95 protein-coding genes, 1 tRNA gene and 3 pseudogenes (1 of these 99 cut by a window edge) are annotated in these 115,343 nt (G+C 61.2%); 51 read left to right on the top strand and 48 right to left on the bottom strand.

Annotated features, from left to right (window positions below):
• Nucleotides 1-79: 79 nt before the first annotated feature.
• Nucleotides 80-502: an OsmC family protein gene (locus PSH78_RS02890; RefSeq protein ID WP_008061600.1), complete on the bottom strand. Its 423-nt coding sequence runs from the start codon at nucleotides 500-502 to the stop codon at nucleotides 80-82.
• A gap of 237 nt (nucleotides 503-739) precedes the next feature.
• On the opposite strand from PSH78_RS02890, the gene crp reads away from it, so the two are divergent.
• A complete protein-coding gene (crp, locus tag PSH78_RS02885; RefSeq protein ID WP_305498426.1) occupies nucleotides 740-1,384 on the top strand; it encodes a cAMP-activated global transcriptional regulator CRP in 645 nt (214 codons plus the stop codon).
• Here the strand turns inward: crp and PSH78_RS02880 are convergent.
• The 4 genes from PSH78_RS02880 to PSH78_RS02865 are packed head-to-tail and all read right to left on the bottom strand — an operon-like array spanning nucleotide 1,381 to nucleotide 4,563.
• Nucleotides 1,381-2,073, bottom strand: a complete 693-nt coding sequence (locus PSH78_RS02880; RefSeq protein ID WP_305498424.1) for a lipoate--protein ligase family protein — start codon at nucleotides 2,071-2,073, stop codon at nucleotides 1,381-1,383. The two genes, crp and PSH78_RS02880, sit on opposite strands and share 4 nt — an antisense overlap.
• 4 nt (nucleotides 2,074-2,077) lie before the next feature.
• Nucleotides 2,078-2,914 carry an indole-3-glycerol phosphate synthase TrpC gene (gene trpC, locus PSH78_RS02875; RefSeq protein ID WP_305498422.1) on the bottom strand — a complete coding sequence of 279 codons (837 nt, stop codon included), beginning with the start codon at nucleotides 2,912-2,914 and terminating at the stop codon, nucleotides 2,078-2,080.
• Nucleotides 2,911-3,960 (bottom strand): anthranilate phosphoribosyltransferase, encoded by a 1,050-nt coding sequence (trpD, locus tag PSH78_RS02870; protein WP_305498421.1) that lies wholly within the window; start codon nucleotides 3,958-3,960, stop codon nucleotides 2,911-2,913. The genes trpC and trpD overlap by 4 nt, the downstream gene beginning before the upstream one ends.
• Before the next feature lie 9 nt (nucleotides 3,961-3,969).
• Nucleotides 3,970-4,563, bottom strand: coding sequence for an aminodeoxychorismate/anthranilate synthase component II (locus PSH78_RS02865; protein ID WP_018928869.1), 594 nt, complete (start codon nucleotides 4,561-4,563; stop codon nucleotides 3,970-3,972).
• A 414-nt stretch (nucleotides 4,564-4,977) separates the two neighbouring features.
• Between PSH78_RS02865 and estP the strand changes: the two genes are divergently transcribed.
• Complete coding sequence (estP, locus tag PSH78_RS02860; protein ID WP_305498420.1) at nucleotides 4,978-6,885, top strand: esterase EstP; 1,908 nt, start codon at nucleotides 4,978-4,980, stop codon at nucleotides 6,883-6,885.
• A gap of 122 nt (nucleotides 6,886-7,007) precedes the next feature.
• Here the strand turns inward: estP and trpE are convergent, their stop codons facing one another.
• The 10 genes from trpE to PSH78_RS02810 form a co-directional block, all read right to left on the bottom strand.
• Nucleotides 7,008-8,489, bottom strand: coding sequence for an anthranilate synthase component I (gene trpE / locus PSH78_RS02855; RefSeq protein ID WP_305498419.1), 1,482 nt, complete (start codon nucleotides 8,487-8,489; stop codon nucleotides 7,008-7,010).
• Between the two features lie 70 nt (nucleotides 8,490-8,559).
• Complete coding sequence (locus PSH78_RS02850; protein ID WP_305498418.1) at nucleotides 8,560-9,378, bottom strand: phosphoglycolate phosphatase; 819 nt, start codon at nucleotides 9,376-9,378, stop codon at nucleotides 8,560-8,562.
• Complete coding sequence (gene rpe, locus PSH78_RS02845) at nucleotides 9,375-10,049, bottom strand: ribulose-phosphate 3-epimerase (protein ID WP_305498417.1); 675 nt, start codon at nucleotides 10,047-10,049, stop codon at nucleotides 9,375-9,377. The genes PSH78_RS02850 and rpe overlap by 4 nt, the downstream gene beginning before the upstream one ends.
• 78 nt (nucleotides 10,050-10,127) lie before the next feature.
• Nucleotides 10,128-11,276 carry an iron-containing alcohol dehydrogenase gene (locus tag PSH78_RS02840; RefSeq protein WP_305498416.1) on the bottom strand — a complete coding sequence of 383 codons (1,149 nt, stop codon included), beginning with the start codon at nucleotides 11,274-11,276 and terminating at the stop codon, nucleotides 10,128-10,130.
• A 204-nt stretch (nucleotides 11,277-11,480) separates the two neighbouring features.
• Entirely contained in the window at nucleotides 11,481-12,305 is an 825-nt protein-coding gene (locus tag PSH78_RS02835; RefSeq protein WP_305498415.1) for an ABC transporter permease, read from the bottom strand.
• A gap of 12 nt (nucleotides 12,306-12,317) precedes the next feature.
• The gene (locus tag PSH78_RS02830; protein ID WP_305498414.1) at nucleotides 12,318-13,565 is read right to left on the bottom strand and encodes an ABC transporter permease; all 1,248 of its coding nucleotides are present in this window, start codon (nucleotides 13,563-13,565) and stop codon (nucleotides 12,318-12,320) included.
• A 202-nt stretch (nucleotides 13,566-13,767) separates the two neighbouring features.
• Nucleotides 13,768-14,811, bottom strand: a complete 1,044-nt coding sequence (locus PSH78_RS02825) for an ABC transporter substrate-binding protein (RefSeq protein WP_003206153.1) — start codon at nucleotides 14,809-14,811, stop codon at nucleotides 13,768-13,770.
• Nucleotides 14,812-14,861: 50 nt separating this feature from the next.
• Nucleotides 14,862-15,986 (bottom strand): ABC transporter ATP-binding protein, encoded by a 1,125-nt coding sequence (locus tag PSH78_RS02820; RefSeq protein WP_305498413.1) that lies wholly within the window; start codon nucleotides 15,984-15,986, stop codon nucleotides 14,862-14,864.
• A 344-nt stretch (nucleotides 15,987-16,330) separates the two neighbouring features.
• Nucleotides 16,331-16,960, bottom strand: coding sequence for a response regulator transcription factor (locus PSH78_RS02815; protein WP_003206156.1), 630 nt, complete (start codon nucleotides 16,958-16,960; stop codon nucleotides 16,331-16,333).
• Nucleotides 16,961-17,022: 62 nt separating this feature from the next.
• Nucleotides 17,023-19,425 carry a transporter substrate-binding domain-containing protein gene (locus PSH78_RS02810; RefSeq protein ID WP_305498412.1) on the bottom strand — a complete coding sequence of 801 codons (2,403 nt, stop codon included), beginning with the start codon at nucleotides 19,423-19,425 and terminating at the stop codon, nucleotides 17,023-17,025.
• A 74-nt stretch (nucleotides 19,426-19,499) separates the two neighbouring features.
• On the opposite strand from PSH78_RS02810, the gene PSH78_RS02805 reads away from it, so the two are divergent.
• The gene (locus PSH78_RS02805) at nucleotides 19,500-20,489 is read left to right on the top strand and encodes an alpha/beta hydrolase family protein (protein ID WP_305498411.1); all 990 of its coding nucleotides are present in this window, start codon (nucleotides 19,500-19,502) and stop codon (nucleotides 20,487-20,489) included.
• Between the two features lie 172 nt (nucleotides 20,490-20,661).
• Here the strand turns inward: PSH78_RS02805 and PSH78_RS02800 are convergent, their stop codons facing one another.
• From PSH78_RS02800 to PSH78_RS02790, 3 genes are read right to left on the bottom strand one after another with little or no spacing between them, the layout of a single operon-like run.
• Nucleotides 20,662-21,429 (bottom strand): DnaJ domain-containing protein, encoded by a 768-nt coding sequence (locus PSH78_RS02800; protein WP_305498410.1) that lies wholly within the window; start codon nucleotides 21,427-21,429, stop codon nucleotides 20,662-20,664.
• A gap of 1 nt (nucleotide 21,430) precedes the next feature.
• A complete protein-coding gene (gene murU, locus PSH78_RS02795; RefSeq protein WP_305498409.1) occupies nucleotides 21,431-22,102 on the bottom strand; it encodes an N-acetylmuramate alpha-1-phosphate uridylyltransferase MurU in 672 nt (223 codons plus the stop codon).
• Entirely contained in the window at nucleotides 22,099-23,124 is a 1,026-nt protein-coding gene (locus PSH78_RS02790; RefSeq protein ID WP_305498408.1) for an aminoglycoside phosphotransferase family protein, read from the bottom strand. Before PSH78_RS02790 ends, murU begins: the two co-directional genes overlap by 4 nt.
• A gap of 130 nt (nucleotides 23,125-23,254) precedes the next feature.
• Between PSH78_RS02790 and PSH78_RS02785 the strand changes: the two genes are divergently transcribed.
• The 11 genes from PSH78_RS02785 (at nucleotide 23,255) to PSH78_RS02735 (ending at nucleotide 37,342) form a co-directional block, all read left to right on the top strand.
• Nucleotides 23,255-26,053: an LPS-assembly protein LptD gene (locus PSH78_RS02785; protein WP_305498406.1), complete on the top strand. Its 2,799-nt coding sequence runs from the start codon at nucleotides 23,255-23,257 to the stop codon at nucleotides 26,051-26,053.
• Nucleotides 26,034-27,350: a peptidylprolyl isomerase SurA gene (gene surA, locus PSH78_RS02780; protein ID WP_305498405.1), complete on the top strand. Its 1,317-nt coding sequence runs from the start codon at nucleotides 26,034-26,036 to the stop codon at nucleotides 27,348-27,350. Before PSH78_RS02785 ends, surA begins: the two co-directional genes overlap by 20 nt.
• Nucleotides 27,347-28,336 (top strand): 4-hydroxythreonine-4-phosphate dehydrogenase PdxA, encoded by a 990-nt coding sequence (gene pdxA / locus PSH78_RS02775; RefSeq protein ID WP_305498404.1) that lies wholly within the window; start codon nucleotides 27,347-27,349, stop codon nucleotides 28,334-28,336. The genes surA and pdxA overlap by 4 nt, the downstream gene beginning before the upstream one ends.
• Nucleotides 28,333-29,151: a 16S rRNA (adenine(1518)-N(6)/adenine(1519)-N(6))-dimethyltransferase RsmA gene (gene rsmA, locus PSH78_RS02770; RefSeq protein WP_305498402.1), complete on the top strand. Its 819-nt coding sequence runs from the start codon at nucleotides 28,333-28,335 to the stop codon at nucleotides 29,149-29,151. Before pdxA ends, rsmA begins: the two co-directional genes overlap by 4 nt.
• A gap of 109 nt (nucleotides 29,152-29,260) precedes the next feature.
• Nucleotides 29,261-29,641, top strand: coding sequence for a Co2+/Mg2+ efflux protein ApaG (gene apaG, locus PSH78_RS02765; protein WP_305498400.1), 381 nt, complete (start codon nucleotides 29,261-29,263; stop codon nucleotides 29,639-29,641).
• Nucleotides 29,641-30,516, top strand: coding sequence for a symmetrical bis(5'-nucleosyl)-tetraphosphatase (locus PSH78_RS02760; protein WP_305498398.1), 876 nt, complete (start codon nucleotides 29,641-29,643; stop codon nucleotides 30,514-30,516). The genes apaG and PSH78_RS02760 overlap by 1 nt, the downstream gene beginning before the upstream one ends.
• 32 nt (nucleotides 30,517-30,548) lie before the next feature.
• Complete coding sequence (gene glpE / locus PSH78_RS02755) at nucleotides 30,549-30,878, top strand: thiosulfate sulfurtransferase GlpE (protein ID WP_305498396.1); 330 nt, start codon at nucleotides 30,549-30,551, stop codon at nucleotides 30,876-30,878.
• Nucleotides 30,879-31,177: 299 nt separating this feature from the next.
• Nucleotides 31,178-33,100, top strand: coding sequence for a PrkA family serine protein kinase (locus PSH78_RS02750; RefSeq protein ID WP_305498395.1), 1,923 nt, complete (start codon nucleotides 31,178-31,180; stop codon nucleotides 33,098-33,100).
• Between the two features lie 117 nt (nucleotides 33,101-33,217).
• Nucleotides 33,218-34,489 (top strand): YeaH/YhbH family protein, encoded by a 1,272-nt coding sequence (locus PSH78_RS02745; RefSeq protein WP_305498393.1) that lies wholly within the window; start codon nucleotides 33,218-33,220, stop codon nucleotides 34,487-34,489.
• A complete protein-coding gene (locus PSH78_RS02740) occupies nucleotides 34,486-36,051 on the top strand; it encodes a SpoVR family protein (protein ID WP_305498391.1) in 1,566 nt (521 codons plus the stop codon). Before PSH78_RS02745 ends, PSH78_RS02740 begins: the two co-directional genes overlap by 4 nt.
• Nucleotides 36,052-36,115: 64 nt before the next feature.
• Nucleotides 36,116-37,342 (top strand): multifunctional CCA addition/repair protein, encoded by a 1,227-nt coding sequence (locus tag PSH78_RS02735; RefSeq protein WP_305498389.1) that lies wholly within the window; start codon nucleotides 36,116-36,118, stop codon nucleotides 37,340-37,342.
• Nucleotides 37,343-37,488: 146 nt separating this feature from the next.
• On the opposite strand, the gene folK is transcribed toward PSH78_RS02735, so the two are convergent.
• Entirely contained in the window at nucleotides 37,489-38,007 is a 519-nt protein-coding gene (gene folK / locus PSH78_RS02730; RefSeq protein WP_305498387.1) for a 2-amino-4-hydroxy-6-hydroxymethyldihydropteridine diphosphokinase, read from the bottom strand.
• On the bottom strand, nucleotides 37,998-38,351 hold the full coding sequence (gene folB, locus PSH78_RS02725) for a dihydroneopterin aldolase (RefSeq protein ID WP_305498386.1): 354 nt from the start codon (nucleotides 38,349-38,351) through the stop codon (nucleotides 37,998-38,000). Before folB ends, folK begins: the two co-directional genes overlap by 10 nt.
• 75 nt (nucleotides 38,352-38,426) lie before the next feature.
• On the opposite strand from folB, the gene plsY reads away from it, so the two are divergent.
• Entirely contained in the window at nucleotides 38,427-38,996 is a 570-nt protein-coding gene (gene plsY / locus PSH78_RS02720) for a glycerol-3-phosphate 1-O-acyltransferase PlsY (protein ID WP_305498384.1), read from the top strand.
• 7 nt (nucleotides 38,997-39,003) lie between these two features.
• Here plsY and tsaD read toward each other — a convergent pair whose 3' ends face one another.
• Nucleotides 39,004-40,029: a tRNA (adenosine(37)-N6)-threonylcarbamoyltransferase complex transferase subunit TsaD gene (gene tsaD, locus PSH78_RS02715; RefSeq protein ID WP_305501168.1), complete on the bottom strand. Its 1,026-nt coding sequence runs from the start codon at nucleotides 40,027-40,029 to the stop codon at nucleotides 39,004-39,006.
• A gap of 198 nt (nucleotides 40,030-40,227) precedes the next feature.
• Between tsaD and rpsU the strand changes: the two genes are divergently transcribed.
• The 5 genes from rpsU to PSH78_RS02690 all read left to right on the top strand — a co-directional run bounded on the left by rpsU (nucleotide 40,228) and on the right by PSH78_RS02690 (nucleotide 48,753).
• Nucleotides 40,228-40,443 carry a 30S ribosomal protein S21 gene (gene rpsU / locus PSH78_RS02710; RefSeq protein ID WP_002551877.1) on the top strand — a complete coding sequence of 72 codons (216 nt, stop codon included), beginning with the start codon at nucleotides 40,228-40,230 and terminating at the stop codon, nucleotides 40,441-40,443.
• A 479-nt stretch (nucleotides 40,444-40,922) separates the two neighbouring features.
• Nucleotides 40,923-42,881 (top strand): DNA primase, encoded by a 1,959-nt coding sequence (gene dnaG / locus PSH78_RS02705; protein WP_305498383.1) that lies wholly within the window; start codon nucleotides 40,923-40,925, stop codon nucleotides 42,879-42,881.
• 67 nt (nucleotides 42,882-42,948) lie between these two features.
• Nucleotides 42,949-44,796, top strand: coding sequence for an RNA polymerase sigma factor RpoD (gene rpoD / locus PSH78_RS02700; protein ID WP_305498382.1), 1,848 nt, complete (start codon nucleotides 42,949-42,951; stop codon nucleotides 44,794-44,796).
• Nucleotides 44,797-44,917: 121 nt separating this feature from the next.
• A complete protein-coding gene (locus tag PSH78_RS02695) occupies nucleotides 44,918-48,661 on the top strand; it encodes a bifunctional diguanylate cyclase/phosphodiesterase (RefSeq protein ID WP_305498381.1) in 3,744 nt (1,247 codons plus the stop codon).
• Between the two features lie 15 nt (nucleotides 48,662-48,676).
• A tRNA-Ile gene (locus tag PSH78_RS02690) sits at nucleotides 48,677-48,753 on the top strand.
• Nucleotides 48,754-48,807: 54 nt separating this feature from the next.
• Here PSH78_RS02690 and PSH78_RS02685 read toward each other — a convergent pair.
• Nucleotides 48,808-49,479: pseudogene (locus tag PSH78_RS02685) on the bottom strand (HipA N-terminal domain-containing protein).
• Nucleotides 49,479-49,730 carry a helix-turn-helix transcriptional regulator gene (locus PSH78_RS02680; protein WP_305498380.1) on the bottom strand — a complete coding sequence of 84 codons (252 nt, stop codon included), beginning with the start codon at nucleotides 49,728-49,730 and terminating at the stop codon, nucleotides 49,479-49,481. Before PSH78_RS02680 ends, PSH78_RS02685 begins: the two are co-directional and overlap by 1 nt.
• Nucleotides 49,731-49,869: 139 nt before the next feature.
• Between PSH78_RS02680 and PSH78_RS02675 the strand changes: the two genes are divergently transcribed.
• The 11 genes from PSH78_RS02675 (at nucleotide 49,870) to PSH78_RS02625 (ending at nucleotide 63,405) form a co-directional block, all read left to right on the top strand.
• Nucleotides 49,870-52,305 (top strand): hypothetical protein, encoded by a 2,436-nt coding sequence (locus PSH78_RS02675; RefSeq protein WP_370871105.1) that lies wholly within the window; start codon nucleotides 49,870-49,872, stop codon nucleotides 52,303-52,305.
• A gap of 35 nt (nucleotides 52,306-52,340) precedes the next feature.
• Nucleotides 52,341-52,802 (top strand): Lrp/AsnC family transcriptional regulator, encoded by a 462-nt coding sequence (locus PSH78_RS02670; RefSeq protein WP_305498377.1) that lies wholly within the window; start codon nucleotides 52,341-52,343, stop codon nucleotides 52,800-52,802.
• A gap of 275 nt (nucleotides 52,803-53,077) precedes the next feature.
• A complete protein-coding gene (locus PSH78_RS02665) occupies nucleotides 53,078-54,760 on the top strand; it encodes an NAD(P)/FAD-dependent oxidoreductase (RefSeq protein WP_305498374.1) in 1,683 nt (560 codons plus the stop codon).
• 12 nt (nucleotides 54,761-54,772) lie between these two features.
• Complete coding sequence (locus tag PSH78_RS02660; protein ID WP_305498372.1) at nucleotides 54,773-55,567, top strand: carbon-nitrogen hydrolase family protein; 795 nt, start codon at nucleotides 54,773-54,775, stop codon at nucleotides 55,565-55,567.
• A gap of 48 nt (nucleotides 55,568-55,615) precedes the next feature.
• Complete coding sequence (gene pqqF / locus PSH78_RS02655) at nucleotides 55,616-58,054, top strand: pyrroloquinoline quinone biosynthesis protein PqqF (RefSeq protein WP_305498370.1); 2,439 nt, start codon at nucleotides 55,616-55,618, stop codon at nucleotides 58,052-58,054.
• 157 nt (nucleotides 58,055-58,211) lie between these two features.
• Nucleotides 58,212-58,286: a pyrroloquinoline quinone precursor peptide PqqA gene (pqqA, locus tag PSH78_RS02650; RefSeq protein WP_003177660.1), complete on the top strand. Its 75-nt coding sequence runs from the start codon at nucleotides 58,212-58,214 to the stop codon at nucleotides 58,284-58,286.
• A gap of 79 nt (nucleotides 58,287-58,365) precedes the next feature.
• The gene (pqqB, locus tag PSH78_RS02645; RefSeq protein WP_305498368.1) at nucleotides 58,366-59,277 is read left to right on the top strand and encodes a pyrroloquinoline quinone biosynthesis protein PqqB; all 912 of its coding nucleotides are present in this window, start codon (nucleotides 58,366-58,368) and stop codon (nucleotides 59,275-59,277) included.
• A gap of 188 nt (nucleotides 59,278-59,465) precedes the next feature.
• Nucleotides 59,466-60,218, top strand: a complete 753-nt coding sequence (pqqC, locus tag PSH78_RS02640) for a pyrroloquinoline-quinone synthase PqqC (RefSeq protein WP_305498366.1) — start codon at nucleotides 59,466-59,468, stop codon at nucleotides 60,216-60,218.
• Nucleotides 60,215-60,490 (top strand): pyrroloquinoline quinone biosynthesis peptide chaperone PqqD, encoded by a 276-nt coding sequence (gene pqqD / locus PSH78_RS02635; RefSeq protein WP_305498365.1) that lies wholly within the window; start codon nucleotides 60,215-60,217, stop codon nucleotides 60,488-60,490. The genes pqqC and pqqD overlap by 4 nt, the downstream gene beginning before the upstream one ends.
• Complete coding sequence (pqqE, locus tag PSH78_RS02630; protein WP_370871052.1) at nucleotides 60,483-61,613, top strand: pyrroloquinoline quinone biosynthesis protein PqqE; 1,131 nt, start codon at nucleotides 60,483-60,485, stop codon at nucleotides 61,611-61,613. The genes pqqD and pqqE overlap by 8 nt, the downstream gene beginning before the upstream one ends.
• A complete protein-coding gene (locus tag PSH78_RS02625) occupies nucleotides 61,579-63,405 on the top strand; it encodes a S9 family peptidase (RefSeq protein ID WP_305498362.1) in 1,827 nt (608 codons plus the stop codon). Before pqqE ends, PSH78_RS02625 begins: the two co-directional genes overlap by 35 nt.
• 126 nt (nucleotides 63,406-63,531) lie before the next feature.
• Here PSH78_RS02625 and PSH78_RS02620 read toward each other — a convergent pair whose 3' ends face one another.
• The 5 genes from PSH78_RS02620 to PSH78_RS02600 form a co-directional block, all read right to left on the bottom strand.
• Complete coding sequence (locus PSH78_RS02620) at nucleotides 63,532-63,690, bottom strand: YqaE/Pmp3 family membrane protein (RefSeq protein WP_038436734.1); 159 nt, start codon at nucleotides 63,688-63,690, stop codon at nucleotides 63,532-63,534.
• Nucleotides 63,691-64,029: 339 nt separating this feature from the next.
• Nucleotides 64,030-65,808 carry an acyl-CoA dehydrogenase C-terminal domain-containing protein gene (locus PSH78_RS02615; RefSeq protein WP_305498360.1) on the bottom strand — a complete coding sequence of 593 codons (1,779 nt, stop codon included), beginning with the start codon at nucleotides 65,806-65,808 and terminating at the stop codon, nucleotides 64,030-64,032.
• A gap of 151 nt (nucleotides 65,809-65,959) precedes the next feature.
• A complete protein-coding gene (locus PSH78_RS02610) occupies nucleotides 65,960-67,756 on the bottom strand; it encodes an acyl-CoA dehydrogenase C-terminal domain-containing protein (protein ID WP_305498359.1) in 1,797 nt (598 codons plus the stop codon).
• A gap of 91 nt (nucleotides 67,757-67,847) precedes the next feature.
• Complete coding sequence (locus PSH78_RS02605; protein ID WP_305498358.1) at nucleotides 67,848-69,137, bottom strand: GGDEF domain-containing protein; 1,290 nt, start codon at nucleotides 69,135-69,137, stop codon at nucleotides 67,848-67,850.
• Nucleotides 69,138-69,529: 392 nt separating this feature from the next.
• Nucleotides 69,530-71,335 carry a phenylacyl-CoA dehydrogenase gene (locus PSH78_RS02600; RefSeq protein ID WP_305498357.1) on the bottom strand — a complete coding sequence of 602 codons (1,806 nt, stop codon included), beginning with the start codon at nucleotides 71,333-71,335 and terminating at the stop codon, nucleotides 69,530-69,532.
• A gap of 53 nt (nucleotides 71,336-71,388) precedes the next feature.
• Between PSH78_RS02600 and PSH78_RS02595 the strand changes: the two genes are divergently transcribed.
• Nucleotides 71,389-71,538 carry a hypothetical protein gene (locus PSH78_RS02595; RefSeq protein ID WP_305498356.1) on the top strand — a complete coding sequence of 50 codons (150 nt, stop codon included), beginning with the start codon at nucleotides 71,389-71,391 and terminating at the stop codon, nucleotides 71,536-71,538.
• Nucleotides 71,539-71,612: 74 nt separating this feature from the next.
• Here PSH78_RS02595 and PSH78_RS02590 read toward each other — a convergent pair whose 3' ends face one another.
• The 6 genes and pseudogenes from PSH78_RS02590 to bioB all read right to left on the bottom strand — a co-directional run bounded on the left by PSH78_RS02590 (nucleotide 71,613) and on the right by bioB (nucleotide 76,631).
• Entirely contained in the window at nucleotides 71,613-71,909 is a 297-nt protein-coding gene (locus PSH78_RS02590) for a pyrroloquinoline quinone biosynthesis protein PqqE (RefSeq protein ID WP_305498355.1), read from the bottom strand.
• A gap of 118 nt (nucleotides 71,910-72,027) precedes the next feature.
• Nucleotides 72,028-72,709: pseudogene (gene bioD / locus PSH78_RS02585) on the bottom strand (dethiobiotin synthase).
• The gene (gene bioC, locus PSH78_RS02580) at nucleotides 72,706-73,518 is read right to left on the bottom strand and encodes a malonyl-ACP O-methyltransferase BioC (RefSeq protein ID WP_305498354.1); all 813 of its coding nucleotides are present in this window, start codon (nucleotides 73,516-73,518) and stop codon (nucleotides 72,706-72,708) included. The pseudogene bioD and the gene bioC overlap by 4 nt, the downstream one beginning before the upstream one ends.
• The gene (locus PSH78_RS02575; RefSeq protein ID WP_305498353.1) at nucleotides 73,511-74,242 is read right to left on the bottom strand and encodes an alpha/beta fold hydrolase; all 732 of its coding nucleotides are present in this window, start codon (nucleotides 74,240-74,242) and stop codon (nucleotides 73,511-73,513) included. The genes bioC and PSH78_RS02575 overlap by 8 nt, the downstream gene beginning before the upstream one ends.
• Nucleotides 74,235-75,413, bottom strand: a complete 1,179-nt coding sequence (gene bioF / locus PSH78_RS02570) for an 8-amino-7-oxononanoate synthase (protein ID WP_305498352.1) — start codon at nucleotides 75,411-75,413, stop codon at nucleotides 74,235-74,237. Before bioF ends, PSH78_RS02575 begins: the two co-directional genes overlap by 8 nt.
• Before the next feature lie 162 nt (nucleotides 75,414-75,575).
• On the bottom strand, nucleotides 75,576-76,631 hold the full coding sequence (gene bioB, locus PSH78_RS02565; RefSeq protein WP_039590691.1) for a biotin synthase BioB: 1,056 nt from the start codon (nucleotides 76,629-76,631) through the stop codon (nucleotides 75,576-75,578).
• 90 nt (nucleotides 76,632-76,721) lie between these two features.
• Here bioB and PSH78_RS02560 point away from each other — a divergent pair, with 90 nt between their 5' ends.
• The 5 genes from PSH78_RS02560 (at nucleotide 76,722) to rarD (ending at nucleotide 82,558) form a co-directional block, all read left to right on the top strand.
• The gene (locus PSH78_RS02560) at nucleotides 76,722-77,462 is read left to right on the top strand and encodes a ComF family protein (RefSeq protein WP_305498350.1); all 741 of its coding nucleotides are present in this window, start codon (nucleotides 76,722-76,724) and stop codon (nucleotides 77,460-77,462) included.
• A 55-nt stretch (nucleotides 77,463-77,517) separates the two neighbouring features.
• Entirely contained in the window at nucleotides 77,518-78,282 is a 765-nt protein-coding gene (locus PSH78_RS02555; RefSeq protein WP_305498348.1) for a TOBE domain-containing protein, read from the top strand.
• Between the two features lie 67 nt (nucleotides 78,283-78,349).
• Nucleotides 78,350-80,251: a PhoX family phosphatase gene (locus PSH78_RS02550; RefSeq protein WP_305498346.1), complete on the top strand. Its 1,902-nt coding sequence runs from the start codon at nucleotides 78,350-78,352 to the stop codon at nucleotides 80,249-80,251.
• Nucleotides 80,252-80,482: 231 nt separating this feature from the next.
• The gene (locus PSH78_RS02545; protein ID WP_305498345.1) at nucleotides 80,483-81,457 is read left to right on the top strand and encodes a serine/threonine protein kinase; all 975 of its coding nucleotides are present in this window, start codon (nucleotides 80,483-80,485) and stop codon (nucleotides 81,455-81,457) included.
• Between the two features lie 213 nt (nucleotides 81,458-81,670).
• On the top strand, nucleotides 81,671-82,558 hold the full coding sequence (gene rarD / locus PSH78_RS02540) for an EamA family transporter RarD (RefSeq protein ID WP_305498343.1): 888 nt from the start codon (nucleotides 81,671-81,673) through the stop codon (nucleotides 82,556-82,558).
• A 217-nt stretch (nucleotides 82,559-82,775) separates the two neighbouring features.
• On the opposite strand, the gene PSH78_RS02535 is transcribed toward rarD, so the two are convergent.
• Nucleotides 82,776-83,294, bottom strand: a complete 519-nt coding sequence (locus PSH78_RS02535) for a glycine cleavage system protein R (protein ID WP_305498342.1) — start codon at nucleotides 83,292-83,294, stop codon at nucleotides 82,776-82,778.
• 524 nt (nucleotides 83,295-83,818) lie between these two features.
• On the opposite strand from PSH78_RS02535, the gene PSH78_RS02530 reads away from it, so the two are divergent.
• Nucleotides 83,819-85,996, top strand: coding sequence for a malate synthase G (locus PSH78_RS02530; RefSeq protein WP_305498341.1), 2,178 nt, complete (start codon nucleotides 83,819-83,821; stop codon nucleotides 85,994-85,996).
• A 279-nt stretch (nucleotides 85,997-86,275) separates the two neighbouring features.
• Here PSH78_RS02530 and PSH78_RS02525 read toward each other — a convergent pair whose 3' ends face one another.
• A complete protein-coding gene (locus tag PSH78_RS02525) occupies nucleotides 86,276-86,722 on the bottom strand; it encodes a response regulator (protein ID WP_305498340.1) in 447 nt (148 codons plus the stop codon).
• Nucleotides 86,723-86,974: 252 nt separating this feature from the next.
• Here PSH78_RS02525 and PSH78_RS02520 point away from each other — a divergent pair, with 252 nt between their 5' ends.
• The 8 genes from PSH78_RS02520 (at nucleotide 86,975) to PSH78_RS02485 (ending at nucleotide 96,314) form a co-directional block, all read left to right on the top strand.
• Nucleotides 86,975-88,915, top strand: a complete 1,941-nt coding sequence (locus tag PSH78_RS02520; protein ID WP_305498339.1) for a putative nucleotidyltransferase substrate binding domain-containing protein — start codon at nucleotides 86,975-86,977, stop codon at nucleotides 88,913-88,915.
• The gene (locus PSH78_RS02515) at nucleotides 88,912-89,619 is read left to right on the top strand and encodes a PolC-type DNA polymerase III (RefSeq protein WP_305498338.1); all 708 of its coding nucleotides are present in this window, start codon (nucleotides 88,912-88,914) and stop codon (nucleotides 89,617-89,619) included. Before PSH78_RS02520 ends, PSH78_RS02515 begins: the two co-directional genes overlap by 4 nt.
• Before the next feature lie 209 nt (nucleotides 89,620-89,828).
• The gene (locus PSH78_RS02510; RefSeq protein WP_305498337.1) at nucleotides 89,829-90,347 is read left to right on the top strand and encodes an RNA polymerase sigma factor; all 519 of its coding nucleotides are present in this window, start codon (nucleotides 89,829-89,831) and stop codon (nucleotides 90,345-90,347) included.
• Entirely contained in the window at nucleotides 90,344-91,324 is a 981-nt protein-coding gene (locus tag PSH78_RS02505; protein ID WP_305498336.1) for a FecR domain-containing protein, read from the top strand. Before PSH78_RS02510 ends, PSH78_RS02505 begins: the two co-directional genes overlap by 4 nt.
• Nucleotides 91,325-91,542: 218 nt before the next feature.
• A complete protein-coding gene (locus PSH78_RS02500; protein ID WP_305498334.1) occupies nucleotides 91,543-93,981 on the top strand; it encodes a TonB-dependent siderophore receptor in 2,439 nt (812 codons plus the stop codon).
• A 224-nt stretch (nucleotides 93,982-94,205) separates the two neighbouring features.
• Nucleotides 94,206-95,336, top strand: a complete 1,131-nt coding sequence (locus tag PSH78_RS02495) for a PepSY domain-containing protein (RefSeq protein WP_305498333.1) — start codon at nucleotides 94,206-94,208, stop codon at nucleotides 95,334-95,336.
• Entirely contained in the window at nucleotides 95,333-95,512 is a 180-nt protein-coding gene (locus PSH78_RS02490; protein ID WP_305498332.1) for a hypothetical protein, read from the top strand. Before PSH78_RS02495 ends, PSH78_RS02490 begins: the two co-directional genes overlap by 4 nt.
• A gap of 172 nt (nucleotides 95,513-95,684) precedes the next feature.
• Nucleotides 95,685-96,314: a glutathione S-transferase gene (locus PSH78_RS02485; RefSeq protein WP_305498330.1), complete on the top strand. Its 630-nt coding sequence runs from the start codon at nucleotides 95,685-95,687 to the stop codon at nucleotides 96,312-96,314.
• Nucleotides 96,315-96,512: 198 nt separating this feature from the next.
• Here PSH78_RS02485 and creD read toward each other — a convergent pair whose 3' ends face one another.
• The 4 genes from creD to PSH78_RS02465 all read right to left on the bottom strand — a co-directional run bounded on the left by creD (nucleotide 96,513) and on the right by PSH78_RS02465 (nucleotide 100,681).
• Nucleotides 96,513-97,886 carry a cell envelope integrity protein CreD gene (gene creD, locus PSH78_RS02480; RefSeq protein WP_305498329.1) on the bottom strand — a complete coding sequence of 458 codons (1,374 nt, stop codon included), beginning with the start codon at nucleotides 97,884-97,886 and terminating at the stop codon, nucleotides 96,513-96,515.
• Nucleotides 97,887-98,006: 120 nt separating this feature from the next.
• Nucleotides 98,007-99,425 carry a two-component system sensor histidine kinase CreC gene (gene creC / locus PSH78_RS02475; protein ID WP_305498328.1) on the bottom strand — a complete coding sequence of 473 codons (1,419 nt, stop codon included), beginning with the start codon at nucleotides 99,423-99,425 and terminating at the stop codon, nucleotides 98,007-98,009.
• Nucleotides 99,425-100,105, bottom strand: a complete 681-nt coding sequence (creB, locus tag PSH78_RS02470) for a two-component system response regulator CreB (protein ID WP_305498327.1) — start codon at nucleotides 100,103-100,105, stop codon at nucleotides 99,425-99,427. The genes creC and creB overlap by 1 nt, the downstream gene beginning before the upstream one ends.
• 69 nt (nucleotides 100,106-100,174) lie before the next feature.
• Nucleotides 100,175-100,681: an ATP-dependent zinc protease gene (locus PSH78_RS02465; RefSeq protein ID WP_305498325.1), complete on the bottom strand. Its 507-nt coding sequence runs from the start codon at nucleotides 100,679-100,681 to the stop codon at nucleotides 100,175-100,177.
• Between the two features lie 197 nt (nucleotides 100,682-100,878).
• On the opposite strand from PSH78_RS02465, the gene PSH78_RS02460 reads away from it, so the two are divergent.
• Nucleotides 100,879-101,766 (top strand): acyltransferase, encoded by an 888-nt coding sequence (locus PSH78_RS02460; RefSeq protein ID WP_305498324.1) that lies wholly within the window; start codon nucleotides 100,879-100,881, stop codon nucleotides 101,764-101,766.
• Here the strand turns inward: PSH78_RS02460 and PSH78_RS02455 are convergent, their stop codons facing one another.
• Nucleotides 101,767-102,336 (bottom strand): DUF2780 domain-containing protein, encoded by a 570-nt coding sequence (locus PSH78_RS02455; RefSeq protein ID WP_305498322.1) that lies wholly within the window; start codon nucleotides 102,334-102,336, stop codon nucleotides 101,767-101,769. It abuts the gene before it with no gap.
• A gap of 160 nt (nucleotides 102,337-102,496) precedes the next feature.
• Here PSH78_RS02455 and PSH78_RS02450 point away from each other — a divergent pair, with 160 nt between their 5' ends.
• The 4 genes from PSH78_RS02450 to PSH78_RS26560 all read left to right on the top strand — a co-directional run bounded on the left by PSH78_RS02450 (nucleotide 102,497) and on the right by PSH78_RS26560 (nucleotide 106,300).
• Nucleotides 102,497-103,075, top strand: a complete 579-nt coding sequence (locus PSH78_RS02450; RefSeq protein ID WP_305498320.1) for a hypothetical protein — start codon at nucleotides 102,497-102,499, stop codon at nucleotides 103,073-103,075.
• A 189-nt stretch (nucleotides 103,076-103,264) separates the two neighbouring features.
• Nucleotides 103,265-103,972 carry a lytic polysaccharide monooxygenase gene (locus PSH78_RS02445; protein WP_305498318.1) on the top strand — a complete coding sequence of 236 codons (708 nt, stop codon included), beginning with the start codon at nucleotides 103,265-103,267 and terminating at the stop codon, nucleotides 103,970-103,972.
• A 47-nt stretch (nucleotides 103,973-104,019) separates the two neighbouring features.
• Nucleotides 104,020-105,015, top strand: coding sequence for an RHS repeat-associated core domain-containing protein (locus PSH78_RS02440; RefSeq protein ID WP_305498317.1), 996 nt, complete (start codon nucleotides 104,020-104,022; stop codon nucleotides 105,013-105,015).
• Between the two features lie 199 nt (nucleotides 105,016-105,214).
• Nucleotides 105,215-106,300 (top strand): RHS repeat-associated core domain-containing protein, encoded by a 1,086-nt coding sequence (locus tag PSH78_RS26560; protein WP_370871050.1) that lies wholly within the window; start codon nucleotides 105,215-105,217, stop codon nucleotides 106,298-106,300.
• Between the two features lie 200 nt (nucleotides 106,301-106,500).
• On the opposite strand, the pseudogene fdhA reads toward PSH78_RS26560, so the two are convergent.
• From fdhA to glyA, 7 genes and pseudogenes are all read right to left on the bottom strand, one after another.
• A pseudogene (fdhA, locus tag PSH78_RS02430) lies at nucleotides 106,501-107,701 on the bottom strand (formaldehyde dehydrogenase, glutathione-independent).
• Nucleotides 107,702-107,922: 221 nt separating this feature from the next.
• Nucleotides 107,923-108,780, bottom strand: coding sequence for a formyltetrahydrofolate deformylase (gene purU / locus PSH78_RS02425; RefSeq protein WP_305498316.1), 858 nt, complete (start codon nucleotides 108,778-108,780; stop codon nucleotides 107,923-107,925).
• A gap of 207 nt (nucleotides 108,781-108,987) precedes the next feature.
• Nucleotides 108,988-109,620: a sarcosine oxidase subunit gamma gene (locus PSH78_RS02420; RefSeq protein WP_305498315.1), complete on the bottom strand. Its 633-nt coding sequence runs from the start codon at nucleotides 109,618-109,620 to the stop codon at nucleotides 108,988-108,990.
• Between the two features lie 164 nt (nucleotides 109,621-109,784).
• The gene (locus PSH78_RS02415; RefSeq protein WP_305498314.1) at nucleotides 109,785-112,802 is read right to left on the bottom strand and encodes a sarcosine oxidase subunit alpha; all 3,018 of its coding nucleotides are present in this window, start codon (nucleotides 112,800-112,802) and stop codon (nucleotides 109,785-109,787) included.
• On the bottom strand, nucleotides 112,799-113,128 hold the full coding sequence (locus tag PSH78_RS02410) for a sarcosine oxidase subunit delta (RefSeq protein ID WP_305498313.1): 330 nt from the start codon (nucleotides 113,126-113,128) through the stop codon (nucleotides 112,799-112,801). Before PSH78_RS02410 ends, PSH78_RS02415 begins: the two co-directional genes overlap by 4 nt.
• Nucleotides 113,129-113,142: 14 nt before the next feature.
• The gene (locus PSH78_RS02405) at nucleotides 113,143-114,393 is read right to left on the bottom strand and encodes a sarcosine oxidase subunit beta (RefSeq protein ID WP_305498311.1); all 1,251 of its coding nucleotides are present in this window, start codon (nucleotides 114,391-114,393) and stop codon (nucleotides 113,143-113,145) included.
• Between the two features lie 21 nt (nucleotides 114,394-114,414).
• On the bottom strand, nucleotides 114,415-115,343 hold the 3' portion of the coding sequence (gene glyA, locus PSH78_RS02400; protein WP_030139294.1) for a serine hydroxymethyltransferase. Its footprint extends 325 nt past the window's final position; the window shows 929 of its 1,254 coding nt (coding positions 326-1,254); its start codon lies off the right edge, out of view; its stop codon occupies nucleotides 114,415-114,417.

Raw genomic sequence — 115,343 nt, 5'->3', positions numbered from 1 at the left:
GAAAAAAGTGGCGCATTATGCAGATGTCGGCTTCTGACCGCCAGAGCTTGCACTGCATTTGTGATGGTTGGATGTCGATTCAACCCAACTCGATGATTTCATAATCATGAGTGATTTCAACACCGGCGGCACCGAGCATGATCGAGGCCGAGCAGTATTTCTCGGCGGACAGCTCAATGGCGCGCTTGACCTGGGCTTCCTTCAGTCCACGGCCTTTCACCACGAAGTGCATGTGGATCTTGGTAAACACTTTCGGATCCTCTGTCGCGCGCTCGGCTTCAAGGAACGCTTCGCAACTTTCGACGGCCTGGCGAGACTTCTTGAGAATGCTGACCACATCGAAGTTGCTGCAGCCGCCGACACCGAGCAAGAGCATTTCCATTGGCCGGACACCCAGGTTCCGACCGCCGGCATCCGGTGGGCCGTCCATGACGACCACATGACCACTGCCTGATTCACCGAGGAACATGGCTTCGCCAGCCCATTGGATGCGTGCCTTCATCGCCAAGACTCCACTGTTCAAAAAAAGGGGGCGCCAGCTTAGCACAGCGTCCGTTGATGGCAGCGGGATGCCTGAAGCCTCTTACGCCGGCGCCTGTAGGTAAATTCTCGAATCTATTACGGATGCCTCTGTTAAGCTGCGCCATCTCGCTGGCGTATGGCCAGCTTTTGGCGATAACCCTTCGCCCTAACCCACAAAACCAAACCACCACACCGCGCAGTCTTTCGGGATACAACCATGGTTGCCATTACTCCCACGTCCAAGATCAAGAACCTCGACAAACTCTTGATGCATTGCCAGCGTCGCCGCTACCCCGCCAAGCACAACATCATTTGCGCAGGCGACCGCTCCGATACGCTGTTTTTCATCATCAAGGGCTCCGTCACTATCCTGATCGAGGACGACGACGGCCGGGAAATGATCATCGCCTACCTCAACTCCGGGGATTTTTTCGGCGAACTGGGATTGTTCGAGCAGGCGGGCAAGGAGCAGGAGCGCAGTGCCTGGGTGCGAGCCAAGGTCGAATGTGAAGTGGCGGAAATCAGCTATGGCAAATTTCGAGAGCTGTCGCAGCAGGATCCGGACATTCTTTACGCCCTCAGCGGACAAATCGCACAGCGTCTGCGCAATACCACCCGCAAAGTCGGTGACCTGGCGTTCTTCGATGTGACCGGCCGCGTCGCCCGCTGCCTGTTGGAACTGTGCAAGCAGCCCGACGCCATGACCCATCCGGATGGTATGCAGATCAAAGTGACTCGTCAGGAAATCGGCCGCATCGTTGGCTGCTCCCGAGAGATGGTCGGACGCGTGCTCAAGGACCTGGAAGAGCGCAACCTGGTCAGCGTCAAAGGCAAGACCATGGTCGTGTTCGGGACGCGCTAGAAGCTACTCAACAGTTCCCGGTAGAGCGCCTCGAGCCGTTCCAGCGCATGAGGCGCCGGGAATTTCTCATGCAGGGCGATGTGGCTCTCGGCACGCACACGCTGCTCCAGGCCACACGCCTCGTTGAACCGATTGACCGCCGCAACCATGGACTCGCGCTCGTCCTCCAGCAATAGGGCGCCATGCACCAGGCCCACCGGCCTCTGGCCGCCCTTGCTCTGCCGCCAGCGCTGGGCGGTACCGACCATTTTCCGGCCGTCCAGATTGACGTTGAAGCGCCCATCGCAAAACGCGCCCTCCACTTCACCGAGGGAAGCCACCCCGCCCAGCTCATCGAGCAACTGGCAGATCGGATCGCACAGACGCCGATAAGCAGTCTCGATCCGGCCATGGTCACCTTCACTTCGCGGTGGCGCATAGACCAGCGCGATATTGACCGTAGCGCCCGACTGAGGCACTGGCTCGCCACCGGTTTCACGCAGCAGCACCGGCCAGCCGCTTGCGGCCGATACCTCACAGGCAAGTTCAAAACCTGGCAGGCGACTCAAGCGACGCGGCATCACCAGGGCACGATCGCTGGGCTGCCAGAACAGCAAGCCGGATTCAGCGTCACCGGCGCATACGCTGGCCAGCAGATCCTGTTCGGCCTGCAGGCCGCTTTCAACCGTGAAGGCAATGGCTGGAGGCATCGATTCAGTCCAGCGTCGAGCCGGTTACCGGAACGCCGCGCTCGGGGAAAAACAAGCGTTGCAGTTCTGTACCCGGGCTTTCGGCCCGCATGAAAGCCTCGCCAACCAGGAATGAATACACATCGCTGACTTCCATCAACTCGACATCGGCTCGGTTGAGGATGCCGCTCTCGGTGATGACCAGGCGATCGCGTGGAATTCGCGGCAACAGGTCGAGAGTGGTTTCCAGGTTGACTTCAAACGTATGCAGGTTGCGGTTATTGACGCCGACCAGCTTGGTATCCAGCGTTTTCAGGGCGCGTTCCAGCTCGTCGCCGTCGTGGACTTCCACCAGTACATCCAGGCCCACACTTTTAGCGACTGCGGCCAGCTCGGCCATTTTCACGTCATCCAGGGCGGAAACGATCAACAGCACGCAATCGGCACCCAAGGCCCGCGCCTCAACGATCTGGTACGGATCGATCATGAAATCCTTACGGATCACCGGCAGCTTGCACGCGGCCCGCGCCTGTTTGAGATAGTCATCGGCACCTTGGAAAAAATCGACGTCGGTGAGCACCGAAAGGCAGGTCGCACCGCCCTTCTCGTAGCTCCTGGCGATGTCGGCGGGGACGAAGTCCTCACGGATCACACCTTTGCTGGGAGACGCCTTCTTGATTTCGGCGATGACCGCAGGCTGCTTTTTCTTCGCCTGGTCTATCAGCGCCTGGGCAAAGCCGCGAGGCGCGTCTGCTGAACGTGCGAGACCTTCCAGCTCGGCGAGGCTGACCCGGGCACGACGCTCGGCCACTTCTTCAGCCTTGCGAGCCAGAATGTTTTCCAGAACCGTTGGCACGCTCATCCTTCATTCTCCACTTTGAATACGGCGGTAAACGCGCCCAATTCTTCCAGTTTTTCCCGGGCCAGGCCGGTGTGCAACGCATCATGCGCGAGCTCGACACCTTGCTTGAGGCTGCTGGCGTGATCGGCGGCATACAACGCGGCGCCCGCATTGAGCATGATCATTTCCGCAGCCTTCTGGCCATTCTCGGTTTTACGCCGCCCCAAGGCATCGCGGATCAACTCAAGTGACTGAGCCGGCCCATCCACCGCCAGTCCATGCAGGCTCTGGCTCTTCATGCCGAGGTCTTCAGGTTCGACCCAATATTCGCTGATCTGATCATTTTTTAGCTCAGCCACGAAAGTGGGCGCCGCCAGGCTGAATTCATCCAGGCCGTCTTTGGAATGGACGACCAGCACGTGCTTGCTACCTAAACGTTGCAGGACCTCTGCCAATGGCCGGCACAGCGCCTGGCTGAATACGCCGACCACTTGATGCTTCACACCGGCCGGATTCGTAAGCGGGCCGAGCATGTTGAACAGCGTGCGCAAGCCCAGCTCGCGACGCGGCGCCGCGGCATATTTCATGGCGCGGTGGTGGGTCTGGGCAAACATGAAGCCGATGCCGACGCTATCGATACAACGAGCCACCTGGACCGACGTCAGGTTGAGGTAGATACCGGCGGCTTCCAGCAGATCGGCGCTGCCGCTCTTGCCCGACACCGCACGATTGCCATGCTTGGCGACGGTGCAGCCGGCCGCCGCAACGACAAATGCCGAGGCGGTGGAAACGTTGAAGATATTGGCTCCGTCACCACCCGTCCCGACGACATCCACCACACCATCGAGAGTCTTGAGTTCGACCTTGTCCGCCAACTCGCGCATGGTCGTCACCGCACCGACAATCTCGTCGATGCTCTCGCTCTTCATGCGCATGGCCATCATGAACGCGCCAATCTGCGCGTCCGTGCACTGGCCAGTCATGATTTCCCGCATCACGTCGCGCATCTCGTCGGTGCTCAGGTCGAGCTGGCCGACGATACGGTTCAGGGCTGTCTTGATGTCCATGGAGAGTCCTTAGCGCGTGCCGCCGGTTTGTTTGAGAAAGTTGGCGAACAGTTCGTGGCCCTGCTCGGTGAGGATAGACTCGGGGTGAAATTGCACACCCTCGATGTTTAACGTCTTGTGACGCAAACCCATGATTTCGTCCACCGAGCCGTCTTCGAGCTGGGTCCAGGCGGTCAGCTCAAGGCAGTCGGGCAGGGTTTCGCGCTTGACGATCAACGAGTGGTAGCGGGTGACGGTAAGCGGGCGATTCAGACCTTCGAACACGCCCTTGTCTTCATGAAATACCGGGCTGGTCTTGCCGTGCATCACCTGGCGGGCCCGCACGACATCACCACCGAACGCCTGGCCGATCGACTGGTGCCCCAGGCAGACACCGAGGATCGGCAGCTTGCCGGCAAAATATTTGATCGCTTCGATGGAGATGCCCGCTTCGGTTGGCGTGCAAGGGCCGGGCGAGACGACGATGCGTTCGGGCTTGAGGGCCTCGATTTCGGCGATGGTCAGCTCATCGTTGCGCACGACCTTGACCTCGGAGCCGAGCTCGCCGAGGTACTGCACAACGTTGTAAGTAAAAGAGTCGTAGTTATCGATCATCAGCAACATGGCGTAAACAACCTATTGAATACACTGACTTGGAATACAGCCTTCGAAGAGTGACCCGCACGGTGCTGCGCTGGACAGGTGAATGATGCGCCTGCGAAGCGGTTTCCAAACGGGTAAAGAAGGCAAATCGGTACAGGTCCGGCGAGGCCGGCATGGAACGTTCAGGCGCGCCAACGCCAACGGGCGTGAGCCTTGATCAATTGATTCAGGAGTTTGCTGACAATCGACACGGGGGAAGTCTCGTTCATACGTTCCGGCACAGTAACTTAGCTGGGCGGAGCACGCAATAAGACCGACCCGAAGGGCCCGCAAACAATCGCCATGCTCACTGATCGGGTGGCAAACCGCCGGACGCCTTTGGTACTGTCGTTTCGTTTCTCCCGATAAAAAAACAAGATTGAAAAGGACCTTCTCATGATCAAGCCGACGTTGTTCATCCCCATCGCCAGCTGCCTGCTGACCATGGCCTGCGCTCAGGCGATTGCCGCCCCCAACCCCTACTCCAGTTTCATCGTGTTCGGCGACAGCCTCAGCGACGCCGGTCAGTTCAGCGATCCCGACGGCCCGCCCGGCTCAACCTTGCGTTTTACCAACCGCACCGGCCCGGTCTACCTGGATGGCAGCGGCGAAGCCTATTCTGCAAACGCGACCCAACTGCTCGGTGGACGACTGGGCTTTTCCGCCGATGAAACCGCCGCGTCCACTTCGGCAGTGCGCGCCCGCGAAGGGCTCGCGGACGGCAACAACTGGGCTGTAGGCGGTTATCGTACCGACCAGATACTGGACTCGATCACCAATATTTCCGCCACCGGCGAGCGCAGCCGTGCCGGTTATCTGCCCGCCAATGGCCTGCGTGCCGACCCGAACGCGCTGTATTACCTCTCCGGCGGCGGCAATGATTTTCTTCAAGGCAGAGTGTTGAGCATCGCCCAGGCGGATGCCGCCGCGGACCGCCTGGCTGACAGCGTGCAAGTGCTGCAAACCGCCGGAGCCCGCTATGCAATGGTCTGGTTGCTGCCGGATCTGGGCCTGACGCCGGCCCTCAATGGCACCCCCTTGCAGGGGACGGTCTCGCTGCTCAGCAATCGGTTCAACCAGCAACTGGTCACACGGTTGCAGGGCATCAATGCCGAGATCATTCCGCTGAACGTTCCGCTATTGCTGCAGGAAACCTTTGCCGATCCTGGACGATTCGGCCTTGCCACCGGCGAGAACCTCACTGCCACTTGCTTCAGCGGCAACAGCTGTACGGAAAACCCCACCTACGGCATCAACAGCGCCACGCCTGATCCGAGCAAGCTGATCTATAACGATGCGGTTCACCCCACCGAAACCGGGCAGAAGCTGATTGCCGACTACGCCTATTCTCTGCTCGCGGCGCCGTGGGAACTGACCTTGCTGCCGGAAATGGCCCACTCGACCTTGCGCGCCCACCAGGATGAATTGCGCAGCCAATGGCAATCGGACTGGGAAGATTGGCAGGCGGTAGGTCAATGGCGGGCGATTGTTGCCGGCGGCGGCCAGCATCTGGACATTGATAGCCAAGGCAGCGGTGCACGCGCCGACGGCAGTGGCTACAACCTGAACATCGGCGGCAGCTACCGCCTCAACGAAGCCTGGCGCATCGGCGTGGCCGCCGGTCTGTACCGCCAGGACATGGACGCAGGACGCAACGATTCGAACTACAAGCTCAACAGCTACCTCGCCACCGCGTTCGCCCAGTTCCAGCAGAACCGCTGGTGGGCCGACGCCGCGCTGACCGGCGGCAAGCTCGACTACGACAACCTGGAGCGCAAATTCGACCTGGGCGTCAGCCAGGCGCAGGAGAAAGGCGATACCGACGGTCATCTCTGGGCATTCAGCACGCGCGTAGGCTACGACATTGCCCAGCCGGGCAGCCAATGGCACCTGTCACCGTTTGTCAGCGCCGATTATGCGAAGGTCGAGGTCGATGGCTACTCGGAACAGGGCAGCCGCTCCACGGCGCTGACTTTCGACGACCAGACCCGCGATTCAAAACGCCTGGGCATCGGCTTGCAGGGCAAATACAACTTTACCCGCCAGACCCAGGTGTACGGGGAGTATGCCCACGAGCGCGAGTATGAAGACGATACGCAAAAGGTGAACATCGCCCTCAACAGCTTGCCGGCCAATGACTTCACGCTGGAGGGCTATACCCCACAGAGCCACCTCAATCGCCTGAGCCTGGGGATCAGTCACAAGTTGACCAGCGATCTAGCGCTGCGGGGCGGTTATACGTTGCGCAAGGATGATGATTTCAGCCAGCAAGGGGTGAGCTTGGGGGTCAGTCTGGATTTCTGACGCGGCCCCTGTGGGAGCGAGCTTGCTCGCGATGGCGGACTGTCAGTCAACCTATTGGTTGAGCCTGAGGGCCTCATCGCGAGCAAGCTCGCTCCCACAATGATCGAGTTGTCTCGAGGCCTTCAGTCGTTCGGGGTCTGCTCGGCCAGGGCCACGGCACGGAACATTGCCCGACGCTTGTTCAGGGTTTCCTCCCATTCCAGCGCGGGCACCGAGTCGGCGACGATGCCGCCGCCGGCCTGCACGTGCAGCTCACCGTTCTTGATCACGGCGGTGCGGATGGCGATGGCCGTGTCCATGTTGCCGTTCCAGGCGAAGTAGCCGACGGCTCCGCCGTACACACCGCGCTTGACCGGCTCCAGCTCGTCGATGATTTCCATGGCGCGGATCTTCGGCGCGCCAGACAAAGTGCCCGCCGGCAGGATCGCTCGCAAGGCGTCCATCGCCGTCAACCCGGACTTCAACTCCCCGGTGACGTTGGACACGATGTGCATCACGTTGGAGTAGCGCTCGATGACCATTTTCTCGGTGAGCTTTACCGAGCCCACTTCGGAAACCCGGCCAGTGTCGTTGCGCCCCAGATCGATCAGCATCAGGTGCTCGGCGATTTCCTTGGCATCTGACAACAGGTCCTCTTCCAGCGCCCGGTCCGCTTCCTCCGTGGCGCCGCGTGGCCGTGTGCCAGCGATCGGCCGTACGGTGATGAGGTTTTCTTCGACCCGCACCAGCACCTCGGGCGAACTGCCCACGACATGGAAGTCACCGAAGTTGAAGAAATACATGTAAGGCGTCGGGTTGAAACAGCGCAGCGCCCGGTACAGATCGATCGGCGCGGCCTTGAAGTCGATCGACATCCGTTGCGACGGCACGACCTGCATGCAGTCGCCCGCCAGGATGTATTCCTTGATGGTGTCGACAGCTTTTTCGTAGTCGCCCTGGGTGAAACTGGAACGGAACACCGGGTCGGCAGCCGACTGCTTGCTGAAGTCCAGGCCGGGACGGGGGGTGATCGGCTGGCGGAGTTTTTCCAGCAACGTCTGAAGGCTTTGTTGACCTTGCTCGTAGGCATCTTCACGGGACGGGTCAGCCAGGACGATGGCGTGCATCTTGCCGGCGAGATTGTCGAAGACCACCACCGCATCGGAGACCATCAGCAGAATGTCCGGCACACCCAGCGGATCGGGGTTCGGACAGGTGCCCAGGCGTTTTTCCACATAGCGCACACAGTCGTAGCCGAAATAACCCACCAGGCCGCCGTTGAAACGTGGCAGGCCGGGGATGGTCGGGACGTTGTAGCGGGCCTTGAAGGATTCAACGAACGCGAGCGGATCCTCGACTTCGTGGCTTTCGATTTCGACGTCATCGCAGGTCACGCTGATGCGATGGTCATGGACTCGCAGCACGGTGCGGCAGGGCAGGCCGATCATCGAATAGCGACCCCATTTTTCCCCACCTTGCACCGATTCGAGCAAGTAGGAATTGGGCTGGTCGGCCAACTTGAGGTAGATCGACAGCGGCGTGTCGAAGTCGGCCAGGGTTTCGCAGGCAAGCGGGATGCGGTTGTAGCCGGCAGCGGCTAGACGCAGAAATTCTTCGCGGATCATGGGGTGCCTCGTGGCAAGAGGAGCTGACAGTCAGGTATGCAAACGCGCCGGATAACCGGCCAGGATCACGTCAGGCGCGCCAACGCCAGCGGGCCAGGGCCTTCATGACTTTCATCCAGAGTTTGCGAGTGACCACCACGATGGCGTTTCCAGAAGAGGATTGAACAGCGTCGGGCAACGTTATCTCAGCGGCCGGGTCCAGGCAACCGGGAATTAGCAGGCGCAGATCATCAATCACCAATGTCGGAAATTCCTCGGCAATCGGTCGGCCATGATTGTAGCCGTAGCTCAGGGCAACACATTTGACCCCAGCGGCTTTCGCCGCCAGCACGTCGCTGCGCGAATCGCCGACAAACAACGATTGGGATGCCGGGATGTTGGCCATTTTCATGACGAAGAACAGCGCGGCCGGGTCGGGCTTTTTCTGTGGCAAGGTGTCGCCGCCGATGATCCAGCGGAAATAACGGCCGATCTTCATCTGATCCAGCAGCGGCGCGACAAAACGCTCCGGCTTGTTGGTGATCAGCGCCATTTCCACGCCCTGCTTGTGCAACCATTTGAGAGTGGAACGCACGCCCGGATAAACCACGGTCAGTTCGTGGTTGCCGTCGTAGGCTTCGTTGAACAGCTCCAGTGCCCGCTCGGCCTCGGCCTCATCAACGCCCTGGGCATCAATGTCATTGGCCAGGGCCCGGCGCACCAGCATCGGCGCGCCGTTGCCGACCCACTGGCGCACCGCGTCGATGCCGGCAGACGGACGCCCGAGCTGGAGCAGCATATTGTCCACGGCAGCCGCCAGGTCCGGGACCGAATCGACGAGCGTGCCGTCGAGATCGAACATCACCAGACGCGGCAGGCTGCCGGGAAACAGCTGCTCGAAGCCGCTCATGGACGTGCCAGGGCCAGTTCGGCGCGCATCTTTTCGATCACTGCCTGGTAATCCGGTGCGTTGAAGATCGCCGAACCGGCGACAAAGGTGTCGGCACCGGCCGCGGCGATTTCGCGGATGTTGTTCACGTTCACGCCGCCGTCGATTTCCAGGCGGATATCCCGGCCCGAGGCATCGATCAGGGCGCGGGCTTCGCGCAGCTTGTCGAGCGTGCCCGGAATGAACTTCTGCCCACCGAAACCCGGGTTGACGCTCATCAGCAGAACCATGTCGACCTTGTCCATCACGTACTTGAGTACGTCCAGGGGCGTGGCCGGGTTGAACACCAGGCCGGCCTTGCAGCCGCCTTCGCGGATCAATTGCAGGGAGCGGTCGACGTGCAGCGTGGCTTCCGGGTGGAAGGTGATGTAGGTGGCACCGGCCTCGATGAAATCACCGACGATACGATCCACCGGACTGACCATCAGGTGCGCGTCGATTGGCGCGGTGATGCCATATTTGCGCAACGCCGCGCAGACCATCGGGCCGATGGTCAGGTTGGGTACGTAGTGGTTGTCCATGACATCGAAGTGGACGATGTCGGCCCCGGCGGCCAGAACGTTATCCACTTCCTCGCCCAGGCGGGCGAAGTCGGCGGAGAGAATCGACGGAGCAATAGCGAAGGGCTGCATGACGCACCTGTTTTGAGCGAAATCACGATGGCGCGCATTGTATACCTCAAGATTTGGCGCGCCCACCGTGACGCACGATCAATACGCCGCTCGATAGATCTTCTCGATATCGCCGGCGCTCAGCTTGCGCGGGTTGTTGCGCATCAGCCGCTCTATACCCGCCGCCTCCGCCGCCATGGACGGAATCACCTCCTCGGTGACGCCCAGGCCACTCAAGCCTTTGGGAATTTCCACCGCGGCACACAACGCGGCCATGGCTTCCACGGCCTCATCCGCGGCTTCGATATCACTCAAATGAGCGGTCTTGATGCCCATGGCCTCGGCAATATCGCGCATGCGCTCGACGCAGGCCATCTTGTTCCAGTGCATGACATAGGGCAGCAACAAGGCATTGGCGACGCCATGGGAGACATGGAAACGTCCGCCCAGCGGATAGGCCAGCGCATGCACGGCGCCGACCCCGGCATTGCCGAACGCCATGCCGGCCATCAGGCTGGCGGTGGCCATGTCTTCACGGGCCTGCAAGTGGGACGGGTTGGCGTAGGCCTTGGGCAAGGCGCGGGTGATCAGCTTGATCGCGCCGATGGCCAGGGCATCGGTGATCGGCGAGGCGTTGAGTGACAGGTACGACTCGATGGCGTGCACCAACGCATCAACGCCGCTGGCGGCGGTCACGCTGCGCGGACACGTCAGGGTCATCTGCGGGCTGACCAGCGCCACATCCGGCAGCAGGTAATCACTGACGATGCCCTTTTTCAGCTGTGCGGCCTTGTCAGAGAGGATCGCCACGTTGGTGACTTCCGAACCGGTACCGGCGGTGGTGGGAATGGCAATCATGGGCGGACCTTTGCGCGGCACCTGATCGACACCGAACATATCCTGCAGCTCACCGTGGTAACCGGCATAAACGCCCACGCACTTGGCAATGTCGATGGCGCTGCCGCCACCCAGGCCGATCAGGCCGTCATGCCCGCCGTCGCGGTAGGCTTGCATGCAATCTTCGACGATGGCGATTTCCGGGTCGGGCATGACCCGGTCGAAAATCTCGTAGTCGCGCCCGCCCAGATGCTGCAGCGCCAACTCCACGGTGCCGGACTTGACCAGCGCCGCGTCCGTGACGATCAACGGGTTATCGACATCCAGCCGTGTCAGCTCCGCCGCCAGTTGCTCGATGGCAGCGGCGCCGGTGATCAGTTTGTGGGCGATCTTGAATGAGGAAAGACTCATGTGCGCGGCCTCTTGTTCGAGTGGGGGCTGGCACAAGGATAGCTCGGTATTGGGGGGTGGTCTGTCATTCAGCTTATGAATGCACCGAGGAGCGGATGTGGGAGCGAGCCTGCTCGCGAAAGCGGACCGTCAGTCAACAATTATGTCGACTGGTACACAGCATTCGCGAGCAGGCTCGCTCCCACACTGGTTTTGCAGGGGGCCTCAAACTTGGGTTGTACGCAACTTCTCGCTACGCCCACGCAGCCATTCCAGCGTCAGCAGCAGGATCACCGAGAAGGCGATCAGCAACGTAGCCGCAGCGGCGATGGTCGGGCTGAGGTTCTCGCGAATACCGCTGAACATCTGCCGTGGCAGGGTCGCTTGCTCCGGGCCGGCCAGGAACAGGGTCACCACCACTTCATCGAACGAAGTCGCGAAGGCGAACAACGCACCAGAGATGACGCCCGGCGCGATCAACGGCAAGGTCACGCGACGGAACGCGGTCAATGGCGAAGCCCCGAGGCTGGCAGCGGCGCGAACCAGGTTGTGGTTGAACCCTTGCAAGGTCGCCGAGACGGTGATGATGACGAACGGCACGCCGAGCACCGCATGGACGATGATCAGCGAGAAGAAGCTGTTGCCCATCCCCAACGGCGCGAAAAACAGGTAGCTCGCGACACCGATAATCACCACCGGCACCACCATGGGCGAAATCACCAGGGCCATCACCAGCGCCTTGCCCGGAAAGTCGCCACGGGTCAGGCCGATCGCCGCCAGCGTACCGAAGATCATCGCCAACAGCGTCGCGGCCGGGGCCACGATGATGCTGTTCTTCAACGCCCGCATCCACTCGGCCGAAGCGAAGAAATCGTGGTACCACTGCAACGAAAAGCCCTGCAGCGGATAAACCAGGAAGCTGCCCGAGTTGAACGACAACGGAATGATCACCAGCACCGGCAGGATCAGGAACAACAGGATCAGCCCGCAGAGTATGCGCAAGCTGTAGAACCACACCCGCTCGACGGGGGACATGTAAGGACTCAGCATTTCGATCTCCCCTTAGCTCAGGCGCAGGCGACTGGCGCCCACCAGCCAGCTGTAAATCAGATAAAGCACAATGGTCGCCAGCAACAGCAGCCCACCGAGCGCCGTGGCCATGCCCCAGTTGATACTGGTGTTGGTGTAGAACGCGACGAAGTAGCTGACCATCTGGTCGTTCGGGCTGCCCAGCAGTGCCGGGGTGATGTAGTAGCCGATGGCGAGGATGAACACCAACAGGCACCCGGCACCGACGCCGGCGTAGGTCTGCGGGAAATACACCCGCCAGAAGCTGGCGAACGGGTGGCAGCCCAGGGAGATCGCCGCCCGCATGTAGGTGGGCGAGATGCCCTTCATCACGCTGTAGATCGGCAGGATCATGAACGGCAACAGGATGTGGACCATGGAGATGTAGACGCCGGTGCGGTTGAACACCAGCTCCAGCGGTTTATCGATGACGCCCATGGCCATCAGCGCGCTGTTGATCAATCCGCCCGACTGCAGTAGCACGATCCACGCCGCCACCCGCACCAGGATCGAGGTCCAGAACGGCAACAGCACGAGGATCATCAACAGGTTGCTCTGGCGTGACGGCAAGTTCGCCAGCAGATACGCCAGCGGATAGGCGAGCACCAGACAGATGGCGGTAATCACCAGGCCCATCCAGAAAGTACGGGTGAAAATATCCAGATAGATCGCCTGGTCGGGGGTGGCCGGGGCCAGTTCACCGAGATCGTCGATGCGGTGATCAACAGCCGCCAGCAGGTAATAAGGCGTGACATTGCTGGTGTTTCGCCGGATCACCTGCCAGTACGCGGGATCACCCCAGCGTTCGTCGAGGCTTTCCAGTGCTTCTTTATAAGAGGCCGGCTCTGTGGCGAACGGCAGCGCGCGAGCAGTCTTGGTCAGCAGGCTGCGGTAGCCGGCCAGTTCCATGTTCAGGCGCTTGGACAAATCGCCCAGGGTCTGATTCTTGCGGGCTTCGGCCAGATCTTCACTGGCAGCCTTGTACACCGGCTCGCCGGGCAAACCGCGTCCGTCCCATGCTGCGACGGCAGCGACAGTACGTGGCATGGCGCCCACGACTTCCGGGTTGCTGACGCTTTTGAACAGCAGCGCGACGATCGGCACCAGGAACACCAGCAGCAAAAACAGCACCAGTGGCGCGATCAAGGCCTGGGCCTTCCAGCGGTTGAGCCGCTCGGCGCGCTTGAGTCGCTGCTTGAGGGTGGGGCTGGTGCCCGCGTTCAGTGGAACGGCGATGGCCATGGCGAACTCCGCAAATCTCTTTGATCGTTACAGGGGCGGCGAGCCGCCTCTGTTGTGTTGGAACCCTAGGACCGTGGAGGAACCTGTGGGAGCGAGCTTGCTCGCGATAGCTTCGGCACATTCAGTATTGATGTGACTGACAGACCGCTATCGCGAGCAAGCTCGCTCCCACATGGATCTCATCCAGCGTCAGACCGCCGGGTTACTTCGCCGCCCAGGAGTTGAAGCGCTGCTCCAGTTGCTCGCCGTTGTCAGCCCAGAAACTGACGTCGATCTGCACTTGGTTGGCGATGTTTTCCGGGGTGGTCGGCATGTCTTTCAGCACATCCTTGGCCAGCAACGGCACGGCCTGGGTATTCGCCGGGCCGTAGGCGATGTTTTCCGAGTAGGTCTTCTGCTGCTGCGGCGCCACCGAGAAGGCGATGAATTTTTTCGCAGCTTCCGCGCGGGTCTTGTCCAGGCCACGCGGGATGGCCCAGGCGTCGAAGTCGTAGATGCCGCCGTTCCACACCACTTTCAGGTTGCTCTCTTTCTGTACCGCGGCGATCCGGCCGTTGTAGGCCGAGCTCATGACCACGTCACCGGACGCAAGGTACTGCGGAGGCTGGGCACCGGCTTCCCACCACTGGATGTTCGGCTTGAGCTCGTCGAGCTTCTTGAAGGCGCGATCCTGGCCATCCTTGCCGGCCAGCACCTTGTACACGTCTTTCGGCGCCACGCCGTCGGCCATCAGGGCGAATTCGAGGGTGTACTTGGCGCCCTTGCGCAGGCCGCGCTTGCCCGGGAATTGCTTGGTGTCCCAGAAATCCGCCCAACTGGTCGGCGCGGTCTTCAGTTTGTCGGCGTTGTAGGCCAGCACGGTCGACCACACGAAGAAGCCCACGCCGCAAGGCTGGATGGCGCCCTTGACGTAGTCTTCGGCCTTGCCGAACAGGGCCGGATCGAGTTGCTCGAACATGTCTTCGTCGCAGCCACGGGACAATTCCGGCGACTCGACTTCCACCAGGTCCCACGAGACGCTCTTGGTATCGACCATGGCCTTGACCTTGGCCATTTCGCCGTTGTATTCGCCAGCCACGATCTTGCCGTTGCCAGCCGCTTCCCACGGTGCGTAGAAGGCTTTGACCTGAGCCGCCTTGTTCGCCCCGCCGAAAGACACCACGGTCAGGTCCGGGCCCGCCGCCATCGCGCTTGCCGCACCCATCATGCCCAGTGTCAGGGCTGTGAACTTCAGGGATCTCAACATTTATTGTTCTCTCCACGTGCAGGGTTGGTGTTGGTACAGCAGGGGGGCGATCAATTCGCCTCTAGAAGCGGATCGAGCGCGCGTACGTGCTCGACCTGCCAGCCAAGCGGAACCACGTCCCCGACAGCAAGCCCGGGGTCGAGCTCGGCAATCGGTTGTTTCACGAAGAAGTCGTTCTTGCCGCAGACTTCGAGGCGAACCCGGACGTGGTCGCCCAGATAGATGAATTCCGCCACCCTCCCTGAGAAGCGGTTGATACATTGTTCGCTGGCGCCGTTGAGGCTCACCCGCTCCGGGCGGATCGACAAGGTGACGGGTTCGCCGGGTTTGCCGACATTGACCGCCAGGGCCTCGACCTTTTCGCCACGTCCCAGCTCCACCACGCAACGGTCACCGGTGTGACTGTGCAGGCGGCCGTTGAGGCGGTTGTTCTCGCCGATGAAGTTGGCGACAAAGGTGTTCTTCGGCTCCTCATAGAGTGTGCGCGGCGGGGCGATCTGCTGGATCTCGCCCTGGTGGAACACCGCCACGCGGTCGGACATGGTCAGGGCTTCGCCCTGGTCGTGCGTCACGTAGACCACGGTCACGCCCAGGCGCTGGTGCAGGTGTTTGATTTCCATCTGCATGTGTTCGCGCAATTGCTTGTCCAGTGCGCCAAGAGGTTCGTCCATCAGCACCAGTTGCGGCTCGAATACCAGCGCCCGGGCCAGGGCCACGCGCTGTTGCTGGCCGCCGGACAACTGTGCCGGATAACGTTGGGCGAAGGTGTCCAGTTGGACCATGCTCAAGACACGCTTGACCCGATCGCCGACGTCGCTTTTGTTCAGGCCGCGGACGGTCAGCGGGAATGCCAGGTTTTCGGCGACGGTCATGTGCGGGAACAGGGCGTAGTTCTGGAACACCATGCCGATATCGCGCTTGTGCGGCGGCACGTTATTGATGGAGCGCCCGGCGAGCTGGATCTCGCCGGCGGTCGGGGTCTCGAAGCCTGCGAGCATCATCAGGCTGGTGGTCTTGCCGGAGCCGGAAGGCCCGAGCAGGGTCAGGAATTCGCCTTTGCGAATGTCCAGGTTGAGGTCCTTGACGATCAGGTTCTCGCCGTCGTAGCTCTTTTGCACACCACGAAAGCTGACCAGCACATCACTGGCCCCCGCGCTTGAATCCACCTGGCTCATACCCGCACCTTTTGTATTGATGACTGCTTGTGAGTCAAGCCTAGTGGAGCCCGAGACCCACGCAAATCGGGCCGCAGGAGAGAATCGCCTCAGCCGGATGGAAGGGTCGGGGTAGGGATTGCCCTACAAGGATGGCGGGATTGGACAAGTGCGGCGGCGAGTTTCAAGCGGCAAGCTGCAAGCAGGGGCAAAAGCGCTGTCAGGGTGTGTCGCTAATGGATATGCCGACACAAGAACCTGTGGGAGCGAGCTTGCTCGCGATGGCGGTGTATCAACCAACATTAATATTGAATGGTCTGACGCTATCGCGAGCAAGCTCGCTCCCACAGGGGAATTTGTGAAGTTTAGAGCAACTTGTGCTCCATCGCGTATTTCACCAGCTCGGCCAACGAGGTGATGTTGAGCTTCTGCATCAGCCGCGCCTTGTGGGTGCTGATGGTCTTGCTGCTCAGGGCGAGTTGCTGGGCGATGTCGTTGACGTTGGCGCCCTGGGCCAGGCGTTCGAAAACCGAGAACTCACGCTCCGACAGCAGGGAGTGCAGCGGTCGCGTGTCGGTCAGGCCCACTTCGAAAACCATGCGGTCGGCGAGGTCCGGGTCAATGTAGCGTCCGCCCGCCGCGACCTTGCGAATCGCCATGAGCAGCAAGGCGGGGTCGCTGTCCTTGGTGGCGTAGCCAGCGGCGCCGACTTTCAAGGCCCGGGCGGCCATCTGCGCCTCGTCATGCATCGACAACACCAGGATGGCCGGCGGATTGTTTAGCGCACGGATCCGTGGGATTGCCTCAAGGCCATTGACGCCCGGCATGGAAATATCCAGCAGCACCACTTCGCAAGGCACGTGGCGCAGGGTCTCGAGCAACTGTTCGCCATTGCTCGCCTCGCCTACCACCACCAGATCCTTGGCCAGGCCGATCAATTGCTTGATGCCTTCCCGGACGATGGTGTGGTCTTCGGCTACCAGTACACGGATCACGGCGCTTCTCCAGATTCAGAATCTCATCGCGAGCAAGCTCGCGCCCACAGGTTTCGTGCATGTCAATCCAGGTGCGGCTTGTCCAACGGCACCCGTACCGCCAGGGTCGTGCCCTCGCCCGGCTCACTCTCCAGGGTCAGTTGCCCACCCATGATCAATACGCGCTCACGCATGCCGACCAGGCCGAAGGAGGTTGGCCGCCCCGTATCGGCAACAAATCCTACACCGTCGTCACTGATCGTCAGGCACAACTGGTCGCCCTCGCACACCAGCGTCAGTTCCACAGTATGCGCCTGGGCATGGCGCATCACATTGGTCAGCGCTTCCTGGAGAATCCGGAACAGGCCGATGGCCTTGGCGTCGCTCAACGCCGGCAGGTTGTCCGGCACCTGCACCAGGCACGGAATCTGGGTGCGCGCCTCGAAACGGCGGGCCTGCCATTCGATGGCCGAGGCAATACCGGCATCGAGAATCGGCGGGCGCAACGCCGTCGCCACGTCCCGCACCAACTGGAACAACTGGGCAATCAGGCGCTTCATGCTGTTGAGCCGTTCTTGCAGGCCCGGGTCAAGTTGCGCGTAGGCCAGTTCGCACATGGACGTCTCCAGCTTCAACACCGTGAGCATTTGCCCCAGCTCGTCGTGGACTTCCCGGGCAATGCGCGCTTTCTCTTCTTCCCGGACGCTTTCCAGGTGCGCCGACAGTTCACGCAACTGTTCCCGGGAACTGGCCAGTTCCAGCTCGACGCGTTTGCTTTCGGTGATGTCCCAGACAATGCCGTCCCAGACATAGGCGCCATCTTCGAGCCGGCGCGTGATCGCCTTGATCTCGGCCCAGCGCTCCTGGCCTTCGCGAGTCAGGATGCGGCCTTGCCAGGACCAATCGCTGTCACTGTCCAGCGCCTGGTCCTGGGTGCGGTGGTAATCGGCCTTGTCCTGCGGGTGCACCAGGCTGCGCAGCCCGGTATCACTGCGGGCCAGTACCGCCGGGGCGTAGCCCACCAGGCTTTCGCTGCCTTCGCTGATATAGGCGAAGTCGATCTGGCCGGTCACCGGTGCCCGCTCCAGGCGAAAGACCAGGCCCGGCACATTGGCGGCGATGCCCTGCAGCCGCGCTTCGCTTTCACGCAGCGCCGCGAGCGCGCGGCGACGCTCGGTCACGTCATTGAGGTAGACCACCAGGTATTCCGCGTCACGAAAACGCAGGAAACTCAGGGAAACGTCCGCCGGCAGGATACTGCCATCGGCCCGCACGCATTCGGTTTCGAAACTCTGCGGCCCATCTTCGCTGGCACGGGCGCGCTTCCACAGGTTGAGCCAGCGATCCATGTGCAGGCCCGGTTCGAAGTCGATCAGCGGCCGATCGATGATCGCGCCTGGCGCATAACCGAGCATGGTTTCGGCGGCGCGATTGGCGTAGCGCACATGGCTGTCCCAATTCACCCAGAGGATCCCGACCGTGCTTTGATCGATGGAAAATTGCGTCAGGCGCAAGGCTTCTTCACTGGCGGCGCGCTGGGCGATGTCCTCGCGCGCCGAGCGCAGGCGACGTTCCAGCCCGCGTTGCTGACGGCGTTGCCAGAACACGATGGAGACACTGCACAGCAACAAGGCGAGCATCAGCAGGGTCAGGTTCTGCCAGAAGCCAGGCGTCTCGGTCAGGCGTGGGTATTTGGGCTTGATCCAGCGGTTGTGCAGTTGCTCCAGCTCCTTGGCGGGAATCGCCTGCAAGCCCTTGTCGACGATTTCGGCCAACTGCGGCCAGTCCCGGCGCGTGGCGACCCTGAGCAATTGCGGCAGGCCGATATCACCCACCACCACCAACCCGGAAAACTCCGGCTCGACCATCAGGCGACCCAGCTGTGCCTCGTCGATCACCGCGTACCGTGCCTGCTGGCTCAAGAGCAGCTGCAGGGCCTGGCGTTCCATCGGCACGCCTTGCAGGTTCAGCATCGGGTAGTTGCTGCGCAGGTAATCGGCCGTGGCGCTTGGCATGCGCACTACAACGCGGGCCTGGGGGTCGAGCTTCTCCAACTCCACGCCTTCGGCGCCTTTCTGCTCGCCCACGATCAACTGCGGCACACGCATGTAAGGGTCGGAAAACTGCCAGAGCCGCAGGCCGGCCGGGGTCTGGGTCAAGCCCGGCGCGACATCCACTTCGCCGTTGCGCACCGCGGCTTCCAGTTGCGCGACATCCTGGAAGTTGCGCCAGGTCAGCTCGACGTTCAGCGCCTTGCCCAGCCATTGCATCAATTCGACGTGGGTGCCGGACAGACGCTGCAAGCGCCGGTCGTATTGTGCGTAGGGCGCCTGCAGCACCAGGCCGACGCGCAACTGCGGATGCTCCGCCAACCATTGGCGCTGGCCCGCGCTCAACTGCACCGCCTGCGCCTGTGGCGCGGGTGCAGCCCACGCCATCAAGGGAAGCCATAGACAGCCGATAACCCACAGGCAAACACGCATCATCGAAATCTCACGCACTGACAAATACTGACCAACCCATTAGGCTGCCGGAAATACTTCTGGTCATGGAATATCCGATGTCCTTTGTTAACCGCCTGACACTGCCTGCATTGTGCCTGTCGCTGATCCTGCCGAGTGCATTTTCTGTACAGGCCGGTGAAACGACGCCCGCCGCGGCAGATCAACCCGCCGAGGCGAAACCGGCCGAGCGCCAGCCTTTGCTCGAGCGTAGCCAGGAAGAAGCGGCGGCGCTCGCACGAAAAGTCCCAGCCCAGGAACAGCAACAGCTGCAAACCGGCAGCGATGCTTTCCTTGCCCTCTGGAAGCCGGCCAACACCAGCGAGCCCAAGGGTGTGGTCATCATCGTCCCCGGCGCCGGCGAAACGGCCGACTGGCCGCAGGTCATCAGCCCACTGCGCAAAAAACTGCCGGATGCCGAATGGAGCAGCCTGAGTATTACGCTGCCGGACATGCAGAGCGACGTTATCGCACCCCGCGCGGCGGAAACACCGCCGGAGACCAAGCCGGCCGACATCGCTGCTGCAGCCCCCGACGCAACCACTGCGGCCCCGATCGAGCAGGTCGCCGGCGGCGAGGCCGACGCGGCTGAGCCGGCCTCCGCCGAAACCGGCGAAGAATCCGACAAGGCCGACGCCGAACGGATTTTCGCCCGTATCGACGCGGCATTGGCCTACGCCGAGCAACAGAGCGCCCGCAGTATCGTCCTGCTGGGCCACGGCACCGGCGCCTATTGGGCGGCGCGCTATCTTGGCGAAAGACAACCCACGCAAATCCAGCGCTTCGTGATGGTCGCGGCCCAGACACCCGTCACCGCCAAGCCCGGCCTCGCCGAGCTGACACCGAACCTGAAGCTGGCAACGGCAGACATCTTCTATATGGACAAACCGACGGACCGCAACGCGGCCCTGGAGCGCCTGCAAGCCAGCAAACGACTGAAAGGGTCGAGCTTCAGCCAGGTTTCCCTCAAGGCACTGCCCAACGCAACGGCGCAGCAGGAACAGCTGTTTCGACGGGTTCGGGGGTGGTTGAGTCCACAGACAGACTGATACCTCAAGTGAACCAGTACTGGGGCGAGGGGATTTATCCCCGCTGGGCTGCGCAGCGGCCCCACAACTTGTCGACGCTAGGGCTAGCCATGCCCCCCGAGATTGTTTTTGGGAGCGCTTCGCACTCCAGCGGGGATAAATCCCCTCGCCACGACAGCTGCCATCAAGTGAGCTAGCGAAAATCCCTGCGCTCGCGAATCACTCGATAGGCGTTGTGCAGCTCGCGGGTCTTGTCGGTCGCTTCGCGTACCTGCAAGGCTGTCGCTCCGCTACCGGCGATCTTGTCCGGGTGATGACGGCTGATCAGGCGGCGATAAGCCCGCTTGATTTGCGACGGTTCGCTGTTGGCCGAAACCCCCAAGAGCCGCAACGCCTCCTGATACGTCAAGCCACTGCTGGGCAGCCCCGGTTTCTGCGGCTCGTAGTCCATCGCCAAGGCCTGGACCTGTTGCGGCGTCCACCCCAGCCACTTGCCCCACTGGGCGAGCAACTCACGTTCGGCTACACCGGCACGGCCGTCGGCCCAGACCATCCGCCAGCAGGCCCGAAGCACGCCTTCAGCCGCATGCGGCTGGGCGCTCAGGCGACGCAGATAACCACGCAGCCGGTCGTTTCCCGATTTGCCCCGATTGAAGGCCGCGATAGCCCGACGTTGCGCCGGTTCGCTCAGGTCCAGCGCGCGCATCTCCAGACGCGCCTGCTGGATGTGACCATCAACCACGCGCCCGTCGATCTTCGCCAGGCGTCCGAGCAATACGAACAACAGTTCATCGTTGCGCAACGCCGGACGCCCACCCAGGCGCTCACGCACCTGGGCCCAGTCGTGCAGGTTCAGGCGCCGATCCAGCGCCTGCCCCAACAATGCACCAAGCATGGCCCCCGGGATGCTGGCAATGGCAAAGCCCGCCCCCGCTCCAATAAGAGTCCCTGGCCACCACATATCAACAGCTCGCTTCTATCAGTTTTTCGACTTGCGACAAACGTTCGTGAGTACCCACATCGACCCAGTGTCCTTCCAGGCGTACACCGCTGACCCGCCCTGCCGCCATGGCGCGGCGAAACAGCGGGGCCAGCTTGAACGCGCCATCGGCGCAGCCGGCAAACAGCTGTGGATCCAGCACGGCGATGCCGCTGTATGTCAGCTTATCGGCACCAGGTTCGCCGTCATTAACCTGGCCGCCAGCCAGAATGAAATCGCCCTTGGGGTGATGCTCCGGATTGTCCACCAGCACCAGGTGCGCCAACCCCGAAATCGGCCGGCGCAGGGCGCTGAAATCGTAATCGGTCCAGATATCGCCGTTGACCACCAGGAACGCATCGTTACCCAGCAGCGGCAGCGCGCGGAAAATTCCACCACCGGTTTCCAGCGGCTCACCCTCCGGCGAATAGCGGATCTGCACGCCAAACCGCGAACCGTCGCCGAGGTGATCCTCGATCTGCTGGCCGAGCCAGGCATGGTTGATCACAATTTCGGTGAACCCGGCCGTGGCCAGTGCCCGCAGGTGGTACTCGATCAACGGAATGCCGCCGACGCGAATCAACGGCTTGGGGGTGGTGAGGGTCAGCGGGCGCATGCGCTCGCCTTTGCCCGCCGCCAGGATCATCGCCTTCATGCGCTCGCTCCATCCGCTTGGCGCAGGCTGCGGAGCAACTCGTCCAACGGTGCCAGTTCCGGGCGACGGGCAATGACTGCTTCTATATAGGCAAAGAAACGCGGCACATCAGCCAGGTAACGTGGCTTGCCATCGCGATGGCAAATGCGCGCGAAGATACCGATCACCTTGAGGTGGCGTTGCACGCCCATCAGGTCGCTGGCACGCAGGAAATCCTCGAAATCCGGCTGGACCGGGATGCCGAGCGTGCCGGCCTGCCGCCAATAATCTTCCAGCCAGCCGCGCACCCGCTCTTGCGGCCAGCTGAGGAAGGCGTCCTTGAACAGGCACGTCACGTCGTAGGTCACCGGGCCATAGACCGCGTCCTGGAAATCCAGCACGCCTGGGTTGGGTTCGCTGAGCATCAGGTTGCGCGGCATGTAGTCGCGGTGCACCAAGACTTTCGGCTGGGCCAGGGCACTGTTGATCAGCAGGTCGGACGCCTGCTGCCAAAGCTGCTGTTGGGCCGTATCGAACTCGATTCCCAGCTCACGCTTGACGTACCACTCGGGAAACAACTCCAACTCGCGACGCAATAACGCGACGTCGTAGCTGGGCAGCGGCGCGACCATCGGCAGTTGCTGAAAAGCCAACAAGGCTTGCAGGGCATCGCCGAACAGATCGTCGGCATTTTCGCCGTTGATCACGTCCAGAAAAGTCTGGTTGCCCAGGTCGTTGAGCAAAAGAAAGCCGCGTTCGAGGTCTTCGGCATAAATTTTCGGCACGTTGATCCCGGATTTCGCCAGCAAAAAAGCAATATCCACGAATGGTTTGCAGTTTTCCTGGGGCGGTGGCGCGTCCATCACGATCAGGCTGTGGCCCTCGCCCTGCCAGCGGAAGTACCGCCGGAAACTCGCGTCACTGCTGGCCGCGGTCAATGTGGCCGGGGGTACGGCGCCCCAGCCTTGCTGGGTGAAGAGGATTGGTAGCTGCTCATCGAGCCAAACTTTCAGGTGTTGCAAGCGTACATCTTGGTCAGGCATTGCAAGGGTCTCCGACGGCGCTAGCCGTCAAGCGGGTCATGCTTTATTATCCAGCATCTTTTTCAGACCATCGAGAGGCGTGCGGCCCACACCGCGGGCAGATGGCACGCAGGAAGCCCGGACTAATAAGATGGCATTGAAATCCCCCGCGTTTCGTAAAAAATTTCCGTTGCTGGTCACCGGCAGTCTGCTGGCTCTGCAACCCCTGGCCTCTTCATTCGTCGTCGCGGCGCAGCAGTATGACTGTTCCGTCTCCGCTTCGGGTGCCTGGGACTGTTCACCCAAATCGCCGGCCGCTGCATTGCCGCCGCGCCCGGTGCATGAAGGCAGTGCGGTTGCCGACAGCGGCAGCGCCCCGGCCGACAGCGATTCGGGCGAGGTAGCCGGCGACAAGCCGATGCTCGTTACCGAATCCAAGGGCCGCGGCCTGAAGTCGCGCAGTGCAGACTACAGTCACCTGGACTGGGTTCCGCGCGAGAACCTCACGCCTGCGCAACTGGCTGAAACCGGCCCGTACTGCGCGGGCGCGTACATCGAGCCGTCTCGCCCAGGCATGAACGACAAGACCGCCAAGAGTGACGCTCCGACGTTCCTCGGCGCCAAGGCTTCACGCTACGAGCAGGAACAGCAAGTGGCGACCCTGGCCGGTGACGTGGTCATGCGCCAGGGCAGCATGCAGGTCGAGGCCGACGAGGCCAGCCTGTACCAGGCCGAGAACCGCGGCGAGCTGAGCGGCAACGTGCGAGTCCGCGACAACGGTGCGCTGATTGTCGGTGACCACGCCGATGTGCAGCTGGACACCGGTGAAGCCAAGGTCGACAACGCCGAATATGTGATGCACAAATCGCGCATCCGCGGTAACGCGCTGTACGCCAAGCGCGCAGAGAACGCGATCATCCGCCTCAAGGACGGTACGTACACCACGTGCGAGCCGGGCAGCAACGCCTGGACGCTCAAGGGCAACAACATCACCCTGAACCCGGCCACCGGCTTCGGCACCGCTACCAACGTGACGCTGCGGGTCAAGGACTTCCCGGTCCTGTATACGCCGTACATCTACTTCCCGATCGACGACCGTCGCCAGTCCGGCTTCCTGCCGCCGACCATCGGCAGCGGCAGCGACACCGGCTTTCTGCTGGTCACTCCGTACTACTTCAACCTGGCGCCGAACTACGACGCCACGTTGTACCCACGCTACATGAGCAAGCGCGGCCTGTTGATGGAAGGCGAATTCCGCTACCTGACCAAGTCCAGCGAAGGCCAGTTCGGCGCGGCGTACCTCAACGACGAAGAAGACGAGCGCGCCAGGCAGACCGACTACAGCAAGACCCGCTACATGTACAACTGGCAGCACAAGGGTGGGCTGGACTCACGTGTACTGACGGAAGTCGACTACACCAAGATCAGCGATCCGTATTACTTCCAGGACCTGCAGACCGATCAGATTGGCGTGGAATCCAGGAACTTCGTGAACCAGCAGGGTGCGGTCAGCTACCGGGGCAATACCTACACCGCTCGGCTGAACGTCCAGGCGTTCCAGATGGCCACGATTTCCAACATCACGCCTTATGACCGCTTGCCGCAAATCACCTTCAACGGTTTTCTGCCACAGCATCCGTATGGTCTGGATTTCGCCTATAACACTGAGTTCGTGCGGTTTGACCGGGACCTGAGGAACGGCAACTACACGGATGAAAACGGTAATACCGAGCTGTTTCTGGATGAGAACGTCCGAGGCCTGGCCCGCGCGACCGGCGACCGGATAAATCTGGCCCCCGTTGTCAGCCTGCCGATGAATGCAAGCTATGGCTTCATCAAGCCCTCGCTCAAGTACCAGTACACCCAATATGATCTTGACCTGGATAGCCAGGGCAAACAGGACATCGCCAACCAGGGTGCTGAAGGTGATCGCCTGAACGGTACCTACAGTGGCAGCCAGAACCGTGGCGTCCCTATCGCAAGCATTGACAGCGGCCTGTACTTCGATCGCGACACCCAATGGTTCGGCAAGAATTATCGCCAGACCCTGGAGCCGCGCCTGTTCTATCTCTACGTGCCAGAGAAAGATCAGAGTGACATTCCAGTCTTCGACACCAGCGAAAGCACCTTCAACTACGCCTCGCTGTTCCGGGACAACCGCTTCTCCGGTTCCGACCGTGTCGGCGACGAGAACAAGCTGTCGCTGGGCGTGACCAATCGCTGGATCCAGGAAGACGGCTTCGAGCGCCAACGCATCAGCGTCGGCCAGGCCTTCTATTTCAAGGACCGCGAAGTTCAACTGCCAGGTATCGACGCCAGGACTCGTGAAGACGCGCACTCAAGCGTTTCGCCTTACGCCCTGGAATACGAATACCGCTGGAACCGTGACTGGCGCACAACGGCTGACTACAACTGGGACCCGGACACTCACAGCCCGCGTTCGGGCAGTGCGATGTTCCACTACCAGCCGGAAGACAACCCGAACAAGGTCATCAACGCCGGTTATCGCTATCGCAACGACCTGGTCCGTTACGACGAAACCACCGGTCGCTGGCAAGTGGGCGGCGGCGACTACGGTACGCCGGGCACTCCTGGCTACGTGAAGGACTATTACAAGATCAAACAGCACGACTTCTCGGTCATCTGGCCGATCGTGCCGCAGTGGAACGTGATCAGCCGCTGGCAGTATGACTACAACCGCAACCGTACCCTGGAAGCCTTCGGTGGTTTCGAATACGACAACTGCTGCTGGAAACTGCGCCTGATCAACCGTTACTGGGTCGACTATGAAGAATTCAGTCAAGCCGCCCCGGAAAACGAAAAAGGCGACCACGGCGTCTTCCTCCAAATTGTTCTGAAGGGACTCGGCGGCCTCACCGGCGCCAAGGTAGAGAGCTTCCTCGACAAAGGCATTCAAGGTTATCGTGAACGTGAAGACCAAGCTTTCTGATTGTCTGCGCCCGCTGATGCTGGGCGCGCTGTTCCTGGGTACCGCGGCGAACGCCGCGGTACAGTCCATCGACAAGGTCGTGGCCATCGTCGACAACGACGTAGTCATGCAGAGCCAGCTGGACCAGCGGGTCCATGAAGTTCAGCAAACCATCGCCAAGCGTGGCGGTGGCTTGCCGCCACCGGGTGTGCTGGACCAACAGGTGCTCGAGCGCCTGATCGTCGAAAACCTGCAGTTGCAGATTGGCGAGCGTTCCGGCATCCGCATCACCGATGAAGAACTGAACCAGGCCGTCGGCACCATTGCCCAGCGCAATAACATGACCGTCGACCAGTTCCGCGCTGCCCTGGCGCGCGATGGCCTGTCGTTTGACGACGCCCGCGACCAGATCCGTCGCGAGATGGTCATCAGCCGTGTGCGTCAGCGCCGCGTCGCCGAACGCATCCAGGTTTCCGAGCAGGAAGTGAAGAACTTCCTCGCCTCCGACTTGGGCAAGATGCAGCTTTCGGAAGAACTGCACCTGGCAAACATCCTGATTCCTACGCCGGAAAGCGCCAATTCGGAAGCGATCCAGAGCGCTTATCGCCAGGCAATGGACATTTACCAGCAGCTCAAGCAAGGCGCTGACTTCAGCCAGATGGCGGTAGCCCGTTCGGCCAGTGAAAACGCTCTGGAAGGCGGCGACATGGGCTGGCGCAAGGCCGCCCAACTGCCGCCTCCGTTCGATCGCGAGCTGAGCACCATGGCCGTCGGCGACATCACCCAGCCAGCCCGCACGCCGGGCGGCTTCATTATCCTGAAGCTGCTGGAAAAACGCGGTGGCGGTACCCAGGTGCGTGACGAAGTACATGTTCGTCATATCCTGATCAAGCCAAGCGAGATCCGCAGCGAAGCCGAGACCAAGCGTCTGGCCGAGAAACTGTACGAACGCATCACCTCCGGCGAAGACTTCGCCGAGCTGGCGAAGAGCTTCTCGGAAGACCCGGGTTCGGCCCTGAACGGCGGCGACCTGAACTGGGTCGACCCGAACGCGCTGGTTCCCGAGTTTCGCCAGGTCATGGCCGAAACACCACAAGGCCAGCTGTCGAAGCCGTTCAAGAGCCCTTATGGCTGGCATGTCCTGGAAGTCCTTGGCCGTCGCGCCACCGACAGCACCACCCAGGCGCGCGAACAACAGGCGCTGACGGTATTGCGTAACCGCAAGTACGACGAAGAGTTGCAAACCTGGCTGCGCCAGATTCGCGACGAAGCCTACGTCGAGATCAAACTCCCTGGTGCAGACCAGGCAGCGCAGTGAAACCCAAGCGTTTCGCGCTGACTCCCGGCGAGCCTGCCGGCATCGGTCCCGACCTGTGCCTGCTGCTCGCCTCGCAAGTCCAACCACACCCTCTGATCGCCATCACCAGCCGCGACCTGCTCCTTGAGCGGGCCGCGCAGTTGGGGGTGGCCGTCGACCTGTTGCCGGTGACGCCGGACGCCTGGCCGGATGCCCCCGCTCCCGCCGGTAGCCTGTACGTATGGGATACACCGCTGGGCGCACCTGTCACCGCAGGCCAACTGGACAAGGCCAACGCAGCATTCGTGCTGCAGACCCTGACCCGCGCCGGCCAAGGCTGCCTGGACGGAGCTTTCGCCGGCATGATCACGGCGCCAGTACACAAGGGCGTGATCAATGAATCCGGCATCCATTTTTCCGGACACACCGAATTCCTGGCCGACCTGACCCATACCCAGCAAGTGGTGATGATGCTCGCCACCCGAGGCCTGCGCGTGGCACTAGTCACCACTCACCTGCCCCTGCGAGACATTGCCGACGCCATTACCCCGGAACGCCTCGAACGCGTTACGCGGATATTGCACGCCGACCTCCAGGAAAAATTCGGCATCGCCCGGCCCCGCATCCTGGTGTGCGGGCTGAATCCGCATGCCGGCGAAGGCGGGCATCTGGGCCATGAAGAAATCGACATCATCGAACCCACACTGGAGCGCTTGCGCAGCGAGGGCATGGACCTGCGTGGCCCGCTGCCTGCCGACACTCTGTTTACCCCCAAATATCTGGAGCACTGCGACGCGGTGCTGGCGATGTACCACGACCAGGGCCTGCCCGTGCTGAAATACAAAGGTTTCGGTGCGGCGGTCAACGTGACCCTGGGCCTGCCGATCATCCGCACATCCGTGGATCACGGCACCGCCCTGGATTTGGCCGGCAGCGGCAGGATCGACACCGGGAGCCTGCAAGTCGCGCTGGAAACCGCCTACCAGATGGCCGAGACCCATTTATGACCGAGCAATACCAACACCGCGCGCGCAAGCGCTTCGGCCAGAACTTCCTGCATGACGCTGGCGTTATCGACCGCATCCTGCGCTCCATCAATGCCAAGCCTGATGACCGTGTGCTCGAGATCGGGCCGGGCCAGGGCGCACTCACCGAAGGGTTGCTTGGCAGCGGCGCGCAACTGGACGTGGTGGAGCTGGACAAAGACCTGGTACCGATTCTCAACCAGCAGTTCGCCGGCAAGAGCAATTTCAACCTGCATCAGGGCGATGCGCTGAAATTCGACTTCAACAGCCTGAATGCCGCGCCGGGCAGCCTTCGAGTCGTGGGCAACCTGCCGTACAACATCTCGACGCCGCTGATTTTCCACCTGCTGAACAATGCCAGCCTGATCCGCGACATGCACTTCATGCTGCAAAAAGAAGTGGTCGAGCGTCTCGCCGCCGGGCCTGGCGGGGGTGACTGGGGTCGTTTGTCGATCATGGTCCAGTATCATTGCCGGGTTGATCACCTGTTCAACGTAGGCCCCGGTGCGTTCAACCCGCCGCCGAAAGTCGACTCCGCCATCGTCCGGCTTGTGCCCCATGCGGTCCTGCCGCATCCCGCCAAGGACCATCGCCTGCTGGAGCGTCTGGTACGCGAAGCGTTCAACCAGCGCCGTAAAACCCTGCGCAACACCCTGAAACTATTGCTCAGCAGCGCCGAAATCGAAGCCGCCGGCGTCGATGGCAGCCTGCGTCCGGAGCAATTGGACCTCGCAGCCTTCGTCCGCCTGGCCGACAAGCTCAGCGAACAGGTCGCGCCAAATACCGACGCCATCTGACGTTCAATGGTCGCTATCGGGCAGTACGCCAGTCTGGTCTACTACCCGATACTTGGCCTAGACTGATTCCCTCAGTTACGCCCGCGTCCCGCTTCCAAGGCCCTTTTGCATGTCCGATCCCCGTTACCAGGTCGACGTCAGCGTCGCCACCCGCTTTCTCGCTGAACAGTCGCAACCCGAGCACAACCGCTTCGCCTTTGCCTACACCATCACTGTGCGCAACAACGGCTCGTTGCCAGCCCGACTGCTGTCACGGCACTGGATCATCACCGACGGCGACGGACACGTCGAAGAAGTCCGTGGCGAGGGTGTGGTCGGTCAGCAACCGTTGATCGACGCAGGCCAAAGCCACAGCTACAGCAGCGGCACCGTGATGACGACCAAAGTCGGCACCATGCAGGGCACCTACCAGATGCTCGCCGAGGACGGCAAACGCTTCGACGCGGTCATCAAGCCCTTTCGCCTGGCGGTGCCAGGAGCGTTGCACTGATGGCCACGTATGCGGTCGGCGACCTGCAAGGCTGCCTCGACCCGCTCAAGTGCCTGCTGGAGCGGATCGCCTTCGACCCACGTGAAGACACCCTGTGGCTGGTGGGCGACCTGGTCAACCGGGGGCCGCAATCGCTTGAGACCTTGCGTTTCCTTTACGGCATCCGCGATTCGCTGGTTTGCGTGCTGGGTAACCATGACCTGCACCTGCTGGCGGCCTGGCAGAACATCGAGCGCCTGAAGAAGTCCGATACCCTGAAGGAAATTCTCGACGCGCCTGATTGCGTCGAGCTGCTCGAATGGCTACGCCAGCAGAAGCTCATGCACTACGACGAGGCGCGCAATATGGCGCTGGTCCATGCCGGCATTCCGCCCCAATGGTCTTTGCGCAAGGCGCTCAAGTGTGCAGGCGAAGTGGAGCAGGCGTTGCGCGATGACAACCTGTTCGGCCCGTACCTGGATGGCATGTACGGCAACGAACCGGTGAAGTGGGACAACGACCTCACCGGCGCTGCCCGCCTCAGGGTCATTACCAATTATTTCACCCGGATGCGCTTCTGCACCCGTGATGGCAAGCTTGATCTCAAGGGCAAGGAAGGCATCGAGACCGCTCCACCCGGCTATGCGCCCTGGTTCAAGCACAAGGAGCGCAAGACCCGTAACCTGAAGATCATCTTCGGCCATTGGGCCGCGCTTGAAGGCCAAAGCGACGAGCCAGGGGTCTTTGCCCTCGATACCGGCTGTGTCTGGGGCAGCGCGCTGACACTGATGAACGTCGACAGCGGCGAGTTGCTGCGCTGCGATTGCGACGAGAAGGGGCATGCCAGACCCCATCAACCGACCACTGCATCATTGCCGGCCGGCACTGCCATTTGATCGGCTTTGCTCTCAGGCCACAGGAGTCCCGTATGACCGAATTCAAACGCATCTCTCCCGAACAAGCCCAGGCCCTGCGTGAACAGGGTGCCGTCGTCGTCGATGTGCGCGACCCAGCCACCTTTGCGGCTTTGCATGTCAAGGGTTCCAAGCATCTGGACAACCAGTCCCTTCATGCCTTTATCCAAGCCGCCGACTTTGATGCGCCTACCGTCGTGGTCTGCTATCACGGCAACTCCAGCCAAAGCGCTGCCGCCTATCTGATCAGCCAGGGCTTCACCGATGTCTACAGCCTGGACGGCGGTTTTGAGCTGTGGCGCACGACTTATCCTGACGAAACAGCGCAAGGCACCGCTGAATAATTTTTTATGACAGCCAAGCCCACGAGAACCGCGGGCTTGGGCGATGGCAGACGAACGGTCTGCCATAACTAATTACGTATTCCACCTTTACCTCTCGGATTCCGAACTATCCTTAGCCTCAGGCCATCCAAAACAGGGGAGAGCCGGTACACCGGCGCGCGGGTCATCGGGAGTCAGCTTTCAGGAGCCAGTGTTCTTGAAAGCATTCTGGGGGGTAAACGGCAACTGGGTTCCCAGCGGCTGTCCAGCATCGACTGATTGATCCGACACCGGCTCCACGTATCGAGCGAGGTGACGTCATGAGTATTTTTAGCCACTTCCAGCAACGTTTCGAGTCCACGCGGCAGGAGGAGTACTCGCTGCAGGAATACCTCGAACTCTGCAAGCAGGACCGCAGTGCCTACGCATCGGCCGCGGAGCGTCTGTTGCTGGCAATCGGAGAACCGGAACTGCTGGATACCTCGACCAACTCGAGGCTCTCGCGGATCTTTTCCAACAAGGTGATTCGCCGCTATCCGGCCTTTGCGGACTTCCACGGGATGGAAGAATGCATCGAACAGATCGTTTCCTATTTCCGCCACGCCGCCCAAGGCCTGGAGGAGAAAAAACAAATCCTCTATCTGCTCGGCCCTGTCGGTGGCGGTAAATCGTCCCTGGCCGAGAAGCTCAAGCAACTGATCGAGAAAGTGCCCTTCTATGCCATAAAGGGTTCGCCGGTGTTCGAGTCCCCACTGGGGCTGTTCAACGCTACCGAAGACGGCGCGATTCTCGAGGAAGACTTTGGTATTCCCCGGCGCTATCTCAATACCATCATGTCGCCATGGGCTACCAAGCGCCTGGCCGAGTTCGGCGGCGACATCAGCCAGTTCCGGGTGGTCAAGCTCTACCCCTCGATCCTTAACCAGATCGCCGTGGCCAAGACCGAGCCCGGGGATGAAAACAACCAGGATATCTCTGCCCTGGTAGGTAAGGTCGATATTCGCAAACTGGAGGAATTCCCTCAGAACGACGCCGACGCCTATAGCTATTCGGGCGCGCTGTGCCGGGCCAACCAGGGCCTGATGGAATTCGTCGAGATGTTCAAGGCACCCATCAAGGTGCTGCACCCACTCCTGACTGCCACCCAGGAAGGCAACTACAACAGCACCGAAGGGCTGGGGGCGATTCCGTTCAGCGGCATCCTGCTGGCCCACTCCAACGAGTCGGAATGGCATACCTTCCGCAACAACAAGAACAACGAAGCCTTCATCGACCGGATCTACATCGTCAAGGTGCCGTACTGCCTGCGGGTGACCGATGAGATAAAAATCTACGACAAGCTGTTGTTCAACAGTTCGCTGTCCAAGGCCCATTGCGCCCCCGATACGCTGAAGATGCTGGCCCAGTTCACCGTACTGTCGCGCCTCAAGGAGCCGGAAAACTCCAACATCTATTCGAAAATGCGCGTCTACGACGGTGAAAACCTCAAGGACACCGATCCGAAGGCCAAGTCGATCCAGGAATACCGCGACAACGCGGGCGTGGACGAAGGCATGAATGGTCTTTCCACGCGTTTCGCATTCAAGATCCTGTCCAAGGTCTTCAACTTCGACCCTCACGAAATTGCCGCCAACCCGGTCCATCTGCTTTATGTACTTGAACAGCAGATCGAGCAGGAGCAGTTCCAGGCTGAAACCCGTGAGCGGTACCTGCGTTTCCTCAAGGAATACCTGGCCCCACGTTATATCGAGTTCATCGGCAAGGAGATCCAGACGGCCTACCTGGAGTCCTACAGCGAGTACGGTCAGAACATCTTCGATCGTTATGTGCTGTACGCGGATTTCTGGATCCAGGACCAGGAATACCGGGACCCGGAAACCGGCGAAATCCTCAATCGCGTGGCACTGAACGAGGAACTGGAAAAAATCGAGAAACCGGCGGGCATCAGCAATCCGAAGGATTTCCGCAACGAAATCGTCAACTTCGTGCTGCGCGCCCGGGCCAACAACAACGGCAAGAACCCGACCTGGCTCAGCTACGAGAAGCTGCGGGTGGTTATCGAGAAAAAAATGTTCTCCAACACCGAAGACCTGCTGCCAGTCATCAGCTTCAATGCCAAGGCCAGCAAGGAGGACCAGCAAAAACACAACGACTTCGTTACACGCATGGTCGAACGTGGCTACACCGACAAACAGGTGCGCCTGCTTTCCGAGTGGTACCTGCGGGTCCGTAAATCACAATAGCCAGCAACAAGCCGCAAGCGACAAGCTGCAAGAGGAAAGCGCGTGAACCCTGGAGCAGGGTTACTGCTTCTACTTGCAGCTTGCAGCTCACCACTTGAAGCTGCCCGGAGGGCACCCATGAGCTATGTGATCGACCGACGCCTGAATGGCAAGAACAAGAGCACGGTGAACCGCCAGCGTTTCCTGCGGCGTTACCGTGACCACATCAAGAAAGCCGTCGAAGAGGCGGTCAGCCGTCGTTCCATTACGGACATGGAGCATGGCGAGCAGATCAGCATCCCTGGCCGCGATATCGACGAGCCGGTGCTTCACCACGGCCGTGGCGGCAAGCAGACCGTCGTGCACCCGGGAAACAAGGAATTCACCACTGGCGAGCACATCCCGCGGCCACAGGGGGGGGGCGGCGGCAAGGGGCCCGGCAAGGCCGGCAATTCCGGCGAAGGCATGGACGAGTTCGTATTCCAGATCACCCAGGAGGAATTCCTCGAATTCATGTTCGAGGACCTGGAACTGCCGAACCTGGTCAAGCGCAACCTGACCGGTACCGACACCTTCAAGACCGTGCGCGCCGGCATCAGCAACGAGGGTAATCCGTCACGCATCAATATCATTCGCACCCTGCGTTCGGCCCATGCCCGACGCATCGCGCTGTCAGGCAGCAGCCGGGCAAAACTGCGCGAAGCCAAGGAAGAACTGGCTCGCCTGAAACGTGAAGAGCCCGACAATTTTGGCGATATTCAGGACCTGGAAGCGGAAATCGAGAAACTCAGCGCGCGTATCCATCGTGTGCCGTTCCTCGACACGTTCGACCTCAAGTACAACCTCCTGGTGAAACAACCGAACCCCAGCTCGAAGGCCGTGATGTTCTGCCTGATGGACGTTTCCGGCTCCATGACCCAGGCCACCAAGGACATCGCCAAGCGCTTCTTTATCCTGCTGTACCTGTTCCTGAAGAGGAACTACGACAAGATCGATGTGGTGTTCATCCGCCACCACACCAGCGCCAGGGAAGTCGACGAGGAAGAGTTTTTCTATTCCAGGGAAACCGGCGGCACGATCGTGTCCAGCGCGCTGAAACTGATGCAGGAGATCATGGCCGAACGTTACCCCGCCAATGAATGGAACATCTATGCGGCACAGGCGTCCGACGGCGATAACTGGAACGACGACTCGCCAATCTGTCGTGACATCCTGATCAACCAGATCATGCCGTTCGTCCAGTACTACACCTACGTGGAAATTACTCCACGCGAACACCAGGCCTTGTGGTACGAATACGAACGCATCGCCGAAGCCTTCTCCGATACATTTGCCCAACAGCAACTGGTCTCGGCCGGGGATATCTACCCGGTCTTCCGTGAACTCTTCCAGCGCAGGTTAGTGACATGACCGCCAAAAAAGAGCAGAAGCGCCAGCCCATTTCCACCGGCTCCGAATGGACATTCGAGCTGATCCAGGCCTACGACCGCGAAATAAGCCGTATCGCGGACCGCTACGCCCTGGACACCTACCCGAACCAGATCGAAGTGATCACCGCCGAGCAGATGATGGACGCCTATGCATCCGTAGGGATGCCACTGGGCTACCACCATTGGTCCTACGGCAAGCATTTCCTCAGCACGGAAAAATCCTACAGTCGCGGCCAGATGGGGCTGGCCTATGAGATCGTGATCAACTCCGATCCCTGCATCGCCTACCTGATGGAAGAAAACACCATCTGTATGCAGGCGCTGGTGGTGGCGCATGCCTGCTATGGCCACAACAGCTTCTTCAAGGGCAACTATCTGTTCCGCACCTGGACCGACGCCAGCTCGATCATCGATTACCTGGTGTTCGCCAAGCAGTACATCATGCAGTGCGAGGAACGCCACGGCATTGATGCGGTGGAGGACCTGCTGGATTCCTGCCACGCCCTGATGAACTATGGTGTGGACCGCTACAAGCGGCCTTATCCGATTTCCGCGGAGGAAGAGCGCCGACGCCAGAAGGACCGTGAAGAACACCTGCAAAAGCAGATCAACGATCTTTGGCGGACCATTCCCAAAGGCGCGGACAAGTACAGCGAGAAAGACAACGCGCGGTTCCCTGCCGAGCCCCAGGAGAACATCCTTTACTTCATCGAGAAACACGCGCCGCTGCTGGAACCCTGGCAGCGTGAAATCGTACGCATCGTGCGCAAGATCGCCCAGTATTTCTACCCTCAGCGCCAGACCCAGGTGATGAACGAGGGTTGGGCAACATTCTGGCACTACACGTTGATGAACGACCTGTACGACGAAGGCCTGGTCACCGATGGCTTCATGATGGAGTTCCTGACCTCCCATACCAGCGTGGTGTTCCAGCCAGGCTTCGATAGCCCCTACTACAGCGGTATCAACCCTTATGCCCTGGGCTTTGCCATGTACCGCGACATTCGGCGCATGTGTGAAGACCCTACCGAAGAGGATCGCCGCTGGTTTCCGGAAATTGCCGGCTCGGACTGGCTTTCCACGATCAAATTCGCCATGAGCAGCTTCAAGGACGAGAGTTTCATCCTGCAGTACCTTTCGCCCAAGGTGATCCGCGACCTCAAGCTGTTCAGCATCATGGACGATGATCAGAAAGACGACCTGCTGGTGCCCGCCATCCACGACGAGAGCGGTTACCGGGTCATTCGTGAAACCCTGGCGGCGCAATACAATCTCGGCAATCGCGAGCCCAACGTGCAGATCTACAGCATCGACCGTCGTGGTGATCGTTCCCTGACCCTGCGTCACCAGCAGCACAACCGCAAACCGCTGGGCGACTCCACCGACGAGGTCCTCAAGCACCTGCATCGGCTTTGGGGGTTCGACATCCACCTGGAAACCCTGCAGGGCGACCAGGTGATGAAAACCCACCATGTGCCGCCGCGCGGCGAACAAGGCGAAGGAGATTATGGGCGCCTGGACTTGGCCGTCATTCATCTTTGATAGCGTTTTCGCCTCCGAAGGGCCGCCTTAAAGGTTTATCCTGTCGGCCCAACGGAGGTTTTTTATGCAGATCTACAAAGTCGGCGGCGCTGTTCGTGATCGGCTGCTCGGCATCCCAGTCACCGATATCGACCGGGTGGTCGTGGGTGCCACCGCCGAGGAAATGCTGGCCAAGGGATTCCGTCCCGTAGGGGCTGATTTTCCGGTATTCCTCGACCCGAAGACCGGCGAGGAATATGCCCTCGCCCGCACGGAACGCAAGAGCGGCAGGGGTTATGGCGGCTTCGTGTTCCATGCCAGCCCCGAAGTGACGCTCGAAGAAGACCTGATCCGCAGGGACCTGACAATCAACGCCATGGCCGAAGACGACCACGGCAATCTCACCGATCCCTACCACGGCCAGCGCGATCTCGAAGCTCGCCTGCTGCGTCACGTTTCCCCGGCGTTTGCCGAGGATCCGCTGCGGGTTCTGCGAGTTGCCCGCTTTGCCGCACGTTATGCCCCGCTGGGTTTCAAAGTGGCGGACGAAACCCTCGTGTTGATGCGCAAGCTCAGTGAGTCTGGCGAGCTGGAAGCTTTGACTGCCGAACGCAGCTGGAAAGAAATCTCCCGCGCCCTGATGGAAGATCAGCCACAAGTGTTTATCCAGGTACTGCGCGACTGCGATGCCCTCAAGGTATTGATGCCCGAGGTCAATGCGCTGTTCGGGGTCCCGCAGCCTGAAGCCCATCATCCGGAAATCGACAGCGGCGTCCATACCTTGAGCGTGCTGGAACAGTCGGCGCTGCACAAACAGCCACTGACGGTCCGCTGGGCGTGCCTGTTGCATGACCTCGGCAAAGGTCTGACACCCGAGCATGAATGGCCAAGGCACATCGCCCACGAGCACAAGGGCCTGAAGCTGATCAAAGCAGTCAACGAACGCTTCAAGGCGCCCCGTGACTGCCAGGAACTGGCACTGCTGGTGGGTCAGTACCACACCCATGGACATCGCGCGCTGGAGCTCAGGGCAACCACTTTGCTTGAGCTGCTGCAGAGCTTTGATGTGTACCGGCGCCCCCAGCGTTTCGAGGAGTTCATTGCCGCATGCGAGATGGATGCGCGAGGGCGCAAGGGACTTGAGGAACGAAGTTACCCACAGGCTGATTACCTGCGGGGAGCTGCATCAGCGGCCCGCGGCGTGGCGGTGCAGCCGTTGCTGGAGAAGGGTTTCAAGGGGCCGGAACTGGGTGAAGCGATCAAGCGAGAGCGCCTCAGGGCGTTGAAAGCCTACAAGGAGGCGGCGAGCTGACGAAATGATCTCCGTTGAGGTCTTCGCTGAATATCCTGCCGTCTTCGCGAGCAGGCTCGCTCCCACATTGGCGCTCGTTGGAGCACAATTATGTCCACTGAATTTCCAAGGTGGGAGCGAGCCTGCTCGCGATGACGGCAGGCGCGTCACAGCAGATCTGGTGGCGTAAGCGACTGACCTCGCCACTCAAAAGCCACCGGCGCCAGCACCTGATCAATCTGTGCTTCTTTCCACAACGTGGAAAAGCTCTTGCCCACGCCCGGATGAATCCGGTCCGGCGCAATCAATGACAAAGGCCACAAGACAAAAGCATTCTTGAGAATTTCCGCGCGCGGTAGGACCAACCCATCGAAGTTGCCGACCTGCTCGCCATACAGCAGCACGTCGATATCCAGCGGCAAACCCTTGCGGTCCGGCGCGTAGCGGCCATTATCGGCCTCGATGAACTTGAGGCGGCGGTCCAGTTCCATCAGTGGAAGGTCGGTGAACGCCGACACGACGAAATTGAAGAACGGCCCGCTCTTGATACCCACCGGCTGACTTTCGAACACGGCCGAACAGCGCATATCCACCAGGAAACCGGCCAGAGCCTCAAGCCCCGCGCGCAAATGGATTTCACGTTCGATATTGCTGCCGAGCCCGAGAAAAACCTGAGTCAGCGACATCCGCGCTCGATCTCCACGCCAACGCCGGTAGCGGCCGGCACGGCCCCTGGCTTGGTCACTTTCAGGCGCAGCCAGGTGATCTTGAACTCATCCATGAGCTCTTGGGCCAGTCGCTCGGCAAAGGTTTCGACCAATTGGAACTGCGCCTGCTCGGCAAATGCCTGGATGCGGGCCGATACGCTGGCGTAGTCGAGGGCCAGGCTCAGGTCGTCGCCCGCAGCCGCCGGACGATTATCCCAGGCAAAACTCAGATCAAGCCGCAGGCACTGTCGGATGCCTCGCTCCCAGTCGTAGGCACCAATCACCGTGTCGACTTCCAGGCCTTCGATAAACACTCTGTCCAAGCTCTCTTCTCCGCAGCACGACAAGGGCGCGTTGCGCCGTTAGAATCAGGGGCTTCCTCGCCCGGAATAGCTAGCATGTTTTGGTCATTGGCGATCCTCGCCTACCTGCTCGGCTCACTGTCCTTTGCCATTTTGCTCAGCCGCCTGACCGGTCGCCCGGATCCGCGAATGAGTGGCTCAGGCAATGCCGGCGCCACCAACATGCTGCGCCTGGCCGGACGCAAGCTTGCCGTCCTGACCCTGCTTGGCGACCTTTGCAAAGGCCTCGTGCCGGTTCTGCTCGCCAGCCTCGCAGGGCTTTCGTTGCAGCAACAGGCCTGGGTCGGCGTCTGCGCGGTCATCGGCCATCTGTTCCCACTGTACTTCCGCTTTCGCGGCGGCAAGGGTGTCGCCACCGCCGCCGGCATGCTGCTAGGCCTGTATCCGCCTGCCGCCCTGCTTGCCGTGTGCGCCTGGCTGCTGACCTTCTACCTGACCCGCACCAGCTCCCTGGCCGCATTGATCGCCACACCACTGACCCTGCCTTTGCTGGCCTGGCAGGAACCGGCGGCGTTGCTGCCGATGACAACACTCGTTGCGCTGATCGTCTGGCGCCACCGGGGCAATCTACGCGACCTGTTCGCCGGGCGCGAACGGCATTTCTGATAACGCCTCACAGCGGTGAAAGTTGCTCCATGGGCCAGCGCGCCTGCACGCTGATCGCCAGGCTTTCCTGCTGCCCCGCTTGCAGGCGCTGGCAACCGGCAAAAGCAATCATCGCGCCGTTATCTGTACAGAACTCCGGCCGAGCGTAGTAAACGTCGCCCTTCATATCGCCGAGCATTTTCTCCAGGGACACCCGCAAGGCTTTGTTCGCGCTCACCCCACCGGCAATCACCAGGCGCTTGAGCCCAGCCTGTTTCAGGGCGCGCTTGCACTTGATCGTCAAAGTCTCCACCACGGCCTGCTGGAACGCCAGGGAGATGTCGCAACGGGCTTGCTCACTGTCGTCCCCGGCATTGACGCATTGTTGCCAAGTATTCAGTGCGAAGGTTTTCAGGCCACTGAAGCTGAAATCCAGTCCAGGCCGGTCACACATCGGACGCGGGAATACGAAACGTCCTTCAATGCCTTGAGTGGCAAGTCGTGCGATTTCCGGTCCGCCAGGATAATTGAGCCCCATCATCTTGGCGGTTTTATCAAAAGCCTCGCCAGCGGCGTCGTCGAGCGACTCGCCCATGAGTTGGTATTGGCCGATTCCATCGACCCGCACGAGCTGCGTATGGCCTCCGGATACCAACAAAGCGACGAACGGAAACTCCGGCGGCTGCGGCTCCAGCATCGGCGCCAGCAAGTGGCCCTCCATGTGGTGTACACCCAAGGCCGGAATGCCCCAGGCAAAGGCCAGCGCCTGGGCACAAGACGCACCGACCAACAGGGCGCCCACCAGACCCGGTCCGGCCGTGTAGGCGATAGCGTCGATCTCGGTCGGCACGCAGCCGCCTTCGGCCAGGACCTGGCGGATCAAGGGCAGCATGCGCTTGACGTGATCGCGTGACGCAAGCTCCGGCACCACGCCGCCGTACGCGCGGTGCAGGTCGATCTGGCTGAACAGCGCGTCGGCCAGCAGGCCACGTTCACTGTCGTAGAGGGCGACGCCGGTTTCGTCGCAGGACGTTTCTAATCCCAGTACTAGCATGGGTTGCGCCTTGTAGAGGCTGAATTCGAAGGCGCGCATAATAGTCGTCGCGTTGTGCCCCGACCAGCGGTTTTCGATCAGAGGCTTTGCATTCCGAGCGTTGAGGGGTTAACATCCGCAACCCTTAAAAACCGACGTCTTCAAGTGCTCTTTTGCCGCGAGGATGTTGACCCCGGTAATGAATGAAGGTAGCTCTGGATGCCAGCCGTCAAAGTAAAAGAGAACGAACCCTTCGACGTAGCTCTGCGTCGTTTCAAGCGCTCCTGCGAAAAAGCCGGTGTTCTGGCTGAAGTTCGTAGCCGCGAATTCTACGAGAAGCCGACTTCCGAGCGTAAGCGCAAAGCAGCAGCCGCTGTTAAGCGTCACGCCAAGAAAGTTCAGCGCGAACAGCGCCGCGCCGTACGTCTGTACTAATACACAGACGCCCGTCGCAAGCTTCTTGCCAAGCCCGGCCTCCAAGCCGGGCTTATGGCATTTGCGGAACAACGCTTGATGCTTCACCGTCAAAGTCGCAGACGCGACCAAGACGATCTGCTTTATCGCGTCAGACCTGGCTCTTTTGCCAGCGGTGCACGTCTCTTCTGACGAGCCTTCCAAGGCTACTGACGAGCACACCCTGATTCCTCTAACGACGATCAGCCCAAGGCACCTGCTGCGTGCCCACTGCATGAGCTATCCGAGGCCTGACCGGCCGTGACCGGACTCAGCGCAACACATTTCGTACAGTCGAATACTGATAGCCATTAACGTCAGTGGATAATCGGCAGATACACTTCCCGACAGCAATGATGCAGACGACCCGGTCGAGCCACCATTTTCCGTGCCTCAGGACCAGGAACCGACTCCGCGGCTGACTTTGGGCCCCTATTTCGCGCAGTGATGATGAGAACGCCATGGCCGGGCTAATTCCCCAGAGCTTTATTGACGACCTCCTGAACCGCACCGACATCGTCGACGTGGTCAGCTCTCGCCTGCAAATGAAGAAAGCGGGCAAGAACTACACAGCCTGCTGCCCGTTTCACAAAGAAAAAACCCCCTCCTTCAGCGTCAGCCCCGACAAGCAGTTCTACTATTGCTTCGGCTGCGGCGCTGGCGGCAATGCCCTCGGCTTCATCATGGACCACGACAACCTGGATTTCCCCCAGGCCGTCGAGGAACTGGCAAAAGCCGCCGGCATGGAAATTCCTCGCGAGGAAAGCGGACGCCAACACAAGCCTCGCCAACCCACCGATTCGCCGCTGTATCCGCTGCTCACGGCAGCAGCCGACTTTTATCGCCAGGCACTTAAAAGCCATCCGGCCCGCAAGGCGGCGGTGGATTATCTCAAGGGCCGCGGCCTGACCGGTGAGATTGCTCGCGACTTCGGCCTGGGCTTCGCCCCGCCGGGCTGGGACAACCTGTACAAGCATCTGAGCAGCGATACGCTGCAGCAACGCGCCATGATCGACGCCGGCCTGTTGATCGAGAACGCCGAGACGGGCAAGCGCTACGACCGCTTCCGTGACCGGGTGATGTTCCCGATTCGCGATACCCGCGGGCGGATCATCGCCTTTGGCGGCCGGGTGCTGGGGGACGACAAGCCCAAGTACCTGAACTCCCCGGAGACCCCGGTTTTCCATAAGGGCCAGGAACTCTACGGCCTGTACGAGGCGCGCAAGAACAATCGCAACCTCGATGAAATCATCGTTGTCGAAGGCTACATGGACGTCATCGCCCTGGCCCAGCAAGGCTTGCGCAACGCAGTTGCGACCCTGGGCACGGCCACCAGCGAAGAACACATGAAGCGCCTGTTCCGCGTCGTTCCGAGCGTGCTGTTCTGCTTCGACGGCGACCAGGCCGGACGCAACGCCGCCTGGCGCGCGCTTGAGGCGACGCTGCCCTGCCTGCAGGACGGGCGGCGCGCACGTTTTCTGTTCCTGCCCGAGGGCGAGGACCCGGACACCCTGGTGCGCTCCGAGGGCACCGATGCGTTCCGTGCGCGGATCAACCAGCACGCACAGCCGCTGGCCGACTATTTTTTCCAGCAACTGACCGAAGAAGCCGACCCGCGCTCCCTCGAAGGCAAGGCCCATATGGCCACGCTCGCGGCACCGCTGATCGACAAGGTGCCCGGCGCCAACCTGCGGACCTTGATGCGCCAGCGCCTGACCGAAATCACCGGATTGAACAGCGAAGCGGTGAGTCAGCTGGCCCACAACGCTCCTCAGGAGGCACCGCCGGCTTATGACCCGGGCATCGACTACGACGCGATACCCGACTTCGCCGACTATCATCAAACCCAGCAGGACTACGCGCCGCAGCAGGAATGGACACCGAAGAAACCCGGTGCCGGCGGCAAGAAATGGGACAAGAAACCCTGGGACAAGAACGGCAAGCGCGGCGATCGCGACCAGCCACGTGCCCCGCGCGTGCCGGCCGCCGTCGAACCACCAACACTGGCTGCCCTGCGCACCCTGCTGCACCACCCGCAATTGGCTGAAAAGGTAGAGGATGCAGGGCACTTCGCCGCCGAGGACCACAGCAATACACAATTGCTGGTCGCGCTCCTTGAAGCTGTGCAGAAGAACCCCAAGCTAAACTCATTCCAGTTGATCGCGCGGTGGCACGGCACCGAGCAGGGGCGCCTTTTGAAGGCATTGGCCGAGAAGGAATGGCTGATAGAGGGAGATAACCTTGAACAACAGTTTTTCGACACCATTACTAGCTTGTCCGCCCGCCAACGCGAGCGAAACCTGGAACAACTTCTGCGCAAAGCTCGCCAGAGCGAGTTGACCAGCGAAGAGAAAAACCAATTGCGTGACTTACTCAGCCGCAATGTTTGCGCATCAAACCCGACCTCAACTGGCGCGTGAGGTCACAGCTCAGGTATAATCCTCGGCTTGTTTTTTGCCCGCCAAGACCTTCAGTGGATAGGGTGTTATGTCCGGAAAAGCGCAACAGCAGTCTCGTATCAAAGAGTTGATCCTATTGGGTCGTGAGCAGGGCTACCTGACTTACGCGGAGGTCAACGACCACCTGCCGGAGGATATTTCAGATCCGGAACAGGTGGAAGACATCATCCGCATGATCAACGACATGGGGATCAACGTATTCGAGGTTGCTCCAGATAAGGATGCCCTTATGCTGGCCGACGCCGATACCGACGAGGCGGCCGCTGAAGAAGCGGCCGCAGCGTTGGCAGCGGTCGAGACCGACATTGGTCGCACCACCGACCCCGTGCGCATGTACATGCGTGAGATGGGTACGGTAGAGCTCCTCACGCGTGAAGGCGAAATTGAAATCGCCAAGCGTATTGAAGAAGGCATCCGTGAAGTGATGGGCGCAATCGCGCACTTCCCTGGCACGGTCGACCATATTCTCTCCGAATACACCCGCGTCACTACCGAAGGTGGGCGCCTGTCCGACGTCCTGAGCGGTTACATCGACCCGGACGACGGCATCGCGCCGCCTGCCGCCGAGGTACCACCGCTGGTCGATCCGAAAGCCGTCAAGGCCGACGATGAGACCGACGATGACGACGCCGAAGCCAGCGACGACGAAGAAGAAGCCGAAAGCGGTCCGGACCCGGTCATCGCTGCCCAGCGTTTTGGCGCCGTGGCCGACCAGATGGAGATCACCCGCAAGGCACTGAAAAAGCACGGTCGCAACAACAAGCAGGCGATTGCCGAACTGTTGGCGCTGGCCGAGCTGTTCATGCCGATCAAGCTGGTGCCCAAGCAGTTCGAAGGCCTGGTCGAGCGTGTTCGCAGTGCCCTGGATCGTCTGCGTCAGCAAGAGCGCGCGATCATGCAACTGTGTGTGCGTGACGCCCGCATGCCGCGTGCAGATTTCCTGCGCCAGTTCCCTGGCCATGAAGTCGACGAAAGCTGGACCGATGCACTGGCCAAAGGCAAGAGTAAATACGCCGAAGCGATTGCCCGCCTGCAACCGGACATCATTCGTTGCCAGCAGAAGCTGAGCGCGCTGGAGGCCGAGACTGGCCTGAGCATCGCTGAAATCAAGGACATCAACCGTCGCATGTCGATCGGCGAGGCCAAGGCCCGTCGCGCGAAGAAAGAGATGGTCGAAGCGAACTTGCGTCTGGTGATCTCGATCGCCAAGAAGTACACCAACCGTGGCCTGCAATTCCTCGATCTGATCCAGGAAGGCAACATCGGCCTGATGAAGGCGGTGGACAAGTTCGAATACCGTCGCGGCTACAAGTTCTCGACTTATGCCACCTGGTGGATTCGTCAGGCGATCACTCGCTCGATCGCCGACCAGGCCCGCACCATCCGTATCCCGGTGCACATGATCGAGACGATCAACAAGCTCAACCGTATTTCCCGGCAGATGTTGCAGGAAATGGGTCGCGAACCGACGCCGGAAGAGCTGGGCGAACGCATGGAAATGCCTGAGGACAAGATCCGCAAGGTATTGAAGATCGCCAAAGAGCCGATCTCCATGGAAACCCCGATCGGTGATGACGAAGACTCCCATCTGGGTGACTTCATCGAAGACTCCACCATGCAGTCGCCGATTGATGTCGCCACCGTTGAGAGCCTCAAGGAAGCGACTCGCGAAGTCCTTTCCGGCCTCACTGCCCGTGAAGCCAAGGTACTGCGGATGCGCTTCGGCATCGACATGAATACCGACCACACCCTCGAGGAAGTCGGTAAGCAGTTCGATGTGACGCGTGAACGGATTCGTCAGATCGAAGCCAAGGCGTTGCGCAAACTGCGCCACCCGACGCGAAGCGAGCACCTGCGTTCGTTCCTCGACGAGTGACCTTCAAACCCCCGGCCCTGCCGGGGGTTTTGTTATGCGCAGATAACTCTTCCTTCTTGCTCCCCCGCCCTGTTGTCCGTCTACACTCGAATCATCCTTTCCCAGCCATGACGAGACCGTGATGCCCAGACTGACGGCCGTGCTTTTGCTGTCACTGATGACCTGGACCGCAACGGCCGGCGCGTTGACGCTCACGGAGGAAGAACGCCGCTGGCTCAAGGACCATCCCGACCTGCGCCTGGGTGTCGATGCGTCATGGCCACCGTTCGAATTTCGCGACGACAATGGCCGCTACCAAGGCTTGGCCGCCGACTATGTCGACATCATCCGCGAGAAACTGGCCGTCACGCTCACCCCCATCGAACCCGTCAGTTGGACGGAGGTGCTGGAACAGGTCGTGCAGGGCAAGATCGACCTTCTACCGGGCATCATGTCCACCCCCGAACGCCAGAACTACCTGTCATTCACCCGCCCCTACCTCGATTTTCCGATTGTCATCCTGGCCCATAAAGGCGGGCCCCGACCCCATAAGCTCGAAGACCTTTACGGCCTGAAAATCGCCGTGGTGGAGAACTATGCTCCCCACGAACTGCTGCGCAACCACCACCCCGACCTGAACCTGGTCGCGCTGCCCAACGTCAGTTCGGCGCTGCAGGCCTTGGCGACCGATGAAGTCGATGCGGTGGTGGGCGATCTTGCTTCCAGCGTGTGGAGCTTGCGCCAGCTCAAGCTTGACGGGCTCTACGTCAGCGGAGAAACGCCTTATCGCTATCAGTTGGCGATGGCCGTCCCACGGGAAAACAAGATATTGGTGGGCATCCTCGACAAGGTCCTGGCGGACATGACGCCGATGGAGATCAGCGAAATCCAGGAAAAATGGGTTGGCAACGTGCGGGACTATCGCCAGCTCTGGTCAGACCTGCTGCTTTACGGCCTGCCCGGGCTGCTGCTGTTGATCGCCATCCTGGCAGTGGTGATTCGCATCAACCGTCGCCTGAGTTCGGAAATAGCCCGACGCGTCGACCTGGAACAGGAGTTGCGCAGCAGCGAATACCATTATCGCGGGCTGGTAGAGAGCCTTTCGGCGATTGCCTGGGAAGCCAGGGTCAGCGACTTCACCTACAGCTATGTATCGCCTCATGCCGAAGAATTGCTCGGCTACCCCCTCGCCCATTGGCTCATCCCCGGGTTCTGGCGCAACATCATTCACCCGGCGGACCTGATCCGCGCGCAGACTTATTGCGATCACGAAGTCCTTGCCGGCCGCGATCACTGCATCGATTACCGGGTGATCACCGCCGACGGTCGTTGCCTGTGGGTGCGGGACATCGTCAGCCTGATCAAGCATGGCCATGAGCCGTTGATGCGCGGACTGATGATCGACATCAGCGAAGCAAAGCACACCGAGGAAGCGCTGCGCCTTTCCGAACAGAAGTTCGGCTCGGTGTTTCGCCAGTGCCCGGACATCCTGGTGATTGCGCGCCTGCTGGACGGTTGCCTGCTGGAGGTCAATAAAGCCTTCGAAGAGCAGATTGGCCTCAGCGCCGCAGAGGTGGTCGGCAAAAGCGCTACCGACCTGGACATCTGGGGCATACAGGGCGTCGGCCCGAGCTTGCTCCAGCGGTTGCAGGCCGGGAGCATTCGCAATCTGGAAATGCCTTTCCAACGCAGCAACGGCGAAGTGTTCACCGGGCTGATATCGGCCGAACCCTTTGATCTGGACACCACCCCAGCCCTGGTCGTGGTGGTGCGCGACATCAGCCAGCTCAAGGAGACCCAGCAACAATTGCAGACCTCCGAAGAAAAGTTCGCCAAGGCTTTTCATGCCTCGCCCGACGGCTTGCTGCTATCCCGGCAGAGCGATGGTTTGCTGATTGAAGTCAACGACGGTTTCAGCCGCATTACCGGTTTCAACAGCGCCCTATCGGTTGATCGCTCCACCCTCGACCTCGGGATATGGGTCAACCTCGATGAACGCAAACAAATGCTCGACCTGCTGCAGCGGGACGGTTTCGTAAAGGATTTCAGCTGCCATATCCGCCGCAACGACGGGCAGATACGGCTCTGCGAGGTGTCGAGTCGTCCGCTGCCCATCGGCAACGAGGACTGCATGCTGACCATCGCCCGGGACATCACCGAACGCCACTTCATGCAGGAGAAACTGCAGCAGGCGGCCACCGTATTCGAAAGCACCGCCGAAGGCGTACTGATCACCGATACGCAACAGCACATCAGCGCCGTGAACCGGGCCTTTACCGAAATCACCGGCTATAGCGAAACCGAAGCGCTGGGCCATACGCCTCGGCTGCTGGCCTCCGGGCTGCACGACAGCGCGTTTTATGCCGCGATGTGGCATCAGTTGACGGCGGAGGGCCACTGGCAGGGTGAGATCTCCAATCGACGCAAGAATGGCGAGCTGTATCCCAGCTGGCTGACCATTAGCGCCGTGCGCAACCAGGAACAGCAGACCACCCATTTCGTCGCGGTTTTTGCCGACATTTCAAGCCTCAAACACGCCCAGGCCCGACTCGATTACCAGGCGCATCACGACCCGCTCACGGGCCTGCCGAATCGCACCCTGTTCGAAAGCCGGCTGCTCTCAGCGCTCAACAGTCAGCAAGAAAATGGCGGCCAGGGCGCGGTACTGTTCCTCGACCTGGACCGCTTCAAGCACATCAACGACAGCCTCGGGCACCCGGTCGGCGATCTGCTGCTCAAGGGCATTGCCGTGCGCCTGCGCGAGCAACTGCGTGATATCGACACCGTGGCGCGCCTGGGCGGTGACGAATTCATTATCCTGCTGCCCGGCCTGCAGCAGCCCAGCGATGCCGAGCACATCGCGCAAAAGCTGTTGAACTGTTTCTGCGCGCCGTTCCAGGCCGGCGAGCATGAGTTTTTCATCAGCGCCAGCATCGGCACCAGTCTCTATCCGCAGGATGGCTGCGATGTCGCCACGCTGGTCAAGAACGCCGACGCGGCGATGTACCGCTCCAAAGCCAAGGGCCGCAACCGGGTGGAAAGCTACACCCGTGACCTCACCGCCCAGGCCAGCGAGCGCGTGGCATTGGAGCACGAGCTGCGCCGGGCGATCGAGCGCAACGAGCTGTCGTTGTCTTTCCAACCAAAAATCAGCCTCATCGACAACCGGCTGGTGGGCGCCGAGGCACTGATTCGCTGGACCCATCCGACCTTTGGCGACGTACCGCCGGAGCATTTCATTCCCCTGGCCGAAGAAAACGGCATGATCCTGCAGATCGGCGATTGGGTACTGGAAAACGCCTGCCGGCAACTGCACGCATGGAACAGCTGTCACGAAAGCCTCGGGCCACTGTCGGTCAACCTGGCCGGCGCCCAATTGCGCCAACCCAACCTGCTGGGTCGGATTGAACAGTTGCTGCGGGAAAACCACCTTGAGCCTGGTTTGTTGCAACTGGAGATTACCGAAAATTTCATCATGAGCCAGGCCGAAGAGGCCCTGACGGTACTGCATCAACTGAAAAAACTCGGCGTGCAACTGGCCATCGACGACTTCGGCACCGGCTATTCCTCGCTGAGCTACCTCAAACGCCTGCCGCTGGACATCCTGAAAATCGACCAATCCTTCGTCCGCGGCCTGCCCGATGACCCCCACGATGTGGCCATCGTGCGGGCAATCATCGCCCTGGGCCGGAGCATGCAGTTCAGCATCATCGCCGAGGGCGTCGAAACCCTCGCCCAACAGCAATTTCTCGCCGAGGAAGGCTGCGAGCAGATCCAGGGCTACATCGTCAGCCTGCCCCTGTGCGCCGAAGAATTTGCCGCGACGTTTCTGCATGTGACCGTATCGGATTTTTCGGATAGCACAGCCGAGAAACCGTCGCTATAATCCGCGGCCTACTGAGGGCCTATAGCTCAGTTGGTTAGAGCAGAGGACTCATAATCCTTTGGTCCACGGTTCGAGTCCGTGTGGGCCCACCAAATTGAAAGCCGCGCATTGCGCGGCTTTTGTGTTTTTTGCAGCAGCGCTGCACCCTATCCAAAGGTTCTCAAGAACGGCTCCGCACACTGCCTGATCGCCGCGACCACATGTGGGGCCTGCTCACAAAGCTCGGTTGAACGAGCCACTACTCGTTCCAGCGCTCGCAGTTGCAAGCGGATTACTTCTTCTGGCTGAGCAACATCACACACCTGAGCAAAGTCCAGCAGCCCCTGTCGAGAACCGAATAGCCTCGTGTTCGGACACAAGAATCTTAGGCTGCACGCCCGAAATCCCGGCCCGCAGGATATAGCGATCAACAAGCTCGGTAAAAATATCCTCGGCACCGTCCCACGCCAGGATTTCTTCCAGCTTTTCTCCTGGGAATTGTTGACGCTGCAATAACGCATCGACGTCGGCGGAACTCACTGCTACTCGCCCGATGGGTGAACTGCTTCCCGACAACGCAAGAAGCAGCATGGGATCGACGTCAGCTACCTTGGCCAGGCGGTTGCGCAACTGCTCTAAGACGTACCCTTCGGGCAGATTCATTTGAAAGATCGGGTGCAGATCTCGATGACGATACTCATCCAGGCGCACAGGCATGAGCAGGCTTATAGCAGCCTGGGGATTCGCCTCGTCGTGATAACGGAACCGGTAATCCCCGGCACCGCCAACGATTCTTCCGCTGGCACCTTCAGGGTTGCCACCTGCAACACAGCTGCCATCAGTCGAATATCCCTTCAATTTCATCCAGTGTCGGCATTGCGGCCGCTGTCACGGCCAGCTCGCAATCCAGTGCTCCCAGTACTCGTGCGTAAGCAGCCATGCTTACCGACACGTCACCCTTCTCGATGGCAATAACCTTTTGCCGGGGGATGCCGGCCAAGGCAGCCAGATTCGCTTGGGTCAGCCCGCGATTTGAACGGCATTGCCTTATCTGTATGCCAAGGCGGGCAGTAATGAGCAAATAATCCATGTTTCGTATACGCGACAAAATGATTGAGATGTAACGTATACCCAACACGCCAAATAATCAAAGAATGAGCAGCGGGTCTTTGTCTTTTTTAACGTCTGCTCACTTACAATCAGATTTCCAATACCCCGCCGAGACGCCCATCATCGCCAGCCCCAGCCTTCCCCGCCTGTTCCTCGAACTCTTCTGGCAGCTCGGCATCCTGGTGGTGCCAGCCTTTTTCGTCACGATACTGCCGCCGCCGCTGGCCTTGCTGGCGGTGGTATTGCTTGGTTTGCTGATGGGTCTTGCCGCACGACTGGGCTTCTCGGCGGTGGGTCGGGGCATTGCCAGGCTGACTGTCGGCGCGGTGTTTGGCCTGGGTTTCAGTCTGGGGCGGGCACTGCCTGAGTGGTGGGGCATTCTGGTGGCGATCGCCAGCATCGTTGGCGGGCTCGCCTGTGTGAGCAAGTGGGAGCGCCGCCTTGGGTTGGCGCCGGTCTCCTCTGCGGGCCAAGGGCCGAGTGCCTGGGGCACAAACGAGCCGCTGCTGACGCCCGAGGGCGAGCCGATCCGGGTGTTCAACCACAGCGAAATTGCCATGGGCGGCCCCGTTCATTGCGATTATCTGTTCCCTGATGGCGTGCTCTTGCAAGGCCTTGGCTCCTCGGCGGTGTTCTCCAGCGACGGTCGCTATTTCGCCGCGCCGGTACCGTCCCGCCAGGAATGGGGGCTGGTCGTGCTCGACCGGCAGCAACGCAAGCTGTACCGCTGTGCCGAAAGCGAGTTCTGGGAGCTGGACGCCCTGGACCTCGATCAACTGAGCGGCCGCCATAGCCCCTTGGTCGACAACAGCGTTCGTCAGGCCCGACTGGATGAACTGTTGCAGGCCGCCGAAGTAGCCGACCTGACCCCGTTTGCGGACCTTTGGCTTGCGCCTGGCTGGAATCCGGACAGTGTTGCGCGCAGCTTCGAACGGGCTTCCATTGATGGCGGGCAAATCCTGCAGGGCGACATCTTGTTGCCCAAGACCTTTCGCGATCTGGCCCAGCCATTGGAGCCGCTGTATTCGCCGCGCTACGCCATCAGCCTCAATGGTCAACCATCGGGCCTGGTCATGGCAGCCGATGCGCCACTGGTCTGGAGCGGCGATAACCGCGCCCTGGTCTGTCTGGCCCGGGAGCAGGCCAACGAGGCGGATGGCAATCAGTACTGGTTGTGGCAAGCGGATCATGGCTGGCGCGCCCTGCCCTCGCCGTGGGTGAAGAGCGACGCGGAGCCGTCCTTTTATTGGCACGAATTATTGAGCCTTGATGCAGGCCATGTCCGTATCGGCTCGTATCTCGATTATCCGCGACCAGGCGCCGGCCGTTATGGCTACGGCCTGGAGAGTATCCACGGCGATACCGAAACCCAAGTGGGTCATGACGCTCAAGGTCGCGTGCAGGTCGGTGAGTTCAAGCTGACCCGCATGGCGATCATGCTGCCGCTGGACAGCACGGGGCGGCGAGGCGACTCGTTTATCGAGACGCAACCGTTGCAGGGCGACGTACGCGCTGTCCTGACCTGGCTCGGTGACAATCGCCAAGGCCTGGGTGGCTATCGCTGCCGGATCGGCGACTGGTCGTTGCCGGGGGCTTGGCTGCTGGACCATCGGGTTTCCGATTGTGGACGCTATCTGGCGCTGCTGCCGTTTGAAAACTCAACGACCGTCACCGGCCATGCGGTGGTTGCCGATGTGCGGGAGCACCGCCTGCTGGAAGGGCCGCCCATGTGGGTGGAACGGATACTGGATTTCCGCGATGGCCGGTTGAATCTGGCAGTGATCCAGGGCCGTCTTGATCAAGACAGGGAAAGCAGCCCGTTGCAACGTTTCAACATCGCCGCGCCAGAGGTTGGCGGCGACGCGTCGTTCTTCCGTCCCAACGAGCAATCCCGGCTGTTCTACAACACTGTGCAGTTGCAGCCGACAGACTCGCAGCTCAAAGCCGTCCCGCCTTGGCGTCTGGTGGACTGCCCGCAAGCGGCCACTGCCGAGGGGGATTTCATCCAGCCCGCGCGGAATGATCAGGATGCCGCCTGGCTGTTCGGCAGTGAGACGGAATACTCCGACAGCTGGGTGCGTACCGGTACGCCCCGTCTCGGCGGACACTTGCTGACCGCCTCAGGCTGCGCGTTGGTTGATCTGGCGCCCTCGATGATCTGGTCGGCGGACAGCCGCTACCTGGCCCTGACCTGCATGGCGACCGATGTCGAGGAACTGTGTGGAAGTTACCGCGGCTGGCAACTGCTGCTTCTTGATGTCCAGGCGCACACGCTGCGCATACAGCCGAAATGGCTGGGCTATCGACCATTGTTTGAAAGCTTCGAGGAAGGGCAGCTACGGTTACGCAGCTTCCAGCACGACTGGGAGACCGAAGCCAACGAGGATCAGGGTTCGGTGCAGTCGTTCTCACTGGACGCTCTGCTGCAGTTGCCCATTGAGCAACTGATCTGCCAGGAAGGTGTCTGCCTCAGGCCTTCCCAAGCGCACTTGGCAGCCGCCTGGCGGCAGCTGGCTTTACCTGCCAGTGGCTATTTCGAGCGAGGGAACCTGTAACATGCCCGCCATTGATGCCCGCGCCGGAGCCAACCTTGACTGAGATCCGCCCTCCCGTCCTCGACGAAATCGACCGCCAGTTGATCGCAGCCCTGCAAATCAACGCGCGGGAAAGCGTCGCCATGCTCGCCCGACAATTGGGGATTGCCCGCACCACCGTGACCTCGCGCCTGGCTCGGCTGGAGAAAGCCAAGGTGATCACCGGGTACGGCGTGCGTCTCGGCCAGCGGGTGATCGATGGCGGTCTGCAGGCCTATGTCGGCATCAAGGTGCAGCCACGCTCCGGTAAAGATGTATTGCGACGCTTGAGCGCCATGGCGCAGGTCCAGCAGTTGTGCGCGGTCAGCGGCGAATTTGATTATGTGGCGTGGCTGCGCACCGATTCGCCGGAACAGCTGGATCAGTTGCTCGACCAGATCGGCAGCGTGGACGGGGTGGAGAAAACTACCACGTCGATCATTCTCAGCAGCAAGATCGATCGGGGCCAGCCGGTCTGAAGCCTTGCAACTTACCCTGTGGGAGCGAGCTTGCTCGCGATAGCGTTGGTTCAGTCAGCACTCCGGTGGATTGATAGACCGCTATCGCGAGCAAGCTCGCTCCCACAGGATAAGGTTTCGTCATTATGCTTCCCATACACGTCAAAATGACTAGAAACCGATCAGAACGACGACACATTGCGTCTTATTAACGTGTTTCACCCTCTCTAGAATGGCTGGCATCTTTCCTATACTCAGACGCGAACGCCGCGTCGAGTCGCCCATCAAGGTCAGCCATGAACAAGCACAATCGCCACCCAGCAGACGGCAAGAAGCCCATCACCATTTTCGGGCCGGACTTTCCTTTCGCCTTTGACGACTGGATCGAGCACCCGGCCGGCCTGGGGGTCATTCCCGAACACAACCACGGGGCTGAAGTGGCGATCGTCGGCGCGGGCATCGCCGGCCTCGTAGCCGCTTACGAATTGATGAAGCTGGGCCTCAAACCGGTGGTCTACGAGGCGTCGAAGATGGGCGGACGCCTGCGCTCCCAAGCGTTCAACGGCGCCGAAGGCATCGTTGCCGAGCTCGGTGGCATGCGTTTTCCGGTGTCGTCCACGGCGTTCTACCACTACGTCGACAAACTGGGCCTGGAGACCAAACCGTTCCCCAACCCGTTGACCTCGGCCTCGGGCAGTACCGTTATCGATCTGGAAGGGCAGACTTACTACGCAGAAAAAATGGCCGACCTCCCTGCGCTGTTCCAGGAAGTCGCCGACGCCTGGGCCGATGCCCTGGAGGATGGCTCGCGTTTCAGCGAGATCCAGCAAGCGATCCGCGAGCGCGACGTACCGCGCCTCAAAGCGCTGTGGAACACCCTGGTACCGCTGTGGGATGACCGCACGTTCTACGATTTCGTCGCCACCTCCAAGGCGTTCGCCAAGCTGTCTTTCCAGCACCGCGAAGTGTTCGGCCAGGTCGGCTTCGGAACAGGCGGCTGGGACTCGGACTTCCCCAACTCGATGCTGGAAATCTTTCGCGTGGTGATGACCAACTGCGACGATCACCAGCATCTGGTGGTCGGCGGCGTGGAACAGGTACCGCAGGGAATCTGGAGACATGTGCCGGAGCGTTGCGTGCATTGGCCGGAAGGCACCAGCCTGAATTCGTTGCACCTGGGCGCGCCACGCAGCGGGGTGAAGCGTATCGCTCGCGCCGACGACGGCCGATTCAGCGTGACCGACGTCTGGGGCGATACGCGCGAATACGCCGCCGTGCTGGTCACCTGCCAGACCTGGCTGCTGACCACCCAGATCGAGTGTGAAGAAGCGCTGTTCTCGCAAAAAATGTGGATGGCCCTGGACCGCACCCGCTACATGCAATCCTCCAAGACCTTCGTGATGGTCGACCGGCCATTCTGGAAGGACAAGGACCCGGAAACCGGCCGCGACCTGATGAGCATGACCCTCACCGATCGCCTGACCCGTGGCACCTACCTGTTCGACAACGGCGACAACAAGCCGGGGGTCATCTGCCTGTCGTATTCCTGGATGAGCGATGCGCTGAAAATGCTCCCGTACCCGGTGGAAAAACGCGTCAAGCTGGCCCTGGATGCGCTGAAGAAAATCTATCCGAAGGTGGACATCGCCGCGCGGATCATTGGCGAACCGATCACCGTGTCCTGGGAAGCCGACCCGTATTTCCTCGGTGCCTTCAAGGGCGCGCTACCCGGCCACTATCGTTACAACCAGCGCATGTACGCGCATTTCATGCAGGGCGACATGCCGGCCGAACAAAAAGGGATCTTTATCGCCGGCGACGACGTCTCATGGACACCCGCCTGGGTTGAAGGCGCGGTGCAGACCTCGCTCAATGCCGTGTGGGGAATAATGAAACACTTCGGCGGTGAAACCCATGCCGAGAACCCGGGTCCAGGGGATGTGTTCGACGAAATCGGTCCGATCGCCCTGCCCGAATAAAAGGAGTTGTCGATGCGCGTAGCCCTCTACCAATGCCCACCGCTGCCAATGGATCCGGCCGGCAACCTGCAGCGCCTGCACCAAGTCGCGCTGGAGGCCCGAGGCGCTGACATATTGGTGCTGCCGGAGATGTTCCTGACCGGCTATAACATCGGCGTCGATGCGGTGAACGTACTGGCCGAGGTCTACAACGGCGAATGGGCCCAGCAGATTGGCCGCATCGCCAAGGCGGCCGGCCTGGCGATTGTTTATGGCTACCCCGAACGCAGCGAAGACGGACAGATCTACAACGCCGTGCAACTGATCGACGCCCACGGCGAACGCCTCGCCAACTATCGCAAGAGCCACCTGTTCGGCGACCTCGACCATACGATGTTCAGCGCCGGGAATGCGGCGCTGCCCATTGTCGAGCTCAACGGTTGGAAGCTCGGTTTCCTGATCTGCTATGACCTGGAGTTCCCGGAAAACGCCCGGCGGCTGGCCTTGGCGGGTGCCGAGCTGATCCTGGTGCCGACCGCTAACATGCAGCCCTACGAGTTCATCGCCGACGTCACCGTGCGGGCACGGGCCATTGAAAACCAGTGTTTCGTGGCCTACGCCAACTACTGTGGTCACGAAGGTGAATTGCGCTATTGCGGCCAGAGCAGCATCGCCGCGCCGGACGGCAGCCGCCCGGCCCTGGCGGGGCTGGACGAGGCGTTGATCGTCGGCGAACTGGATCGACAGCTGATGAATGACTCGCGCGCGGCCTACAACTACCTGCACGACCGTCGCCCGGCGCTCTACGGCGACTTGCACAAACACTGATCCGGGCTAATCCGCTAGCATGAGCACATCCTTGTCCTGGAAGCGCTCATGCCGGCCCCCGACTACCTCCGCCCCCATACCGAAACCCTGGCCAACGGCCTGCAAGTGACGTTGCGCCATGCACCCGACCTCAAGCGCAGCGCTGCGGTGTTGCGCGTGGCGGCCGGCAGTCATGATGCCCCCGAGGCCTGGCCGGGCCTCGCGCATTTTCTCGAACATCTTTTCTTCCTCGGGACAGAACGTTTTCCCAGCGGGCAGAACCTGATGGCCTACGTGCGGGACCACGGCGGGCAAGTCAACGCGCGTACCAGCGAGCGCACCACGGACTTTTTCATCGAGCTGCCGCCTGCTGCCCTGGCGGACGGGTTGAAGCGTCTGGCAGACATGCTTGCTCATCCCCGACTGGATGAAGCCGACCAGTTACGCGAGCGGGAAGTACTGCACGCCGAATTCATCGCCTGGTCCGGGGACGCCGCCGCCCAGCACCAGGTTGCCCTGTATGACGGATTGTCGGCGGCTCATCCGCTGCGGGGCTTTCACGCTGGCAATCGCGACAGCCTCGCTGTACCACAGCCTGAATTTCAAACGGCGCTGCGCGGTTTCCATCAGCGTTTCTACCAGAGCGGTCAGATGACCTTGAGCCTCGCCGGTCCGCAAAGCCTCGAAACAATGAAGGCGCTGGCCGATCAATTCGCTACAAGCATGCCCATCGGAAAAGCGCCGACCAGGCAATCGCCGCCGAGGCTAATGACGGCGCCAGGCATGGTTTATCAACAAGTTCGGGAAGGCCGCCTCGATTTGCTCTTTGCCCTCGAACACTTGCCTGGCGCCTCGCCTCAAGCATTGGCCTTCCTGTGTCACTGGCTGAACTCCAGCAAACCGGGCGGCTTGCTCGCGACATTGCGCCAACGCGGTCTGGCCGACAGCCTCAAGGCTTCTCCGCTGTATGAATTTGCCGGTCAGGCACTGCTGCACATCGAGCTCAAGCTCGACAGCGGCCAGGTATCGTCGGCTATCGAGCCGTTGCTGCGCGACTGGCTGGGGTTCTTTGCCGGCCATGACGACTGGGCGCCCTTGCGCGAGGAATTCAATGCGCTGCTGCAGCGCCGTCAGGAAACGGCAACGGCCCTGCAGCTGGCGCGTTGGGACAGCGAAGGATCTGCCGGGGCTCTATCGGAAAACGACTTGATACGAATTCGAGAAATCCTCAAGCAACTGCAGCCTGCGGATCAGGTCGCCGAACAATGGCAACTGCCCTCGCCCAACCCGTTCCTGCAAGCGCCAAGCGAGCCGCCCCGCGCCGGTTTGATACGCGGCCAGACCAGCGCCCACCGTGGCCTGCGCACGTTTGCACAAGACCGCAGCCGCGGCCGGCGGGAACGCTCGCCCATGCAGTTCAGCCAGGCATTGCCGGACTCCCGGGAAAGTGCGGTGTATGTGCGCTGGCAACTGGAGACCCAGGTACCGCTCGATTTTCAACCCAGACTCGATCGGCACCTGGCGGATTTGTGCGAGGACGCCCGGCAGGCAGGCGTGGACATCACTTTCGAAACCTTTAGCGATCGATGGCTGCTGAAGCTGGTCGGTTTGCAAGCACCGATGCCGTTGGTGCTTGAGCACCTGCTGACGAAGCTGGATGAGCCGCTGCCATCCGTTCAGGCCAGGAACGAAACGCCCCCGATGCCGATTCGACATTTGCTGCGGGAATTGCCGGATCACTATCAGCAGAACCTGCGGCATGCAGAGCTGCCACCGCCCGGCGGCGAACAAGACGTCTGGGCAAGCGCCCGCTGGGACGGCCTGGCCATCGGTCTGTCGGCTGCTTCCCAAGCGGCTGTGGGCCCGTTGTTGGCCCGGATTCCTGGCGTGCCCCACGAGGCGACGGCGCCAGCGGTGACGCCTTTACCGGGGCGGATCTGGCACACCCTCGAGACCCATGGCGATGAACACGCCGCGTTGCTGTTTTGCCCCTCGCCCACGTTGGACTTGCCCGACGAAGCTGCCTGGCGATTGCTGGCTCATTTGTCCCAGACCCCGTACTACCAGCGCTTGAGGGTCGAGCTGCAGTTAGGTTATGCGGTGTTCAGTGGCTTGAAGCAAATCGATGGATGGACCGGCTTGTTGCTGGGTGCGCAATCGCCCGAGACGTCGGCCGCGCAGTTGGTCAGCCATATGGAGCAGTTTCTGACCGAGCTCCCCGCCGTGATCGAAAAAACCGACGATGCAACCCTGGCCAGCCAACAACAAGCCCTGGCCCGCCAGATGCAAATCGCCGCGTTGCCCTGCGCCCAGGCGGCCGAGCTACTCTGGCAAGGAAAACTGGCCGGCCACCCGGCAGACTTCCCTGAGCGACTGGCCGATGCCATCCTCGGCATGCAGCGCAAAGACCTGGTGAATGCCGCGCGCCGCTTGATCGACGCGCTGGGAGGACGTTATTGCCTCAGCAACGCGCCGAGCCCGGGCGACCCCTGGCGAGCGGCCAAATGATCATTACAGGCGCTGCAATGAGCTTTCTCAGAGAATCGCAGCGAACCAAATTGTCAGATTTAGTAACATAGTCGCCTGAGCATCTGAACATCTCCGAACGGAGGTGGACTATATGTATAGCTTTAAACCGATCCACCCCAACCAAAGGAGTATTCCCATGTCCTGGTCCAAACCCGCATATATCGACCTGCGTATCGGCTTCGAAGTCACCATGTACTTCGCCAGCCGTTGATGATTGCAGGCAGTTAGTACGCGACACAACGCCTCGGCCATCCGGGGCGTTTTTATTTCGGTTTGCAGATGGAGCGAGCATGTTCGTCCAGATTCTAGGTTCCGCCGCCGGCGGGGGCTTTCCCCAGTGGAACTGCAACTGCGCCAATTGCGCGGGTTTTCGCGACGGCAGCCTCCGAGCGCAGGCGCGCACCCAGTCGTCCATTGCAATTTCCGATGATGGCGTGAGCTGGGTCCTGTGCAACGCCTCGCCGGACATCCGCGCGCAACTCCAGGGTTTCGCCCCGATGCAGCCTGGGCGGGCGCTACGGGACACCGGCATCGGCGCGATCATCCTGATGGACAGCCAGATCGATCACACCACCGGCCTGCTCAGCCTGCGCGAAGGCTGCCCGCATCAGGTCTGGTGCACCGACATGGTCCATGAAGACCTGAGCACCGGTTTCCCGCTGTTCAATATGCTGACCCACTGGAACGGCGGCCTGAGCTGGAACCGCATCGAGCTGGACCAGAGCTTCACCGTCCCGGCCTGCCCGAACCTGCGCTTCACCCCGCTGCCGCTGCGCAGCGCCGCGCCGCCCTATTCACCGCACCGCTTCGATCCGCATCCGGGTGACAACATCGGGCTGATCGTTGAAGACCTGCGCAGCGGCGGCAAATTGTTCTATGCGCCGGGCCTGGGCAAGGTCGACGAACCGTTGCTGCAGATCATGGCCGGCAGCGACTGCCTGCTGGTGGACGGCACGATGTGGGACGACGACGAAATGCAACGCCGTGGCGTCGGCACTCGCACCGGTCGGGAGATGGGTCACCTGGCGCAGAGCGGTCCCGGAGGGATGCTGGAGGTGCTGGAGCAATTGCCCGAGCAGCGCAAGGTGCTCATCCATATCAACAACACCAACCCGATCCTGGACGAGGACTCGCCCGAGCGGGCCGAGCTGGTGCGACGCAGGATTGAAGTGGCCTATGACGGGATGAGTATTGAGTTGTAGGAAGGACAGACGGTGTGAGGGGCTTTGCGGTGTGCCAGGTCTGGCCTCTTCGCGAGCAGGCTCGCTCCTACAGTAGTCCCGAGTCGTACCGGATATCTGATTCAGCACAACCCAATGTGGGAACGAGCCTGCTCGCGAAGAGGCCGACCTGGCAACCATCCGCCAGCGGTTATCACAGGAGAACCGAAATGACTGACACCCCCCTGCCCACCGCCGAGTTCGAGGCGGCCCTGCGTGCCAAGGGCGCGTACTACCACATCCATCACCCCTACCACGTGGCGATGTATGAAGGCCGCGCCACGCGCGAGCAGATCCAGGGCTGGGTCGCGAACCGCTTCTACTACCAAGTGAATATTCCGCTCAAGGACGCCGCGATCCTGGCCAACTGCCCGGACCGGGAAATCCGTCGCGAGTGGATCCAGCGCCTGCTCGACCATGACGGCGCCCCCGGCGAAGACGGCGGCATCGAAGCCTGGCTGCGACTGGGCCAGGCAGTGGGCCTGGACCCCGATCAGCTGCGCTCGCAAGAGTTGGTGCTACCCGGCGTGCGCTTCGCCGTGGATGCCTACGTCAACTTCGCCCGCCGGGCCTCCTGGCAGGAAGCCGCCAGCAGCTCATTGACCGAACTGTTCGCCCCGCAGATCCACCAGTCGCGCCTGGATAGCTGGCCGCAGCATTACCCCTGGATCGACCCGGCCGGCTATGAATATTTCCGCACCCGCCTGGGCCAGGCTCGGCGTGATGTGGAGCATGGTCTCGCGATCACGTTGCAGCACTACACCACCCGCGCAGGCCAGGAGCGCATGCTGGAAATTCTCCAGTTCAAATTGGACATTCTCTGGAGCATGCTCGACGCCATGAGCATGGCTTACGAATTGAAACGCCCGCCCTATCACAGCGTGACCGATCAACGGGTGTGGCATAAAGGGATTACCTTATGAGCTTCGACCGCAGCAAGAAACCTCAGTGGCGTCCCGGCTATCGCTTCCAATACGAACCGGCCCAGAAAGGCCATGTGCTGCTTTATCCTGAAGGCATGATCAAGCTCAACGACAGCGCTGCGCTGATCGGCGGCCTGATCGATGGTGAACGGGATGTCGCGGCGATCATTGGCGAGCTGGAGAAGCAATTCCCGGACGTGCCGGAACTCGGTGACGACATCGAGCAATTCATGGAGGTCGCCCGTGCACAGCACTGGATCACCCTTGCCTGAGAAGCCCGCCGTCGGCTTGCCGCTGTGGCTGCTGGCCGAGCTGACCTATCGCTGCCCGCTGCAATGCCCGTACTGCTCCAACCCGCTGGACTTTGCCGAACAAGGCAAGGAGCTGAGCACCGAGCAATGGTTCAAGGTCTTTCGCGAGGCCCGGGAGATGGGCGCCGCGCAACTGGGCTTTTCCGGTGGCGAGCCGTTGGTGCGCCAGGACCTCGCCGAGCTGATCGGCGAGGCGCGCAAGCTAGGCTTCTACACCAATCTGATCACCTCCGGCATCGGTTTGACCGAACAGAAAATCAGCGATTTCAAGAAGGCCGGCCTCGACCACATCCAGATCAGTTTCCAGGCCAGCGACGAGCAGGTGAACAACCTGCTGGCCGGTTCGAAAAAAGCTTTCGCACAAAAGCTGGAGATGGCCCGGGCGGTGAAGGCCCATGGTTATCCGATGGTGCTGAACTTCGTCACCCATCGGCACAACATCGACAAGATCGACCGCATCATCGAGCTGTGCATCGCCCTGGAAGCCGACTTTGTCGAACTCGCCACCTGTCAGTTCTATGGCTGGGCACACCTCAACCGCGTCGGCCTGCTGCCCACGCGGGAACAACTGGTGCGTGCCGAGCGCATCACCAATGAATACCGGGCCAGGCTCGAGGCCGAAGGTAACCCGTGCAAATTGATCTTCGTGACCCCGGATTATTATGAAGAGCGTCCCAAGGCCTGCATGAACGGCTGGGGCAGCATCTTCCTGACCGTTACCCCGGATGGCACGGCGCTGCCTTGCCATGGCGCCCGGCAGATGCCGGTGCAATTCCCGAATGTGCGTGACCACAGCATGCAACACATCTGGTACGACTCGTTCGGCTTCAACCGTTTCCGCGGTTATGACTGGATGCCCGAGCCCTGCCGCTCGTGCGATGAAAAAGAAAAGGATTTCGGCGGCTGTCGCTGCCAGGCGTTCATGCTCACCGGTGACGCCAGCAATGCCGATCCGGTGTGCAGCAAATCCGCGCACCACGGGATGATTCTCCAGGCTCGCGAAGACGCCGAGCATGCCACGCAAACCATTGAACAACTGGCCTTTCGCAATGAACGAAACTCGCGCCTCATCGTTAAAGGCTGAACCTTTCAGCGCCGCCCAGGCCGTCGCGGCAGGCATCGATTTTGCCGAACTGCAACTCGGCCCGCTGGGCCTTTTCTGGAACGAATACCGTCCCGAAGATGGCGCTTGCCGGATCTGGCATTGGCGAGACGGCAAGACGCGCTGCCTGACCCCGGACGGTTTCAGTGTGCGCAGCCGGGTGTATGAATACGGCGGCGGGTCGTTCTGCCTGAGCGACGACGGCGTGCTGTTCGTCAACGAAAGCGACCAACAGCTGTATCACCAATCGCTGGGCGACCAGCGCCCGGTAGCGCTGACCGCAGGCGATTGTCGATACGGCGATCTGCACTTCGCCACAGGGCACGTGCTGGCCGTGGAGGAACAGGCCGACCAGCATCGACTGGTATCGATCGGGCTGGCGGATCACCAGCGGCGCGTATTGGCCGAAGGCGCGGACTTCTATGCCGCGCCGATCTTGAGCCCCGACGGAAAACGTCTCGCCTGGATTGAATGGAGTCGCCCCCACCAGCCATGGACAGCGACGCGGCTGATGGTCGCCGAACGCAACGATTCAACCTGGGCAGCGCCATGCTGCGTGGCCGGCGATGATGGCGAAGAATCCATCCAGCAACCTCGCTTCGATGCTTGCAATCGTCTTTATTGCCTGACCGACCGAGGCGGTTACTGGCAGCCCTGGAATGAACGCGCCGGCGTCCTGAAGCCAATGGAGGCCGCCGAAGCCGATCACGCCCCGGCGCCTTGGCAACTGGGCGGGTGTACATGGTTGCCGGTGGATGAAAGCACTTACCTGGCGAGCTGGAGCGAGGCCGGCTTCGGGCGGTTGGGGCTGCGTAGCGGCGGCGTGCTGGAAGATTTCACCGGCACTTACAGCCGCTTCCGCAGCCTCGCGCTGGATGAGCAATTCGTCTATGCCATTGCCGCCTCGCCAGCCAGCCCGTCGGCGGTCATTGCGATCGAGCGGCGCAGTCATGCAGCGCTGGTGCTGGCCGGAGGCATCGCGCCGTTGCCTCCCGAGCAAATCAGCCGCCCCCGGACGCTGCGCTACCCCTCTGCGTCCAGCGAAGCCAACGGTTTTTTTTATCCAGCCATGAACACCGCCGCGAAACCGCCGCTGGTGGTGTTCGTCCACGGCGGGCCCACTTCGGCTTGCTACCCGGTGTTCGATCCGCGCATCCAGTATTGGACCCAGCGCGGCTTCGCCGTTGCCGACCTCAACTACCGTGGCAGCAGCGGTTATGGTCGCGTCTATCGGCAGGCACTGCATTTGAATTGGGGGGTGGTGGACGTCGAGGATGCCTGCGCCGTTGTCGCTTACCTGGATGAGCAAGGCTTGGTCGATGGCCGCTGCGCCTTCATCCGTGGCGGCAGCGCGGGTGGCTATACCAGCCTCTGCGCCTTGGCGTTCCGCGACGTATTTCGTGCCGGCGCCAGCCTCTACGGCGTCAGCGATCCCGTTGCCCTGGCCCGCGCTACGCACAAATTCGAAGGTGACTATCTGGACTGGCTGATCGGCGACCCGCAACTGGACGCCGAACGCTACCGGGCCCGCACCCCGTTACTGCACGCCGACAGGATTCGCGCGCCGGTGATTTTTTTCCAAGGCGAGCTGGACGCCGTGGTCGTGCCGCAGCAGACCCGCGATATGGTCAAGGCGCTGGAGGATAACGGTGTCGCGGTCGAAGCTCATTACTACCCTGATGAGCGCCATGGCTTTCGCAAGGCCGCGAACCAGGCACATGCGCTGGAGCATGAGTGGTTGTTCTATCGCAGGGTGATGGATGGACTCGCATAGCAGCAACGCAAACCAATGTGGGAGCGAGCCTGCTCGCGATAGCAATGGTTCAGTCAACATCTCGCTGACTGATAAACCGCTTTCGCGAGCAGGCTCGCTCCCACAGGGATGTTGTGACGGGGTGAATCAGCGCTTGGCGATGATGTACACCGCATGCACGATGCCGGGGATATAACCCAACAGCGTCAGCAGAATGTTCAGCCAGAAAGCCCCGCCGAACCCGACTTGCAGGAACACACCCAGCGGTGGCAACAGAATGGCGATGATGATTCGAATGATATCCATGGATAGCTCCTGATGGTCGATGGCCACATTGCCATATAGCTCATGGACAGCTGACCGCTCGTCAGGGTTCAGTGCGCGGCCAAAGAGGCGGGCCGCAGGGAGAAGATACACCGGCAAAAAACGCAGGCAAAAGAAAACCCCGCCGAAGCGGGGCTTTGCAGACTGTTTCCCTGACATCCATTTCACTCCGCCTTCCTGGCAGAATCCTACGTGTCCGTGTTGTAACTTTGCGCGTCCTGCGCTACGTCCATGGAAGCTAGATTAGCCGTGGATCCAATCGCCCGATAGAGGGAAATCGCCAGCACGTCATGTAAGCTTTTTCCTACATAACGTCTTCTTTTAGAACTGACCGGGTTCCAGCAGGAACAGCGACTCGCTGCCGGCCCTTACCGAAGCGCTCAAGGAATGGATTCGCGGCAACAGCCGGGCGAAATAGAAACGTGCCGTGCCCAGTTTGCTCGCGTAGAAATCGTCCTGATTTTCCTTGCCCAGGGCCGCCCGGGCCATGAGCGCCCACATGTAGGCATACGCGGTGTAGCCGAACGCCTGCAGGTACTCCACCGACGCCGCGCCAATTTCATGCGGGTTGTTTTTTGCCCGGTCCAGCAGCCACTCGGTCAGCTCGTCCAGCGTGCCGACGGCATTGTTCAACGGCTGGGTGAACTCTGCCAGGTCGCTGCCAGCGGTAGCGGTGAAATGACGAATCTCGTCGGCGAAGAGTTTGTAGAACGCCCCGCCGTTGCCGACGATCTTGCGCCCCACCAGGTCCAGTGCCTGGATGCCGTTGGTGCCTTCGTAGATCTGGGTGATGCGTACGTCGCGCACCAACTGCTCCTGGCCCCATTCGCGAATGTAGCCGTGGCCGCCGAAAATCTGCTGGCCGTGAATGGTGGTTTCCAGGCCCAGGTCGGTCAGGAATGCCTTGGCAACCGGCGTCAGCAAGGCCACCAGATCTTCGGCGCGCTTGCGAGTGGCCGGGTCTTCGCTGAACTTGGCGGTGTCCAGTTGCATCGCCACGTAGGTGGAGAATGCCCGGCCACCTTCGTTCGACGCTTTCATGGTCAGCAACATCCGGCGCACATCCGGGTGGACGATGATCGGGTCGGCGATCTTGTCCTTGTTCTGCGCGCCGGTTGGCGAACGGCTTTGCAGGCGATCACGGGCGTACTCGACAGCGTTCTGGTACGAGCGCTCGCCGGAGGCCAGGCCCTGGATACCCACGCCCAGGCGTTCGTAATTCATCATGGTGAACATCGCCGCCAGGCCTTTGTTCGGCTCGCCGACCAGGTAACCCACTGCTTCGTCGAAGTTCATCACGCAGGTAGCGGACGCCTGGATGCCCATCTTGTGTTCGATCGAACCGCAGTTGGCCGCGTTGCGTGCGCCCAGGCTGCCGTCGGCGTTGACCATGAATTTCGGCACCAGGAACAGCGAAATGCCTTTCGGGCCCGCCGGTGCGTCGGGGAGCTTCGCCAGCACCAGGTGAATGATATTTTCGGTGAGGTCGTGTTCGCCGCCGGTGATGAAAATCTTCGTGCCGCTGACTTTGTAAGTGCCGTCAGCCTGGGGCTCAGCCTTGGTTCGGATAATCCCCAGGTCGGTGCCGGCATGGGGTTCGGTCAGGCACATGGAGCCGGCCCAGACGCCGGCGTACATGTTTGGCAAGTATGCGGCTTTCAATTCCTCGCTGGCGTGGGCGTTGATCGACAGGCAGGCTCCTGCGGTGAGCATCGGGTACAGGCCAAAGGACAGGCTGGCGGAGTTGACCATCTCCTCGACCTGGGCCGAAACCGCCTTGGGCATGCCCATGCCACCGTACGTTGGATCTCCGCCGACGCCGACCCAACCGCCTTCAGCGAAGGTCCTGTAGGCCTCAGGGAAACCCGCCGGGGTGGTCACGGCGCCGTCAGCCCAGTGGCAGCCCTCTTCGTCAGCTGCACGGCTGAGGGGCGCGATGCTTTTACCGGTGACCTTGCCCGCCTCCTCGAGGATCGCTTCGACGGTTTCAGCGTCTACGGTTTCGGCCAACGCCGGCAGTTGAGCCCAAAGTTTCGCGACCTCGAACACTTCATTGAGGACGAAGCGCATATCGCGCAGGGGCGCTTTGTAGTCAGCCATGGCAAACCTCGCAGGATCTAAACAATTGGTTCGTAGGAAAGCGGTTCTCGCAATGGCCCAGAGTGTACCTCAACAACTTTTGAGACACATAGGGTCAGGCTGTGACTGTTTTGTTATTTTTAGTCAAGACAGGAGTAACTGTTTCATCCTCTCAAAGCGCAAACAACTCAGCCGGCAACCTCATCAGGCAATCGCTCCCTGCTTCTATAGCAGCCCGATGGGCGGCCGTACGCGGCAGCAGGCGCTTGAAGTAAAACTCGCACGTCGCCAGCTTGGCCCGGCAGAAATCGCTGTCTCCAGTGCCGCTGTCGAGTTGCGCCTGGGCCACCAACGCCATGCGCAACCACAGATAGGCCAGAATGATATAGCCGCTGTACATCAGGTAATCCACCGAAGCGGCGCCCACCTCATCCGGATTTTTCATGGCGGCCATGCCGACCTGCGTCGTCAGTTCGCCCCATTGCTGGTTGAGCCCGTCCAGTTGCGCAACGAAAGCCTGAAGCTGCGGATGCCCGGCATTGGCAGCGCAGAATTTGTGAACGATCCTGGTGAAACCGCGCAACAACTTGCCCTGGCTACCCAGCACTTTGCGCCCCAGCAGGTCCAAGGCCTGGATCCCATTGGTGCCTTCATAGATCGGCGCGATCCGGCAATCACGCACCAGCTGCTCCATCCCCCACTCACGAATGAAGCCATGACCGCCAAAGACCTGCATGCCGTGGTTGGTCACTTCCAAACCCGTGTCGGTCATGAAGGCCTTGCAGATCGGAGTGAGGAAGGCCAGCAGGTCTTCGGCTTCCTGGCGAGCGCTTTCGTCGCGGCTCAAATGCGCGGTATCGAGCAGTTGCGCGGTGAAATACGTCAGCGCCCGGTTGCCTTCGTTGAAGGCTTTCATGGTCAGCAGCATCCGGCGTACATCGGGATGGACGATGATCGGGTCGGCGACTTTTTCCGGCGCCTTGGGGCCGGTCAAAGAGCGCATCTGCAGGCGATCGTTGGCGTATTTGACCGCGCCCTGGAAACTCGCCTCGCCCAGGCAAAGGCCCTGCATGCCGGTGCCGAGGCGGGCATGGTTCATCATGGTGAACATGCAGTTGAGGCCCTTGTTCGGTTCGCCGATCAGGAAACCCTTGGCCCCATCGAAGTTCAGCACGCACGTGGCCGACGCCTTGATGCCCATCTTGTGCTCGATCGAACCGCAGGAAACACCATTGCGCTCGCCGGCCTCGCCCGCTGCATCGGGCAGGAACTTGGGCACGATGAACAACGAGATGCCCTTCGTCCCGGCGGGAGCATCTGGCAATTTGGCGAGCACCAGGTGAATGATGTTGTCGCTCATGTCGTGCTCGCCGGCGCTGATGAAGATCTTGCTGCCGGTCACCGCATAGCTGCCATCCGCCTGAGGCACGGCACGGGTCTTGATGATGCCCAGGTCCGTGCCGCAGTGGGCTTCGGTCAGGCACATGGTGCCGGTCCACTGGCCGGCGGTGAGCTTGTTGAGGTAGGTCTGTTTCTGCTGTTCGGTGCCGTGAGCGTGGATGGCCGACATGGCGCCGTGGGTCAGGCCGGGGTACATGCCCCAGGAGGTATTGCTCGATCCGATCATCTCGCTGATGACCAGCCCCAGCGAGCTGGGCAGGCCTTGGCCGCCATAAGCCGGATCCGCTGCCAGGCCGTGCCAGCCGCCTTCCACATACTGTGCGAAAGCTTGCTTGAAGCCTGTAGGCGTAGTGACCACGCCGTTATCGAAATGGCAGCCCTCTTCATCACCCGGACGATTGAGCGGAGCCAGCACGTTCTCACAGAACCGGGCACCTTCTTCGAGGATGGCGCTGACCATGTCCGGACTCGCGTCGCTGGCCCCCAACTCGGCATAGCGGCCATGGAAATCAAAGACGTTGTCGATCAGGAAACGCATGTCGCGCAGCGGGGCTTTGTACTCGGGCATGGTGGTTTTCTCCGGTAGCAGATCATCCCAACCTACTGCCGGCCGCCAAGGCCCACAATCAATCTCCAGACGCTGAATGCGCCGTCATCACTCAACCCGCGGCGGCTTCCATGCGCACTGCGCCGCGACGATTCTGGCCGAAGGCAATCACACAATTGCGCCCTGCCCCCTTGGCGTTGTACAGCGCCTGGTCGGCGGACTTGAGCACTTCCTCGGGCGTGCGCTGGTCCACGCGTTCGGCCACGCCGATGCTGACGGTCACCGATACGCTGGTGGCGCCGCTGCCGGAGCGACGCTGGCGACCTTGCTGATCGTCCTGGGGGCGATTGTCGGGATTACGCAGTTGAATGGCGTACGTCTCGATGGACTGGCGGATGACTTCCAGATGAGGCATGCATTCATCAATGGTCTTGCCGGCAAACACCAGCGCAAACTCCTCCCCGCCGTAACGATAAGCCCTGCCGCCGCCACCGATTTTCGACAGCTTGCTGGCCACCAGGCGCAGCACCTGATCGCCGACATCGTGGCCGTGGGTGTCGTTGAATTTCTTGAAGTGATCCACGTCGCTCATCGCCAGCACGTAGTTGCGACCCAGGCGCTGCATGCGTTCATTCAGCGCCCGGCGCCCCGGCAGGCCGGTGAGCTCATCGCGGAAGGCCATCTGGTAGGCCTCGTGAGCAACCGCGGCGGCGATCATCAGCATCACCTGACTGCACATGATGTTGAGGGTGAACGGCAAGATGAACGTCTTCGGCAGCATCCAGAACAACCCGACCAACCCCACCAGTTGCGCCGCATGCAAGGGCCGTGGGTTACGCCAGTATTGCCAGGCCAGCAGCACGAACGCAGCGGCAAACACCGGGTATGACAATTGGATCAGGCTCATCCACGCACCATGCAGCGCCGGCCAGCGTATTTCCGAAAGCCACAGCAACAGCGCCTGGGGAAAGCTTTGCTCCAGGGCCAGGGCCACGCCACCAAAGGCCAGCAGCACCGCGAAACGCGCCACCATGTCCTGGAACAGATGCGTGCGCTCCTGCCACGCCGCGAACAGCCCGAACAACAGCGGCAGCAGCAGGCAGACCAGATGGAACACCACCGCCGCGTCTTCGCGCACCTTGCCGTTATCGCGATAGAAGTCGGTCTGGGTGTCCAGCAGGAAATAAGCGATGTACACCGTGACCATCAGAAACAGCTCGCGCTGACGTCGGTAAACGGAGCAGTACGCCCCGCCCAACAACAACACCAGCGTAGGAAGCACGTTGAACAATGATGTGAAGAAGACGTTCAGGTCCTTGACGTAGGCAGCCGCGAGCCCCGCCAGTAAAAGCACTGTCGACGGTAGGAAATGGCTGAAGCGCATTACGGAAAGACGCGGCAAGGGTAAAGCTCCGACCCGGCTGATCAAAGATGGCATTGTGCCTGCAACTGGAGCAGTAAGGCACGCGAGATGTGACAGATGTCACACTGCCATCGCTGTAACGGCAGATCGGGAAGTTTTCTTAGGGTCCGGTTGGATGAATATTGTTTCAGGATCGCCATGCTTCCCCTGTGGCGAGGGAGCTTGCTCCCGCTCGGCTGCGAAGCAGTCGCGAACCAGCGGGTGCGGTGTGTCTGATGCTGCGTATTGGCAGGTTTGGGGGCCGCTTCGCAGCCCAGCGGGAGCAAGCTCCCTCGCCACGGGTTTGTCGATGGCCTGACTGGGGTTATAACAAACATGAAAAAGCCGCTGCTCCCGAAGAAGCAGCGGCTTTTTGAAGAAGCGCTTAAGGCTTAGTAGCCCAGCGCGAAGTCTTCTTCTTTCATGTCCATCAGGTTGTTGGCGCCCGACAACATGGCCGCGACGTGGGTGCGGGTGCGCGGCAGGATGCGCTGGAAGTAGAAACGCGCGGTCTGCAGCTTGGCGGTGTAGAACGCTTCTTCGGTCGTGCCGGCCGCCAGTTTTTCCGCCGCCAGGCGCGCCATGTCGGCCCAGAAGTAAGCCAGGCAGGCGTAACCGGAGTACATCAGGTAATCCACCGAGGCCGCGCCGACTTCTTCGCGATCCTTCATGGCGGCCATGCCAACCTTCATGGTCAGTTCGCCCCATTCCTTGTTCAGTGCAGCCAACGGCTCGACGAATTCCTTGACGGCTTCGTTGCCTTCGTTGCCCTGGCAGAACTTGTGGACGATCTTGGTGAAGCCCTTGAGCGCCTCGCCCTGGGTCATCAGCACTTTACGGCCCAGCAGGTCGAGCGCCTGGATACCGGTGGTGCCTTCGTACAGCATCGAGATGCGGCTGTCGCGCACGTTCTGCTCCATGCCCCACTCGGCGATGAAGCCGTGGCCGCCGTAGATCTGCACGCCGTGGTTGGCCGATTCGAAGCCGACTTCGGTCATGAACGCCTTGGCGATCGGGGTCATGAACGCCAGCAGGGCGTCAGCCTTCTTCTTCTCTTCTTCATCCACCCCGTACTTGACGATGTCGACCTGCTTGGCGGTGAAGTACACCATCGCCCGGTTGCCCTCGGCGAAGGCTTTCATGGTCAGCAACATGCGCCGCACGTCAGGGTGCACGATGATCGGGTCGGCGGCCTTGTCCGGTGCTTTCGGGCCGGTCAGGGAACGCATCTGCAGACGGTCGCGAGCATACTTCAGGCCCCCCTGGAAACCGATTTCGGCGTGGGCCAGGCCTTGCAGCGCGGTACCCAGGCGAGCGGTGTTCATGAAGGTGAACATGCAGTTCAGGCCTTTGTTCGCCGGGCCGATCAGGAAACCGGTGGCCGCGTCGAAGTTCATCACGCAGGTGGCGTTGCCGTGGATGCCCATCTTGTGTTCCAGGGAGCCACAGCTGACTGCGTTGCGCTGGCCGATGGAGCCGTCGGCCTCAGGCAGGAATTTCGGAACGATGAACAGCGAGATACCTTTGGTGCCAGCCGGTGCATCCGGCAGGCGCGCCAGCACGATGTGGACGATGTTGTCGGCCATGTCGTGTTCGCCGGCCGAGATGAAGATCTTGGTGCCGGTCACTTTGTAGGAGCCGTCGGCCTGAGGTTCGGCCTTGGTGCGCAGCATGCCCAGGTCGGTGCCGCAGTGCGGTTCGGTCAGGCACATGGTGCCGGTCCATTCGCCGGATACCAGCTTGGTCAGGTAAGCCTCTTGCTGCTCCGGGGTACCGTGCTCGGAAATGGTGTTCATCGCGCCATGGGACAGGCCCGGGTACATGCCCCACGACCAGTTGGCTTCGCCGACCATCTCGCTGACCGCCAGGCCCAGGGATTCCGGCAGGCCTTGGCCACCGTGCGCCACGTCATGGGCCAGGCTCGGCCAGCCGCCTTCGACAAATTGCTTGTAGGCTTCCTTGAAGCCGGTCGGGGTTTTCACGCCGGACTCGCTCCAGGTGCAACCTTCGAGATCACCCACGCGGTTCAGCGGCGCCAGCACCTGCTCACAGAACTTGGCGCCTTCTTCGAGGATGGCGTCAACCATGTCCGGAGTTGCCTCCTGGCACGCTGGAAGGCTCTGATAATGCGCTTCGTAGCCGAGCAGTTCGTCACGAACGAAGCGAATATCACGCAAGGGGGCCTTGTAGTCAGGCATAGCGATAAACCTCTGCTGATGTAACCGGGAATGAACGACCGCGTGGATTTGTTATGGCGATCAAACAGCTGTTTGAAACATACGTTTACGCTCAAACCTTGTCAAGCGGCGATCTTTTGCCGTTCGTCATCGTCCTGCAGGAAATTTCAGCCGTGAAAAATCCATCGCCAAGCAGAGGCACGGCTCGCGCAGTGAAAGATTAGTTGAGGAAGAAAGAGTTAGAGACAAAAACGCCGCGAATGAATCGCGGCGTTTTCACTACATCTGAACGGCAGAGTCAGGCGAACGTATCGATCAACGTTCCGAGCATTTCGTCGGAAGCCTTGGCCACGTTCACCCCCAGTTGCACCTGGAACTTGCCTTGGGCCATTTCAACCATGTTGCTGGTCAGGTCCGATTGCTGACTGCGATCCACCGAACGCAGGCGATCCACCTGAACGTCGGAGGACTGGCTGGTGACCGAGCGCTCGATCGTGTTGTTGGCAATCTGGCTGGAGGCCTGATCAACGCGGTACTGCCCTGTCTGAATCGTGCTCAGACCGGCATAGAACGCGGTATTTCCTGAGATTTCCATGGCAGGGAGGGTCTTCTTGAAGGGTCGACACCGGCATTGAACCAGATGCTTGGGGAAAAGGCTCGACAAAAACACTAATGGCACAGTGCCGCGTCATAGCCAAAACCTTGGCTCGGGGTCAGTCCAGCAGATCCAGTTGCAGATGTTCGGCCACCGCTTCGGCCGTCACGTCCTTGATTCGCGCGACTCTGCCCAGGCAGGGCGCCGGCAGGCGTTCGGCGAGGGTCGCGAGGTTTTCTTCCATGCGCGACGTTGCCGGATCAATGATGTTTGCTACCCAGCCGGCCAATGGCAAGCCGTCCCGGGCAATGGCCTCGGCAGTCAGCAGCGCGTGGCTGATGCAGCCCAGCCGTACCCCCACCACGAGGATCACCGGCAGGCCCAACGCTATCGCAAGGTCGGAAAGATTGTCTTGCCCGGCCAGCGGCACACGCCAGCCGCCCGCGCCTTCGATCAAGGTGAAATCCGCATCCAGAGCCAGCACCTCGCGCATCGGCGTGAGCAGGGATTGTACGGTCAATGCCACGCCAGCTTCCCGGGCGGCCAGGTGAGGGTGCGATCGCCGGTTCGAATGCCACCGGATTGACCTGTGCATAAGTCAGTGGCACCGAACATTCGGCCAACAGGGCCAAGGCATCGGCGTTGCGCAGGCCCTTGGGCGTCACTGCGCAGCCAGAGGCTACGGGCTTGCCCGCGGCGGTGCTCATGCCGGCCCGCCTGGCCGCGTGCAGCAGCCCCGCCGCAACCGTGGTCTTGCCCACGTCGGTGTCGGTGCCGGTGATGAAATAAGCCTGGCTCATAGCGGTTTCTCCAGCACGGCGTAGACCACCTGGTAAGTGGCCGGCAGGCCCTGGGCCTGGCGATATTTTTCATAGGCCTGGACCAGCGCGAGAATTCTCGCCCTCCCCGTCAACCCACCGGGACGACCAGGATTGAGATTGTGCGCACCCAATGCTTTCAATTCGTGGGTCAGGGCACGTACATCGGGATAATGCAGAACATGCGGGCGACTCTCCAGGCTGACGACGCGCAACCCGCTGGCGTCGGCCAGCTGTCGATAGGTGTCGAATGCGCGGAAACGGTTGACGTGTACCAGGCCATCCACTTCACGCCAGCTGTCGCGCAACTCGTATAACGTGCCGACACACAGGCTGGTGAAGGCAAACAGCCCACCGGGTTTCAGAACACGATAGGCCTCGCTCAATACCGAGGCAAAATCGCCGCACCATTGCACCGCGAGGCTGGAATACACCAGGTCACAGCTGGCCGACTGCAACGGCAGCCGCTCGGCATCACCAGCGATGAAATGCGCGGCGCCGCCTTGAGGACGGGCATGGTTGAGCATGCCTTCGGCGATATCCAGCGCAACACCCGCCGTCTCACCGAACCGCGCCCCCAGGGCGCGGGTGAAATAACCGGTGCCACACCCCATGTCCAACCAGCGTCCCGGCATAAACGAGGCGGGCAGCCGCGACAGCAATTGTTGTCCGACGTCGCGCTGCAGTTCAGCGACGCTGTCATAGCTGGCCGCCGCCCGGGAGAACGAGGCCGCGACCTGACGTTTGTCGGGCAAGGCGCCCGGCAACTTCACAACAGATAAATCAGTCATCACCGGACTCATGCAGAAAAGCCTGGATTGCCCCCGCTACGCCGTGGGGATCTTCCAGTGGGAATCCGTGGCCGGCCTGTTCGATCAGACCGATTTCGACATCTGGCAGCATCGCCAGCAGTTCTCCCGCAGCCTCGGCAGGCACCAGCGCGTCGAGCCCGGCAAACAGATGTAATTGCGGGCCGCGAAAGCCCTGCAAGGCCTCGCGCGTGTCGAGTTGCACCAGCAGTTCGAGCCCGGCCATCAATACTTCAGGCGAGGTGTTCGGCGCGCCGGCCAGCAGCAATCGCGACAACCCGCGCGGATCGCTACAGCCTTGCGCGCACAGCAAGCTGAAGCGTTTGAGGGTCTGGCGCGGATCGGCGGCGCATCCGGCGAGAAATCCATCGAAAGTGTCAGCGGGCATCGCGCTCGGCCAATGCTCGTGAGCCACAAAAGACACGTTGCTCGCCAGGGTCAGCAGGCCACAGCAACGCTCGCCCCGACGCGCCGCCAGTTCCGCGGCCAGCATCCCGCCCAGGGACCAGCCGCCCAGCCAAGCATCCCGGGGCAACGTGGCATCCAGTTCATCGAGCCATTCACCGAGGTCGCTCGACGCCAGTGCAGGCAATGGCTCGATTTCCACTTGCAAGTGCTCATCGAGCCCTTGCAAGGCCGCAGCCAGCGGTTCGAGGGGCGAAACGCCCAAGCCCCAGCCGGGCAGCAATATCAGTCGATCACGCATGGCTTGGCTCCGCTCCCAGTTGCGCAAAACAGTCGGCCAGTGCATTCAACAATAGTTGTACCTGGGCTTCGCTGTGGGCAGCGGTCAACGTCACACGCAGCCGAGCGCTGCCGGCCGGCACGGTGGGTGGGCGGATCGCGGTGACCATCAGCCCGCGCTCGCGCAGCATCTGCGACAGCCGCATCGCCCGTCCCGCGTCGCCGATCAGGATGGGCTGGATCGGCGTGAAGCTGTCCATCAATTGCAAGCCGATCTGCTCGGCACCGTGGCGGAACTGGCGGATCAGCAATTGCAGATGCTCACGCCGCCAATGCTCGCTGCGCAGCAACTCAAGGCTCTTGAGCGTGGCGCAGGCCAACGCCGGTGGCTGGCTGGTGGTGTAAATGTAGGGGCGCGCGAACTGGATCAGGCTTTCGATCAATTCTTCGCTGCCGGCAACAAAAGCCCCGGCGGTGCCGAACGCCTTGCCCAGCGTGCCTACCAGCACCGGCACGTCTTCCTGACTCAGACCGAAATGCTCGACGACACCACCGCCGGTGGTACCCAACGTGCCGAAGCCATGGGCATCGTCGACCATCAGCCAGGCGCCCTTGGCCCGTGCTTCGCGGGCGAGAGCCGGCAGGTCGGCGATGTCGCCGTCCATGCTGAACACGCCGTCTGTGACCACCAGGGTATTGCCGATGGCTTTTTCCAGGCGGGTCGCCAGGCTTTGGGCATCGTTGTGCAAATAACGGCTGAAACGGGCGCCGGACAACAGCCCGGCGTCGAGCAACGACGCGTGGTTGAGCCGGTCCTGCAACACCGTATCGCCCTGTCCGACCAGCGCCGTGACGGCACCAAGATTGGCCATGTAGCCGGTGGTGAATAACAGTGCCCGGGGCCGGCCGGTCAAGTCGGCCAGCGCTTCTTCCACGGCGTGATGGGGGCCGCTGTGGCCGATCACCAGATGCGACGCACCGCCACCGACGCCCCACCGCGCCGCGCCGGCACGCCAGGCCTCGATCACCTGCGGGTGATTGGCCAGGCCCAGGTAGTCGTTGTTGCAGAACGCCAGCAACGGCTGGCCATCCACCACCACTTCCGGGCCTTGGGGGCTTTCAAGCAGCGGACGCTGGCGATAGAGGTTTTCGGCACGACGGGCAGCCAGGCGTGCGGCGAGATCGAAGGGCATGCAGGCCTCAACTGTTTAAAGACTGGCCAAAGACCCTTGTAGGAGCGAGCCTGCTCGCGATAGCGGTGAGCCAGTCGACATAAATGTTGAATGTTCCATTGCCATCGCGAGCAAGCTCGCTCCCACAGCGTCTTGCATTCCAGTCAGGGAATCGGTGAGCAATCAAACAGCGGCGTTATAGAACTGCTCGCTGCTCTTCTGCTCCACCAGCGCCTGCTCGATGGCCGCCTGGTGCACTTCATCGGCATGCTCTTCGCGAGCTTCCGGCTGGATGCCCAAGCGCGCAAACAGTTGCATGTCCTTGTCGGCCTGAGGGTTGGCGGTGGTCAGCAATTTGTCGCCGTAGAAAATCGAGTTGGCGCCCGCGAAAAAGGCCAGGGCCTGCATCTGCTCGTTCATGGCTTCGCGGCCAGCGGACAAGCGCACATGGGATTTCGGCATGAGGATGCGCGCCACGGCGAGCATGCGGATGAAATCGAACGGGTCGACATCCTCGGCATTCTCCAGCGGCGTGCCGGCGACTTTCACCAGCATGTTGATCGGCACCGACTCTGGATGCTCCGGCAGGTTGGCCAGCTGGATCAGCAGGTTGGCGCGGTCGTCCAGGGACTCGCCCATGCCCAGGATCCCGCCGGAACAGATCTTCATCCCCGAATCACGTACATACGCCAGGGTTTGCAGGCGCTCGCTGTAGGTGCGGGTGGTGATGATGCTGCCGTAGAACTCCGGCGAGGTGTCGAGGTTGTGGTTGTAATAATCCAGGCCGGCCTGGGCCAGCGCTTCGGTCTGCTCCTGGTCGAGACGCCCCAGGGTCATGCAGGTTTCCAGGCCCATGGCCTTGACGCCCTTGACCATCTCCAGCACGTAGGGCATGTCCTTGGCCGACGGATGTTTCCACGCCGCGCCCATGCAGAAGCGGGTCGAACCGATGGCCTTGGCGCGCGCGGCCTCTTCAAGGACCTTCTGCACTTCGAGCAACTTCTCTTTTTCCAGCCCGGTGTTGTAGTGGCCGGACTGCGGACAATATTTGCAATCTTCCGGGCAGGCGCCGGTCTTGATCGACAGCAGGGTCGACACCTGGACGCGGTTGGCGTCGAAGTGCGCGCGGTGCACGGTCTGCGCCTGGAAGAGCAGGTCATTGAATGGCTGGACGAAGAGAGCTTTGACTTCGGCCAAAGACCAGTCATGACGCAGGTTGGCAGTGGTGCTGGCGCTCATGGGCATTTCCTTGATTATGCTTGGCTGGCGCTTGAGGGACGCAATACCCACAGGCGCGACACGGATGTTCGGCATATTTAAGGAAGAGCCATGCGCTGTCAACCACGATACAAAGCTCCGGTTTACATCTGGTTAAAAAACAAACAAATCTGTCTGTTGTGCGGCGAATCCACTGACACCTTGCAACCCATCTGCACCCCTTGCGAGAGCGAACTGCCCTGGCTCGGCGAGCATTGCGCCGTTTGCGCGCTGCCGCTGCCCATGGCCGGGCTCCGCTGCGGCCAATGCGCCGCGCGGGCTCCGGCTTTCGAGCGGGTCCTGGCGCCATGGGCCTATGACTTTCCGGTGGACAGCCTGATTACGCGCTTCAAGCACCAGGCAAAATGGCCCCTCGGTCGACTGCTTGGCGAGTTGCTGGCGCAATCGCTGCAGCATCATTTCGACGAAGGCCTGGAGCGGCCCGATGCGCTGGTGCCGGTGCCGCTGGCGGCACGCCGCTTGCGCCAGCGCGGCTTCAACCAGGCGACGCTGCTGGCCCGCTGGCTCAGCGCAGCGCTGCGGATCCCTTGCGAAGACGACCTGCTGCTGCGCGTCCAGGACACCCCGGCCCAACAGGTCCTGGACGCCCGGGCCCGGCGCCGGGACCTGCGCCAGGCCTTCGCCTTGGCGCCCGGTGCGGTGTTGAACAACCGTCACCTGGCGCTGGTCGATGATGTACTCACCACTGGCGCCACGGCCCAGGCACTGGCCCGGCTGCTGCTCGATGCCGGTGCCGCACGGGTCGATGTGTATTGCCTGGCGCGCACGCCGAAACCCGGTGATCCGGCTTGACGCGCGGAGGCCGAGGCGCCAACGTCCTGCATCCATCCCGTACACGGTTTGCGCCATGTCATTGCCTACGCTGCTGAGCCAACATATCGTCCGCCGACCACAGCGCATCGCCCTGCTACAGCACATCGCCGAGCAGGGCTCCATCACTCGGGCCGCCAAAAGCGCCGGGCTGAGCTACAAGGCGGCCTGGGATGCGATCGATGAACTGAACAACCTGGCGGACCGGCCGCTGGTCGAGCGCAGCGTTGGCGGCAAGGGTGGCGGTGGCGCGAAACTGTCGGAGGAAGGCCTGCGCGTGCTGCGTCTTTACCAGCGCTTGCAGGTATTGCAGGCGCAGTTGCTGGAAGCGAGCGAGGACGCCGGTGACCTGGGCCTGCTCAGCCGCCTGATGTTGCGCACCAGCGCGCGCAACCAACTGCACGGCAAGGTCGTCGGCATCCAGGCCCAGGGCCACAACGACCGGATACACCTGGAACTGGCGCGCGGCTTGCTCATCGACGCGCAGATCACCCACGACAGCACGCTGCGCCTGGAGCTGAGCCTCGGTACCGAAGTGGTGGCCCTGATCAAGGCCGGCTGGCTGACGTTGTATCCACTCGACCAGCCGGACGATTGCTCGGCCAACAGTCTGCAAGGCGTGATCGAGCACATCGCGGTCGCTGCGGATGGCCCCAATGAAGTGCGCATCGGCTTGCCCAACGGCCAGACGCTGTGTGCCCTTGCAGAACCGCTTGAGCTGGTTGAACGAAACCTCGACGCCGGCTCACCGGTGCAAGTGCGTTTTTCCCCTGCAAATGTGCTGCTCGGCACACCGTTGTAGCGCGCTGAAACATAAACTTCATCGACCCGCTTTAAGGTGACTGCCAAAACCAGCAGGGAGCCTGATGATGAGCCTATTAGAAGAAAACCAATCCACCGACCTGGAAAAGATCGTCGGCCTGAGCCGTCGCCGCTTCATCGGCGCGGGCGCTCTGTGCGGCGCGGCGATGTTCCTCGGCGGCAACCTGCTGAGCCGCAGCGTCATGGCCGCCGCCGTGAGCGAAGGCAACAAAAGGTTGCTGGGCTTTGACAGCATTGCCGCCGCCACGACCGACACCATTACCCTGCCGCCAGGCTACAAAGCCTCGGTACTGATCAGTTGGGGCCAGCCACTGCAAAAAAATGCCCCGGCATTCGACCCCAGCGGCAATGGCACCGCCCGCGCCCAGGAAATGCAGTTCGGTGACAACAACGACGGCATGAGCCTGTTCCCGTTTCCCGGCGAGGACAATCGGGCGTTGATGGCGATCAACAACGAATACACCAACTACCGCTACCTCTTCCCCCATGGCGGCCAACCGCAGTCCGCCGAAGACGTGCACAAGGCCCAGGCCAGCGAGGGCGTTTCGGTCATCGAGATCCAGCGGCGCCGTGGTCAGTGGCAATTCGTCCAGGATTCTCGCTACAACCGCAGGATCCATGGCAACACGCCGATTCGCCTGGGCGGCCCGGCTGCCGGTCACGACCTGATGAAAACCAGCGCCGACAAGAGCGGCAAGAAAGCGCTGGGGACGTTCCAGAACTGCGCCAACGGCATGACGCCGTGGGGCACCTACCTGACCTGTGAAGAAAACTTCACCGACTGCTTCGGCAGCAGCAACGCCGATCTGAAGTTCGACGAGGCGCAAAAGCGCTACGGCGCTACCGTCACCAGCCGCGAAATCAACTGGCACCTGTTCGATCCGCGTTTCGACCTGGCGAAGAACCCCAACGAGCTCAATCGTCACGGCTGGGTGGTTGAAATCGACCCGTTCGATCCAAAGTCCACGCCAGTGAAACGCACCGCCCTGGGCCGCTTCAAACACGAAAACGCCGCGCTGGCGAAAACCCGTGACGGGCGCGCCGTTGTGTACATGGGCGACGACGAGCGTGGCGAGTTCATCTACAAGTTCGTCAGCCGCGATCGCATCGACCGCCGCAATCCCAAGGCCAACCGCGACCTGCTGGACCACGGCACGTTGTACGTGGCGCGCTTCGACGCCGGCGACGGCAACCCGGACCATCCGAAAGGCAAGGGCCAGTGGATCGAACTGACCCATGGCAAGAATGGCCTCGACGCCGGCAAGGGCTTCAATGACCAGGCTGAAGTGTTGATCCATGCGCGCCTGGCCGCCACCGCCGTTGGCGCCACCCGCATGGACCGCCCGGAGTGGATCGTGGTGAGCCCGAAGGATGGCCAGGTCTATTGCACCCTGACCAACAACTCCAAGCGCGGCGAAGATGGCCAACCGGTGGACGGGCCCAACCCTCGGGCCAAAAACGTCTACGGGCAGATTTTGCGCTGGCGCACCGACCGCGACGATCACGCCTCCAAGACCTTCGAGTGGGATCTGTTCGTGGTCGCCGGTAACCCGACGGTGCATGCCGGCACGCCCAAGGCCGGATCGTCCAACGTCAATGCCCAGAACATGTTCAACAGCCCCGACGGCCTGGGCTTCGACAAAGCCGGCCGGCTGTGGATCCAGACCGATGGCGACTCAAGCAACGCCGGGGATTTCGCCGGCATGGGCAACAACCAGATGCTCTGCGCCGACCCCAACAGCGGTGAGATTCGCCGCTTCATGGTCGGACCGGTGGGTTGTGAAGTCACCGGGATCAGCTTCGCGCCGGACTACAAGACCTTGTTCGTGGGCATCCAGCACCCTGGGGAAAACGGCGGTTCGACGTTCCCCGAGCACCTGCCCAATGGCAAGCCACGGTCGTCGGTGATGGTGATTACCCGTGAGGATGGCGGGATCATCGGCGGCTGACGCTGATCGTTCCCACGCTCTGCGTGGGAACGCAGCCGTCTTTGTGGCGAGGGAGCTTGCTCCCGCTGGGTTGCGCAGCGACCCCATTTTTTTTGTGGGCGCTGCGCACCCAAACGGGAGCAAGCTCCCTCGCCACGAAGAGCGACGCAACTCCCATCGACCCAATCATGACTGCTTTGCGCTACCATGCCGGGTCGGACGCGGCAGCCCTGCCGCTGCGCAGGAGTCAGCATGTCCCATCCGTTTGAAACCCTTACGCCCGACCTGGTCCTCGATGCCGTTGAAAGCATCGGCTTTCTCAGCGACGCCCGCGTGCTGGCGCTCAACAGCTACGAAAACCGTGTCTATCAGGTCGGCATCGAAGACGCCGAACCGCTGATCGCCAAGTTCTATCGCCCCCAGCGCTGGACCAACGAAGCGATCCTGGAAGAACACCGCTTTACCTTCGAGCTGGCCGATTGCGAAGTGCCGGTGGTCGCGCCGCTGATCCATAACGGCGCCAGCCTGCATGAGCACGCCGGGTTTCGTTTCACCCTGTTCCCCCGTCGCGGCGGGCGGGCGCCGGAGCCGGGCAATCTCGACCAGCTCTATCGTCTGGGCCAATTGCTCGGAAGGCTTCACGCGATCGGCGCGACCCGGCCATTCGAGCATCGCGAAGCACTGGGTGTGAAGAACTTCGGCCATGACTCGCTGGAGACCGTGCTGCAAAGCGGTTTTGTCCCCCGCAGCCTGCTGCCGGCCTACGAATCAGTGGCCAGGGATCTGCTCAAGCGTGTCGAAGATGCCTACGCCGCCACGCCCCACCAGAACATTCGCATGCACGGCGATTGCCATCCCGGCAACATGATGTGCCGCGACGAGGTGTTCCATATCGTCGACCTCGACGATTGCCGCATGGGCCCGGCCGTGCAGGATCTGTGGATGATGCTCGCCGGGGATCGGCAGGAATGCCTCGGGCAGCTATCGGAATTGATGGACGGCTACCAGGAGTTCCATGATTTCGACCCGCGCGAATTGGCCCTGATCGAACCGCTGCGCGCCCTGCGCCTGATGCACTACAGCGCCTGGCTGGCGCGCCGCTGGGATGACCCGGCGTTTCCGCGAAGCTTCCCCTGGTTCGGCAGCGAACGTTACTGGGGCGACCAGGTGTTGGCGTTGCGCGAGCAACTGGCGGCGCTTCAGGAAGAGCCGTTGAAGCTTTTTTGATGCCAGATCCAAATGGCTGTTGCAAATCCCTGTGGGAGCGAGCTTGCTCGCGATAGCGTTTAGATGTTCAACGTATCTGTCGACTGACCCACCGCCATCGCGAGCAAGCTCGCTCCCACAAAGGTGGCGGTGCAACACTCATAAGGCACCAGCACAATTAGACAAATCTACTTACAATCACTTCTTTGTTAGCTGCCTAAGCAAGGATTCTGCATGCAAGCCGCCAACCCGCGTCGCGGGTACATCCTGGGCCTGAGCGCCTATATCATCTGGGGTCTGTTCCCCATCTATTTCAAAGCCATTGCCAACGTTCCATCGGTGGAAATCATCATCCACCGGGTACTCTGGTCGGCGCTGTTCGGCGCCGCGCTGCTGATGGTCTGGAAACATCCGGGCTGGTGGCGCGAGCTGCGGGACAATCCGCAACGTCTGGCGATCCTGGCCCTGAGCGGCACGCTGATCGCCGCCAACTGGCTGACCTACGTCTGGGCGGTGAATAACGGTCGCATGCTCGAAGCCAGCCTGGGCTATTACATCAATCCGCTGGTCAACGTGTTGCTGGGCATGTTGATCCTCGGCGAGCGGCTGCGCCGCATGCAATGGGTCGCGGTGGCGTTGGCGGCCATTGGCGTGGCGCAACAGGTCTGGCAGGTGGGCAGCCTGCCGTGGGTGTCGCTGATGCTCGCGCTGACGTTTGGCTTCTACGGGTTGATCCGCAAGCAGGCGCCGGTCAAGGCCTTGCCAGGGCTGGTGGTGGAAACCTGGATGCTGGTACCGATTGCTATCGCATGGCTGCTGTTCAACCCGGCCGCCACCAGCGCCCAGGCGGCTTTCTGGACGACTTCCGAAGCCTGGTGGCTGGTGGCGGCCGGTCCCGTGACGCTGGTGCCTCTGGTCTGCTTCAACGCGGCGGCGCGGCACCTGCCCTACACCACGCTGGGTTTCTTGCAGTACATCGCGCCGACGCTCGTGCTGCTGCTCGCGGTGCTGCTGTTTGACGAACATTTGTCGTCCAGCACGCTGGTGGCGTTCCTGTTCATCTGGGCCGGACTGGCGGTGTACAGCATCGACGCCGTGGTCAGCATGCGCCGGCGCACCTGATCAAAAAACCAACACATCCCTACAGGCCTCGTCCGGCGTGGCCTGCGCGCATCCTTCCCAAGGTTATCCACAACGTGATCCCCGGCGTTTGTGCACAAGCCTTTGAAAACTGGTGATTTTTTGATCATCACTGGCTGAGGCACGGCGGGCCTGGGCTGGCGCCGGGTCTCTACAGGTTATCCACAGGCAGGCGCAGCTTTTCCTTGGATAACCTGCATCAGCTTTCGTCGCTGAGTTTCAGCTCGACCATCAATTCATCGGCCAGGGTTTCCAGGCGCTCCTGCAGGGTGTCCAGTGACAAAGTCAGGGGCACCCCGAGAATTGCCTCGGCATGGAATAACAATTCGCTGCTCATCGGCGCGGGTCGAACATGGGTAACCAGCCGCTCGACGTTCACCCCCTGCTCGCTCAACAGGCGCGTGATGTCGCGCACGATGCCGGGACGGTCATTGCCCACCAGTTCCATGGCGATGGGTTTCCAGGTGCAGGATTCTTCGATCGCATTCTCGGCAATCAGCACACGAATGCCATGGGCCGCCAGCCCATGCAAAGCCTCGATCAGTCCTTCATGAGATTCAGCCGGGGCGCTGAGGCGCAGGATCCCGGCGAATTGCCCGGCGAGGTGCGACATACGGCTTTCCAGCCAGTTTCCGCCGTGCTCGGCAATACACTCAGCGATGCGCTCGACCTGCCCGGGTTTGTCCGGGGCGAAAACGGTGATGACGAGATGGTCCATGGCGCAGCCCTTCTGTTGATGGAACGGACAGTATAGGCAAGGCGGGAAATCCACACGGTCGCACTTTTGGGTTGAGGAGCTTGCTCGGCCCTGACTGCGTAACGATCGTAAATCGCTGGATCAGTGCTGCGCACTGAAGCGGGAGCAAGCTCCCTCGCCACAGGGAAATGTGTACGAATCTTAGATTTATCTGGAACAATCTATCGGTTTTTTGAGAACATCCGGTTCCGCGCCGTGACTGTAGTGCTTTAGTCGGTCGCGGAACGACGCAATTAGTCTGATTTTCACAACCGCAATTGATCATGTAGTATGCCGCAGCGAGCACTACATAATCGCAATGCCTAATGTTATACCGATGTCTGCCCAGGCCAGTCGCATCCCTGAAAGCCCCGTCAGCAAGGCTTAACCCAGCCGCCAGCAATGGCATGTACTGGTTCGGAGGTTTGTGGTTTAAATGTCCCGAGGCTTCATTGTCCAAATCGAAGAGCTGAAAAGCGCAATAGCTGAGCAGAGTGAGGCAAGCAATGACTGAACACGTTCAAGTCGGTGGCCTGCAGGTCGCCAAAGTCCTGTTCGACTTCGTGAATAACGAAGCCATTCCCGGAACCGGCCTCACCGCCGACGCATTCTGGGCCGGCGCCGACAAGGTCATCCATGACCTGGCACCGAAGAACAAAGCCCTACTCGCCAAACGCGACGATTTCCAGGCGCAGATCGATGCCTGGCACCAGGCTCGTGCCGGCCAGGACCACGACGCCGTGGCTTACAAAGCCTTCCTGCAAGACATTGGTTACCTGCTGCCAGAAGCGGCGGATTTCCAGGCCACGACCCAGAATGTCGATGACGAAATTGCCCGCATGGCCGGCCCGCAGCTGGTGGTGCCGGTGATGAATGCCCGTTTCGCCCTCAACGCCTCGAACGCCCGCTGGGGTTCGCTGTACGACGCGCTGTACGGCACCGATGCGATCAGCGAAGCCGATGGCGCGGAGAAAGGCAAAGGCTACAACAAGGTTCGCGGCGACAAGGTCATCGCCTTCGCCCGCGCCTTTCTCGACGAAGCAGCCCCGTTGGCGGCCGGCTCCCATGTCGATTCCATTGCCTACAAGATCGTCGACGGCAAGCTCGTCGTCACCCTCAAGGGCGGCAGCAACAGCGGCCTGCGCGACGATGCCCAACTGATCGGTTTCCAGGGCGATACGTCGGCGCCGAGCGCAGTGCTGCTCAAGCACAACGGCCTGCACTTCGAAATCCAGATCGACGCCAGCACTCCGGTCGGGCAGACCGACGCCGCCGGCGTCAAAGACATCCTGATGGAAGCCGCGCTGACCACCATCATGGATTGCGAAGACTCGGTCGCCGCCGTCGATGCCGATGACAAGGTGGTGATCTACCGTAACTGGCTCGGCTTGATGAAAGGCGATCTGTCGGAAGAAGTCGCCAAGGGCGGCCAGACGTTTACCCGGACCATGAACCCTGACCGCGTTTACACCGCCGCGGACGGGTCGAGTGTGACGCTGCACGGTCGTTCGCTTTTGTTCGTGCGCAACGTCGGTCACCTGATGACCATTGACGCGATCCTGGACAAGGATGGCAATGAAGTGCCGGAAGGCATCCTCGACGGGCTGATCACCAGCCTGGCCGCGATCCACAGCCTCAACGGCAACACCTCGCGCCGCAACAGCCGCACCGGCTCGGTGTATATCGTCAAGCCGAAGATGCATGGCCCGGAAGAAGCGGCGTTCACCAACGAGCTGTTCGGCCGCGTCGAAGACGTGCTGAACCTGCCGCGCAACACGCTGAAAGTCGGAATCATGGATGAGGAGCGCCGTACCACGGTCAACCTCAAGGCGTGTATCAAGGCGGCCAGCGAGCGCGTGGTGTTCATCAATACCGGCTTCCTCGACCGTACCGGCGACGAAATCCACACGTCCATGGAAGCCGGCCCGATGGTCCGCAAGGCTGACATGAAGGCTGAGAAGTGGATCGCTGCGTACGAAAACTGGAACGTCGACATCGGTTTGAGCACCGGTCTGCAAGGCCGCGCGCAAATCGGCAAGGGCATGTGGGCCATGCCGGACCTGATGGCCGCGATGCTCGAGCAGAAAATCGCCCACCCGATGGCGGGCGCCAACACGGCATGGGTCCCATCGCCGACCGCTGCCGCCCTGCACGCGCTGCACTATCACAAGGTCGATGTATTCGCCCGCCAGGCCGAACTGGCCAAGCGTGCCCGCGCCTCGGTGGACGACATCCTGACCATCCCGCTGGCGGTCAACCCGAACTGGACGCCCGAGCAGGTCAAGCATGAACTGGACAACAATGCCCAGGGCATCCTCGGCTACGTGGTGCGCTGGATCGACCAAGGCGTGGGCTGCTCCAAGGTGCCGGACATCAACGACATCGGCCTGATGGAGGACCGTGCAACGCTGCGGATCTCCAGCCAGCACATCGCCAACTGGCTGCGCCATGGCATCGTCACCCGGGACCAGGTGATGGAAAGCCTCAAGCGCATGGCACCGGTAGTCGATCGCCAGAACGCCAGCGACCCGCTGTATCGCCCGCTGGCGCCAGACTTCGACAGCAACATCGCCTTCCAGGCGGCGGTCGAACTGGTGATCGAAGGCACCAAACAACCGAACGGCTATACCGAGCCGGTGCTGCACCGTCGTCGTCGCGAGTTCAAGGCAGCCAATGGGTTGTGATTGAGAGGTAACACGCGGCAAATAAAAAAGCCCTGATCGAAAGATCAGGGCTTTTTAACGCGGGCTGTTCAGTCCCGAAAGCTTGCAACAGTTTCAGGCCTGGACAGGCTTCTGTGGCGAGGGAGCTTGCTCCCGCTGGGCTGCGAAGCAGCCCCTCTTTTCAGACATTTCGAACTTCATCGGCAAACTTGCGACTGCTGCGCAGTCGAGCGGGAGCAAGCTCCCTCGCCACAAAAGCTCTCAAGCACTAAAGCACTCGGGCCAGTTGAATCGACGGTGCTAGAGATCCATCCCCAACTCATGCTTGACCAGCCCCAGCAGCTTGTCGGTGTCGATCGGCTTTAACAGGAAATCCACCACGCTCAGATGCATCGCCTCGATGGCGTCCTTCACGTCGGCATCGCCCGACACAATGATGATCGGCAGCGCTGCCCGCTCCGACTCGCGCACCAGGCGCACCAGCTCCAGGCCATCGACATTGCCCATGCGCAGGTCGGTGATCAGCAGGCCGATGGCGGGCTTGGTTTCCAGCATCTTGAGTGCGGTTTCACCACTGGCGGCGGTCATGCAGCGTATGCCATCCAATGCCAGGATTTCCGAGAGCAGCTCACGGGCGTCCTTGTCGTCATCGACAATCAGGACTCGCTGCGGCGGCAGGTCGGGTTCCAGCATGACGGCACTCAGCGCCTCGCGCTCGGCGTCACTCAAAATATCGTGGTCGGACATGATGCTCTCTACGTTCTCGAATCGATCCCCTGGCACAGTGGTCAGACATCGTTCTGCGGCGCTTCAATGTGCACTTCGTCGGATTTTTTTCCAAGTGCATTCCAGGAAGAATTTTTCGACGCAAGGCGTGGGAGTTTTCCTTGGTTTCGCTCCCATTGCCGCGACCTAGACTTACGTCCAATGGGCACCTTGCGCTCTGGGGCCGACCATGGGGAACAGATCCGACCACAACAATTCGAAAAAGACTGCGTAATGGTTATGAAAAAAGCGGACGCCTTCATCCAGGCAGGGAAAACCGCGGTGTTGCAGAACATCCAGGGTACGTTGCTGTTTCTCCAGCGCTTCCCCCCGTTCAACCAGATGGAAAATGCCCACCTGGCCTACCTGGTCGAACAATGCCTGCTGCGTTTTTATGCCCCGGGCGAAACCATTATCAAGCCGGCCGACGGTCCGGTTGAGCACTTCTACATCGTCAAGCAAGGCCGGGTAGTGGGCGAGCGACCGCACTCGGCCAAGGGCGGCACCGAGACCACCTTCGAGATCACCACCGGCGAGTGCTTCCCCCTCGCGGCCCTGTTGGGTGAGCGCGCGACCCGCACCGAGCACCGGGCCGGCGAGGACACTTTCTGCCTGCAGTTGAACAAACTCGCCTTCATCAAGCTGTTCGCCCTGTCCGGGCCGTTTCGCGATTTCGCCTTGCGCGGCGTCAGCAGCCTGCTCGATCAGGTCAACCAGCAAGTGCAGCAGAAATCCGCGCAGACCCTGGGCACGCAATATTCCCTCAACACCCGGTTGGGCGAGCTGGCAATGCGTCACCCGGTCAGTTGCAGCCCTGAAACGCCGTTGCGCGAAGCCGTCAAGCTGATGCATGAGCAGCAAGTCGGCAGCATCGTGGTAGTGGACGAACACAAGGCGCCGGTCGGGATTTTCACCCTGCGCGATCTGCGTCAGGTCGTGGCCGACGGTACCGGGGATTTTTCCGGGGCGATCACCCTGCACATGACCCAGGCACCGTTTTTCCTGTCGCCTGACCACAGCGCCTTCGATGCGGCCATCGCCATGACCGAGCGCCACATTGCCCACGTCTGCCTGGTCAAGGACCAGCGCTTGTGTGGCGTGGTCTCGGAGCGGGACCTGTTTTCCCTGCAACGCGTCGACCTGGTGCACCTGGCCCGGACGATCCGCAACGCCCCCAGGATCGAGAACCTGGTGACCTTGCGCGGCGAGATCGGTCAGCTGGTGGAACGCATGCTGGCCCATGGCGCGTCATCGACCCAGATCACCCACATCATCACCCTGCTCAACGACCACACCGTATGCCGGGTCATCGAGCTGACCCTCGCCGACAAGGGCGACCCGGGCGTCGCGTTCAGTTGGCTGTGCTTCGGCAGCGAAGGCCGCCGCGAGCAGACCCTGCACACCGACCAGGACAACGGCATCCTGTTCGAAGCCCGGGACGCCGCCCATGCGGCGCAGATCCGTGGCCTGCTGCTGCCCATCGCCCAGCAGATCAACCAGAGCCTGGCCCTGTGCGGCTTCACGTTGTGCAAGGGCAACATCATGGCCGGCAACCCCGAGTTGTGCCTGTCCCGCGCCGAATGGGCACGCCGCTTCGCGGCCTTTGTCCGTGAGGCGACCCCGGAAAACCTGCTGGGTTCGAGCATCTATTTCGATTTGCGGGTGGTGTGGGGCGACGAGCAAGGCTGCGAACAGTTGCGCCGGCAGATTCTTGACCAGGTGGCCGACAATCGCCTGTTCCAACGCATGCTGGCCGAGAACGCGCTTCGCCATCGCCCGCCCGTCGGCCGATTCAGGGATTTCGTACTCAGCCGCAAGAACGGCGAGAAGGCCACGCTCGACCTCAAAGTACAAGGTCTTACTCCCTTCGTTGACGGCGCTCGCCTGCTGGCGCTGGCCAATGGCATCGAGGCCAACAACACCCTGGAGCGCCTGCGGCAGCTGGTCGTCAAGGAAGTGATCGAGCCGCTGGACGGCGCGGCGTATGAAGAGGCCTATCACTTCATCCAGCAGACGCGCATGCAACAGCATCAACTGCAAACGCGGGAGAACCAGCCTTACTCCAACCGCGTCGACCCGGACAGCCTCAACCACTTGGACCGGCGCATCCTGCGTGAATCCCTGCGCCAAGCCCAACGCCTCCAGAGCAGCCTGACCGTGAGGTACCAGCTGTGAGTCTGTTTTCCTGGTTGCGCCCGGTCCAGCCGATGCTCTCGGACGGGTTGCAGCAGCGCCTGAACCATCTGCCCGCCGCCGCGCCGTTGACGGAGCGCAGCCTGCGGGAACAACGGTGGGTGGTGGTCGATCTGGAAACCACTGGCCTCAACCTGAACAAGGACCAGGTGCTGTCCATCGGTGCGGTCGTCATAGAAGACGGCGCCATCGACTTCAGCCAGCAGTTCGAGCGGACCTTGCAATGCGACAAGCAGAAGCTCGGGCCAAGCGTACTGATCCATGGCCTGGCACCCAGTGCCATCGCCGCCGGCAGCGACCCGGCCGAAGCGCTGGTGGCATTCATGGAGTTCGTTGGCGACAGTCCATTGCTGGCGTTCCATGCGCCGTTCGATTCGCACATGCTCGGACGCGCCATGAAAGATTATCTCGGCTACCGGCTGCAGCATCCGTTCCTGGATGTGGCTGACCTGGCCCCGATGCTTTGCCCGCAAGCCAATCTGCGCAAATCCGGCCTGGACGAGTGGATCGACTGGTTCAAGCTGCAAGTCTTCGAGCGCCACAACGCCAGCGCCGACGCCCTCGCCACTGCGGAACTGGCGCTGATCCTGTTCAGCCGCGCCCGCCAGCAGGACATCCACAGCGCGCTCGACCTGCAACAGCGCCTGGGGCAATGGAAACGGCGGCAGCAGGCGCCTTCGCTTTAATTGAAGCAACAAGTCTTTTGTGGGAGCGAGCCTGCTCGCGAAGGCAGTTTGTCAGCCGGCATCAATGTATTGGATGGACCGCTTTCGCGAGCAGGCTCGCTCCCACAGGGGTGCTCAGTTTTGTCCCGACCAGCGCCAATTGCTTTCCAGCCCCCGCCTCTGCCACAATCGCGAACAATTCTCGTTACTTAATGCGTCGGTGATGCTCCGTGTCGTCAGTCCCCAGTCCCCAGAGTGATTTGGTTGGTGCGTTGTACCGCGACCATCGCGGCTGGCTTTTGGCATGGCTACAGCGCAACGTGGCGTGTCCACAGCGGGCGGAAGACCTGAGCCAGGACACTTTCGTGCGGCTGCTGGGGCGTGACGGGTTGCAGCCACCGCGCGAGCCCCGGGCGTTTCTGCTGGCGATCGCCAAGGGCCTGCTGTTTGATTATTTCCGCAGGGCCGCGCTGGAGCAGGCTTACCTGACCGAGCTGATGCTGATTCCCGAGGCTGAGCAACCTTCGATAGAGGAGCAGCAGATGATCCTCGAAGACCTCAGGAACATCGACCGCCTGCTCGGCAAATTGTCGAGCAAGGCGCGCGCGGCCTTCCTCTATAACCGCCTCGACGGCCTCGGCCACGCTGAAATTGCCGAGCGCCTGGGGGTTTCGGTGCCAAGGGTGCGCCAATACCTGGCCCAAGGCGTGCGGCAGTGCTACATCGCCCTTTACGGTGAGCCGACATGACCCTGGCCTCTTCCAAGCCAGTCTCGGCGCGGGTGTTGGACGCGGCCATCGCCTGGCAATTGTCCCTGGACTCAGGCAATGGCAGCCCTCAGGAGCGTGAAGCCTTCGCTCAATGGCACGCCGCCGATGAGGAGCATGCACGCGCCTGGCAACAACTGGGCATGCTCGACCAGCGTTTCAGCGTCGCCAGCGGCCCGGCGCGTGCGGCGCTGCTGCAATCGCGGGTCAGCATCCGGCGGCGGGTACGCAAGATCGGCAGCGGCCTGGCCAGTGTCGTCGCGGTCATCGGCCTGGCGCTGTTCGCCGGCGAGCGTTACCTGCCGCTGGATTACTGGCTGGCCGACCAGCGCACCGCCACCGGTGAACAGCGCACGTTGCGCCTGGCCGACGGCACGCTGATCAACCTCAACACTCACAGCGCGCTGGATGTGCGTTTTGACGACAAGCAGCGGCGCGTCATCCTGCAGGAAGGCGAGATCCTGGTGGAAACCGGCCACAACGATCCGCGCCCGTTCATCGTCGAGACTCGCGAGGGCAGCATGCGCGCCCTGGGCACGCGCTTTCTGGTCAGGCTCGAAGACGAAGGTACACGCCTGAGTGTTTTGAAATCCGCGGTGGCCGCGCATCCGCAAGCGACCGCTGAGGAGCAGATTCTGCGCGAAGGCCAGCAGGTGCTGATGCGCCGCGACGGCCTCGGTCCAACCTTGGCCCTGAGCCCCGGCGCCGATGCCTGGACTCGCGGCATGCTGGTGGTGGACAACGCGCGACTCGAAGACCTGGTCCGTGAGTTGGCGCGCTATCGGCGCGGCTACCTGGGCGTCGAGCCCAAGGTTGCGGACCTGCGCATTACCGGCAGTTTCCCGCTGCATGACACCAACCTGGCGTTGACCGCTTTGCTGCCGACGTTGCCGGTGCAGGTCGAACATCACACGCGTTGGTGGGTGGTGGTGGCGCCGCGGGTCGAAGCCAAGCGCTAGAAAATGTTGCGTCTGTGAGGACGCCTTCGCGAGCAGGCTCGCCCCCACCAGGGAATGCGAACCCCTGTGGGAGCGAGCCTGCTCGCGAAGAGGCCAGTTGCACCACCACCAAACCGCTCGCAATCTGAATCTAAATTATTTTCATCCACCCCTATCACTTTTCGGTTTTCATCCGGCACACAGGCAATTGAGAAATATTTCCATTCAGGAGCCGCCGTATGTCCCGCCCGCTAGACACCCTGTTGCGCCCCAGCCTGTTGGCCGTCGCCATCGCCTTCGCCGCCCCGCTGGCCAGCGGTCCGCTGCTGGCCGCCGAGCAGGCGTCCGGCGTGCGCGCCTACAATCTTCCCGCCGCGCCATTGGCCAGCACTCTGAACCAGATCGCCAGCCAGGCCGGCCTGGCCCTGAGCCTGAACCCGGCACTGGCTTCGGGTAAAACCTCGGCGCCGGTCCAAGGCCAGTTCGACGCCACCGGTGCGCTGCGTGAAGCCTTGCGCGGCACCGGCCTGCAACTGGAGCAAAGCAGCGCCGGCACCTACAGCCTGGTGGCCGTGCCAGAGGGCGTCATGGTGCTGCCGGAAACCAGCGTGATCGGCGCCGGCGTCAGCGAAACCGCCTGGGGCCCGACCGAAGGTTATGCGGTCACCCGCACCGCCGCCGGCACCAAGACCGACACGCCGATCGTCGAACTGCCGCGCTCGGTCTCGGTGGTCACGCGCCAGCAGATGGACGACCGCTCCGTGCTCAACCTCAACGATGCCCTGCGCTACACCGCCGGCGTGCAGAGCAGCGGCTACGGTTCGGACTCGCGCAATGACTGGCTGCTGGTGCGCGGCTTCGTGCCGACCCAGTTCCTCGATGGCCTGCCGCTGCCCAGGGGCAACTACATCACCCCGAAGATCGAGCCGTGGAACCTTGAGCGCATCGCCGTGCTTCGAGGCCCGGCGTCGTCGGTCTACGGCCAGACGCCACCCGGCGGCATGCTCGACATGGTCAGTCGTCGCCCGCAAGCCGAGAGCAGCAATGAAGTGGAGTTGCAGGCCGGCAGCCACGAGCACAAGCAGATCAATTTCGACAGCACCGGCAAGGTCGACGACGAAGGTCAGTTCCTCTACCGGCTCAGCGGTACCGTGCGCGACAGTAACTCCCAGATCGATCACATCCCGGACAAGCGCTACAACATCGCCCCGAGCCTGACCTGGAACATCAACGACGACACCCGCCTGACATTCCTCTCGCAATATACCCGCGATGACACCGGCATCACCGGGCAATTCCTGCCCCTGCAAGGCACCAAGCTGTCATCGCCGGCGGGCAAGATTTCCCATCACAAGAACCTCGGTGATCCGGATTGGGAGTTCTACGACCGCACCTACTACGCGCTCGGTTATGCCTTTGAACATCGCCTGAACGATACTTGGCAGTTCCGCCAGAACCTGCGCTATACCAAGAGCGACCTGGAAACCCAGGGCATCTCCGCCGGCGGTCAGTTCTGGCCGGATGGCCCGAACCAATCGGTGGACGCCGACGGCAACGTCAAGCGCAGCGCCAGCGTGATCGACGAAGACATCAGCCAATTCGCCGTGGACAACAACTTCCAGGCCGATTTCCAGACGGGTGATCTGAGCCATACCTTGTTGCTGGGTCTGGATCACCAGCGCTCGAACAGCAATTCGCGTTGGGATTGGGGTTCGACTGGCGTGCCGACCAGCAATATCAACAACCCGACCTACGGACAGGATTTTTCCAACGTCCAGTACTTCACGATGTATGACTACAACCAGAAGACCAACCAGACCGGCCTGTACTTCCAGGACCAGATTGCCCTGGACAAGTGGCGCCTGACCCTCGGTGGTCGTGAAGACTGGATTCACACCGGCACCGTGTTCCACAACCAGAACAATGTCACCAACACCCAGCGCGACAAGAAATTCAGCGGCAACGCGGCGTTGAGCTACGTCTTCGATAACGGTGTGACGCCCTACGTTTCCTTCGCCCAGTCGTTCCAGGCGGCGGCAGGCTCAACCGTCAACAGCACCGAAGCGTTCAAGCCGACGGAGGGCGAACAGTACGAGGCGGGTATCAAGTACCAACCGCCCGGCACCAAGACCTTGTTGACCGCTGCGGTGTTCGACCTGACCCAGAAAAACAACTCCGTCACCGAAAACAATGTCACCCGCCAGGTCGGTGAAGTCCAGGTGCGCGGCCTTGAGCTGGAAGCCTCCGGCGACGTTACCGACAACCTGAAGCTGGTCGGTTCCTACACCTACAACGACAGCGAAATTACCAAGGGCACCGCGGCCGAAGAAGGCAAGCGCATGGCCCAGGTTCCGCGTAACCAGGCCACCGCATGGGCTGATTACACCTGGCACAACGGCCCGCTGGACGGGTTCGGCGTGGGTGCCGGCGTGCGTTATGTCGGCGACACCTACGGCAACACCACCAACACCGATTGGGGGCATGTCGGCTCCTATACCGTCTATGACGCCTCGGCCCATTACGACCTGGGCCGTTTGAACAAGACACTCAAGGGCGTCACCGTGGCGGTGGACGCGAAAAACCTCTTCAACAAGGAATACCTGTCCACCTGTGACGGCTTCTATTGCTACTACGGAGACCAACGCAACGTCGTCGCCAGCGTGAATTACAAATGGTAAACGGTTAGCATTTGCAAAACCTTTTAGGCCGCGCTGTCGGGCAATGCTGTTCGTATAAGGAAAACCGTGGCGAGGGAGCTTGCTCCCGCTGGGTTGCGTAGCAGCCCTAAAAGTCTGGGACCGCTGCGCGGTCCAGCGGGAGCAAGCTCCCTCGCCACTATGGATACTCAATCCAAAATGAACAGAGTTGTTGCTGCAGGCGCCCTTTTGCATTCGGATCGATCATGAAAAGCAAAACCATTCGCCGCTGGTCCTTTGTCCACACCTGGAGCAGCCTGATCTGTACGGTGTTCCTGCTGATGCTGGCAATCACCGGGCTGCCGCTGATTTTCCATCATGAAATCGAGCATCTGTTGGGCGATGCCCCGGAGCTGCGGGAAATGCCAGCCGGCACGCCGCCGTTGGATCTTCAACAACTGGTGGAAAAAGCCAAGGCTCACCGTCCGGGTGAAGTGGTCCAGTATTTCGGCTGGGACGAGGACGACCCCAACGGCGTGATCACCATCATGGCGCCGACACCGGGCACCGAACCCAATTCGTCCCATACCTTCATGCTCGACGCGCGCACCGGCGAAGCCCTGGAAATGCCTTCGGCCAACGGCGGTTTCATGATGATCATGCTGCGCCTGCATGTGGACATGTTCGCCGGGCTGCCGGGCAAGTTGCTGCTGGCGTTCATGGGTTTTCTATTCGTGATCGCCATCGTCTCCGGCGTGGTGCTGTACTTGCCGTTCATGCGGCGCTTGAACTTCGGCACGGTGCGCCAGGACAAATCCACCCGCCTGCGCTGGCTCGACCTGCACAACCTGATCGGCGTCGTCACCCTGGTCTGGGCGCTGACCGTGGGCGTGACCGGCGTGATTGCCGCCTGCGCCGACCTGATCATCGCCGCGTGGCGCAACGACAGCCTCAGCGCGATGGTCGAGCCGTACCGCAACGCCCCGCCATTGACGCAACTGGCACCGGCGACCCGCCTGCTCGACATTGCCAAGGAAGTCGCGCCGGGCATGGAGCCCAGCTTCATCGCCTTCCCCGGCACACTGTTTTCCAGCGAGCATCACTACAGCGTGTTCATGAAGGGCGACACCCACCTGACCTCACACCTGCTCACTCCGGTATTGATCGACGCCAGCACCCTGGACGTCACCGCCGTGGCCGAGCGGCCGTGGTACATGGATATGATGAGCCTGTCCCTGCCGCTGCATTTCGGCGACTACGGTGGCCGGCCAATGCAGATTTTCTGGGCAACCCTGGATGTGCTGACCATCATCGTCCTGGGCAGTGGCGTTTATCTGTGGGTGGTGCGACGTAAAGCCGCCAAGCGCGCGACTGTCGGCGCGGAGGTAACCTCGTGAGGCCTCGGCAGTCGAATTTCTGGAAGGTGTTCGCTATTCCCGTGGTGATCGGCGCATTGAGCGCGGCGGGGCTGTTTTCGGCGCTGTTGGGTGACGGGGCCTGGGATGCGGTGAGCTGGGTTGGATTGGGAATCCCCACTGCTCTGGGAACCTGGGGCTTGATCAAGCGCGGATAACCGGCACAGCCCCTGTGGGAGCGAGCCTGCTCGCGAAGGCGGTAAGTCAGTTGCGTTCATACTGACTGACACTCCGCTTTCGCGAGCAGGCTCGCTCCCACATTTCGGTCCTCGCCAGTCGCCGTGGAACTGTCTAGGCTAAGGCCAGCCCGCCCAATCGAGGATGTTCTGCATGTCCACCCCCAGCATGACCCTGTTCCACAACCCTGCGTCACCCTTCGTCCGCAAGGTCCTGGTGCTGCTGCACGAAACCGGACAGCAGGATCGCGTCGCCTTGCAACTGAGCCAACTCACGCCGGTCAAGCCGGACCTGGCGCTGATCGGTGACAACCCGTTGAGCAAGATCCCGGCCCTGCGCCTGGCCAACGGGACGGTGATCCACGACAGTCGCGTCATCCTCGACTACCTCGACCACCAACACGTCGGTAACCCACTGATCCCGCGCGAGGGCGCAGCCCGTTGGCGGCGCCTGACCCTGGCCTCCATGGCCGACGGGATCATGGACGCGGCGGTGATGATCCGCTACGAGACCGCCCTGCGTCCCGTGGAAAAACACTGGGACGAATGGCTCGACGCGCAGCGGGACAAGATTCGTCGCGCCCTCGCCACGCTCGAATCCGAAGCGATTGCCGAGCTGGCCAGCCATTTCGACGTCGCGTCCATCAGCGTCGCCTGCGCCCTGGGATACCTGGACCTGCGCCATGCCGACCTGGAATGGCGCGAGAACAATCCGCAGCTGGCGGCGTGGTTTTCCGAGATCAGTTTGCGGCCTTCGATGGTCGAGACAGTGCCCCGGGTCTAAAACTGTCTTGGCTGCACCGGCCTCATTGTCGGAACGCCTTCGCGAGCAGGCTCGCTCCCACATTTGATTGTGTCGCTCTCTTGTGGGAGCGAGCCTGCTCGCGAAGGCCGCGCACCGGATCCAAAGGAAACAACCCGACAATTCGCATCACCAGCATTTCCCCGACCCGCTGATCCTCCCGCAACCCCAACGACCGGCTCATTTCACCTCTCCCAGATCAAAACTCATCGCCGCCGTCGGCTTCGCGCCCACCCCGTACCAATCCAGCTTGCGGGTCAGCACCATAAACACGCCCAACAGGCCGAACAGCAGCAGCGAACCCATCAACAGCGCGTAGTCTTCGGCGCTCAACAGGCCATAAAGCAATCCGTACAACCCCGCCAACCCCGCCGAAAATCCCAGGCCGTGACTGACGCTGCGCAGCACATGGCAGACGTAAAACCCGATCAGCACCACGCAGGCACTCGCCGATACCAGATACGCCAGGGTGAAGCCGATGTGTTCCGACAATGACAGCAACAGCAGGTAGAAGAACGCCAGCGCCACACCGACCAATGCGTACTGGACCGGGTGCACGGCGAGGCTCTTGAGCACTTCGAAGAGAAAGAACCCGGCGAAGGTCAGCGCGATGAACAGCAGCGCATATTTGATCGCGCGGTCGCTCTTCAGGTACTGGTCCACCGGGTCGACGAAACTTACACCGAACGCACGACTGCGGAACGCTTCGCAACCATCGCCGGGATCGCAGGCTTGCAGCGTTTCCAGAAGGTTGGTGGAGAAAAACGAGGTCTGCCAGTCGGCATTGAAGCCCTGTTCATTGATCTCGCGATTGACCGGCAGGTAATTGCCGATGAAGCTCGGATGCGGCCAATCGGCGGACAGGTGCACCTTGGTGGACTTGCCCACCGGCAGGATCTGCAGCTCGCCGGTGCCTTGCAGGCGCAGGTCGAAACCGAAGGTCAGTTCGGGGCTGCCCTGGGCGGTGATCATCGGCAACGGCACGTGGACGCCCTGCCCCAGCCAGCCAAGCCGCGAACCGGGAAGGAAATCGACCGTCTGCTGGTTCAGCGTCAGGGTCAATGCGTTCTCGATGCCACGAATATCACTGATGCCGACGCTCAGGTATGGCTCGTCAAAGCGGTAGTCGGCGAAATCCTTCGGGGCGACGCCATAACGTTCCGGCACTTTGAAGCGGCCATCGATCCGGTTGTCGGCATGAAACAAGCGCGCTTCGTAGATGCCCCGGGCACGTGTTTCGGTGCGGATCTGACCGTCGAGCTCGAATTGCTCCGGCAAGAAATACAACTCGCCCGTTTGCTCGACGGTTTCAAGGAAGCGCACGCCGGTCTTCTCGTTGGTATTCCAGACCTTCACGTCCTTGCGAAACGGCACCACGATCATCGGACCGATCAACTGCTGGCTGTGGCTGGAACTGCGGGCGATGTCCTGCAACACCCCATCGCGCAGCTCCTGGCGCTCATCGATAAGGCCGCTGATCATCAACAGCGGGATCATCAGCAAGAGAATCAAGAGGGCAATCATGCCCAGTTTTATGGCGAGGCTGCGGTTCATGTGGGGCTCTCCCTGTTCGAATGAGGGAAAGTCTGGCGCGGCTGTGTGGGCGGTTTATGAGGGGAATGTGGAGATTGTGTGGAGACTGGAATCCACCTGACTGATGAACCTTGTGGCGGTTCAGGGCAACCGCAGTACCACTTCCACCCCACCCTCGACATTGCCAATGGAAAATTCCCCCCCATGCAACTGCACCACTTCCTCGACGAAGTTGAGCCCCAGGCCTGTGCTCTTGCGCCCGGTGCCAGGGCGCGGCAAGGAATAAAACCGCTCGCTCAGGCGCGGTAGTGCGTAGTCGGGAATCGGCTCGGCCTGGTTGAACAGGCGGATCTCGACGCGGCTGCCCAGGCGCTCGGCGCTGATGCGCAACAAGCCTTCTGCTGCGGTGAAGTCCAGGGCGTTTTCCAGCAAGTTGCCCAATGCCTGGCGCAGCAGGAATGCCTCCCCGGTCAGCGTCAGATCAACGGGGATGTGTCGCTCCACGCACAATTGACGACTTTCGATCCAGCCGCCGCGAGCCTCCAGCAATTCATCGACCAACGCCGCCAACGGCACCGCGACGATATCCTCCAGCCCCTGGCGCTGCTCGACCTGGGCCAGGTTGAGCAGGCGCTCGATCAATTGCTGCATGCGCACGCTTTCGCTGTCGATGTTGCTGACAAAGCGCTGGTGCTGGGCGGCGGGCATGTCGCTCTGCAGCAGCTCGGCGGCGCCGCGAATCGCGGCCAGCGGGCTCTTCAGTTCATGAGTCAAGGTGTGCACATAACGCTCGACGTAGGCCTTGCCTTCGAGCTGGGTGCGCATGTGTTCGACGGCGCCCGCCAGTTGCTCGAATTCGCCGCCGCGATAATGCGGCACTTCCACCCGCCGCCCCTGGCTGACCGCCTGGGCATAACGAGTCAACCGACGCAAAGCCGCGCTGAGCCACCAGGACAGCAAGGCGCCCAGCAACAGGCCCAGGCCGATCAACCCGGCACCGTACGCCAGCAGGCGCCGCTCCGTGCGGTCGATGTAAGGTTGCAACGAGCTGTTGGGCTTGGCCACCGTGACCACGCCGATGATTCTTCCGTTGTCGCGGATCGGTGCCCCGACATGCATCACCGACGACGCCGGATCGTCCGGATCATTGCGGGTCGAACGAGCGCCGTAATGGCCGCGCAAGGTCAGGTAGACGTCATTCCACCGCGAATAATCCTGGCCCACCGCAACGCCACTGGAATCGAGCACGACGATGCCATTGGCATCCGTGACGTAGATGCGATGGTTGACCTGGTTTTTTGGCAATCCCCAGATCGTCGCCGCGGGCTGGCGTTCGCCATAGGACCTGAGCAATTGCGGCCAGCGGTTCTGGCTGAGTGTCCCGGCCTTGAAATCGTCCCGCAGGATCTCGGCCATCAGGTTGGCCGTGTCCACCAGGGTTTCCTCGGTGGACTGGCGCACACCGGGACGGATTTCTTCCATCACCGTGTTGAGCACGAAATACCCGGCCAGGCCGATGAACAGCACGTAGGCCAGGAAAATCCGGATACCCAGCGACATCAGCTGTGGCCCGGGCTGTAGCTGTAGCCAAGGCCCCGGTGGGTCTGAATCGGTTCGGCCTCGGCCCGGACCAGGCGCAACTTGGCGCGCAGGCTCTTGATATGGCTGTCGATGCTGCGCTCGTAGCCGGCATCGCTGGCCACACCCAGGGCGTCGAGCAACTGCTCGCGACTGAAGACCCGCTCAGGCTGCTCCAGCAGGCAGTTCAACAGGCGAAATTCATGACGAGTGAGGTTCAACGGCTTGCCGCGATAGCTGATCTGCACGCGCTCGCTGTCCACCTGGAACAACGCCGAACCCGCTTCCGCGAAAGGCCGCGGCGCCACGCGCTTGAGAATCGCGCGAACCCTGGCGGCAACTTCGCGAGGGCTGAAGGGCTTGACCACGTAATCATCGGCGCCAATCTCCAGGCCCACCACCCGGTCAATCTCGCCATCCCGAGCCGTAAGAAAAATTACCGGAACGTCGCTGAAACGTCTGAGATTCTTGCACGTCTCGAAACCGCTGATATCCGGCAGGCCCACGTCGAGAATAATCAGGTCCGCCGGAGTCTTCTGCTGATGCTCCAGGGCCGCGGCTCCCAGGCTCAACCAGGTGGTGTCAAAGCCCTCGCCCTGCAGCGCAAACACCAGCGTATCAGCGATGGCGGCTTCGTCTTCGACAATCAGAATATGAGGCATGGCGACCGGGCCCGACAGTAAAGTTGCCGGAACGGTGCCCCAAGCCTCGGGGCACGTCAATCGGGGAAATCAACAGTCCGGTTTATCCGCGGTAAACCGCCGCGCCGGGTTCACCGCCGCGTCGAACTCACGCAAGGCCTTGGCACCGATCAGCAACGGGTAGTTGAAACTGCTGCGGTCGGTCAGGTTGACCTCGACGGTGCGCTTGACGTTACCCAGGCACATTTCCAGTTCCACCACCGGACGCTTGCTGGGGGCGATCTTTTCGTCGTCGTCCTCGTCCTCTTCGGAACGGGTCTTGATCTTGCTGATGCGGGCGATCTTGTGTTCGTAGATCTTGTTGCTCGCGTCCTTGGTCGCCAGGCGGAAACGTACCCAGTCATCGCCGTCACGGGTAAACGTCTCGATGTCCTTGGCCGACAGCGAGGCGGTCAATGCGCCGGTGTCCATCTTGGCCTTGAGCACTTCGCCACCGATTTCCGGCAGCGCGATGTATTCGTAGCGCCCATAGAGGGTCGGTTCGGCGGCGAGCACGGGGAGGGCCACCAGGGAAAGCAGGGCTAAAACGGATTTCATGTAAGGGGCTTCCGTTGTGGGAGTGGGATTTTAGACCGTGGTCAACGAATTCGTTCGGTAAAGCGCACCGTGGCTCCCTCGCCACAAAAGCAGATTCAGCCTATACAAGCCCAAGTGAAACTTTCGTCCAGGCCGATTTGGCCTGCCGCTCGAAGCTGCTTATCATGGCCCGCCCAACCCGTTTGCAAGAGTCATCTATGCGCCGCCTGCTCACCGGCTGTTTCGTCACCCTGCTGCTATTGCTCAATACCCTGGTGCTGTTCGGGCCGCTGATGGTGTTTGCATTGCTCAAACTGGTCCTGCCCGGGCGTCTTCGCGATTACGCCTCGTGGGCAGTGATGTGGATCGCCGAGACCTGGGCCGAGATCGACAAACTGATTTTCGCCTCGTGCATCCCCACCCGCTGGGACATTCGCGGTGGTGAAGGCCTGCGCAGCGACACCTCGTACTTGGTGATCAGCAATCACCAGTCATGGGTGGATATCCCCGCTCTGGTCCAGACCCTCAACCGGCGCACGCCGTTCTTCAAGTTCTTCCTCAAGAAAGAGTTGATCTGGGTGCCGTTCCTGGGGCTGGCGTGGTGGGCATTGGATTACCCTTTCATGAAGCGCTACACCAAGGCGTTCCTGGCGAAGAATCCCGAGCTGGCCGGCAAGGATCTGGAAATCACCAAGGCCGCCTGCGAGTTGTTCAAGCGTCAGCCAGTCACCGTGGTGAATTATCTCGAAGGTACACGCTACACCCCCGCCAAAAGCCAACAGCAGCAATCGCCCTTCAGTCATCTGCTCAAGCCCAAGGCCGGTGGCGTGGCGTTTGTGCTGGCGGCGATGGGCGAGCAACTGGATGCGATCCTCGACGTGACGGTGGTTTATCCGCAGCAGCGCATCCCCGGGTTCTGGGATTTGATCAGCGGCGCGGTGCCCAGGGTCATCATCGACATCCAGACCCGCGAACTGGACCCGGCGCTGTGGCAGGGCGACTACGGAAACGACCCGGTGTTTCGCCAGCATGTGCAGGACTGGGTCAACCAGCTCTGGAGCGAAAAGGACCGGCGCATTGCTCAGCTGCGCAACGAGAGCGCCTGATCAGATACCGGCGCCGGCGCCCCAGATACCGCCCAGGTCCTGCAACAGCGAACCGGCGACGCCCTGTTGGCCGAGGTACTGCAAAATGATCGGGGCAAACTGGCCGATCATGCCGCTGTCCATGCCCAGCGCGCTGAAGGCATTGTTCAGGTCACCGGTGTCCTTGACGTTACCGAGCAAGCCGTCGAGCAAAGCGTTTTTGTCCGACCCGCCGCCCAGCAAGCCACCCAAGCCGTTAAGGCCACCGATGGCGCTGTTCCCGGCGATCTGATCGAGCCCCGGCACACTTTTGCTCAGCTCGGAGAACTGCGCCTCGCTGAGCTGGTTCCTGGCCAGCCCGAGCATCGCCCCGGCACCGCCCACGGCTTGCTCCGGCGTGATCTGGAGTTCCGAGCCGAGGGTATTGAGCAATCCGGCGGCTTTCGGCGCGGCGGCCACCGCCCCTTCCTGCTGGTTGCCCTGGATGGCCGAGATCACGCTTGTCGCATCGGCGAGGCTGAACTGTGCGAAGGCCGGGCCGGCTGCCAACGAGAGCAGGCAAGACAATGCAAAACCGCGTGAAACCTTCATCGGGACATCCTCTGGAACATGAAAAAGCCGCCCGGAAAGGGGCGGCGCAAAGTCGAGCGTTGGACTGGGATGGCCGGGGTTTGTTCAACACCGCGCTTGCCGCGTGCAGCAATAGCCTGCCATCGAATACAGTGCAGCCTTCTTTCAGCAGAGTAACGCCATGAACGTACAAATCGGTGGAGGCGCCCTCGCGGTCATTCTGACGGGCATGCTCATCGCCTTCGGCGTCAGCGAGTGCCAGCGCGGCCCGTTGAACCCGGAACTTGCCGACGACGTCAGCGAAGCGCAAAAGACCTGGCTGACCATCGAGCACCGCATCAAGCGTTATGATCCAGCCCTGACGCAAGTCACACGAGACCAGCAGGCCCTGACCGTTTTCTACCGCCCCGCCACGCCCACCGAGGAGGGTGACGATTGGGCGCCGGACATGCTGCGCATCGTCGGCCACGGCCTGGCGGCGCTGAACGGCGCGCCAGGAGGAAAGGCGTATACCCAAGTGACCGTGAGAGCGCGAATGCTTGCCGATGATGACGTGGCACTGGTGTACGACATGTCAGGGTTCGATGCCATCAAGACCCAACAGGACGGCTACTTCAACTTCGCCAGCATGCCGCGCAGCCTGTCGTTCAGTCCGGCCGCCCTGGCGCAGATCAAGGACGATTGCCGTGGCATGAACGCCCAAGCGTTCTATTCGCAATTCTGCGGTCGGGTCGGCGAAGCCGCAACAAGCCATCCCTGAACGCGGCCATGGCGCATGCTACGGTTTTTTTGACGCAGTACTGTCAACTCTGACAGTAGGCGGCAGTTCAACCCGGTCCTAAGCTCGGATCGTCGAAGGTAAGAACCTCGGCAGACACTTTCCTTTGTGCTGTAACCCACCGGACACCGTGCCCGGAATAAAGGAATCTCTCTACAAAAGGAACTTGCGATGAAATATCCGAGCCTCGCCCTGAGTTGCGTTCTTCTGTCCGGCATCGGTTTGATCAGTTGCACTGATGTCAAAACCCCGGCCAAGAGCCCCGAAATAAAACACGGTACCTCACAGATGCCGCCGTCCCGCCAGTATTACTGTTGGGATCAGCAGGACTTTAACAATGGCAGCGCAAACATCAGGAACGCTGCCTGCCGGGAAGCCTTTACAGCGGCAGGCGACGCCGATTGGGAACGCGCCCGTCTGTTCAACGATTGGAACGCCTACTCGCAGAACATCCCCGAAGGTACCGAGCCGGAAGACGTCGCTCCCGATGGGAAACTCTGTTCCGCCGGTCAGGATCGCTTCGACAGTATCAACCTCAAAAGCACTGCCTGGCACACCACTGACCTGGACGTGAAGGACGGCCGCGTGCAACTTACTTACGTCGCCAGCCAGATGCATGATCCCAGCGAATTCAAGGTTTACCTGACCGACCCGGACAACCTCACCTGGGCCGCGCTGAAGCAGTCTCCTGACGTCAAGGTGAGACTTGCCCCGGACACGAAAGGACCGGGTACCTATTACCTGGACGTTCAATTACCAGCAGGCTATGTCACGGACAGCAGGTCAGTGATCTTCATCATGTGGCAACGCCATGAAGACCCTGCTCGTGAAACGTTCTTCAGTTGCAGCGATGTGGTGCTGGTGAGAGCGAAAGGTTAGAGGGGGCACTTTGTATCGTTGACAGGGGCCTTTCAGGGACTGATCTCATGCCGAAGAACCAGCAAACCTTACTTTGCCAATACCAATACGATCCGCTGGATCGCCTGGCTGATTGCACGGTAACAGACCAGGCCAGCGCTCGACGCTTCTATGCGAAAGGCCGCATCAGCAACGAGATCCAGGGGCAGATGCAACGTTCGGTCGTCCAGCACGGCGATCAATTGCTGGCGCAACAACAGTGCCGGGATGGCACCGTCGAAACCACCTTGCTGGCAACCGACCGACAGCGTTCGGTATTGCAGTTGCTCGATGCAATACAACCTGGCCCCCTCGCCTACACACCCTACGGCCATCGCGCCCCGGCTAACGGCTTGCTCAGCCTGCTCGGCTTCAATGGAGAACGGGCGGATCCGGTGACCGGGCATTATCTGCTGGGCAATGGTTATCGGGCGTTCAATCCGGTGTTGATGCGGTTCAATAGTCCGGACAGTTTGAGTCCGTTTGGGGCGGGGGGGTTGAACGTCTACGCGTATTGCGCCGGGGACCCGCTAAACAGGACAGACAAAACTGGACACGCATCGGGATTTTTTGCGTGGGTAATGAAGTCGATCAGCAAGACCCGAGCTAACATCTACAAGCCTTTGCGAGCTGAAAGTATCAGCACACTGCCCGCATCCTCCGGAAACCTGGCAGGAGCCGCTATCGAAAGCGGGAGTGAAATAAACATCAGAGGAGCGGTGCTATTACCAGAAAAGAATCGCAAGGCTTTGAGAGCTATTGGAGATCCGATCGTACGCAACCGGGCAAAACTTGCACACATTGAATCCGAGTTAATTAACCTGAAAACCTCTCCAGAGCTCGTCGCCAAAAAAATCGCCAGCGAAAACGCTGATGTCACGGGAATTATAAGCCCTGAGATACTTGAGCAACTGGCACATCAACGTATTCCCAATCGAATCCGTCATTTGGATAACAAAAAACTTCATTATCAAACCAAGCTAAAAAACCTCCAAACCCAACGCTCACAGGTGCGCCAGCAATGAATACTCATTCACAAGAAACAGCGCCCATTATTATTCGCAATATATTAGGTCCAGCAACATCGCCGCACCAGCTGGCGGATGTAAACCGGTCTGACGGGTGCGGCCAGACAAACCTAACACTTCTGTCAGCTAGACAACCCAGCGCTTCTGCCTGAGCCTGATACCTGCCTCAGGAGTTTCTTTATTCAGAGCGAAGCTCATGCCTTCTAAAGACGAAACGCTACTTTGCCGCTATCACTACGACCCTCTCGACCGCCTGGCTGATTGCACGCCTGCGGCCCAGGCCAGCACCCGCCGCTTCTACTTGAAGGAGCGCCTGGCCTCAGAGATTCAAGGCTCGTTACAGCGATCGATTTTTCAGCACGACGACCAGTTGTTGGCCCAGCGTCAACGAAAAGATGAGGTCAGCACAGCCACCTTGCTCGCCACCGATCAACAGCGTTCTGTTTTACGGGTGCTTGACGCAGCACAACCCCATCCCCTTGCCTACACGCCCTACGGCCACCGAGCTCAGGAAAACGGTTTGCTCAGCCTGCTCGGCTTCAACGGCGAGCGGCCGGATCCGGTGACCGGACACTATCTATTGGGGAATGGTTATCGGGCGTTCAATCCGGTCTTGATGCGGTTTCACAGTCCGGACAACTTGAGTCCGTTTGAGAAGGGTGGATTGAATGCATACGCCTATTGCCTAGGTGATCCCGTGAATAAGACGGATCCTACCGGGCATTTCCCTAACTTGTGGAAAGCTTTATTAAACGTTTTTAAGCTTCGAACACCAAGTACTCGCGCGGCCACTACATCCTCTCAAGCCACTGCTTTGAATGCAGCGAACGCTGTTACGCCCCCCAACACCGCAACTGCAATCCCTCCACCAAGCTATTCTGCCGGGAATCTCAATGGTCTGAGACCTCCGCGTCAACGCGGAGAACCTCCCGCTTATCGCTCGTTACCACCTGATTACGATGACCATGGATTGGACCCCCTCATACTAGCCACACAAAAAAAATACCAGAACGGCGGACCTCCAACTTATCCTGAAGCTGAAGGGCTTCCATGGCTGTTTATGCCACCGAGGAGGCGCACAGCTTTTTTACGCTACGCTAGATCCTCTACAAGCAGTAGCAGTAGCAATAGCAGTAGCAGTAGCAGCAGTGGCTGGAGCAGTGACTGGAGTAGCATTAGCATTGGCCGGAGCAGCAGAAGCAGCCAGTCGAGCCAGGGTAGCGACAGATCCAGCATCAGCTTATCTGCCGAACAAGTCGACCGAATCAGACGTCTCTCATAGCTCGGCTGCACATGGCGGGACACTTATGAAATTGCGGCGACCATGGACAATATTTCACCGGAATTGAGTACAGATTTGTTCGTCGTGTTTAGTGTCAGGTCCGTCAAACTGAATCGATTCGGTTCTGAAATACCGCAAATGGGTGCACTGAATAAAAAGGCGACATCGCTGTCGCCCTTCTTTCCGTCTTGCTTCCAACCTTACGCCGCACTAAACAACTTATGCGGATCAATCACAAACTTCTTCGGCACACCCGCATCGAACTCACCATAGCCCTTCGGCGCGTCGTCCAGGCTGATGACCTGTACGCCAACGATTTCAGCGATGTTGATGCGGTCCCACATGATCGCCTGCATCAATTGGCGGTTGTACTTCATCACCGGGGTCTGGCCGGTGTGGAAGCTGTGGGATTTGGCCCAGCCCAAGCCGAAGCGGATGCTCAGGCTGCCCATTTTTGCCGCGGCATCGACTGCGCCCGGGTCTTCGGTGACGTAAAGGCCGGGAATACCGATCTTGCCGGCCACGCGGACCACGCCCATCAATGAGTTGAGCACGGTGGCCGGTGCTTCGTGCTTGACGCCGTCATGGCCGTGGCCACGGGCTTCGAAGCCCACGCAATCGACGGCGCAGTCCACTTCTGGTTCGCCCAGCAAGCGCGGCGATTTGCTCGTGCAGCGGGGTGTCTGTGGACAGGTCGACGATTTCAAAGCCTTGGGCCTTGGCGTGAGCCAGGCGGATGGAGTTGACGTCGCCGATGATCACTACCGCAGCACCCAGCAGGCGGGCGGAAGCGGCAGCCGCGAGGCCAACCGGGCCGGCGCCGGCGATGTAGACGGTGCTGCCAGGGCCGACGCCGGCGGTGACGGCGCCGTGGTAGCCGGTCGGCAGGATGTCGGACAGGCAGGTCAGGTCGCGGATTTTCTCCATGGCCTTGTCGCGGTCCGGCAGTTTCAGCAGGTTGAAGTCGGCGTACGGCACCAGCACGTATTCGGCCTGGCCGCCGGTCCAGTCGCCCATGTCGACATAACCGTAGGCACCGCCCGCACGGGCCGGGTTGACCGTCAGGCAGACACCGGTGTGTTGCTCCTTGCAGGAACGGCAACGCCCGCACGCCACGTTGAATGGCACCGAGACCAGGTCACCGATTTTCAGGTTTTCGACGTCGCTGCCCTTTTCGATCACTTCACCGGTGATCTCGTGACCCAGGACCAGGCCGGTCTGGGCAGTGGTACGGCCGCGCACCATGTGTTGGTCGGAGCCGCAGATGTTGGTGGAGACTACGCGCAGGATGACGCCGTGCTCGATCTTCCTGCCGCGCGGGTCCTGCATTTTGGGATAGTCGATTTTCTGTACTTCGACCTTGCCGTTGCCGAGATACACGACACCACGATTACCAGACATGCTTTCACCTCGCTGTTGTTTTTGTGGAACTGCGTTGCCCAGGCAGGCAGCGCGTTGATTGCTCGGGTAGTGCTTGTGTCTTTGTTTCTTTGTTGTCTGTAAGGGCCTCTTCGTCGGAACGCCGCCCGGAGCAAGCTCGCTCCCACAATGGATATCTGGTGTGTCCAAGGTCTGCAGACCGGCACAGATCCTGTGGGAGCGAGCTTGCTCGCGATGACGGGCTAAAGAACGACCGTGCGATTGGCGTTCAGAAACACCCTTCGCTCAATGTGGTACCCCACCGCGCGGGCCAAGGTGAGCCCTTCAATATCGCGTCCCTTGGCGATCAGGTCTTCGGGATAGTGGCTGTGATCCACCACTTCCACCCCCTGGGCGATGATCGGACCTTCGTCCAGGTCGTTGTTGATGTAATGCGCCGTGGCGCCCACCAGTTTCACGCCTTTGTTGTAGGCCTGGTGATACGGTTTGGCGCCCTTGAAGCCCGGCAGCAATGAGTGATGGATGTTGATGGCCTTGCCGTCGAGCTTGCGGCACAGTTCCGGCGACAGCACTTGCATGTAGCGGGCAAGAATCACCAGTTCGGCGCCGGTCTCCTCGATCACGTGCCACACCTGCCGCTCCTGGGCCGGCTTGTCGTTCGGGTCCAGGGGGAAATGGTAGTAGGGAATCTGGTGCCAGTCGGCGAGCGGCTTGAGGTCGGGGTGATTGGAGACCACGGCCACCACGTCCATCGACAACTGGCCGATGCGCTGGCGATAGAGCAAGTCGTTGAGGCAGTGATCGGCCTTGGAGACCATGATCACCACTTTCGGCCGGTAGTTCGGCGGGGTCAGTTCGAAGACCATGCCGAAGGCTTGCGCGCGCTCGGCCAGGCCGGCGCGGAAGCTCTGCTCGTCGAAACCGTCAGGTTGGCGAAACTCCACGCGTATGAAGAAGCGCGCCGAAAGCCGGTCGTCGAAGGAGTGATGCTCGGTGACGTAGCAGCCCTGCTCGAACAGAAAGCGGGTCACCGCATCCACCGTGCCGAGCACGCTGGGGCAGTCGGCAGTCAGGATCCATGTGTCTGGGGCGCGGCTCATTGCGGTGACTCCTGTTTGTTATGGACAAATCCCCCGCTAAGCACAGAACCCTGTGGCGAGGGGATTCATCCCCGCTGGGCTGCGAAGCAGCCCCTAGACCTGCAACTTCAGAGTGTCAGGTTGATCACATCAAGCTTTTGGGGCTGCTGCGCAGCCCAGCGGGGATAAATCCCCTCGCCACAAAAAGGCCGTGGTCGGCTTTAGTCCTTACGCCTGCACACTCAACCCATACTCCGCCGCGGCATCCTGCAACCACAGCCACCAGTAATCGGAAAAGCTGCGGCGGATCACCAGTTCCCAGGTGTCTTCAGCCGTGTGGCGGATCACCAGTTGCGACTTGGCGAACACCGTGCCCACGGCCTTGCCTACCGGGAAGTTGCTTGGGTGTACATCGTAGCTGGTGGATTTCATCAGCACGTCGCGCACGTTCGGGCCGGACAGTTCGAGGATCTGCTGGCCGCCGCTGACGTTGACGATCTGGATGTGCAGGTCGCCCAGCGCTTCGCGCAGGTTCTTCTCGGCGGCGAATTCCTCGCCGCTCGGCACCACCAGCAGCCACTCATCCGGGCCCAGCCATTGCAGGCTGGTTTCACCCTTGACGATGACGGCCAGCGCACCCGGCAATTCCAGGCCCAGGGCTTTGTGCACACCCGCGGCGAACGCAGGGTCGTGGCCATCGCCACGAATGGTCAGGTGGCCGAGGAGTTTTTTCTCGCGCACGGTCACGCCGGCGTTCTTGCGGCCCTTGCCCACCAGGCTGGCGAGGTCGGCATGGTGCAGCGACGACTCGGCCTTGGCCCCGGTGGTGGGGCGTTGTTGGTACACGTTGACTGCGGTCATATGGAGCACCTGTCTTGAATTCTTGATTCGGCCCTTGTGGGAGCTGTTCTGCCGCCTTCGCGAGCAGGCTCGCTCCCACAAGGGTTATGCGGTCTCCTGTGGGAGCGAGCCTGCTCGCGAAGCAGACGACGCAGAACAACTGCTCCCACCAGGACCTCAAGCCTTTAAACGTTCTGCCGATCCCCCTTCGGATCGAAGAACACCGAAGAAACGATCTCTGCCTCGATCACCCGGCCATCCGCCAGCGGTGCGAAGACTCGCTCGCCGAGGCGCTTCAAGCCGCCCTTGACCACGCCCATGGCAAACGAATAACCCAGGGAGTTATGCGCATAGCTGGAGGTCACGTGGCCGACCATCGACATCGGGATCGCCTGCTTGGGGTTGAACACCAGCTGCGCGCCTTCCGGCAGCCAGACATTCGGGTCGATCGGCTTGAGGCCCACCAGTTGCTTGCGTTCTTCACGCACGCAGTCTTCGCGATTCATCCCACGCCAGCCGATCCACGAGAACGGCTTGGTCCGGCCAACGCACCAGCCCATGTTCAGGTCGTCCGGGGTCATCGAGCCGTCGGTGTCCTGGCCGACGATGATGAAGCCCTTCTCGGCCCGCAACACATGCATGGTCTCGGTGCCATACGGGGTCAGGTTGTACTTCTTGCCGGCCTCGACGATCTGTTCAAGCACGCCCATGGCGTAGTCGGCCTGCACGTTGATTTCGTACGACAGCTCACCGGTGAACGAGATGCGGAACACCCGCGCCGGCACGCCGCCCACCAGGCCCTCCTTCCAGGTCATGAACGGGAAGCCGTCCTTGTCCAGGTCGATATCGGTGACTTCGCTCAGCAGCTTGCGGCTATTGGGCCCCGACAGGGTCATGGTCGCCCAGTGGTCGGTAACCGAGGTGAAATACACCTTCAGGTCCGGCCATTCGGTCTGCTGGTAGATCTCCAGCCATTGCAGTACACGGGCCGCACCGCCAGTGGTGGTGGTCATCAGGAAGTGGTTGTCGGCCAGACAGGCAGTCACGCCGTCGTCAAAGACCATGCCGTCTTCCTTGCACATCAGGCCGTAGCGGGCCTTGCCCACGTCGAGCTTGGTCCAGGCGTTGGTGTAGATGCGGTTGAGGAACTCACGGGCATCCGGGCCCTGGATGTCGATCTTGCCCAGGGTCGAGGCGTCCAGCAGGCCGACGCTGTCGCGCACGGCCTTGCATTCGCGCTTGACCGCGGCATGCAGGTCTTCGCCGTTCTTCGGGAAGTACCAAGGCCGTTTCCACTGGCCGACGTCTTCGAACTCGGCGCCGTTTTTCACATGCCAGGCATGCAGCGCGGTGAAGCGCACCGGCTCGAAGATGTGCCCGCAGTGCCGGCCGGCCACCGCGCCGAAGGTCACCGGCGTGTAGTTCGGACGGAACATGGTGGTGCCCATCTGCGGGATGCTCACGTTCAGCGAGCGGGCCGCGATGGCCAGGCCGTTGACGTTGCCCAGCTTGCCCTGGTCGGTGCCGAAGCCCAGTGCGGTGTAGCGCTTGACGTGCTCCACCGACTCGAAGCCTTCGCGGGTGGCGAGTTCGATGGCGGCAGCGGTGACGTCGTTCTGCAGGTCGACGAATTGCTTCGGCGCCCGTGCGGTGGTTTTTTCATGAGGCACCTGGAACAACGCCAGGGTCGGTTCTTCATGACGGCTCAGGGCCTTGGGCAACACGCCCTCCACAGCCTTGAAGCCGGCTTCGCTGGCCGCGCGCACGCCGCCTTCAAAACCGTCGGCCAAGGAATCGCCGAGACCGTAGACGCCATTCACACCGCCGACGCACACGCGTTTCTGCGGTGCTTCGCCCGGCACGAAACCGAGGATGTCTTCACGCCAGATCGGCTTGCCGCCCAGGTGCGAAGCCAGGTGGACCACCGGGCTGTAGCCGCCGGAACTGGCCACCAGGTCGCAGTCCAGCCATTCGCCAGGGCTGGTGACTTTGTGGGCACGAACGTCGATCGCGGCCACACGTGCCCCGCTGACGCGCTTGCTGCCACGGGCTTCGATCACGGCGCTGCCGGTAAGGATGCGGATACCCTTGGCGCGGGCTTCTTCCACCAGCGCGCCACGCGGGTTGCTGCGGGCATCGGCGACGGCCACCACTTGCAGGCCGGCGTCGAACCAGTCCAGGGCGACGCGATAGGCGTGGTCGTTGTTGGTACTCAACACGAGTTTCTTGCCCGGCGCCACGCCGTAGCGGCGGATGTAGGTAGAAACCGCACCCGCGAGCATGTTGCCCGGCACGTCGTTGTTGCCGTAGACCAGCGGGCGCTCGCAAGCACCAGTCGCCAGCACCACGCGCTTGGCGCGAACCCGGTTGATGCGCTGGCGGACCTGGCCAATCGGTGCGCGGTCGCCGAGGTGATCGGTGAGGCGCTCGTGGATGGTCAGGAAGTTGTGGTCGTGGTAACCGTTCACCGTGGCGCGAGGCAGCAACACCACCTCGGGCATCGAGCGCAGTTCAGCCACCGCCGCCGCGACCCACTCGGTCGCCGGCTTGCCGTCCAGGCTCTCGCGGGAGTCGAGCAGGCTGCCGCCGAACTCTTCCTGCTCATCGGCCAGGATCACTCGCGCACCGCTGCGGGCCGCGGCCAATGCTGCGGCCAGGCCAGCAGGGCCAGCGCCGACGATCAGCACGTCGCAGTGACGGTTCATGTAGTCGTAGGTATCCGGATCGTTCTCGGTCGGCGAGCGACCCAACCCTGCGGCCTTGCGGATGTACTTCTCGTAAGTCATCCAGAACGATTGCGGGTACATGAAGGTTTTGTAGTAGAAGCCCGGCGGCATCAGCTTGCCGCCGACCTTGCCGAGAATCCCCATCATGTCGTTGTTGACGTTCGGCCAGCCGTTGGTGCTGGTGGCGACCAGTCCCTGATACAGCGCCTGTTGCGTGGCGCGCACGTTCGGGATCTGCGTGGCTTCGGTGGCGCCGATCTGCAGCACCGCGTTCGGCTCTTCCGCACCGGCGGCAAAGATGCCGCGCGGACGGGAATACTTGAAGCTGCGACCAATGATGTCGACACCGTTGGCCAGCAGCGCGGCGGCCAGGGAATCGCCTTCGAAGCCTTTGTAGCTCTGGCCGTTGAAGGTGAATGTCAGCACTTTGTTGCGGTCGATCCGTCCGCCGTTGGACAGGCGATTGATCTGGCTCATACCTTCTCTCCCAGAGCCTGCGCGGCCGCTTTCGGACTGTCAGCCTTGTCGGTGAATTGCGGCTTTTGACCGATCTTGTAGGTTTCGAGAATCTCGTAGGTCAGGGTGTCACGGGTCGCGTTGAAGTACTGGCGGCAACCGGCGGCATGAATCCACAACTCGTGGTGCAGGCCGCGAGGGTTGTCGCGAAAGAACATGTAGTCGCCCCACTCCTCGTCGGTGCAGGCGTTCGGATCCAGCGGACGCGGGATGTGCGCCTGGCCGGATGCATGGAATTCCTCTTCGGAGCGCAGTTCGCCACAGTGAGGACAGAAGATATGCAACATGGGGATTTCTCCTGTTAGTGGGCAACCGCAGCAGCGCCGTGTTCATCGATCAACGCACCGTTGTGGAAACGGTCGATGGAGAAAGGTGCGGCCAATGGGTGCATTTCACCCTTGGCCAGGCTCGCGGCAAATACGTTGCCCGAGCCAGGTGTCGCCTTGAAGCCGCCGGTGCCCCAACCGCAGTTGAAGAACATGTTCGGCACTGGCGTCTTGGAGATGATCGGGCAGGCGTCCGGCGTGGTGTCGACGATGCCGCCCCACTGGCGGTTCATGCGCACCCGCGAGAGCACCGGGAACATCTCGACGATGGCCTGGATGGTGTGCTCGATCACCGGGTACGAGCCACGCTGGCCGTAGCCGTTGTAGCCGTCGATACCGGCGCCGATCACCAGGTCGCCCTTGTCGGACTGGCTGATGTAGCCGTGCACGGCGTTGGACATGATCACACTGTCGATAATCGGCTTGATCGGCTCGGACACCAGCGCTTGCAGCGGATGGGACTCGACCGGCAGGCGGAAACCGGCAAGCTTGGCCATGTGCCCGGAGTTACCGGCGGTCACTACGCCGACGCGCTTGGCGCCGATGAAGCCCTTGTTGGTCTCCACGCCGATGCACACGCCGTTTTCCTTGCGGAAACCGATCACTTCGGTCTGCTGGATCAGGTCCACGCCCAAGGCGTCCGCCGCCCGGGCAAAGCCCCAGGCCACGGCATCGTGACGGGCCACGCCGCCGCGACGCTGGACGGTGGCGCCCATCACCGGATAACGGGTGTTCTTCGAGCAATCCAGGTACGGGATCTCGTCAGCCACTTGCTTGGCATCGAGCAGTTCGCCGTCTACGCCGTTGAGGCGGTTGGCGCTGACGCGGCGCTCGGAATCACGGATATCCTGCAAGGTGTGGCACAGGTTGTAGACGCCACGCTGGGAGAACATCACGTTGTAGTTCAGGTCCTGGGACAGGCCTTCCCAGAGTTTCATCGCGTGTTCGTACAGGTGGGCCGATTCGTCCCACAGGTAGTTGGAACGCACGATGGTGGTGTTGCGCGCGGTGTTACCGCCGCCCAGCCAGCCCTTCTCGACCACGGCCACGTTGGTGATGCCGTGCTCCTTGGCCAGGTAGTAGGCGGTCGCCAGACCATGCCCGCCGCCGCCGACAATGACCACGTCGTAGACCTTTTTCGGGGTCGGCGTGCGCCACATCCGCTGCCAGTTTTCATGATGGCTGAGTGAGTGTTTGAAGAGGCCGAAGCCCGAATAGCGTTGCATAGTCATTACTCCAAAACCGACTCAGCGATAAACCGGGAAGTCCGCGCACAAGGCCGCCACTTGCTGCGCGACATTGGCCTCGACATCGGCATCGCCGAGGTTGTCGAGGATGTCGCAGATCCAGCCGGCCAGCGTGACGCACTGGGTCACCTTGAAGCCGCGGGTGGTCACTGCCGGCGTACCGATGCGCAGGCCCGAGGTCACGAACGGCGATTGCGGGTCGTTCGGCACGGCGTTCTTGTTGACGGTGATGTGGGCGCGGCCCAGGGCGGCGTCCGCGTCCTTGCCGGTCAGGCCCTGACGGATCAGGCTGACCAGGAACAGGTGGTTGTCGGTGCCGCCGGACACTACATCGTAGCCGCGCTTGATGAACACGCCCGCCATGGCCTGGGCGTTGTCGATCACTTGCTGCTGGTAAGCCTTGAAGCCCGGCTCCGCCGCTTCCTTGAAGCACACCGCCTTGCCAGCGATGACGTGCATCAGCGGGCCGCCCTGGGCGCCGGGGAATACCGCGGCGTTGAGCTTTTTCTCGATCTCTTCGTTGGCCTTGGCCAGGATCAGGCCACCACGCGGGCCGCGCAGGGTCTTGTGGGTAGTGGTGGTGACCACGTCGGCGTACGGCAGCGGGTTCGGGTACAGGCCGGCGGCAACCAGGCCGGCGACGTGGGCCATGTCGACGAACAGCAGCGCACCGACCTTGTCGGCGATCTGGCGAAAGCGTGGGAAATCCAGGGTCTTGGAATAGGCAGAAAAACCGGCAACGATCATCTTCGGCTTGCACTCGACCGCCAGGCGCTCGACTTCGTCATAGTCGATCAGGCCCGTGGTGGTGTCGATGCCGTATTGCACCGCGTTGTACAGCTTGCCCGAGGACGACACCTTGGCACCGTGGGTCAGGTGACCGCCGTGGGCCAGGCTCATGCCCAGGATGGTATCGCCGGCTTGCAGCA

This window comes from Pseudomonas sp. FP198, assembly GCF_030687895.1.
Classification (GTDB): Bacteria; Pseudomonadota; Gammaproteobacteria; order Pseudomonadales; family Pseudomonadaceae; genus Aquipseudomonas.
The sequence above is the reverse complement of the archived record's forward strand: the minus strand, read 5'-3'. Positions and strand labels throughout refer to the sequence as shown.

Coding starts and splice junctions, on each gene's coding strand:
- PSH78_RS02890 (WP_008061600.1), bottom strand. CDS start 502: ATGAAGGCACGCATCCAATGGGCTGGCGAAGCCATGTTCCTCGGTGAA.
- crp (WP_305498426.1), top strand. CDS start 740: ATGGTTGCCATTACTCCCACGTCCAAGATCAAGAACCTCGACAAACTC.
- PSH78_RS02880 (WP_305498424.1), bottom strand. CDS start 2,073: ATGCCTCCAGCCATTGCCTTCACGGTTGAAAGCGGCCTGCAGGCCGAA.
- trpC (WP_305498422.1), bottom strand. CDS start 2,914: ATGAGCGTGCCAACGGTTCTGGAAAACATTCTGGCTCGCAAGGCTGAA.
- trpD (WP_305498421.1), bottom strand. CDS start 3,960: ATGGACATCAAGACAGCCCTGAACCGTATCGTCGGCCAGCTCGACCTG.
- PSH78_RS02865 (WP_018928869.1), bottom strand. CDS start 4,563: ATGTTGCTGATGATCGATAACTACGACTCTTTTACTTACAACGTTGTG.
- estP (WP_305498420.1), top strand. CDS start 4,978: ATGATCAAGCCGACGTTGTTCATCCCCATCGCCAGCTGCCTGCTGACC.
- trpE (WP_305498419.1), bottom strand. CDS start 8,489: ATGATCCGCGAAGAATTTCTGCGTCTAGCCGCTGCCGGCTACAACCGC.
- PSH78_RS02850 (WP_305498418.1), bottom strand. CDS start 9,378: ATGAGCGGCTTCGAGCAGCTGTTTCCCGGCAGCCTGCCGCGTCTGGTG.
- rpe (WP_305498417.1), bottom strand. CDS start 10,049: ATGCAGCCCTTCGCTATTGCTCCGTCGATTCTCTCCGCCGACTTCGCC.
- PSH78_RS02840 (WP_305498416.1), bottom strand. CDS start 11,276: ATGAGTCTTTCCTCATTCAAGATCGCCCACAAACTGATCACCGGCGCC.
- PSH78_RS02835 (WP_305498415.1), bottom strand. CDS start 12,305: ATGCTGAGTCCTTACATGTCCCCCGTCGAGCGGGTGTGGTTCTACAGC.
- PSH78_RS02830 (WP_305498414.1), bottom strand. CDS start 13,565: ATGGCCATCGCCGTTCCACTGAACGCGGGCACCAGCCCCACCCTCAAG.
- PSH78_RS02825 (WP_003206153.1), bottom strand. CDS start 14,811: ATGTTGAGATCCCTGAAGTTCACAGCCCTGACACTGGGCATGATGGGT.
- PSH78_RS02820 (WP_305498413.1), bottom strand. CDS start 15,986: ATGAGCCAGGTGGATTCAAGCGCGGGGGCCAGTGATGTGCTGGTCAGC.
- PSH78_RS02810 (WP_305498412.1), bottom strand. CDS start 19,425: ATGATGCGTGTTTGCCTGTGGGTTATCGGCTGTCTATGGCTTCCCTTG.
- PSH78_RS02805 (WP_305498411.1), top strand. CDS start 19,500: ATGTCCTTTGTTAACCGCCTGACACTGCCTGCATTGTGCCTGTCGCTG.
- PSH78_RS02800 (WP_305498410.1), bottom strand. CDS start 21,429: ATGTGGTGGCCAGGGACTCTTATTGGAGCGGGGGCGGGCTTTGCCATT.
- murU (WP_305498409.1), bottom strand. CDS start 22,102: ATGAAGGCGATGATCCTGGCGGCGGGCAAAGGCGAGCGCATGCGCCCG.
- PSH78_RS02790 (WP_305498408.1), bottom strand. CDS start 23,124: ATGCCTGACCAAGATGTACGCTTGCAACACCTGAAAGTTTGGCTCGAT.
- PSH78_RS02785 (WP_305498406.1), top strand. CDS start 23,255: ATGGCATTGAAATCCCCCGCGTTTCGTAAAAAATTTCCGTTGCTGGTC.
- rsmA (WP_305498402.1), top strand. CDS start 28,333: ATGACCGAGCAATACCAACACCGCGCGCGCAAGCGCTTCGGCCAGAAC.
- apaG (WP_305498400.1), top strand. CDS start 29,261: ATGTCCGATCCCCGTTACCAGGTCGACGTCAGCGTCGCCACCCGCTTT.
- PSH78_RS02760 (WP_305498398.1), top strand. CDS start 29,641: ATGGCCACGTATGCGGTCGGCGACCTGCAAGGCTGCCTCGACCCGCTC.
- glpE (WP_305498396.1), top strand. CDS start 30,549: ATGACCGAATTCAAACGCATCTCTCCCGAACAAGCCCAGGCCCTGCGT.
- PSH78_RS02750 (WP_305498395.1), top strand. CDS start 31,178: ATGAGTATTTTTAGCCACTTCCAGCAACGTTTCGAGTCCACGCGGCAG.
- PSH78_RS02745 (WP_305498393.1), top strand. CDS start 33,218: ATGAGCTATGTGATCGACCGACGCCTGAATGGCAAGAACAAGAGCACG.
- PSH78_RS02740 (WP_305498391.1), top strand. CDS start 34,486: ATGACCGCCAAAAAAGAGCAGAAGCGCCAGCCCATTTCCACCGGCTCC.
- PSH78_RS02735 (WP_305498389.1), top strand. CDS start 36,116: ATGCAGATCTACAAAGTCGGCGGCGCTGTTCGTGATCGGCTGCTCGGC.
- folK (WP_305498387.1), bottom strand. CDS start 38,007: ATGTCGCTGACTCAGGTTTTTCTCGGGCTCGGCAGCAATATCGAACGT.
- plsY (WP_305498384.1), top strand. CDS start 38,427: ATGTTTTGGTCATTGGCGATCCTCGCCTACCTGCTCGGCTCACTGTCC.
- tsaD (WP_305501168.1), bottom strand. CDS start 40,029: ATGCTAGTACTGGGATTAGAAACGTCCTGCGACGAAACCGGCGTCGCC.
- rpsU (WP_002551877.1), top strand. CDS start 40,228: ATGCCAGCCGTCAAAGTAAAAGAGAACGAACCCTTCGACGTAGCTCTG.
- dnaG (WP_305498383.1), top strand. CDS start 40,923: ATGGCCGGGCTAATTCCCCAGAGCTTTATTGACGACCTCCTGAACCGC.
- rpoD (WP_305498382.1), top strand. CDS start 42,949: ATGTCCGGAAAAGCGCAACAGCAGTCTCGTATCAAAGAGTTGATCCTA.
- PSH78_RS02695 (WP_305498381.1), top strand. CDS start 44,918: ATGCCCAGACTGACGGCCGTGCTTTTGCTGTCACTGATGACCTGGACC.
- PSH78_RS02680 (WP_305498380.1), bottom strand. CDS start 49,730: ATGGATTATTTGCTCATTACTGCCCGCCTTGGCATACAGATAAGGCAA.
- PSH78_RS02665 (WP_305498374.1), top strand. CDS start 53,078: ATGAACAAGCACAATCGCCACCCAGCAGACGGCAAGAAGCCCATCACC.
- PSH78_RS02660 (WP_305498372.1), top strand. CDS start 54,773: ATGCGCGTAGCCCTCTACCAATGCCCACCGCTGCCAATGGATCCGGCC.
- pqqF (WP_305498370.1), top strand. CDS start 55,616: ATGCCGGCCCCCGACTACCTCCGCCCCCATACCGAAACCCTGGCCAAC.
- pqqB (WP_305498368.1), top strand. CDS start 58,366: ATGTTCGTCCAGATTCTAGGTTCCGCCGCCGGCGGGGGCTTTCCCCAG.
- pqqC (WP_305498366.1), top strand. CDS start 59,466: ATGACTGACACCCCCCTGCCCACCGCCGAGTTCGAGGCGGCCCTGCGT.
- pqqD (WP_305498365.1), top strand. CDS start 60,215: ATGAGCTTCGACCGCAGCAAGAAACCTCAGTGGCGTCCCGGCTATCGC.
- PSH78_RS02625 (WP_305498362.1), top strand. CDS start 61,579: ATGAACGAAACTCGCGCCTCATCGTTAAAGGCTGAACCTTTCAGCGCC.
- PSH78_RS02620 (WP_038436734.1), bottom strand. CDS start 63,690: ATGGATATCATTCGAATCATCATCGCCATTCTGTTGCCACCGCTGGGT.
- PSH78_RS02615 (WP_305498360.1), bottom strand. CDS start 65,808: ATGGCTGACTACAAAGCGCCCCTGCGCGATATGCGCTTCGTCCTCAAT.
- PSH78_RS02610 (WP_305498359.1), bottom strand. CDS start 67,756: ATGCCCGAGTACAAAGCCCCGCTGCGCGACATGCGTTTCCTGATCGAC.
- PSH78_RS02600 (WP_305498357.1), bottom strand. CDS start 71,335: ATGCCTGACTACAAGGCCCCCTTGCGTGATATTCGCTTCGTTCGTGAC.
- PSH78_RS02595 (WP_305498356.1), top strand. CDS start 71,389: ATGGCGATCAAACAGCTGTTTGAAACATACGTTTACGCTCAAACCTTG.
- PSH78_RS02590 (WP_305498355.1), bottom strand. CDS start 71,909: ATGGAAATCTCAGGAAATACCGCGTTCTATGCCGGTCTGAGCACGATT.
- bioC (WP_305498354.1), bottom strand. CDS start 73,518: ATGACTGATTTATCTGTTGTGAAGTTGCCGGGCGCCTTGCCCGACAAA.
- PSH78_RS02575 (WP_305498353.1), bottom strand. CDS start 74,242: ATGCGTGATCGACTGATATTGCTGCCCGGCTGGGGCTTGGGCGTTTCG.
- bioF (WP_305498352.1), bottom strand. CDS start 75,413: ATGCCCTTCGATCTCGCCGCACGCCTGGCTGCCCGTCGTGCCGAAAAC.
- bioB (WP_039590691.1), bottom strand. CDS start 76,631: ATGAGCGCCAGCACCACTGCCAACCTGCGTCATGACTGGTCTTTGGCC.
- PSH78_RS02560 (WP_305498350.1), top strand. CDS start 76,722: ATGCGCTGTCAACCACGATACAAAGCTCCGGTTTACATCTGGTTAAAA.
- PSH78_RS02555 (WP_305498348.1), top strand. CDS start 77,518: ATGTCATTGCCTACGCTGCTGAGCCAACATATCGTCCGCCGACCACAG.
- PSH78_RS02550 (WP_305498346.1), top strand. CDS start 78,350: ATGAGCCTATTAGAAGAAAACCAATCCACCGACCTGGAAAAGATCGTC.
- PSH78_RS02545 (WP_305498345.1), top strand. CDS start 80,483: ATGTCCCATCCGTTTGAAACCCTTACGCCCGACCTGGTCCTCGATGCC.
- rarD (WP_305498343.1), top strand. CDS start 81,671: ATGCAAGCCGCCAACCCGCGTCGCGGGTACATCCTGGGCCTGAGCGCC.
- PSH78_RS02535 (WP_305498342.1), bottom strand. CDS start 83,294: ATGGACCATCTCGTCATCACCGTTTTCGCCCCGGACAAACCCGGGCAG.
- PSH78_RS02530 (WP_305498341.1), top strand. CDS start 83,819: ATGACTGAACACGTTCAAGTCGGTGGCCTGCAGGTCGCCAAAGTCCTG.
- PSH78_RS02525 (WP_305498340.1), bottom strand. CDS start 86,722: ATGTCCGACCACGATATTTTGAGTGACGCCGAGCGCGAGGCGCTGAGT.
- PSH78_RS02520 (WP_305498339.1), top strand. CDS start 86,975: ATGGTTATGAAAAAAGCGGACGCCTTCATCCAGGCAGGGAAAACCGCG.
- PSH78_RS02505 (WP_305498336.1), top strand. CDS start 90,344: ATGACCCTGGCCTCTTCCAAGCCAGTCTCGGCGCGGGTGTTGGACGCG.
- PSH78_RS02500 (WP_305498334.1), top strand. CDS start 91,543: ATGTCCCGCCCGCTAGACACCCTGTTGCGCCCCAGCCTGTTGGCCGTC.
- PSH78_RS02495 (WP_305498333.1), top strand. CDS start 94,206: ATGAAAAGCAAAACCATTCGCCGCTGGTCCTTTGTCCACACCTGGAGC.
- PSH78_RS02485 (WP_305498330.1), top strand. CDS start 95,685: ATGTCCACCCCCAGCATGACCCTGTTCCACAACCCTGCGTCACCCTTC.
- creD (WP_305498329.1), bottom strand. CDS start 97,886: ATGAACCGCAGCCTCGCCATAAAACTGGGCATGATTGCCCTCTTGATT.
- creC (WP_305498328.1), bottom strand. CDS start 99,425: ATGTCGCTGGGTATCCGGATTTTCCTGGCCTACGTGCTGTTCATCGGC.
- creB (WP_305498327.1), bottom strand. CDS start 100,105: ATGCCTCATATTCTGATTGTCGAAGACGAAGCCGCCATCGCTGATACG.
- PSH78_RS02465 (WP_305498325.1), bottom strand. CDS start 100,681: ATGAAATCCGTTTTAGCCCTGCTTTCCCTGGTGGCCCTCCCCGTGCTC.
- PSH78_RS02460 (WP_305498324.1), top strand. CDS start 100,879: ATGCGCCGCCTGCTCACCGGCTGTTTCGTCACCCTGCTGCTATTGCTC.
- PSH78_RS02455 (WP_305498322.1), bottom strand. CDS start 102,336: ATGAAGGTTTCACGCGGTTTTGCATTGTCTTGCCTGCTCTCGTTGGCA.
- PSH78_RS02450 (WP_305498320.1), top strand. CDS start 102,497: ATGAACGTACAAATCGGTGGAGGCGCCCTCGCGGTCATTCTGACGGGC.
- PSH78_RS02445 (WP_305498318.1), top strand. CDS start 103,265: ATGAAATATCCGAGCCTCGCCCTGAGTTGCGTTCTTCTGTCCGGCATC.
- PSH78_RS02440 (WP_305498317.1), top strand. CDS start 104,020: ATGCCGAAGAACCAGCAAACCTTACTTTGCCAATACCAATACGATCCG.
- PSH78_RS26560 (WP_370871050.1), top strand. CDS start 105,215: ATGCCTTCTAAAGACGAAACGCTACTTTGCCGCTATCACTACGACCCT.
- purU (WP_305498316.1), bottom strand. CDS start 108,780: ATGAGCCGCGCCCCAGACACATGGATCCTGACTGCCGACTGCCCCAGC.
- PSH78_RS02420 (WP_305498315.1), bottom strand. CDS start 109,620: ATGACCGCAGTCAACGTGTACCAACAACGCCCCACCACCGGGGCCAAG.
- PSH78_RS02415 (WP_305498314.1), bottom strand. CDS start 112,802: ATGAGCCAGATCAATCGCCTGTCCAACGGCGGACGGATCGACCGCAAC.
- PSH78_RS02410 (WP_305498313.1), bottom strand. CDS start 113,128: ATGTTGCATATCTTCTGTCCTCACTGTGGCGAACTGCGCTCCGAAGAG.
- PSH78_RS02405 (WP_305498311.1), bottom strand. CDS start 114,393: ATGCAACGCTATTCGGGCTTCGGCCTCTTCAAACACTCACTCAGCCAT.